We start from the raw sequence: 87,441 nt of genomic DNA, 5'->3' as shown, positions 1-87,441 counted from the left end.
GCCGATTTCACCACCGGTGCCCGCCCGGTCAAAGCAGCCCGCGGCACCGAGCTCACCGCCAAGTCCTGGCAGACCGAGGCGCCGCTGCGCATGCTCATGAACAACCTCGATCCCGAGGTCGCCGAACGCCCGGATGACCTGGTGGTCTACGGCGGTACCGGCCGGGCGGTGCGCTCGTGGGCCGCGTTCGATGCCATCACCCACACCCTGGAAACCATGGAGAAGGACGAGACCCTGCTGGTCCAGTCCGGCAAGCCGGTGGGTGTTTTCCGCACCAACGAGTGGGCGCCGCGGGTGCTTTTGGCCAACTCCAACCTCGTGGGCGACTGGGCCACGTGGCCCGAGTTCCGCCGGCTCGAGGCCGAGGGCCTGATGATGTACGGGCAGATGACGGCCGGGTCCTGGATCTACATCGGCACGCAGGGCATCCTGCAGGGCACGTTCGAAACCTTCGCCGCGATCGCCCGGAAGCTCACCGGGGACAGCAACGGCACGCTCGCCGGCACCCTGACGCTGACCGGCGGCTGCGGCGGCATGGGCGGCGCCCAGCCCCTCGCCGTCACCCTGAACGAGGGCGCCTGCCTGATCATCGACGTCGACGAGACCCGCCTGCGCCGCCGGGCCGGCAAGCGCTACCTGGACGAGGTGGAGACCGACCTCGACGCCGCGATCGCCAAGGTCCTCAAGGCCAAGGAGGAGCGCCGCGGCTGGTCCGTGGGCTATGTGGGCAACGCCGCCGAGGTCTTCCCCGAACTCCTTCGCCGGCACAAGGCCGGTGAGCTGACCATCGACATCGTCACCGACCAGACCTCCGCCCACGACCCCCTGTCCTACCTGCCCGAAGGCATCTCCGTGGACGAATGGCACCGCGAAGCCGAGGCTGACCCGGAGGGCTTCACCAAAAAGGCCCAGGCATCGATGGCCCGCCACGTCCAGGCCATGGTCGAGTTCCAGGACGCCGGCGCCGAGGTGTTCGACTACGGAAACTCCATCCGCGACGAGGCCCGCAAGGGCGGGTACAGCCGGGCCTTCGAATTCCCCGGCTTCGTCCCGGCCTACATCCGCCCGCTGTTCTGCGAGGGCCTGGGCCCGTTCCGCTGGGTCGCCCTCTCCGGTGACCCCGAGGACATCGCCGTCACCGACAAAGCCATCAAGGAGCTCTTCCCGCAGAACCAGCACCTGCACCGCTGGATCGACGCCGCCGCCGAGCGCGTCGAATTCGAAGGCCTGCCGGCCCGCATTTGCTGGCTGGGCTACGGCGAACGCGCCAAGGCCGGGCTGCTCTTCAACCAACTGGTCAAGGAAGGCAAGGTCAAGGCCCCCATCGTGATCGGCCGCGACCACCTGGACTCCGGCTCCGTTGCCTCACCGTACCGGGAGACCGAAGCCATGGCCGACGGCTCGGACGCGATCGCCGACTGGCCCATGCTCAACGCCCTCCTCAACACCGCCTCCGGCGCCACCTGGGTCTCCCTCCACCACGGCGGCGGAGTAGGCATCGGCCGCTCCATCCACGCCGGCCAGGTCTCCGTTGCCGACGGCACCGATCTCGCCGCTCAGAAGCTTGAACGGCTCCTCACCAACGACCCCGGCATGGGCGTGATCCGACATGTCGACGCCGGCTACGACCGCGCCCTCGACGTCGCCAAGGAACGCGGCGTCCGCATCCCCATGAACGAAGGAGCCACAAAGTGACTATCACCACCCACGAACCGCTCACTGTTACCCTCGGTGCCAGCGGTGCCACGCCCGAGGACCTCGTCGCCGTCGCACGCCATGACGCCAGGGTTACCATCTCCCAGGAAGCCCTGGACACCGTCGCCAACGTCCGCGCACACATCGACGAACTGGCCCACAGCGACGTGCCCGCGTACGGCATCTCCACTGGCTTCGGCGCGCTGGCCAACCGCCACATCCCCGGCGAGCTGCGGACCCAGCTGCAGAAGTCACTGATCCGCAGCCACGCCGCAGGCATGGGCCCCGCGGTGGAACGCGAAGTGGTCCGCGGCATCATGTTCCTGCGCGCCAAGACCCTCGCCTCGGGCCGCACCGGTGTCCGGCCCGTGGTCCTGCAGACCATGGTGGACGTGCTCAACGCGGGCATCACCCCGGTGGTCCGCGAATTCGGGTCCCTCGGCTGCTCCGGCGACCTCGCACCGCTGTCCCACTGCGCCCTGGTCCTCATGGGCGAAGGCGAAGCGACCGGACCCGACGGCGAACTGTACGGAGGCGCCGGCCAACCCACGGTTGCCGAGCTGCTCGCCGCGCACGGCATCGAACCGGTGACACTTGCTGAGAAGGAAGGCCTGGCGCTGGTCAACGGCACCGAGGGCATGCTGGGCATGCTCCTGATGGCCATTGCTGACCTGCGGCAGTTGCTGACGACGGCGGACATCACCGCCGCGCTCAGCGTCGAGGCGCTGCTCGGCACTGACCAGGTGTTCCTGCCCGAGCTGCACGCCGCCCTTCGGCCGCACCCCGGCCAGGCCGCCTCCGCGGACAATATGCTCCGGGTCCTGTCCGACTCGGCCATCGTGGCATCCCACCGCGTGGGCGATTCACGTGTTCAGGACGCCTACTCGCTGCGCTGCGCACCCCAGGTTGCGGGCGCCGTCCGGGACACGGTCGACCACGCCGAGCTGGTGGCTTCCCGTGAACTCGCGGCCGCCATCGACAACCCCGTGGTCCTGCCTGACGGCCGGGTCAGCTCCAACGGCAACTTCCACGGCGCCCCGGTGGCGTACGTGCTCGACTACCTGGCCATCGCCGTCGCGGACCTCAGCTCCATCGCCGAACGGCGCACGGACCGCATGCTTGACCCTGCCCGTTCACACGGTCTCCCGGCGTTCCTGGCAGCGGATCCGGGCGTGGACTCGGGCCTCATGATCGCCCAGTACACCCAGGCCGGGCTGGTCTCGGACAACAAGCGGCTCGCGGTTCCCGCCTCCGTCGACTCCATCCCGAGCTCCGCCATGCAGGAGGACCACGTGTCCATGGGCTGGCACGCCGCCCGCAAGCTCCGGAAGGCCGTGGAGAACCTCCGCCGCGTTCTCGCGATCGAACTCGTGACTTCGGCACGGGCGATAGACATGCGCACGCAGCTCTCCGATGGCCAGCTGACCCCCGGTCCTGCGGGGGCAGCCGTCCTCGAAGCGCTGCGGACCGTCGTCGGCGGCCCGGGCACGGACAGGTTCCTTTCACCGGAGCTCGAGGCCGCCGACCGGCTGGTCGGCTCCGGTGCGGTGCGGGCGGCAGCCGAATCCGCCGTCGGAAAACTCGCCTGAGGGTGAACAAAGTGCACCGCCGGCAGCCATTTGCCGGCGGTGCCGAAATACTCTGCAACGCGCCGCGCACAGCCCGGCAAGTGTAGTAGAACTAATGGTGTAGTAAAAGTCACATCAAAGAGGCTGTGGCGGAAAAAAGAACATCCACAAAGGGGTAGAAGTTCAAATGAAAGCACGCGGGGCAGTCCTGTCCAGACGCATCGCACACGCAGCTACGGTTTCCAACTGGGGATCGCTGCACGTGGGTGAGCGGGTCGAGATCATCAAGCATGCCCATGTCATTGCGGCAGGCGAGGTGGAGGAAGTCTCACGGAGCGGAAACGTACTGTGGCTGGTCTGCAGTGGAGCGCATGAGTCGCAGCTCTTTATGAGGTCCGACGGCGTGCAGGTGCGCCGGATGTAGTCCGGCTCAAGCCGGGCGCGGCAGGCCGCGCACCGGAAAACAAAAAGCCCCCGACCTTGGATCATTCGGCCCTTCCGGCCAGAATGAGCCCAGGATCGGGGCTTTTTCGCGTGCTAGGCCGCGATGTCCTCGTGTGTTTCACCGAAGGGAACAGACTCGTCGAGGGCCACCGTGTAGCGGCCCGGCTCGAGGCGCGTGACCTTGATGCCGCAGGTGCCTTCCTGGGCGGCGGTTTCGATCAGCGTCTCCACCGCGCTTTCCAGGCCATCGTGGACCTGGGCGGCACTCGTGAATGCCAGGTGGATGGACCGGGCATCCGCAGAGGGACACGCGCTCGTAGGAGCGGTTGGGCGCTCCAGGGTTGCTGTGCTCAATGTACTGACTTTCTGTGGTTCTTGCCGGGGGGGCAGTAGACCATTCTACCGGGAACCATGCCAAAGGTAAGATGACTGGCGTTTGACAGTCCTGTTGACGATAGTTGTCTCATCAACCATTCTGCCGTCCCGAGCCCGGTAAAAGCCACTTGAGCAGCGCCCGGCGACCTCCTCCCTCCTGCTCCGCGCTAGTGTTAGTCAGGTCTGAGAGGCCGACGGCGCAGGAGGCGACCGTGTTTGAAGGTGCCAGCATCATGTTCGCCGCGGCGGGCGTAGCCGTCTTTGTTGCTGCCATCCTGCCCAAAGCGCTCCGCAATGTTCCGATCTCCATGCCCATGGTGTTCCTTGGCGCCGGCGCGGCCGCCTTCGGCCTGCTTCCCAACCTTCCGGACCCGAACCCCGTCCAGCACACCGAGCTGACGCTGCATCTGACCGAAATCTGCGTGATCATCTCGCTGATGGGAGCCGGGCTGGCGCTCGACCGGTCCGTGGGGCGGCGGAACTGGGCGACCACCTGGCGGATGCTCGGCATTGCCATGCCATTGTGCATGCTGGGCCTGACGCTCCTCGGACTCTGGCTGCTGGGCCTGGGACTCGCCGCCGCGCTCCTCGTGGCCGCTGCACTGGCACCCACCGATCCGGTCCTGGCCTCCGAGGTGCAGGTGGGAGAGCCGGCCGACGAGGAGGAGGGCACCGACCAGGAGGATGAAGTCAGGTTCGCGCTGACCTCGGAGGCAGGACTGAATGACGGGCTGGCCTTTCCCTTTGTGTACCTGGCCATTGCCATGAGCCTTGTGGGGACCGCGCCGTCGGCCTGGTTTCCGGAGTGGTTCGGTGTGGACGTGCTGTGGCGCATCGGCATGGGCGTACTGCTGGGCTTCGGGACGGGCAAGGCGCTGGCCCGGCTCTTCTTCTCCGCTCGGCACGACAGCATCCGGCTGTCCAACCACTCCGAGGGCTTCGTTGCGCTGGCCGCCACCTTCCTGGCCTACGGCGTCACCGAAATGATCGAGGGCTACGGCTTCATCGCTGTGTTCGTCTGTGCCGTGACCATCAGGGCGGCGGAGCGCACCCACGGTTACCACCGCATTCTTCACTCCTACGTGGAACAGCTGGAGCGGCTGCTGACAGTGGTCATCCTGGTCCTCCTGGGCGGAGCGATCGCGCGGGGTATGCTGGCCGACGTCGGCTGGGCTGAAGTGGGCGTTGCGCTGGCCTTCCTGGTCCTGGTCCGTCCGCTCTCCGGCTGGTTGGCACTGGCCCGCGGCAAGACCGGTCCCCGGGAACGGATCGCCATTTCCTTCTTCGGCATCCGGGGCATAGGGTCCCTGTATTACCTGGCCTACGCGCTGGGCAAGGGTGGCTTCGGGGACCGGGCGGAGTACCTGTGGAGCATCGTCGGACTCGTCGTGGCCATGTCAGTGGTGCTGCACGGCGCCACCACGGCGCCGGTCATGAAACGACTGGACCGGCTGCGCGAACGCAGGGCCGCCGAGAAATTCGGCGACGGGGGAAAGGCGCCGCACACCCCGGTCTGATGCGGGGGAACGAATGACGGTCCCGGGCCGTGAATATTCTGTATTCACTCCGGTGGTGTGGTGAGCTTGGATCATGGCAGGCAAAAGGTTGATATCCCGTATGGCTCTGGGCCTGGCAAAGTTGCTGGGGTTCGTGCTGGTCAGCTGCCTCTGCGGGGTTCTGGCGGCCAGCTTCCTGGTGCCCGGGGCCGCCCTCGCCGGCACCTCGGTCAGCAGGTCCATTTCCTACTTCAACAGCCTCCCCACCGAACTCGCGGTGCCCGCACCGTCGCAGACCACGCGCATGCTGACGGCGGACGGCAAACTCATTGCCACGTTCTATTCCGAGAACCGCGTCCGCGTGCCCCTGAAGCAGATGTCCCCGTTCATCCGGAAGGCCGCCGTCGCCATCGAGGACAGCCGCTTTTACGAACACAGCGGCGTTGACACGCAGGGCATCCTGCGCGCGCTGACCAGCAACCTGACCCGCGGCGACCGGCAGGGCGCCTCCACCCTCACCCAGCAGTACGTCACCAACATCGTGAACGAGTCCCTGATCTCCGAGGGCCGTGAGGACCAGGTGGTCCTTAGCGGGCAGAAGACCATGGGGGACAAGCTGCGCGAGATGCGGCTCGCGATGGCACTGGAAAAGAAGTTCACCAAGGACCAGATCCTCGAGGGCTACCTCAACATCGTCTTCTTCAACCGCAGCGCCTACGGCATTGAGGCGGCGTCCCAGTATTTCTTCAGCGTGCCGGCCAGCAAGCTGACCCTGCCCCAGTCGGCGCTGCTCGCGGGCCTGGTCAACAGCCCCAGCTTCTACGATCCCGTCACCAACCCCAAAAACTCGCTGCAACGCCGCAACCAGGTCCTCGGCGAAATGTTCAAGCAGAAGATGATCTCCAAGAAGGAGCATGACGCCGCTGTGGCCTCCGGCGTTGGCCTGAAGGTGCGGCCTTCGCGGCAGGGATGCGCCGCTGCCACCATGGCCCCGTACTTCTGCGACTACGTGACCCGGCTCTTCCTCAACAACCCGGCCTACGGCGCGGACACCGAGGCGCGCGAGAAGCGGCTCTTCCGCGGCGGGCTGACCATCACCACCACCTTGGACAGCCGGCTGCAGGCCAAAGCACAGGCGCAGGTGAACGTCACCGCCGGCGCCAACCCGGACAGGTGGGGCGCCTCACTGGTCACGGTCCAGCCCGGCACCGGCCGGGTCCTGGCGATGGCGCAGAACACGGTGTACCTGCCCGGGCCCGGAAAGTTCGACACCCAGCTGAACTTCAACGTGGACGCCAAGGACGCCAACGGTAACGATCTCAACGGCGCCGGCGGGTTCCAGCCGGGCTCCACCATGAAGCCCTTCACCTTTGCCGAGTGGCTGCACCAGGGCAAGACCATGACCACGGTGGTGGACGCCTCGAAGCGCGAGTACCTGCTGGGCTTCCGCTGGCGGTCCTCCTGCGGCAAGGTGGCGGGCGGCTACAGCACGAAGCAGCGCAGGGCCGGACTCGAAACCGCTGACGACCTGCAGAATGCGTCGGAGGGCTACTACCGCAAGATGCCGGCCGACTACGGGCTCTACAACTCCATCAACACGGCCACCTTCGCTGAGGCCGCGCAGCTGGACTTCTGCGGGATCCAGAACATGGTGAACGCCGTCGGGCTCCGCAGCGGGCTGGACGGGACGCCGGTGAACATGCACCAGCTGGGCAACCTCCTGGGCGGCACCGGCGTGGCGCCCCTGACCATGGCCAACGCCTTCGCCACCTTCGCCGCTGACGGCCGGTACTGCGTGCCGGTGGCCCTGGCCGGGGTGGCGGACATGGCTGGCAAGAAGCTGCCGGCGGAGGCCCAGCAATGCAGCGACACCGTGGATAAGAACGTGGTCCGCGGCGTGAACAAGGCGCTCCAGGACATGCTCAACAAGGGCTCCGGCATCTACATCAACCCCAAGGTGCAGAAGAGTGTGCCAGTGGCGGCCAAAACGGGCACCAACAACAGCAACAGCGCCACCTGGGTGCTGGGCTACACCTCCGGCCTGGCCACGGCCTCGTTCTTCGGGGACGCCCTCGAGGGCCAGCAGCGCCCGGGCCGGAATCTCACCGTGAACGGCAAGCACTACGACCGCATAGACGGCTACATGATCGCGGGCCCGCAGTGGGCGAACTACATGCTCCAGGTGGCGCGGCTCTATCCGGCGGCCGCCTTCCCCAAGCCGCCGGCGTCGATCGTCAGCAAGCCTGCGGCCAAGCCCAAGGCGCCCGCCCGGGCAGCCCCGAAGCCGTCGCCCAAGCCGAAGGATTAGCCGGCCCGCAGATTGCCCGGGCCCCGGACTATCCGGGCGGACAGGAAGCTGCCTAGCCCAGCAGGATGCTGACCAGCCGAGCCGCTACCCGGGCCGTCCGGTTGTCGATGTCGAAGGCCGGGTTCAGCTCGGCGACGTCCGCGTGCAGCAGCTTGCCGCTGTCCACCACCTGGCGGCAGACGGCACTGATCACCGGCAGCGGGACGCCAAATGCGGCCGGGGCGCTGACTCCGGGAGCCACCGCCGCCGGCAGTACATCGAGGTCGATGGTCAGGTACAGCACGTCGATTCCGCTGAGGAAATCCGCAACGAAGGCCTCCGCCGCCCCGGCAGTGCAGTCCTCATCCAGCAGGTAGCGCACCCCCAGCTCCCCGGCGCTGCTGAACAGCGCCCGGGTGTTGTTGGGTTCGGAAATTCCGACGACGGCGTACTTCAGTTCCCGCCCCGCGGCCGCTTCTGCACGGGCCATCTGGAGGAACGGAGTTCCCGAGCTGGGGGTGGCCTCATCCCTGAGATCGAAATGGGCGTCGAGATTGAGCACGCCCAGCCGCTGGCCATCTCGGACTGCCCGGGACCCTGCCACGCCGAGGTAGCTCGCGTACGCGGTTTCGTGGCCGCCGCCCAGCAGCAAGGTGAGGTGGCCGCCGTCGAGCAGCGCGGACACGGCGAGGCCTGCGCGGGCCTGGCCGGCCTCCAGCTCACCGTCGCGGACTGCCACGTCGCCGGCGTCGGCGACGGGCCGGTCCGAGTGGTGGGCCAGCGGGCCCAGCGCACTGCGGATGGCTGCAGGGGCGGCCGCGGCTCCGGTCCTGCCCTTGTTCCGCCGTACGCCCTCATCGCTGCAAAAGCCGAGGATCACGGCAGGGCGTCGCGCGGTGACGGGAGCGTGCGGGGCCGCCGTGTTTTCCGTAGCCGTTGTTACGGCCTGCCACCACCTGCGGTGGGTGTCGCCGTCGCCGTCGTAGCGGCCTGTCCAGGGGCGGGGTTCAGCGTCGACGGAGAGCGGGGGAAAATCCATGCTTCAAGCTCACCGCAAGGACACAGCGAAAACCAGCAGCGCCGCCGTCGTGATGTCTGGAATACCGGAACCCGCTTAAGCGCCAGAGGGCACCTGGCGGCAGAGTCGCTGAGGAACACTGCCGCCAAATGCCATCTCGGGGGGAAGGTACTACATGCCGAGTGACTGTTCGATCGGGCCAATGGCGAAGAACAGGACGAAGGCGGCCGCAACGGCCCACATCAGCGGATGCACTTCGCGGGCGCGGCCCTGGAAGGTGCGGATGAGGACGTAGGAAATGAAGCCGGCGCCGAGGCCGTTGGCGATTGAATAAGTGAAGGGCATCAGCGTGAACGTGAGGAAGGCGGGCAGGGCGATGCCCCAGTCCTGCCAGTGGATCTTGCTGATCTGGGCCACCATCATGAAGCCGACCACCACCAGAGCCGGGGCCACGGCCTCGAACGGCACGAGGTTGATCAGCGGGGTGAAGAACATGGCTACGAGGAACAACAGACCGGTCACGATCGAGGCCAGGCCGGTCCGCGCGCCTTCGCCGATGCCCGCGCCGGACTCGACGTAGATCTGGTTGGAGGACACGGAGGCGCCGCCGCCGACGATGGCGCCCAGGGCGTCCACCTGCAGCACGCGGTCAACGTTGGGGATGTTGCCGTCCTTGTCGACCGTGCCGGCCTCGTTGGCCAGGCCCACCATGGTGCCCATCGCGTCGAAGAAGATGCTGAGCAGGATCACGAACGCGAGCAGCGCGGCAGCCACAACGCCGAGATGGCCGAAGGCGCCGAAGGGGTTGGCCTTGCCGATCAGCGAGAGGTCGGGAGCCGCCCATTCGGTGAACTTGGGGGCAACCAGGGACCAGCCCTGCGGGTTGAAGTTCTTGCCGTCGAAGCTGGGGCCGATGTGCAGCGTGAACTCAAGGATGACGGCCAGGATGGTGGAGGCGACGATGCCGATCAGGATGGCACCCTTGACGTTGCGCACCAGCAGCGCGATGGTCAGGATCAGGCCGAACACGAACACCAGGGTTGGCCACCCCAAAAGCTTGCCGTCAAAGCCGAGACCTACCGGGACCGTGGTCCCGGCCGCGTCCGGAACGCGCCGTACAAAGCCAGCGTTGACCAGGCCGATCAGGGCGATGAACAGGCCGATGCCCACCACGATTGCGGTCTTGAGCCCGTCCGGAACGGCCCGGAACACGGCGGTCCGGAACCCGGTCAGGACCAGGATCATCATGGTGACGCCGGCGAGGACCACGAGTCCCATCATGTCCGGCCAGGTCAGTCCCGGGTTGGTGGCCACCGTCACGGCCACGAAGGCGTTGACGCCAAGGCCCGTGGCCATGGCAAACGGGTGCTTGGCCCACGCACCCATGAGGATGGTGAGGATGCCGGCAACAAAGGCGGTGACCGCAGCGACGGCCTGGAATCCGAGTGTGGCGCCGGAGGAGTCCGCAACGGACAGGATCAGCGGGTTCAGCACCACGATGTAGCTCATGGCGAAGAAGGTGGCAAAACCGCCGCGGATCTCGCGGGAGAGGTTGGACCCCCGTTCGGATATTTTGAAGTACCGGTCCAGTGCAGAGCCCTGCTTGAGCATTAGTCCTCCGGTGAGAGTGTTGGGGTTACTTGAATCCTAGTAGGTGCCGGGCGCCGTCCCAGCAAATTCGCCTAGTCTGTAAGGAAGTCAACACTAGGAGTAGTCCGCCCATGCGTTTTCCCCGCCAGTTGCTGTCCGCCCTCCTTGGTGCGCTCACGCTCGTCGCCCTGCTCCTGACGGCGGGTCCCGCTTCCGCGCACGACGCCGCCGAATCCAGCAGCCCGGCTGACGGCGCCACCGTGGCGACGGCGCCCGCCAAGGTCTCGATAACCTTCAACAACACCCCGCTGGGGCTCGGTTCCCAGGTCAAGGTGACGGACGCCGCCGGAACCGACTGGGCCGACGGCAAGGTGGAGATCGTGGACAACGTCGCGTCCCAGAACCTGCGGGAAGGTGCGCCTGCCGGGAAGTATTCGGTCGTGTGGCGGGTGGTGAGCTCGGACTCCCATCCGATCGAGGGCACGTTCTCCTTTACTGCCACGGCGGCTGCGGCAGGGGCAACGGCGGTGCCGGTTCCTACTGTCGGCACGCCGCAGCCAGGGGCAACCCAGGCAACGGGGGCAGCCCCGGATTCCTCGGAACCTTTCCCGTGGAGCATCGTGGTGTTCGCGGCCGTGGCCCTCGGCCTGCTCATCACCCTGGGTGTGCTGGCCCGCCGGCGGCTCGGTGTCAGCGACGAGCCTGACGGCGACGGGAACTAGCGACCGCTCCAGACAGCCGCGGCTTTAGAGAGCCATGACTTCAAAGTGCCCCGGCGGGCAGCGCCGGGAAACTTCCGGTCAGCACCGACGGCACACTGTCCGGGTAGACCTTCGCCGAGATGGCCTGGCCCACCACCTTGGCCTGGCGCAGGACTTCCTTCGGTGTGGGTGTGATGAGCTCGCCGACGCCCACCAGATAGATGCCGATGGCACGCATCGTGGCGACGAGGTTGGCGCCAATGGAGATGCCGAGGTCTGTGAGCATGCGCCGCAGCTGGCTGTGGGCGCAGCGGGTGAGCACGATGTGGTCGGCCAGCAGCACGCCGTCAGGGGTGTGAACGGCCCAGCGGTGGAGCGAGGCCTCCGCCCCCGGACCCATCTTGTCGAGCAACAGGGCAGACGTGTCGCTGCGGATGTCCAGCTGGTGGCTCGACGCATAGTTGCGGAGGTGTCGGAGGATTTCGTTCCGCTCCTGTAGCGACGCGGCCTCGGCATCGTCGCACCGCTGCGGCGCGGATTTCTGAAACGACTGGCCGCCCCTCGGGGATTCGAGCCTGCTGACGATGATTGAATCAACGCCCCGTCGCCGGAGTTCCGTGGCGATTGCCAAACCGGGAAGTCCGGTGCCGATGACCACAGTGGTGGTCCGTTCTGCGCCGCTGAGACCAGGCATGCGTGACACTACAACTTCCTCCTCGAGATTTTCGAAGCGCAGGGCACCATCGCCGTGCACCGTCCACTGCCCCAGCAAGCAGACACAAGCCATCCCCGGGTGTGCGGTGGAGCACAATCCGGATCGATAGTGCCTCGACATTACAGAATTTTTTGGTCGCTGGATACCCCACCCGAAACATTGGTTTGCGGGGCTTTGCACGGCGTTACCGGCGCACCCAGAGCAGTGCCAACAGAGCACCCAGACCGGTGCCGGATCAGCGCCCGGAACAGGCGGGAAAATGCCTTCCCTGAGGCCCCAAAAAGCCGCGGAGGGCCCGCTTGCTAAGAGATCGCGGACCGAGAATAGTTGGACTTAAGCGCAGGCTGTACGCAACCGGGAACCGGACGGCCTGCCGGTGCCGGCTAGACAGGCTGCTTCTGGCAGAATAGCCGCATCATCAGGCAGTATCGCGAGGAGGCGGACCACATGGACGCACACGAATTGCATCCCGACCCGGCACGGGATGGCGGTGCCCGCCGCGCGAGACCCGAAGGAATCGTGGTTGGCGTCGATGGTTCGGACCACGGCCAGTGCGCCCTCGTGTGGGCTGCCCGCGAAGCCGAACGCCGCCGTAGTCCGCTCCATATTGTCACCGCCTACTCGGTGCCTATCTTTGCCGCGTCCGGACTCGACGGCGGCTATGCCACGGTGGACGACTCGGTGATCCGCGAGGGCGCGGAGGCCATCCTGCAGCACGCAGTGGACAAGGTGGCCGGCTACAACATCAGCGTCAGCGCCTCGGTCGAGAACGGGGACGCTTCGGGCGTACTGCTCGACCTGTCCGAAACCGCCGAGCTGCTGGTCTTCGGCACACGCGGGCGGGGTGGCTTTGTTGGGCGGCTCCTCGGCTCCGTGAGCAGCGCGCTTCCCGCCCACGCCAAATGCCCAACTGTAACGGTTCCGCTGATCTGCTCCGACCGCTTGGGCGAGACCACCCAGGACAAGCACATCCGCGCGGAACAGGCCAAGGCTGGCCACGGCCCCGTGGAAAAAGCTGTCGTGGTGGGCGTGGACGGGTCCGAGCAGGCCCGTGTCGCCGTCTTGGAAGCCGCGGAGGAGGCCGAACGGCTGGGTGCGCCGCTGCGCGTGATTTGTGCCGTGCCGCAATACAGCGGCTCCCTTGCCTGGGTTCCGGCGCCGCTGGACCGTGAAGCGCTGTTCGCCGATATCCAGGTTCAGCTGAAGGCCGGGGTGGCGTGGCTGCAGAGCCATTTCCCGCGGCTGGCCATTGAGACCCGGCTGCTGGATGGGTCGCCCGTGGATGTGCTGGTGGAGGCCAGTCGGCATGTTGAACTGATCGTCGTGGGAACCCGGGGCCGCGGCGGCTTCACCGGCATGCTTTTGGGATCGACGTCGGACGGCGTCCTGCACCATGCCAAGAGCCCCGTGATGGTGGTGCCGGACCGGGAGGACCCGCGGCTCGCCGACCGCGCCAGCTTCGGACCGATGCTCGGCGCCTCGTAGCGCATGAGCGGCCTGGTGCTCGGCCTCGGGGACCTCAGCGCCTCCATGTTGCCGGAGGTTGGCGGCAAGGCAGCCAACCTCGGCGAGTTGCTCGCGGCCGGCCTCCCGGTCCCGGACGGGTTCTGCCTCACCACCGAGGCCTACGTCCAGGCCGTGGAGCCACTGGGCCTCGCGGACGTGCACCGCGCCCTCCAAAACACCCCGGCCGAGGATCTCGAAGCCCTCGCCAGCCTGGCTGCCAGGGCCCGCAGCCTGATCACCTCGGCAGAATTGCCGACGGCGATAGCCGGGGAGGTGCTTACGGCCTACCGGGCGCTGGCCGGCGTTCCGGTTGCGGTGAGGTCCTCGGCGACGGCCGAGGACCTTCCCTTTGCCAGCTTTGCCGGCCAGCAGGACACGTACCTGAATGTCATAGACGCCGTGGCGCTGCTGGACGCCATCCGGAATTGCTGGGCTTCGCTGTGGACTGACCGGGCGGTGGCATACCGCGCCAGCCGGAACATTGATCCCGCAACGGTGGCCCTCGCCGTCGTCGTCCAGCGGATGGTGGACGCTGAGGCTGCAGGCGTGATGTTCACCGCGAACCCGGTCACCGGCAGGCGCCGGGAAGCTGTGATCGACGCCAGCCCCGGGCTTGGCGAGGCAGTGGTGTCGGGCGCCGTCAATCCGGACCACTTCGTGGTGGACACCGCATCCGGTTCCATCCTGCAGCGCCGGCTGGGGGACAAGCGGACGGCTGTCCGGCCGCTGCCCGCGGGAGGAACAGAATCCGTGGAGCAGACGGCAGGCGGCCCGGGCACGCAAAACCAGCCGTGCCTGACCGACGCGCAGATCCGGGAACTCACGGCGCTGGGCAGCAAGGCTGAGGCCCACTATGGCGCCCCGCAGGACACCGAGTGGGCGCTCGACGTCGACGGAAAGATGTGGCTGACCCAGTCGCGGCCCATCACCACGCTCTACCCGCCGCCGGGGAAAGTCAGCCTCCCGGAGAATGAGCAGGAACGGCCCGGCCCGGGGGAGGACCTGCGCGTCTACCTCTGCTTCAGCCTCGCCCAGGGCCTTACCCGGCCGCTGACCCCGATGGGTCTTGCCGCCCTCCGGCGGATCGGCTCATCAGTTGCTGCCGCGGCGGGCTTCGACGTTCCGGACCCCCGCAGCGGGCCGCCGCCTTACGTCGAAGCCGGACAGCGCATTTTCATCGACCTGACCGCCGCCGCCCGGAGCACCGTGGGCCGCCGGATCATTCCCAGGGTCTTCGACGTCATGGAGGCACGCTCCGCCAAAGTCCTTCGCAGCGTGTTCGATGACCCGCGCCTGTCCATCACCCGCCGCACACCCTGGGACCTCCTCAGGCACGTGCTCCCCATAGCTGCCCGGGCGCGAGTGCCGGAAGCAGCGATCCGGGCGCTGGTCCGTCCCGAGGCGGCCCTCAAACGCCTGAACCGCTTCACCACGGAGTTCAACGCGACGCTGGAACTGCCCCAGGGTGCTTCCCCGCGGGCGCGGCTTAACCATGCCGAGGGCCTACTGTCGCGGCTCTTCCCCAACCTGCCGGTCGTGCTCCCGCTGGCCGGCCTGGCCTTCGCCATGCTTGGCCTCGCCGGGAGACTCCTTGGTGCCGGCAGACTCTTTGGTGCGGGCGAGGGTGGTGCCGGCGGGGACGGTGCCGCGGGAAGCAGAAACACAGACCTGCAGCCCGTACTCCGCGGCCTGCCCAACAATGTGACCACCGAGATGGACCTCGAGCTGTGGCAGGTCGCCACGGCGATCAAGTCCGACGCTGAATCGCTTGCCGTGCTCACCGCTGAACCGCCTGCGGTGCTGGCGCAGCGCTTCGTGGCAGGCAATTTGCCGGCCGCGGCCCAGACCGGCGTGGCAGGGTTCCTGGCACGGTACGGGCACCGGGCTGTGGCCGAGATCGACGTCGGCATGCCCCGCTGGCGGGACGACCCCACCCACATTCTTGGCGTCCTGGCCAACTACCTCCGGCTGGAGGACCCGGAACGGGCCCCTGACCGCCAGTTCAGCCGGGCAGCAGCCGAAGCGGACGCACAGATTGAGCGGCTGGTGGCCGAGGCCCGTTCGAGGGGACGCCTCCGTGCCGTGGCCGTCCGGGCGGCGCTGCGGCGGGCGCGGCTCTTCGCCGGGCTGCGCGAACTTCCCAAGTTCCAGATCGTGCTGGCGCTGGCGGAGGTCCGGAAGCAGCTGGCGGCAGTCGGCGCAGTGCTGGCGGAACAGAAACGTCTCGCCCGGGCAGAGGACATCTTTTTCCTGGACCTTGCAGAAGCCCACCGGGCCCTGGATGGAGCGGACATGCAGGATCTCGTGGCGCAGCGGCAGGGGGCCTACTACCTGGAACTCGAGCGGCGCCACATTCCGCGGATGCTGCTCTCGGACGGAACGGAACCGGAAACGCTGCTTACCGCCGTCGGATCCGCCGCCGGGGCACTGTCCGGGAGCCCGGCGTCGGCGGGGACGGTAACAGCCCCCGCACGCGTCATTCTCGACCCCGTGGGCGCCCACCTGGAACCGGGCGAAATCCTTGTGGCGCCGTCCACCGATCCAGGCTGGACCCCACTGTTCCTCACGGCAGGCGGCCTGGTGATGGAGATGGGCGGACCCAACTCACACGGCGCAGTGGTCGCCAGGGAGTACGGCATCCCCGCCGTGGTGGGCGTCGCGGACGCCACCTCGCTGCTCCGGACGGGTCAGGAAGTGACGGTCGACGGCGGCGCGGGCACCGTGGTGCCGCTGGCTTAGCGTGGGTCCCGTGCCGGCCTCCGGCGCCGGATGTACCGGACCACGAGCCAGAGCACGAAGAGGGCCAGGGCGGCGTACACGGCGTAGTTGAGGTAGCGGGAGTACTGTTCCACCATCGCGTACTGCCGGCCCAGCAGTACGCCGAAGCCGATCAGCGCGCCGTTCCAGATGCCGCTGCCGGCAATGGTGAAAATGCTGAAGGTCCCCAGGTGCATCCTCTCGGCGCCCGCCGGCAACGAAATGAGGCTCCGCACGCCGGGCAGCAGCCGGCCGAAGAAAATCGCCGACCTGCCGTGGCGACGGAACCAGACGTCCGCGCGCTCGAAGTCCTCCCGGTCCACCAGCGGCAGCTTGGACAGCCAGCGGATCGAACGCTCCAGCCCCACCTTCGCGCCCAGGAGATACAGCGCAAGGGCGCCCAGATATGCCCCCAGCGTGCTGGTCACGAAGACCAGGGCCAGGTTGAGGGACCCCTGTCGGGTCAGGAACCCGGCGAGCGGAAGAATTACTTCGCTGGGAATCGGCGGAAACACCGTCTCGAGGAAGGTAAAGAGTCCCACACCCCATTCCCCGAGCGTATCGATGGCCTGGGCAGCGAAGCCCACGATGCCTGTCAGTTCGTCGGCCGGACTGGATGTGGCACCGGGAATGTGCATTGGCGAAGGCTCCTGGAAGCTGGAAAACGGGGTCCCACCCAGTCTGGCCCACCAGCCGCTGCAGCGAAAGCGGACAACCCGGCCGGGGCTGCCACATGGGGAGCCGAGGCGTACCCTGAAGTTATGAGCTGCGACGTCGGAGCGGAGTTGACATGACTGCCACCTGGCTGCGGTGGACACCCGCCGTGGCCGTACCTGCTGTGATAGCTGCCGGAGTCCTGGCGGGGTCCTTGCCCGCGAGCGCCCGGGATCCGTTGCCAGAGAAGACACCTGCCCAGGTGCTGGCGATGATCGGACAACACCAGACCAAGTCCTTCTCCGGCACGGTGGAGCAGTCGTCCGAACTCGGGCTGCCCGATGTCCCCCAGGTAGGGCCCACCTCGGGTGCAGGAACGGGTTCGCTCGCCGAGCTGCTGACCGGGCCGCACAGCGCCCGCGTCTACGTTGACGGGCCAACCAAGGCCCGCATTCAGGTGATGGACCGGATGGCCGAGCGCGACGCCGTCCGGCAGGGCAATGAACTGTGGCTGTACAACTCCAAGGACAACACGGCCACACACGTCATGCTTCCCGCCGCGTCGAAGGAATCCCGCAGCCATGACACGCCGGCAGGTGTGGCAACCCCGGAGGAACTGGCCGCGAAGATGCTTGACAAGCTGGACGGCAGCACAGACGTTGCGGTGGCCGAAGACACCGAGGTGGCGGGCCGGGCGGCGTACAGCCTGGTTCTCACGCCGCGGTCGGCCGTGACACTGGTGGGCTCCGTGGCCGTGGCCGTGGACGGTGAAAACGGGCTGCCGCTGAGCGTGGAAGTGCGGGCACGCGGGCAGCAGGAGCCTGCGTTCCGGACCGCTTTCTCCAGCCTGACGCTTGGGGCTCCGGATGCGGCTTTGTTCAACTTCGCGCCGCCGCCGGGTGCCTCGGTGAAGGAACTTGCGGTGCCGGCAAAGCCCAACGGCACGACGGGCCAAGCTGACAAGAACCGAACGGGCAAGGATCTGGCCGACAAGAACCCGGCCGACAGGAATACAGACCATAGGGACCTGCGCGGGCATGCCCCCACCGTCACCGGCTCCGGGTGGGAACGGATCGTCGGTATTCCGGCCCCCTCCGCTTCCGCGCCGTCCGAGTCCCGCGAGTCCGGGAAACAATCAGTCGACAGGCTGCTCAATGATCCCCTGCTTCGCCAGGCGACCGTGACCGTCCAGGGTGGGCGGGCTATCTCCACATCACTGGTGAACGTCCTGCTGACCGACGACGGCCGGACGTTCGTTGGTTCCGTGCCCCTGGAGCGGCTCCAGGCCGCCGCTGCCGCGAGGTGACAGCCGCTGGCCGCGCTCTTGCGCTCGAGACAAAGGGGCTCAGCAAGCGGTTCGGCCACCAGCTGGCGGTCAACAGCATCGACTTGGCCGTGCCCCGGGGCTCTGTTTTCGGCTTCCTCGGGCCCAACGGTTCAGGCAAGACCACCACTATCCGCATGATGCTCGGCCTCGCCGCGCCGACCGCGGGCGAGGTCAGGGTCCTGGGGATGGACATGCCGCGGCAGCTGGATGAGGTCCTGCCCCGGGTCGGTGCCCTGGTGGAGGGGCCGGCTTTCTATCCTTTCCTCTCGGGCGCGGCAAATCTGCACCGCTTTGATGCGGCGGACCGCCACGCCGCGCCGTCCACCCGCCGCGCGCGGGTGGCTGAAGCGCTGGAACGCGTGGGGCTTTCCCACGCCGCCCGCAAGAAGGTGCGGGCCTACTCCCTCGGCATGAAGCAACGGCTGGGAATCGCCAACGCGCTGCTGGCAAGGCGCGAATTGCTGGTGCTGGACGAACCGACCAATGGGCTGGATCCGCAGGGCACGCGGGAGGTGCGGAACCTGGTCCGGTCCCTCGCGGCTGACGGCGCCACCGTGTTCGTCTCCAGCCACCTGCTGGCCGAAGTGGAGCAGATCTGCACCCATGCGGCCATCATGAGCGCCGGCAGGCTGGTGGCCCAGGGGCCCCTGGCCGAACTCCGCGAGTCGGGCACCGCGCAGCTCCGCCTCGTGACGCCCGACGCCGGTGCGGCGTCGGGCGTTTTGGTGCGGTTCGGTCTCTCCCCGGTTGTGGGTCATCCAGACGGAGCGGATGCCGTCATTACCTCCAGCCTGCCTATCGGGGCAGGGGCTGACGGCACAGCGGGGCTTCCGGCCGCCAACGGAGGCGTGGCACCAGAGGCGGTAGTCGCGGCCCTCGTGGCGGACGGCGTTCGCGTGCGCGGGTTCACGGTGGAGCGTGGCAGCCTGGAGGACCGCTTTGTGGCCTTGACGGGGGAGGGCTTCGATGTCGCACAGTGATCGGCCGCCAGTGCAGGAACCTGGGGTGCAGCGGCTCACCGTGCGAGACAGCCCGGCGCCGGGTACCAGGCGCCGGCCGTCCAGCAGTTCGCTGCTCGCCTCGGAGCTGAAGCAGCTGTTCCGCCGCCGCAGGACCCAGGCCATGCTCCTGGCGCTGGCCGCCATCCCGGTGGTGATCGCCGTCGTCGTCCGCGTTTCCTCAGCCGTTCCCCCGGGGAGGGGGCCGGCGTTCCTGGACCGGATCAGCCAGAACGGCCTGTTCGTGGCCGTCACCGCGATGCTGGTTTCCGTTCCGCTGTTCCTCCCGCTGACCATTGGCGTGGTCGCGGGGGACACCATTGCAGGAGAAGCCGGATTGGGCACGCTGCGGTACCTGCTGGTGGCTCCCGCGGGCAGGGCGCGTCTTCTGCTGGTGAAGTATGCCGGGGCGGCTGTGTTTTGTATTTCCGCTCCGCTCGCCGTTGCACTTGCCGGCGCGGGCATCGGCTGGGTGCTCTTCCCGGTGGGACCGGTGGCACTGCTCTCGGGCGACCTCGTGGAACCGGATGAGGCGCTGGTAAGGATGCTGCTGATCGCCGCTTATCAGGCCGTGTCGCTCCTCGGTCTATCGGCTATCGGGCTGTTTCTGTCCACGCTGACCGACGTGCCTGTCGGCGCCATGGCCGCCACCATTGTCCTGTCAGTCGTTTCCCAGGTGCTCGACCAGCTGCCCCAACTTGAGTGGCTGCACCCGTGGCTGTTCACGCACCACTGGTTCGGCTTTGCAGACCTTCTTCGCCAACCCATCGGCTGGGATTCGTTCGGTGACAATGCGCTGCTGCAGGCGGGCTACATTGCAGTGTTCGGCGCGCTCGCGTTCGGCAGGTTCGTGAGCAAGGACGTGCTGTCCTAGGGGTTTCCGCCCTCGTGGTCCCTTGTAGTGGGGCGTGCGCCTAGTACCGCGCAGCGACCGGGTAAAGCTGCATGCCAGCCATCATGCTCAGGTCCGTCACGGTGATGCCCGCAGACGGGTTCAGTGCCTGAACTACCTTGCCGCCGCCGAGGTAGATCGCCACATGGTAGAAACCGGGCGCCGATCCCCAAACCAGCAGGTCACCGGGCTGCGCCTGGGACAGGGGCACGTGGACGGGCGCCTGGGCGAACTGCTCCGCAGCCGTGCGCGGGAGTTGCTTCCCGATGGCCGCGAACGCGTTCTGGACCAGGCCCGAACAGTCGAAGCCGTACGCGCCAGTGCCGCCATATTGGTAGAAGTACGGGGACCCCACTTTGCCCATCGCCACGGAAATGGCCGGCTGGTTGGAACCGCCGGGAGACGGGGCAGGCTGAACCGGCACCGGCCGAACGGGCGCAGGCGCAGGCGCAGGCGCTGGCGCGGGGGCGGGTGCCGGCTGAACGGGCGCAGGAACCGGGGCGGGTGCCGGCCGGGACGGTGCAGGGGCCGGGCGGGCCGGAGCAGGTGCCGCCGGCGCCGCAGGTGAAGGTACTGAGGGAGCCGCCGGAGCGCCAGGTGCCGGAGCGGCCTGGGCAAGCGTCCGGGAGGGCGCGGAAGCGGACTGTTCCGCCGGAGCCGCACTCCCGCTGTCGGAACCCCCAGCATTCGCTGCCGATGCCTTGTCTGCGGCCGCCTGGGCCGCGGCGGCTCGTTCGGCTGCCGCAGTTACGGCGGCGAGGCGGGCCTGCTGGCGTTGGCGTTCCAGGCCGTCCACGCGGGCGGACTCCAGCGCCGCCGTCGTGTTCCGCAGCGAGGCAAGCTGCCCCACGAGGACAGTCCGCTGCGCCTTCGCGTCGGCCACCGCCTTCACCTGGGCCGCATTGGCCTGATCGGCCTGTGCCTTGAGTGTCTCGGCGGTTTTTGCGGCGTCGTCTGCTGCGCGGCGGGCGTTGGCGGCAGCAGTGGTGAGCGATTCGGCGGCTGCGGCGGTGGTCGATGCGGCGGCGAAGGCCCTGCTCCGGCCCGCGGTGAGGGCCTGCAGTGTTGCGGCCTTGGCGAGGACGTCGCCCGTGCCCGTGACCAGGCCGCTCAGCTCCGGATTGAGGCCACCGTTCCGGTACAGGTCACCGGCCAGCTGCCCCACGGCCTTGCGGCTCTTGGACTGTTCCTTGTCCGCGGCGGCAGCCCTGGCCGTGGCCACCGCAGCCGCGTCCGACCTCGTGTCCAGCTCCACGAGGGCGTTGCTGTAGGCGTTGTTGGCTTCGAGCGTCCGTGCGAATGTGGCTTCCTGGGCCGTGGCGGCGTCGGCCAGGGTGCCCTCAATGTCTGCGACCTTTGCCGCCGTCGAACTTTCACTGGACTTGGCGGCAGCGATGTCCGAGGGGGAGGGGATTTCAGGCGACGCCGGTACCGTCAGGGCTGTTGCCCCGAAGGCAGATGTTGGCGGGCTGACCGCGAGCGCCCGGTCAGCGTTGGCAGGTGCCGCGAGGGTTCCAAAGAGGACGACGGCGGTGCACAGGACTGCCGCTGTGCGGCCAGGGCCGGTCAAACTCATTCATAACCTCGCAAGTCAGGGCGGGGCGAACGAGTCGGGAGGCAGCACGGAAGTGCTCCTCTGAAGATGCCCAGCCCTCTGAGGTTAGGGCCAGGGTTGCCACATTGGCAACACTAGTCACATCAATAACATAAACAACACCAGTGTCATTTGGGTGGAGATGCGGGTGGGCGTGTCGCACCGCAGTCGCCCGGCGGCAACAACGAAACAGGACCGGGAAACACCGTCAGGCGTGCTGGGGCGATTCGTGCTCGTAGTGGCTGGCCGGTTCCAGCTGGAAGGTGCAGTGTTCAGTGTCGAAATGCGAGCCCAGGCAGGTGGTGAGTTTATCCAGGACCTGGTCCGCGCCCCTCGCGCCTAGCATCCCGTCCTCCACCACCACGTGGGCGGAAAACACCGGCACGCCGGATGTGATGGTCCAGATGTGGATGTCATGGACGGCAACCACGCCCGCCACCGAGAGGATGTGTTCGCGGATCATGCTGACTTCCACGCCTTTCGGAGTGGCCTCCAGCAGGACATCGACCACCTCGCGGAGCAGGTGCCAGGCCCTCGGCAGGATCATCAGCGCGATGATCACGGAGGCGATGGTGTCTGCCGCCAGATATCCGGTGAACTTGATGACCAGCGCCGCGGCGATCACGGCGAAAGAGCCGAGGAGATCGCCCAGCACCTCCAGGTAGGCGCCGCGGACGTTCAGGCTTTCCTGCTGGGCCCTGCGCAGGATCAGCAGCGAGACGAGGTTGGCGGCCGCACCGAGGATCGCGGCGTACAGCATGATGTCGGTGTGCACCTCGGGTGCGGAACCAAGTCGGCGGATGGCTTCGGTAAAAATGACGGCCGCTACCACCACCAGGATTAGGGCGTTGGCGAGGGCGGCCAGGACTTCCGCACGTTGGTAGCCGTACGTCCGGAGATCGCTGGCCGGCAGTGCAGCGATCCACATGGCCATCAGGGCGATGAAGACGCCGGCTGCGTCAGAGAGCATGTGGCCCGCGTCGGCCAGCAGGGCAAGGGAGCCGGAGAGCAGGGAACCAACCAGTTGGATGAGCATCACAGAGAGGGTGATGGCCAGAACCGCGATCAGCCTGCCGCGGTGCCTGCCCGTTGCCGTGAGGCCGTGGGCGTGGTTGTGGTCGTGTCCCATGCCTACAAGGCTAGTCCCACCCGAGTTCGTGAAGCCGCTGGTCATCGATTCCGAAGTGGTGCGCAATCTCGTGGATCACAGTTACCGCCACCTCCTCCACCACGTCCTCCCGAGACGAGCAGATGTCCAGGATGGGCTGGCGGTAGATTGTGATGCGGTCCGGAAGCGATCCGGCATCCCACCAGGAGTCACGCTCGGTCAGCGGAACGCCCTCGTACAGTCCCAGGAGCACCGTGTCCGGGTCGTCGCCGGGCTGCGGGACGTAGTCGTCGTCAATGAACACCGCCACGTTGTCCATGGCCCGCGCCACCTCGGCCGGAAGCTGGTCCAGCGCATCGCTGACGGCCGCTTCGAAGTCGGCCTCGGACATCTCGAAACCGGGGGAGTCGCCGGTGCCGTCCGGCACGATCGGGAGGCCGGGCGGCAGGTTAGCGGGCATATCCAAAACTTTAGCGGGATCTCCGCCGGGTCAGCCCAACGCCGAGGAGGCAGATGGCGCCGCCGACGAGTCCCCAGACCGTCGGGATTTCGCTGAGCACCAGCCACGAGATCAGCACCGTCGTGCCCGGCACCAGGTAGGTGGTGGCAGCCAGCTTGCCAGCATCGATCAGCGAGAGGGCGTAGGCCCACGTGGTGAAGGCGATGGCGGTGGGGAAGATGCCCAGGTAGACCAGGCCGAAAGTGGCCGGCAGCGGCGCCGCGTGCAGTTCCTGTCCCAGCTGGCCGGCGAAAGGCAGGCAGCAGACAAGGCCCACCATGATCCCGAACCACGTGGCCTGACCGGCGGGGAACTTCCGCAGCACGGGTTTCTGGATGATGACGCTGACCGCTGCGAGTGCAGCAGCGAGGAGGCAAAGCAGCACGCCTGCCACGTCCGCCGTCGAACGCGTCCCCGACCCCAATGCGATGACCGCGACTCCGCCAAACGCCACCAGGCTGCCGATGATCAGCCAGCGCGGAAAGCCCTCCTTGAGGATGATGCCAGCCATGACGGCCACCAGGATGGGGTTCACATTGATCAGCAGGGCGCTGGTTCCGGCGTCGAGCGAATGCTCCGCAGCGTTGAGTGCCACGTTGTACCCGCCGAACCACATGACGCCGTAGGCGAGGATCGGCCACCACTCGCGGCCCCGCGGCAGCGCCCGCAGCTTGGGGAGCACCACGGCGCCGAGCACAACGGCGGCAATCGCCAGCCGTCCCAGCGTCAGGGCTCCGGGGGAGAAGCTTGGGCCGACGGCGCGGATGCCCACGAAAGCGGAGGCCCAGAGCACCACGGTCACCACGACGGCGGCGACCCCCAGCGCGTTCATGGAGGGTGCGGGCTTCCGGGGAGCGGGTCCTTTGGGAGCGGGTCCTTCCGGCACCGATCCTTCAGAGGAGGGGCCGTCGGGGGAGTGGGGCTGGAGGGGGCTGGTGCCGGCGGTGGATGCCATGGTGCCAATCTAGCTCCGTTCCCCGCGCGGTGGCTGGCGGAAATCGGCCATGTCTAGCCAAGAAGCTGCCATTGTGGCGGGCCTCGGTTTGCTTGCCGTTTGGGTGCGCTCCGGGCCGATTTTGGATATTCCGGGGAGAGGCTCTATAGTTTTACAGGTCCAGTTCGGAGGAACGCGAAAGGACAAGAACGAAAGGCTTCGGCCCTTTATTTTTGCCCTTGTTCAACCAAGTTGAGTCCAGGCCCCCATCGTCTAGCGGCCTAGGACACCGCCCTTTCACGGCGGCGGCACGGGTTCGAATCCCGTTGGGGGTACGCAAGGAAGTGGTCAAAGCAGGCAAGAAAGTCTGGTAGGCTGGAGTCCTTGAAAAAACGCGGTAGCAATACTGCGGAAAGCAAGAAATAGCAAGGCCCTGTAGCGCAGTTGGTTAGCGCGCCGCCCTGTCACGGCGGAGGTCGCGGGTTCAAGTCCCGTCAGGGTCGCTTTGTTTGCGGGAAGAAATTTCGGCATTCATGGTGACACGTCACCTAGGCTCTGTAGCTCAGTTGGTAGAGCGTTCGACTGAAAATCGAAAGGTCACCGGATCGACGCCGGTCGGAGCCACCAGCTAGAACCCCGCTGTTCCATCAGGAACAGCGGGGTTTTTTCGTTCCCGGGTCTACTGCTTCTTCGGGGTTCTCTCTTCCTGCGGCTTTTCTGGCAACGCGTCCTCAGGTCCTGCGGCTTTTCTGGCAACGCGTCCTCAGGTCCTGCGGCTTTTCCGGCAACGCGTCCTCAGGTCCTGCGGCTTTTCCGGCAACCCTCCCTCACCTACCCCCCCCCGGAGGTGCGGGAGGCGTGCCCTCCGGGTGCGCCACTGAACCCACCGACTGTCACTCGCTCGGTGCCTGGGGGAGCCGCAGGGAAGCCGGCCTCAGCCCGTCCCCGCGAAGATCCAGACCTTCCCCGCTGAGTGAGCCGTCGTGGGGCACTTTGGGGCGTCGGCGTCGTACATCCCGACCAGCCGGCGCGTTGCGCGTCGAAGTGCCCCGTTTTGGCCGGCCGGACCCGGGGCCGGCGGTGTGAGCAACGCCATTGATGACGCAATTGTGAAGACATATTTGATTCTGGTGCTTGATTGCGGCACGCGCGCGCAGACCAGATGTAAGCGCTTGCGCGTCCGTAGGTCGGGCTGAGGACGACAACCCAAAACCGTGTTGAACTCGACTGACAACGTTGTCTAGCGTTGAGTGTGGGCCGCGAAATGTATGACGTTTCCGATCGCCCACCGCGGGGTCCCACCCAAACCCCGCTTCTCTCTCGACACAACGGCGTCCTCGATGCCGCATGCCGTGTCACCGAGGTCTCCGGAGTGCCGGGACAAGGGCAGCTGCCCGTCTTCCACGAACATATCTCCGCGAGAAGAGCAAACATGCACAAGCACCCCAATACCCCCCGGATGCTGCGGTGGCGCTCCGCCGCCGCAGCTCTGGCGGCAACTGTCGCCGCCACGGCGTTCCTCGCCGTGCCCTCGGCGCAGGCAAACGAGCCGTCGGATCCGCCGGCGAGCACCCAGATGCCGGCGCCGGCACCGGGCTTCCCCCTGCCGACGCCGCACACCCAGACGGCACACGATCCGGCGTCGGACTTCACCTCAAAGTGGACCCGTGCGGATGCCAAGCAGATCATGGCGCAGAGCGATTCCCAGGTTAAGCCGGGCCAGAACTCCATGAGCCCCGACGTCACCATGCCGGAAATCCCCGAGGACTTCCCTGCCATGAACGACGACGTATGGGTCTGGGACACCTGGTCGCTGACCGACGAGAACGCGAACCAGATCAGCTACAAGGGTTACGACGTAATCTTCTCGCTGGTTGCTGACCGGCACGCAGGCTACGGTTTCGACCAGCGCCACTGGAACGCCCGCATCGGCTACTTCTTCCGCAAGACCAACGCCGACCCGGCCAAGGACAAGTGGAACTACGGCGGGCACCTGTTCCTGGACAACACTTCCATCGGCAACACCGAATGGTCCGGCTCCACCCGCCTTATGAAGGGCAACCAGGTGAACGTGTTCTACACGGCCACCACGTTCTACGACGTCAAGGAGCGCAACGCCGGCGGCGGCGGCATTGCCCCGGACGCAGTCATCGCCAAGGCGCTCGGCAAAATCCACGCCGACAAGAACGGCGTGACCTTCGACGGCTTCCAGCACACCAAGCTGCTCGAACCGGACGGAAAGCTGTACCAGAACAAGGCGCAGAACCCGGGCTTCGCGTTCCGCGACCCGTACACCTTCGCGGACCCGGCACACCCCGGCAAGACCTTCATGGTGTTCGAAGGCAACACCGGCGGCAAGCGCGGCGACTACCGCTGCAAGAACGAGGACCTGGGCTACGCCAAGGGTGACCCCAACGCCGAAAACCTCGCCGAGGTCAACAGCAAGGGTGCCTACTACCAGACCGCCAACGTTGGCCTCGCCGTGGCAGACAACAAGGACCTGACCAAGTGGCACTTCCTGCCGCCGATCCTCTCCGCCAACTGCGTCAACGACCAGACCGAGCGTCCGCAGATCTTCATCCAGAATGAAGGCGGCAAGAACAAGTACTACCTGTTCACCATCAGCCACCAGTTCACCTACGCTGCAGGCATGCGCGGACCCGACGGCGTCTACGGCTTCGTGGGCAACGGCGTCCGCTCCGACTACCAGCCGATGAACAACAGTGGCCTGGCCCTGGGCTCCCCCACGGACTTGAACCTGCCGTCCGAGTCCCCGGAAGCGCCGACGCCGAACCAGAACGGCCGCCAGTTCCAGGCCTACTCGCACTACGTGCAGCCGGGCGGCCTGGTCCAGTCCTTCATCGACAACGTGAACGGCGTCCGCGGCGGCTCCCTGTCGCCCACCGTGAAGATTAACTTCCGCGACGGCGTGTCCAAGGTTGACCGCAGCTTCGGCAAGAACGGCCTCGGCCCGTTCGGTTACCTGCCCACCAACGTCCACGTTGGCGGCAACGGCCACTACAAGTAAGCCGTCACTGTCGCAATAACCGGGAGGCGCCCGGACCTGGTGAGTATCTCCGGGTCCGGGCGCCTTTTGTTGCACGTCAGTCCCTGTATATACAGCGCCGTTTTGATGCACGACTGCAAAGTGCACCCGCACTGTCAACTTGGAAAGACACGCGCCGGCCGGGCTAGACTCGCACGCCGGGGGACGGGCAGGCGGTCTGTGGCTGCCCAGCCAGGCCGCCGAAGGCGGCAAAACCACTCCAGGAATGAAACCGTGAAACAACTTGCCCGCCCGCTGTACGCCGTCGCTTTTCTCGCCCTAGCGGCACTTACCGCCTGCTCCGCACCTGCCTCCGGCAGTGCGCCGTCGGCGTCTGAAACATCCACGACGGCGGACAGCAGCGCCGCGCCCGCCGCCTCCGCGAGTGCGGCGTCAGGTCCCTTTGGCGGCTATGCCTCGGCGGCTGAGGCCTGCGCCGCCATCTCCACGCAAGCCACGGGGGCATCCCTGCTGCCCCTCTCCGCCGCCCAGGGCAAGTCAGCGGAACTGGAGCAGAAGAAGGCCGAGCTTGCGGAGACGGCACAGCGGGTGCCTGAGGCGCTGAAGGCGGACTTCGCGCGGTTCAACGAGGTGGCACTGGCGGGCCTCTCCGACCAGAGCGTGTATTCCAACGGCGAATTCGAAGCCGCCATGGCCCCCGTGACCGGGTGGCTGTCTGCGAACTGCCACTAACGCTCCCTGGGGACAGCGGGCGCAGGGGCCCGCGGGGAATGCGGTGCGCGCGGCCCCTGACGTTGTCCGGCCTAGGGGATAGGGTTGTGTTCAACAGAAGGGGAGTGCTGATGGAATACCAGAATCCACAAACCGCCGCCGTTCGCGCGGACCCTGCCCTGACGCCGGCTGGAGCCGGCGGGCGGACCGTGATCTCCGAGACCGCCGTGGCCAAAGTCGCCGGGATTGCGGCACGGGCCGTGCCGGGCGTGTACTCCCTGGGGACCGGGTCCTCCCGGGCACTCGGTGCCATCAGGGACGCGGTGGGCAGCTCCGATCATGCAGCAGGCGTGCACGCCGAGGTCGGCGAAACCCAGGTGGCAGTGGACATCACCCTGGTGGCGATCTATGGCGCTCCGCTGCATGCACTGGCCAACCAGGTCCGGGCAAGCGTATATGCGGCCGTCGAGAAACTGGTGGGCCTGCAGGTCATCGAGGTGAACGTCGAGATCAACGACGTTTACATAGCACCGCCGGTGAAACCGACGGGCGCTGCCGCCGTCGCTGAGAGGGAGGCGGTCCTGTGAGCCCCACCGTCGTTGGAATCGCAGTCGGCGCCTTCGTGGCATTCATGTCACTACAGTTCGGCCTCTGGGGCTTCCTGATTTCCCTGCTGTTCATGGGAATCGGCGCGCTCCTGGGCCGCGCCGCAGAAGGGAAACTGGACCTCCGCAGCGTCATCGATGCCATCAGCGGCCGGCGCTCATCCTCATGAACGGTGCATCCTCATGAACCGGGCAGCCGATACGCGCCAGGCAGCCGAAGCAGCCACGCCTAGCGGGCAGTACAGCGGACACAACAGGATCAGCACCCAGGCGCTCACCAGCCTGGCCAAGGCTGCCGCTGCCGATGCCCTGGGCATTCACGCCCATGACGTGCGCGCGGACTGGTCGGACGACGGCGGCTTGCTGGCTTTGTCGCTCGTCGCCCCCATCCGGATCCCCAGCCTGACTGCCGTCCTCCGCGACCCGGGACGTGTCCCGGCGCTGGGCGGCTCCATCTGGGACAGGACCGTGCACGCCAAGACCGACATCTTGACCAAGGTCACCGAACTCAGCGGTGCGAGTCTGAGCAGGGTGGACATCCGCATTAGCGGTGCCCACGTCACCGAAGAGGGCAGGGTGCGGTGAGTTCCGTCGTCGAACAGCAGCATGAGGCCGGCGGGGACCCGGCGCAGGGGAGCCCCACTGCGGCGCACGCCGCCGCCATCGACATGCGCCGCGTCCTGCACCGCGAGACCCACGCCTCACGTGCCGTGCCAGCAGTCATCGCCGGTTCCCTGGTCATTGTGCTCTGCCTTTACGCTCTCCTGGAATCCGCGGTGCGCGCCATCGGCCAGCCGCCATGGCTCATAGACCCGCAGACGGCGGCCGAACGGATCGTGGCACTCCCGTCCGGTCTGCCGCCGCTGCTGCTGGGTGCTGCCGGAGCCGTGATCGCTGCCGCGGGTCTCTTCTTTTTCCTGAGCGCGGTCCTGCCCGGGCGCCGCGCCCGGCATCTGCTGGCTGACCGGCGGATTGCCGTGGTGGTTGATGATGAAGTCATCGCGGCCGCCCTTGCCCGAAGCGCACGCTTGGCGGCCAATGTCACTCAGGAACAGGTCATGGTGGTGGTTTCCCAGCGCCAGGTGGTGGTCAACGTCCGTCCCACGTCCGGCGTGCCGGTCAGCGAGAATGCCCTCCTGCGAGCGGTGGAGGACGAGCTGGAGGCGATGGGACCGTCTCCCATGCCGCAGGTGACCATCAATCTGTCGACCTCCGGGGTGGTGGGCGCATGAACGGCACACCGAGGCTTCTCAACCGGATCCTTCTCGGCATTCTTGGCTTCAAGCTGCTGGCGATCGGCGTGCTGCTCGTACTCTTGGCGGCCGTCCCCGCCGTCGGGCCGTGGTGGCACTCCTGGTCCAGAGGCGTGTCGGACAACGTCACCGCGGCCTTCGAAGGCACGCAGTTTCCCGGCCGGCAGGGGAGCTGGCTGTGGGTGGTCCTGGCCCTCGCAGTGGTGCTGCTGATCGGCCTCATGGTTGCGTGGATCGCGCAGCAGGGCAAGGGCCGCGCCGACCTCCTGCTGGCGGCAGAGGATCCCGGCAGTGTCCCCGGCGACATCAGGATCGGCGGGGGAGTGGCCGAGCAGGCACTGAGGAACGCCCTTGCCGACCGCCCCGATCTTGCCGGTGCCACGGTCTCGATCTACGACGTCAAGGGCCAGCCGGCACTGAAGCTCCGGCTGCACCCACGGCCGGGTGTGGCTCCGCAGGCCGTCGCCGCCGATGCGGCGGACCTGGTTGACGCGCTGAGCGCAGTGGTGGGCCAGCGGACGCCGGTTCTGGTGCACATCGCCGCAGGCGCGCGGACCCGCTTCAGCCGCGCCGAGCGGGTCCGCTAGCTCCGTCATCAGGAACTCCGACTAGCCGGAAACCGGTTAGTCGGAGACCGTCGGGCAGCCTATCCGGCCACCAGGTAGGCCGCACTGTTGGGCGCAACCACGGCTTCATCAGCGCCTGATTCTGCACCGCTGGACAGCGCCACCCGGTAACCGTCGGGGACCGGCGTGGGATCCGCCCCGGTGTTGGCCACCACCAGGACATCACGGTTGTGGAACGCCAAGACGCCCAGTTCGGGGTTGTGGTTGTCTGCCCAGCAGAACGTGCCGGATCCCAGGCCGTGGTTCCGGCGTGCGGTGAGCGCGGCGCGGTACAGCTCCAGTGTGGAGCCTTTGACGCCATCCTGCCGGTCAGCGGCCAGGTCTTCGAAGGATTCGGGCTGGGGCAGCCAGGGCGCGGCCGGGTCCTGCGCGGTGGACGCCTCCCCGAAGCCATACCCGGGCGCTGCGGATTTCCATGGCAGCGGCACCCGGCAGCCGTCGCGCCCGCGCTCAATGCCGTTGGTCCGGAAGAACGTGGGGTCCTGCCGGGCCTCGGCGGGCAGCGTGGTGTGCTCCGGGAGGCCAAGCTCCTCGCCCTGATAGATGTACGCGGAGCCGGGGAGGGCCAGAGACACCAGCGAAGCGGCCCGGGCACGGGCCAATCCCAGGGCTGCATCGGGCTGCTCGTCCTCGGCGGCAATCCCCTTCGGGAAGGTGGTGGGATCCTGCAAACCGAAACGGCTCGGATGGCGCACCGTGTCATGGTTGCTCAGGACCCAGGTGGACGGTGCGCCCACGGACGCGGCAGCCTCAAGGGAATCCTCGATGGCCACGGCCATCCGCCGGGCGTCCCAGCCAGCCAGCAGGAAATCGAAGTTGAAGGCCTGCTGCATCTCGTCCGGCCGGATATACCGCGCCAGCCGTTCCGCCGGTTCAACCCACGCTTCGGCCACCAGCATGCGGTCGCCGTCGTACGCGGCCAGGACCCGGTTCCAGTCCCGGTAAATGTCATGGACGCCGTCCTGGTCAAAGAACGGCGACGGCGGATACAGCGGCGACACTGGTTCGTGTTCCGCGCCCTCGGTGGCCTCCCCGACGGCAGTGTGCGCCGTATGCGGCTCAACCGACTCTCCGTGGGCGCCCGGGGGATCCGTCAGATGGGCGGCTTCAGCGGAGCCTTCCACCATGGCGGCCACGCCTTCCCAGTCCGGAAGGCCGGCCTCCTTCACCATCCCGTGCGCCACATCCACCCGGAAGCCGTCCACGCCCCGGTCCAGCCAGAAGCGGAGCACGGAACGCATCTCCTCCCAGACCTCGGGGTTTTCCCAGTTGAGGTCCGGCTGCTTCGTGTCGAAAAGGTGCAGGTACCAGTCCCCGGGGGAGCCGTCGGCGTTTGTGGTCCGCGTCCAGGCCGGTCCACCGAAGATGGATTTCCAGTTGTTGGGTGCAAGGTTTCCGTCGCCGGAGCCTGTAATCTCGTCCTTCCCCGGCCGGAACATGTAACGCTCCCTGGCGGCCGAGCCGGGTTCCGCCGCGAGGGCCTCCTGGAACCACACGTGTTCATCGGAGGTGTGGTTGGGGACCAGATCGACGATCACCTTCAGCCCGCGGGCGTGGGCGTCCTCCAGCATGGCGTCGAAGTCAGCCAGCGTACCGAACATAGGGTCCACCTGCCGGTAATCGGCGACGTCGTAGCCGCCATCGGCCTGCGGAGAGCGGTAGAACGGCGAAAGCCAGACCGCGTCGACCCCGAGCTGCTGCAGGTAGGGCAGGCGTGTCGTGACACCGGGCAGGTCACCCATGCCGTCACCGTTCCCATCGGAAAAGGAACGCGGATAGATCTGGTAAACAGCTGCGTGGGCCCACCACGCAGTCGTCTCGGATGCTGGCGTGCTGATCGGGCGGTGACTCATGGTTGCCTCTCCGGTAACAATTAGGTGTAAACGCTTGCATATCTTTGGGCAACGTTACTAGTGTGACAGTCACCACATCAACCGCACGAATGATTTCCATGTCACTCAGCGAGGAGTCTCCAGCCAATGAAAACCCCTAAGTTCTTACTCCCGGTCGCCACTGCCGGCGTGCTCGCCCTGACCCTGTCTGCCTGCGGCGGCGGCGGGGGCGGCACCACGGGCGGCGGCGGTGCCGGGGGCGGTGACGCCGCCAACGGCCTCGACGGAAGAGGCCCCATCACCTACGTTCAGGGCAAGGACAACAGCAACGTGGTCCGCCCGCTGATCGAGAAGTGGAACGCCGCCCACCCGAACGAGAAGGTGACGTTCAAGGAGCAGACGGACCAGGCGGACCAGCAGCACGACGACATCGTGCAGCACTTCCAGGCCAAGGACCCCAGCTACGACGTCGTGGACGTTGACGTCGTGTGGACCGCAGAATTCGCCGCCAAGGGATGGCTCCAACCGCTGAAGGACAAGATGGCCTTCGATACCAGCGCCATGCTGAAGCCGACCGTCGACGCCGCCTCGTACAAGGGAACGCTGTACGCGGCCCCGCAGACCTCCGACGGCGCCCTGCTGTACTACCGCAAGGACCTGGTTCCCACTCCACCGAAGACGTGGGACGAGATGATGGGCATGTGCTCCATCGCCAAGCAGAACAACATGGGCTGCTACGGCGGGCAGTTCAGCAAGTATGAAGGCCTGACTGTCAACGCTTCGGAGGCCATCAACTCCGCCGGCGGCGCTGTTTTGGATAAGGACGGCAAGCCCAGCCTGAACACCGCCGAGGCCAAGGCGGGCCTGGAGAACCTGGCCAAGGCCTACGCCGACGGCAACATCCCGAAGGAGGGCATCACCTTCCAGGAGGAGCAGAGCCGCCAGGCGTTCCAGAGCGGGAAGCTCCTCTTCCTGCGCAACTGGCCCTATGTCTACAACCTGGCCACCACTGAAGGTTCCTCGGCAGTGAAGGACAAGCTGGGCATCGCCCCGATCCCGGGCAAGGACGGCCCCGGTGCCTCCACGCTGGGTGGCCACAGCATGGCTGTGAGCGTCTACTCCAAGAACAAGGCAACGGCCCTGGACTTCCTGAAGTTCATGACGTCCGAAGAGACGGAGAAGTTCTACGCCACCCAGGGGTCACTGGCTCCGGTGCTGGGCAGCCTTTACACTGACGCCGCCCTGGTGAAGAAGCTCCCCTACCTGCCCGTACTGAAGACCTCCATCGAGAACGCCGTGCCGCGTCCGGTCAGCCCGTTCTACCCGGCGGTCACCAAGGCAATCCAGGAAAACGCGTATTCAGCCATCAAGGGCGAGAAGCCCGTGGACACCGCGCTTTCTGACATGCAGAAGTCCATCGAATCCGCCGGTTCAGGATCGTAGTTCTGCCATGGCAACCGAAGTAGGCCCGACGCCGGTCAAGGCACCGGCGTCGGGCGGCGCCCCGATCCACCATGGCCCCAAGGGCGTGGGTGAGGATAACAAGATTCTGAGCCAGGGAAAGTGGGCCTCGTGGCTCCTTGCCCCGACCATCATCGCCCTTGCCGTGGTGATCGTTTACCCGATCATCAGCGCAATCGTGATGTCCTTCCAGAAGGATGCCGGCCTGGATCCGGCCACCGGCCTCTTTACCGCAGGCGGTCCGGCAGGCGTCCAAAACTACGTCAACTGGCTCGCCCAGCAGTGTTCTGCGCCGGCAGGCGGAACGGTGGCGTGCCCGCCGGGTACGCTGGGCGCGCAGTTCTGGTCGGCCACGGCGACAACGTTCTTCTTCACCGTGGTTACCGTAACCCTCGAGACCGTCCTGGGCTTCTGGATGGCAATGATCATGGCCCGCACCTTCAAGGGCCGGAGCATGGTCCGAGCAGCTGTACTGGTGCCGTGGGCCATCCCCACCGCCGTCACCGCGAAGCTCTGGTTCTTCATCTTCGCCTTCGAAGGCATCGCCAACAAGCTGTTCAACACCTCGATCCTGTGGACAGGCAGCGAATGGCCGGCGAAGTGGGCAGTGGTCATCGCGGACGTCTGGAAGACGACCCCCTTCATGGCCCTGCTGATCCTCGCCGGACTCCAGATGATCCCGGCAGAGGTTTATGAAGCCGCCAAGGTCGACGGTGCCACCGCCTGGCAGCGCTTCCGGCTGATCACGCTGCCCCTGGTGAAGCCAGCCCTGATGGTGGCCATCCTGTTCCGTACCCTGGACGCGCTGCGCATGTTCGACCTCCCGTACATCCTGACGGGCGGCGCAAACAACACCACGACCCTGTCCATCCTGGTGATCAACCAGATCAGACAAGGGTTCAATGCCGCCGCGGCGTTGTCGACCATCACCTTCATCATCATCTTTCTTGTCGCGTTCATCTTTGTCCGGTTCCTGGGGGCAAATGTTGTTGAACAGAGCGGCGCCACCGGTAAGGGGAAGAAATGACCGCCGCGACATCCTCCGCCACAAGCCTGCGCGCGGAGCAGGACCGAGGCCGCCGCAACGCACAGAACAAGGAAAAGTGGGCGCAGGGCAGGACCTACATCAGCGCCGCCGTCATCCTGATCTGGTGCCTGGCGCCCGCGTATTGGATGGTGGTGACGGCGTTCCGCGAGGTGGGCTTCACCTACGACACCTCGATCCTGCCCAGCCATGTCACGCTGGACAACTTCAACACCGCGTTCGACACCTCGTTCGGCAACCGGTTCGGCCAGGCGCTGCTCAACAGCGTCTTCATCGGCGGCGTCGTCACGCTGGTGTCGCTGGTTATCGGTGTCTTCGCGGCGTATGCACTAGCGCGGCTGAACTTCCGGTTCAAGTACATGGTGCTCGGCTTCATCCTGGGCGCATCCATGTTCCCGGGCGTTGCCCTGATCACCCCGCTGTTCCAGCTGTTCACCAACATCGGCTGGATGGGCACGTACCAGGCGCTGATCATCCCGAACATTTCCTTCGTCTTGCCGCTGACCGTCTACACCATGACTTCCTTCTTCCGGGAGATGCCATGGGAGCTGGAGGAGTCTGCACGGGTGGACGGATGCACGCAGGGACAGGCCTTCCGCAAGGTCATCATGCCCCTCGCTGCACCGGCCATCTTCACCACGGCGATCCTGGCCTTCATCTCCTCCTGGAATGAATTCCTGATCGCCAGCCAGCTGTCCAGCGATGCAACCCAGCCGGTAACGGTGGCTATCGCCAACTTCGCCGGTGCCCAGCCGAACCAGGTCCCGTACACGGCCATTATGGCGGCAGGCACCATCGTCACTATTCCGCTGGTCATCCTGGTGCTGGTGTTCCAGCGCAAGATTGTGGCCGGCCTGACGGCGGGCGCTGTCAAGTGACCCACGGAGCAGCACCACGGGGCAGGAAGCCGGAACCGGTCGCGCCCAAGCGCGTCCGGTCCGGCGAGGACTTCGACATCATCATCGGATTCCTTGGCTTCTGGGCCGTGGTGCTGCTCGTCGTCACCGTCTGGATGGAGGTGACGGCGCAGCCCGCCGTCTTCTGGGCGCTGGGGTTGCTGGCCACACTGCTGGCACTGTATGGCATGGTCAGGCTCCGCAGGCGCCTCCCGGCGCGCACGGCCACGCGCCGCAAGTAAAACCTTCGGGACTAAAATGGATTCTTGCCGCCGGGACACTGCACGGCGGAAATCGGCATGACGCTTGGAGAGGACATCGTGGCGCGCACTACTGAAAGGGCACAGCGCGGTGGCCACTCAGGAGTCAGTATCGAGGATGTGGCCGCGGCGGCGGGAGTTTCCACGGCAACCGTGTCCCGCGCCGTGCGGGGCTTGCCCAGGGTCTCGCCGGCAACCCGGGAGAAAATCCTGGAGGTGGCAGCGGCGCTGGGCTACGTGGCCTCATCCTCCGCGTCCGGCCTCGCCACCGGACGCACCAAGACCATTGGCGTGCTGGCCCCGTTTGTGAGCCGGTGGTTCTTCTCCAAGGCGATCGAGGGCGCGGACCGCGAACTCCATGCGCGGCAGTACAACCTGTCACTCTTCAACCTGGGCGGCCACGGCAGCCACCGCGAGCGGCTCTTCAGCAAGACCATGGTCTACAAGCAGATCGACGCCCTCCTGGTCCTGTGTATGGCGCTGACCCGGGACGAGCTGGAGCACCTGCAAAAGATCGACATCCCGCTGGTGGTGGTGGGCGGCCATGTGGAGGAATGTGCCTACATCGGCATCGACGACTACGCGGCAGCGTCCACCGCCGTCAAGCACCTGATCGGACTCGGCCACCGGGACATCGCGCTGCTGCATGGCGACGATGAAACCGACCTCAACTTCGATGTTCCCCGGGTCCGTATCCTGGCCTTCCAGGACGTCATGACAGCTGCCGGCCTGGAAGTCCGTCCCGAGTGGGACGAGTGGGGCGACTTCACCGTCCGCAGTGGCCAGGAGGCGTTCCGGCGGCTGTGGGCCCAGCCAGGCGAGAAACCCACCGCCATCTTCTGCGCGTCAGATGAAATGGCCATGGGGGTCATCTTCGAAGCGAACCGCGCCGGCGTCCGGGTGCCGGAGGACCTGTCCGTGATCGGCATCGACGACCACGATTTTTCCGACGCCATCGGCCTCACCACTGTGGGGCAACGGCCCGACGAGCAGGCCGAGCTTGGCACCAAGATGCTGCTCGACGAACTCCTGGGGATCCCCGGTTCGGTGCAGTCCTCCGTCGCGCCGCACCGCCTGATCGTCAGACGCACGACGGCGCCGCCCCGGTCTCCCTAGCAGCGCAGCTGACGTGTTGAAAGAGCACAGTGCCGGGCGGGGAAGTGCAGGTTACGAGGCCCGGGCCAGTTGACGGATCGGGATCCAGCGGGAGGCCAGCCGGCGGTACGCAGCGGCCGCGCCCGTCATGTCACCCTCTGCGAGGCACTCGATCCCCAGCCGCACGTCCATGGGAGAGTCGTCCGGGTAGACCTTGTCCGCCACCGCGCCGTAGTCCAGTTCCACCATCGAGTCCGCGTGGAAGAGCTCCAGCCATTCGGTGAGCTGCGTGAGGTCGTCCAGCATGTCAAGGTCAGGCGCGGCGAGGGCCAGGTTCGCCACGGCGTAGCGCACCCGGTCGAGGGCGTCCGATATGGGCGCCCACACACGCACGGTGAGGATCCTGCCGCTGGCCTCCACGACGTCCTGCGGGTCGGACTCGAGGAACAGCGAGAACCAGCTGAAGGGGATACCCCAAGTGGAGGCCCGGGTGTGCACCCGCGTGATGCCGTCGCGCGCGTTGACCATGTCGATGCGTTCCTGGTGCCTGTCCCGCTGCTCCTCGGGGATCAGCAGCTCGGCCAGGGGCCCGTGGATGCCCTCGATCAGAGCGTTTGCCGCCAACCCGGCCCGAAGCACCAGTTGGCTGGGGCAGTAAAGCAGCCCGACGCCGTCGGCCGATTCCTCCCTTGGGCTCTCCTTGCCTGAGCCCTCCTTGCCGGCGTCCTCCACGGGGACACCCGGGGCGCGGGTGACGCGCACCAGGTCGGTCCGGCCGGTGGGAAACGGATCGCCGCCCGGCCGGGTGATCCGCCCCAGGGAAGCCAGCAGCTCCGCGTTTTCGACGGCGGCGCGGGACACCGCCCGCTCACCGGCTGACTTGATGGCGGCCTGCTGATCCTCGGGAAACGCGTCCAGCGGTTCATAGACGCGCAGCGTGGAGGAAAACGGGAGCCCGGCCTGGCCCCGGTAGAGGTTGCCCGTCATGAATGCCTGCCTGTCATCAGCCGTCAGCCTCCATCAGTCGGTCAGTTCCACAATCACCGGTGCGTGGTCGGAGGCGCCCTTGCCCTTGCGTTCCTCCCGGTCGATCGACGCGCCGGAAACGCGGGAGGCGAGGGCCGGCGAGGCGAGTACGAAGTCGATCCGCATGCCCTCCTTCTTGGGGAAACGCAGCTGGGTGTAGTCCCAGTACGTGTAGACGCCCGGGCCCGGGGTGTGGGGACGCACGACGTCGGAGTAGCCCACCGACTCGAAGGCGTGGAACGCGGCCCGCTCCGGTTCGCTGACGTGGGTGTAGCGCTGGGTGACGAAGAGGTCGATGTCCCAGACGTCGTCGTCCGTAGGGGCGATGTTCCAGTCGCCCATCAGCGCGACCTGCTTGGACGGGTCCTCGGAAATCCAACCGGCAGCGTGGTTCTTCAGGGAATCAAGCCACTTGAGCTTGTAGGGCATGTGCTCGTCGTCGAGGGAGCGGCCGTTGGGGACGTAGAGGCTCCACACCCGGACTCCGCCGCAGGTAGCAGCCATGGCACGTGCTTCCTGGACGGGATCCTTGCCCGCCTTGCCGAAATGCGGCTGGTCGGTGAAGCCGCGTTCGACGTCGTCCAGCCCCACCCGTGAGGCGATGGCAACGCCGTTCCACTGGTTGACGCCGAAGTGTGCCACCTCGTAGCCCATGCGCTCGAAGAGCTCCCACGGAAAGTTCTCGTCCTTGCACTTGGTCTCCTGGATGGCCAGGACGTCACAGTCGGAACGCTGCAGCCACGCCTCCACACGGTCGGCACGGGCACGCAGCGAGTTCACATTCCAGGTAGCTATCTTCACAGTCCTAACTTACCGAACTTGGACGCGGATGGGACTCCCGGCAGATGGCGGCGCTCTGTTGACTGAACCGCGTCCACCCCCCGCCCGGACCGCGTCCAAACCGGCTGCCAGCCCCACCCAGCGGACTCTGGAATTTAGTAGGAAGTCCGAGTAGATTCAGCAGCAAAGATGACCGGGGTCATGCAAAGGAGCATCCATGGTTCGCGAACTTTCCCACTACATTGGCGGCCGGCGGGTAGACGGCACCTCCGGCCGGTACGGCGACGTCTTTGATCCCTGCACCGGCGAGGTCCAGGCCAAGGTGCCGCTGGCGGGCGCTGAGGAAGTCCGGAACGCCATCGCGAACGCCGAAAAAGCCCAGCCGGAGTGGGGCGCCATGAACGCCCAGCGGCGCGGCCGCATCCTGCTTAAGTTCGTGGACCTCGTGAACGAGAATATGGACGAGCTCGCTGCCCTCCTGTCCTCCGAACACGGGAAGACCCTCGCCGATGCCCGGGGCGACATCCAGCGCGGCATCGAAGTGGTTGAGTTCGCCGCCGGCGCCCCGCACCTGCTCAAGGGCGAGTTCTCCGACGACGCCGGCGCGGGCATCGACGTGCACTCCATGCGCCAGCCGCTGGGCGTGGTTGCAGGCATCACGCCCTTCAACTTCCCCGCGATGATTCCGCTGTGGAAGTCCGGGCCGGCTCTCGCGGCAGGCAACGCGTTCATCCTCAAGCCGTCCGAACGCGATCCATCCGTGCCGCTGCGCCTGGCGGAGCTCTACTCCGAGGCAGGGGTCCCGGACGGCGTCTTCAACGTGGTCAACGGCGACAAGGAAGCCGTGGACGCCCTGCTGGAGGACGAGCGCGTGCAGGCAATCGGCTTCGTCGGCTCCACCCCGATCGCCCAATACATCTACGCCACGGCGGCGGCCCACGGCAAGCGGGCCCAGTGCTTCGGCGGCGCCAAGAACCACATGGTGATCATGCCGGACGCGGACCTGGACATGGCCGCCGATGCCCTGATCGGGGCCGGCTACGGGTCGGCCGGCGAACGCTGCATGGCAGTGTCCGTTGCCGTTCCCGTGGGGGAGGAGACGGCGAACAATCTTGTGGCACGGCTGCAGGAGCGGATCAAATCCCTCAAAGTGGGGCACAGCACGGCCAAGGACTCCGACTTCGGGCCGGTGGTGACGCCCGCCGCCAAGGAGCGGATCGAGGGCTACATTAAGTCCGGCGAGGAGGATGGCGCCTCGCTCCTGGTGGACGGCCGCGGCCTGGCCGTGGACGGCTACGACGGCGGGTTCTGGGTGGGCCCCACACTGTTCGACAACGTCACCAAGGACATGAAGATCTACCGCGAGGAGATCTTCGGCCCCGTGCTCAGCGTCGTCCGCGCGTCCGACTACGACGAGGCCTTGCGGCTCTGCAGCGAGAACGAGTTCGGGAACGGCGTGGCCATCTTCACCCGCGACGGCGACGCCGCCCGGGACTTCGCCAGCCGGGTGCAGGTGGGCATGGTGGGCATCAACGTCCCGATCCCGGTGCCCATCGCCTACTACACCTTCGGCGGCTGGAAGGCGTCCGGGTTCGGGGACCTCAACCAGCACGGGGCCGACGCCTTCCGCTTCTACACCAAGACCAAGACCGTGACCTCGCGCTGGCCCTCCGGTATCCGGCAGGGCGCCAGCTTCATCATGCCGGAAGGAAGCTGATGACTGAACCTGAACGACAGGTGCTGTTCGAACAACGGGGCAAGCTGGGGGTGGTCACCCTCAACCGGCCCAAAGCGGTCAACGCGCTCACGGCCGGCATGGTCACCGCCATGCTGGAGCAACTCACTGCCTGGGCAGGTGACGACAGCGTTGCCAGCGTGCTGGTCCAGGGTGCCGGCGACCGCGGCCTGTGCGCGGGCGGGGATATCGTGGCCATCTACCGCGACATCCTAGCCGGCGGCAACGAAACGGCCGGCTTCTGGGCGAACGAATACCGGCTGAACTCCCTGATCGAGCGATTCCCCAAGCCGTATGTCGCCTTCATGGATGGCCTGGTGCTGGGCGGCGGCGTGGGCATCTCCGCGCACGGCTCCCTGCGCATCGTCACCGAGCGCACGCGGACCGGAATGCCCGAGACCACCATCGGGTTCGTGCCCGACGTCGGCGGGACCCTCCTGCTGTCACGCTCACCGGGGGAGGCTGGTACCCATGCCGCCCTCACCGGCGCCCACCTGAGCGGTGCGGATGCGCTGTTCCTGGGGCTCGCCGATTACTTTGTTCCGTCCGGCAGCCTCGCGGCCCTCGCGGCGGCGCTGGAAGACGAAAGTGCGGAAGCCGCCGTCGTACGCGTTGCCGAAAAGCCGCCCGCCTCGGCGCTGGAGGCGCAGCGGGACTGGATCGACGCCTGCTATTCAGCGGACGACGCCGAGGAAATCGTCCGACGGCTGCGTGCCGCGGGCGGGGAAGCAGCGGCTGCCGCCGACACTATTGAGGCGAAGTCGCCCACAGCCGTCAAGGTGACCCTGGCCTCGCTCCGCCGGTCGCGCGGGCTGACGCTTGACCAAGCGCTCGCCGAGGAATACCGCGTGGGACTGCGCTGCCTCGCCGGACCCGACTTCCGGGAGGGGATCCGGGCGCAGGTAGTAGACAAGGACCGCAACCCGCAGTGGCAGCCGGCAACGCTGCCGGAGGTGCACGCGGAGGACGTCGAGCGGTACTTTGCGCCGTTGGGGGACAGGGAACTGGTTCTGTGGGAAAGGGAGTCGGACCATGCCTGAAGAAGCAAAAACGCGTGTCGCGTTCCTCGGGCTCGGCCACATGGGCGGACCCATGGCCGTCAACCTGGTCAAGGCAGGCTACGACGTCATCGGCTTCGACGTGGTGCCCGCCGCGCTGGACGCTGCGCGCGAGCACGGCATCCCCGTTGCCGCGAGTGCCCCGGAAACCATCCCCGGAGCAGAGATCGTGCTCACGATGTTCCCGAGCGGGCAGCATGTGCTCGACGCGTACCGGGGCGCGAACGGGGAGCCCGGACTGCTGGCCGCCGCGGCGCCGAACACCATGTTCCTGGACTGCTCCACCATCAACGTCGACGAGGCGCGGGAAGCGGCCCGGCTCGCCCTCGACGCCGGTCACCGCTCCGTGGACGCACCGGTTTCCGGCGGAGTGGTGGGCGCAGAGGCCGGGACGCTGACATTCATGGTGGGCGCGCTACCGGAGGACTTCGAGACGGTGCGGCCGCTGTTCGACGTCATGGGCAAGCGCGCGGTGCTGTGCGGAGAGCACGGCGCCGGCCAGGCCGCGAAGGTCTGCAACAACCTCATCCTGGGCGTCTCGATGATCGCCGTCAGCGAGGCGTTCGTCCTCGGGGAGAAGCTGGGGCTGACGCACCAGGCTCTCTTCGACGTCGCGTCCGCGGCGTCGGGGCAGTGCTGGGCCCTCACCACCAACTGCCCGGTCCCGGGGCCGGTGCCCACCAGTCCCGCCAACCGCGACTATCAGCCCGGGTTCGCCGGCGCATTGATGGCCAAGGATCTGCGGTTGGCGCTGAACGCCCTCCAGTCCACCGGTGTTGCCGCCCGGATGGGACCGCTGGCCTCCGAGATTTACGATGCCTTCGCTGCGGAAGGCGGGGCCGGCCGGGATTTCTCCGGCATCATCACGGACATCCGGGACAAGTCAGGACAGTAGGCTTAGTTTCAGGACGCACCGACGTTTCAGGACGCACAACCACGTGAGGGGCATGGATGACGCACGAGTACGGGAACATTCTGGTGGAACGCCGCGGGCGCGTCGGCCTGGTCACCCTGAACAGGCCCGAGGCGTTGAACGCCCTCGACAGGACCACCTTGGAAGAACTCGTGGCGGCGGTTTCGGCCATGGACGCGGATCCCGGCGTCGGCGCCGTCGTGATCACCGGATCGGGGAAGGCCTTCGCTGCCGGCGCTGACATCAAGGAGATGGCCGACAAGGGCTACCTGGAGATGTACGACGCCGACTGGTTCCGCGGGTGGGAAGACCTCACCCGGCTGCGCATCCCGCTGATCGCGGCGGTGTCCGGCTTCGCGCTGGGCGGCGGCTGCGAGCTGGCCATGATGTGTGACTTCATCATCGCCGGCGACAATGCCAAGTTCGGCCAGCCCGAGATCAACCTCGGCGTCGTGCCGGGCATGGGCGGGTCCCAGCGGCTCACCCGTGCCGTGGGCAAGGCCAAAGCGATGGACATGATCCTCACCGGCCGGTTCATCGACGCGGCCGAGGCGGAGCGCTCAGGTCTGGTGGCACGGGTGGTGCCTGCCGCTGACACCGTGGAGGAGGCGCTGAAGGCCGCCGAGGTCGTCGCATCCAAGTCGAAGCCGGCCGCCATGCTAGCCAAGGAAGCCGTCAACGCGGCCTTCGAGACGGGGCTGGCGCAGGGTGTGCTGTTTGAACGGCGGCTGTTCCATTCGCTGTTCGCCTCCGAGGACCAGAAGGAAGGCATGGCTGCTTTCGCGGAGAAGCGCCAGCCGGAGTTCAGGCACCGGTGAGCACTCGGCTGACCGGGGAGCGAACCGTGAAGGGGACTTCCCTGCGCGTTGTCCCGGCGGCCATGGTTTCACTGGCCGGCTTTGTCCTGTTTGCGCTGGACCAGAGCCTGTTGGGGTATGCCCTGCTCGCTGCAGCCCTCGTGCTCGCGGCCTTGGTGGACCGGCTGCTGTTCCGCGACCTCGCGCTGATTGCGGCCGGGGTGGCCATCATCAGCGCCGTGCCGATCACTACCGACGTCAGCGCGTCCCACATGCTCGTCATGGGCTCGGCCATGATCGCGGCCGTGGGGATCCCCTATGCCGTATCGCGCTTCATCACCAAAGAGCATGCCGTGGTGTTTCCGGTGCGGACCGGGCAGAAATGGACACGTGCGGAGAAATGGTACCTCCCCGCCGTCGTCGTGATTGGCTACGCCTTGCTGCCCGTGTACATGATCCGGACCGGGGTCTACTCGAACTGGCCCGCGGTGCACGACCCCGAGGGTATCGCGCGGCTCTTCGTCGGCACCAACGCTCTGGGCATCTGGGATGAGCTGTTCTTCATCTGCACCTGCTTCGCCCTGCTGCGCCGCCACCTGCCCGACTGGCAGGCCAACCTGCTGCAGGCCGTCCTGTTCACCTCGTTCCTGTGGGAACTGGGGTTCAAGGCCTGGGCGCCGTTTTTCATCTATCCCTTCGCCCTGCTGCAGGCCCGCATCTTCACGGTGACCAAGTCGCTGTCGTACATCGTGAGCGTGCACCTGCTCTTCGACTTCGTGCTGTTCCTGGTGCTGCTCCACGCGCACAACCGGACGTGGATCGACATCTTCCTGTACTGACTTCGCCGCCGCGATTTCACCTGCCGCCACAGCGGAATCCTGAAATGGCCGCCGGGATTTCACCCGCAGTTAATCGCGATGCCCTAGCCTTGCACTTCAGGCAAAAGTGTTTATTCAGGCAAACGTGCGAAAAGGGGAACGATCGTGGCCGACATCGCTGCTGTACTGGGACGCCTCACCGCGGCCGAGCTTGAGGAAATCCACGCCACGGGCCCGCAGGGGCACCTGAGCCGCAGGAGCGTGGAGGCACTGGACCGGGCTGCCGGCGGTCCGGGCGGCGGCCGCGGCTACTACGTGCCGGCCGGAAGTGTCAGCGGAACGGGCAGCCCGCACGTTGTGTTGAGGAGCGACGTCGCGGCCTGGCTTTTCGGGCATGCCGCGCCGGCCGCCGTCGCGGACCACGCCTAGCCTGCGGCCTGTGCTGCCGGCGTCAGGGCGGATGCAGGCGCGGCGCCGGGGTCCGCGTTGGAGCCGTTGCCCTCCGCTCCGCCGTCAGGTTTCCTCAGGACGCCAACGTCCAGGATGGTGCCCAGCAGGCCGCGGGCCGCTTCGAGGACCTCGCGGACTTCGGGTGACGTCAGTTCGTAGAACAGGCGACCGTCCTTCCGGGACGGAACAATAAGCCGCTGCCGCCGCAGGATGCCGAGGTGCTGGGAGAGGTTGGAGGCCTCAAGCCCGGTGCAGTCCCGCAGGTTGCTCACGGTCTCGGGGCCGTTGACCAGCATCTCCAGGACCAGGATACGTGCGGGGTGTCCCATGGACTTGAACAGGTCGGCCTTTACCCCGGTGTGGATCACGCCGTCGGGCATGTCGCCCATTCTGGATTCCTTCCGCTGTTACTTGCCACGTGCTTCCCGGCAGGATCTTGCCGGCCCGCCAACGTCGGTGCCCCCAAAGGCGTTTAGACCCCAGTATAGAGACAGAACGGTCTGTCCCCGACGAGCGGGGCAAGAACTTTCGCTGGCGGACCGGGCGCACAGTGTGCTGCGGCCGGGGACCGCCCTTGCCAAGAGCCCGGAACTGGTTCACAATTTCATAAATTCCTCAATTACCGCCCTGGCTCATCCGCGGGATCGGTAAGGAGAAAAACCTCAGCTGCTTCCGGCGACGACGGCGTCCCGGATGCCGTGTTCCCGTATCCAGGAGGGCTAAATGGCTGGCATGTTCGAACTCTTCATTGACGCAGGGGATTCCTTCAGATTCCAGCTCACCGCCCCGGACGGCACCGTGATGGCCGTATCCCGCCCTTTTCCCAGCAAAGCTGCCGCAGTCGAGCGTATCGCTGCCGTTCGTGAGTACGCCGGGATGGGCCATGTGAAGGAGTTGGCTAAGGCTCCCGTGGACCGCTTCCTCGGTTCCCGCCCCCACGCTGCCGTGCGACGCCCATCCATGCGCGTGCCCCTCCAGTGCCAAGGGATGGCCGGGTAGGGCGGCAGGGGACCGCGATGAGCCTTCCGAAAACCGTGCGGGCCTACTCGAGCGCCCTCGGGCCGGCAGATTGTGTTGCCGGCACGTTCCATTACGATGCCATTTCGGGGCGGCTTGAATGGTCCGATGAGCTGTACACGCTCCACGGTTACCGGCGCGGCGAGATCGTGCCCACCGTGGAGCTTCTCTACTCCCACAAGCATCCGGATGACAGGGACCGCTGCCATGACATCTTCATGGCGGCCTGCGATTCAGGCGGATTTTTCTGCAGCTACCACCGGATCCTTGATGCCCGCATGCGGGAACACCGTGTCCTCACTGCCGGCGAGGCGCTCATGGAGAACGGCCGGCTCATTGCTGTTGAGGGGTTCATCGTTGACCTGACCAGCACCCTGCAGTGGGAAACGGAGAGGGCGGCACGGGAGGCGGTTGAAGGTGCCCTTGGCACGCGAAGCACCATAGAACAGGCGAAGGGCATCCTGATGGGCATACTGCGGATTGGTTCCCAGACCGCTTTCGATCTGCTGGCCAAGTACAGCCAGGATACCAACATCAAGGTGGCCAGCACGGCTGCCGACCTGGTACATCTGGCCAACAGCCCGCAGCAGGCGGCATTGCTTGACACGTTCGTCCAGGAGCTCCAGCGTGGCACGGACGGCCGGGCGGTCGGTGAAGCCGGACAATCCGTAAAGCCCGTCAGTCCGTAAAGTCCCCAGCGCCGCGGCGAAAATCGCCCAGAATCCGGATGAGCTGGTTCACGTCATTCTCGCCGAAACCGGACTGGCCGAATACCTCGGCGTTGAGCACCGCCGTCGCCCTTTTCGCCAGCGTGCGGCCCTCAGCCGTGAGCTCGATCAGCGTGGTGCGCCCGTCCGTGGGATGCGGTGAGCGGACCACCAGTCCCGCTGTCTGGAGGCGGTCGACGGCGTTGGTCACCGAAGTGGGGTGGACCTGCAGCAGGGCGCTCGCCTTGTTCATGGGCAGGGCGCCACTCCTGGCGAAGCTGAGCAGCGCCAGGAGTTCGTAGCGGGCGAAGGTCAGCCCGAACGGCTTCAGGGCCCCCTCGATGCGGGCCAGAAGGATCTGCTGGGTGCGCATGATTGCCGTGATGGCAGCCATTGGTGCGGCGACGTCACTCCAGCCGTGGCTCTCCCAGTTGCGCTGTGCGTCGGCAATTGGGTCACGGGGCAGCGGAGGGCTCACGGCTCAGCCCTGGCTTTTCAGGCCCGGGAAATCCGTTTCGGAGTATTCCGTTCCCAGGCCGAGGGCAACGCTCCCCTGAGTGCTGTCTGCATGGCGGAGCTCCTCACTGTGCCGCAGCTCAACCCGGCGGATTTTTCCCGAGATGGTTTTCGGCAGCTCGGTGAACTCCAGCCGCCGGATGCGCTTGAACGGCGCCAGATGGTCGCGGCAGTATCGGAGGATTTCCTCGGCGAGTTCGGGTCCCGGTTCGTGGCCGGCAGCCAGCACCACAAACGCCTTGGGCACGGACAGCTTCAGCGGGTCGGGGGAGGGAACGACGGCGGCCTCCGCCACCGCCGGGTGCTCGATGAGCACACTCTCCAGCTCGAACGGGGAGAGCCGGTAGTCGGAGGACTTGAAGACGTCGTCGTCGCGGCCCACGTAGGTGATGACGCCGTGCTCGTCCCGGCTGGCCATGTCGCCCGTGTGGTAGTAGCCGCCGCGGAAGGCTTCGGCCGTCTTGTCCGGATCGCCGTAGTACGACTTCATCAGCCCGGCGGGGCGGGGATCCAGGCGCAGGCACAGCTCGCCGTCGTCCGCTTCTTCTCCTGTCACGGGATCGACGAGGACCACGTCGTACCCCGGCAGTGGCTGGCCCATGGCACCGGTCTTGACGGGCTGGGCGGGGGTGTTGGCCACCTGCACCGTGGTCTCGGTCTGGCCGAAGCCGTCGCGGATGGTCTGGCCCCAGGCGCGCTCTACCTGGCCGATGACTTCCGCGTTGAGCGGCTCGCCGGCTGAAACAACCTTGGTGGGCGGATTTTTGAGGAGGCTGAGATCGGCCTGGATGAGCATCCGCCAGACGGTGGGCGGAGCGCAGAAGCTGGTGACTTTCTCCCGGTCCATCTGCTCCATCAGGGCCCTGGCATCGAAGCGTTCGTAGTTGTAAACGAACACGCAGGCCTCGGCAATCCACGGGGCGAACAGGTTGGACCAGGCGTGTTTGGCCCAGCCCGGGGAAGCCACGTTGAGGTGCACGTCTCCCGGCTCGAGGCCGATCCAGTACATCGTGGAGAGGTGGCCCACCGGATACGAGGTGTGCGTGTGTTCCACGAGCTTGGCTTTGGAGGTGGTGCCCGAGGTGAAGTAGAGGAGCAGGGTTTCGTCCGCCAAGGTGGGGGCGTCGGGGGTGAAGTCCCTGGGGGAGACGGCGGAGTCCGAGTACTGCAGCGCCTGCGCGGTGCCGGCACCGGCCTCAGTTCCGGCGCCGCCACCGGCGCGTGAGCTGCCGCCGCCACCGGCGTCGGGCATTTCGATGAGCCGGTAGCTGCCGGGCACCTCGGCGAACTTGCCGAGGTTTGAACGGCCGACGGCGGCCCAGCCCGCTTCCCCGCGCTCCACCCGGTCCTTCAGGTCCGCGGGACCCATGAGGGTGGTGGTGGGGATCAACACGATGCCAAGCTTGATGCCGGCCAGCACGAGTTCCCACAGTTCCACCTGGTTGCCCAGCATGATGATTATGCGGTCGCCGCGCTTCACGCCCTGGCTGCGGAGCCAGTTGGCCACCTGGTTGGACCGGGCCGACAGTTCGGCGAAGCTGCGTCGGGTGGCGGATCCGTCCTGTTCCACGATCACCAGGGCGGGGTTGGCGCCGCTGGCAGGATCGGCGGCGATGGCGTCGAACCAGTCGAGTGCGAAGTTGAACTCCGCGGGCCGCGGCCATTCGAAGCTGGCCCTCGCCTGGCGGTAGTCCTGGCGCAAAGCGAGCAACTGGTCGCGTGCGGCACGGAAGTCGTCGGTGACTGTCAATGGGGCACCTTTCGCTTGGGGATTCGCGTCCTAGTGATCCACATCACTGTGCAATATACTAGGACATCCAACGGTTTGGAAGAGCGAAGGGACCTATGCCCGTGCAGCCACAAGGACGTGACAACGGACAGCCTGCAGAGGCTACAACGGGGAAAGCCACAGCAGGGGAAACGGGGACTATGGCGCCACCGTTTGCCGATGCCGATCTTATGTATGTTGCGGACCTGCTTCCGCCGGCCGAGCGGACCCGCTATCTCGAAATCCGGGACTTCCTGCAGTCCAGGGTCCGGGCCCAGTCCATCGAATACTGGAACCGGGAAGAGTTCCCGTTCGGGCTGCTCGCCGAGCTGGGGAAGCACGGGCTTGGCGGGCTGCAGACGGACGGGACATCCACGCTCTTCAAGGGCCTCATGTACGTTGAGGTGGCGCGGGCCGACGTCTCCCTGTCGGCACTGGTGGGCATCCACAACGAGCTGATCGTCGGCATGATCGACGCCCTGGGGTCGGAGGAGCAGAAGCAGCGGTGGCTGCCGGGACTGACCGCCTTCACCCAGCTGGGGGCGTTCGCGCTGACCGAGCCGGAGCACGGCTCGGACATCGCCGGCGGGCTGGCCACCACGGCCCGGCTGGAGGACGGCGAGTGGGTCATCGACGGGGCCAAGCGGTGGATAGGGGCCGGAACCATCGCCGACTTTGCGCTCGTGTGGGCCCGGGACGCCGCCGACCAGCAGATCAAAGGCTTCATTGTCGAGACGGACCGCCCCGGCTACACGGCCACCAAGATCAGCAACAAGATCGGGCTGCGGATCATGCAGAACGCCGACATCCAGCTGGACGGCGTCCGCATTCCGGAAACCAACATGCTCCCCGGCGCCACGGATTTCACCAAGGCCAACGAACTGCTGAGGGATTCCCGCGCCTGGGTGGGCTGGCAGGCAGCAGGGATTCAACTCGCGGCCTTTGACGTTGCCCGCTCCTATTCGTTGCAGCGCCGCCAGTTCGGCAAGGAGCTGGCGCGCTTCCAGCTCATCCAGCAGCAGCTTGCCGAGATCCTGGGCAACGCCTCGGCCTCGCTGGCCCTGATGGCACAGCTGGCCCGGATCCAGGAGGAGGGCAGGCTGGAAATGGCCCAGGCGGCGATGGCCAAGGCCACCACAACCCGGCTGGCCCGGGCCTCCGTGGCCCTGGGCCGGTCGCTGCTGGGCGGCAACGGCATCAGCAGCGACTTCGAGATGGGGAAGCTCTTCGGTGACGCCGAGATCCTCTACACCTACGAGGGCAGCTACGAGATCAATTCCCTGATTGTGGCCCGGGCCGTGACAGGAAAATCGGCCTTCGTCTAAGGGGCGTTCCACCCGGCCAGCGCGGCAGCTTCCCGCGCTGCGGCCTCCAGTTGCTCCACATAGGCTGCCTGCTCCGCGGAACCCCGCTGGGGGAGATTGGGGTCGTTGGGGCCCTGCCCGGCGGAGCCGTCGATGAGTTCGCGGATGATGTCCGCGTGTCCCAAGTGCTGCGCCGTCTCCGCACACATGTGTACCAGCATCTGGTGCAGGGTCACGTTTCTGCGTTCTTCCCGCCACCAGGGCACGACGCCGGGAGCATCGAGGGGCAGCGCATCGATGGTCGCATCGGTGTGCGCCGCCGAGAAGTGGTGCAGGTCGACGATCTCGGCCCGTGTCTGCTCCGGGGTGGCCCACATGTCCGCGTCCGGTTCGGCACCGTCGGCGAACCAGGGCAGCACCCGGCCGCTGGGCCGGCCGAAGACCTCGCCGAAATAATCCAGTTCCACACTGGCCACGTGCTTCACCAAGCCCAGGAGATTGGTCCCGGTGGGTGTCATCGGCCGGCGGACGTCATACTCACCCAGGCCGTCGAGCTTGGCGAGGAGCTGGGCGCGCCGAGTCCTGAGGTAGTGGTGCAGGGTCGCTTTTTCATCCATGGCGGCACTCTACCGGGCAGTGCGGCGCTGCTAGGGGCATTTCTGCACCACTTTGCGGCCCCGCCCGAGACCTGCTCCCTGGGGCGGCGCGCCGCCAGGGCTCCGCAGGCTTGGAAAGCGGTGCAAATATGCCGGGCTGAAAACCAAAAACTCCCCTGTGCGTGCGGGGCACGGACAGGGGAGCCTTTGGAAAGCCGTTACAGCGGGCGGATGTTCTCTGCCTGCGGACCCTTGGGGCCCTGGGTCACCTCGAACTCGACCTTCTGGTTCTCATCCAGGGAGCGGTAGCCGCTGCTGGCAATTGCTGAATAGTGTGCGAATACATCTGCTGATCCATCATCCGGAGCGATGAAGCCGAAGCCCTTTTCGGCGTTGAACCATTTAACTGTGCCTGTTGCCATTGCTAACTTCCTTTGTAACCCTTTTTCTGGTCCTGCTCCGACAGCAGGCAGACGCGAAACTGTTGTCCGCTGTCTCCAACCTATGGGCCAACTGCCGGGCGTGCAATAGCTGCCGTCATCAGGAGTCCCTCCTGTAACACCAACAGCGGTCTAAAGAGCGGTTGCGGACCCCTGCCCGGTGTCCTCCCATTGCACATCGAGGTTGCGGAAAACCGGGGGTCCCTCACACAGGGCCGCCATCTGCGCGGCGAAGTCGGACGTTTCAGGCCGGTTGGAGTTCTCCATCGCCGACTCGTAGGAGTCGAACTCCACGATGGTGAAGTATGTCCCGGGACGGTCCCGGTCCGCCGTGGCGGTGATGCGGCGAAACGTCGGTGTGGTGGCTCCTTCGGTTCTGGACGGCCGGCCCAGCGCTTCGATCTCGTCGATGCGAGAGGTCTGGAATTCGATGATCTGCACAAACCCGGCCATGACGGCTCCTCGACGGCGTTGGTGTCTGATGCCGATCACCGTAGACCCGGCAGTGTGCCCGCGCAAGAGGCAGGCGCGTGCGCGCACCAGTAGCGCGTTGCGGTGCGCGCTCAGGGCGTCAGGAGCACCTTGATGGCACGGCGCTCGTCCATCGCTTTGTAGGCTTCGGGGGCTTCCTCCAGGGGCATTTCGACGTCGAAGACACGCCCTGGGTTGATGCTGCCGGACAACACGTCCACGAGCAGTTCGGGAATGTAGGTCCGGGCCGGAGCCATGCCGCCTGCCACGGTGATGTTCTTGTCGAACAGGTAACGCAGCGGAATCTCCGCGCCTCCTGTGGGGACCCCGACGAAGCCCAGGGCGCCGCCGGGCCGGACGGAGTGCAGAGCCTGCTCCATGGACTCCTTGGTCCCCACGCACTCGAGCACCGAGTCAGCCAGCACACCGCCGAGCAGTTCACGGACCTTGGCGACGCCGTCGTCCCCGCGTTCCGCCACAATGTCCGTGGCACCGAATTCGCGGGCGATGGCCTGCCGGTCGGCGTGGCGGGACATCGCGATGATCCGCCCGGCGCCGAGCCGCCTGGCCGCGAGGACGCCACACAGTCCCACGGCGCCGTCGCCCACCACCACAACTGTCCTGCCAGGACCCACTTGGGCGCTGACCGCGGCGTGGTGGCCGGTGGCCATGACGTCGGAGAGGGTCAGCAGGCTGTTGCGCAGCTCTGCGTCCGGGTCGATGACATCCGGCACCTTGACGAGCGTCGACTGGGCGAGCGGGACCCGCACTGCCTGGCCCTGGCCGCCGTCGACGGCGAATCCGGCGTCGTCTTTTCCGCCCCAGCCGGCGAGATGGTCGCACGCCACGGTGACTCCGTTCAGGCACTGCGGGCACTGCCCGCAGCTGACCACGAAGGGGGCGATGACAAAGTCGCCTGCTTGGAGCGTGGAAACGTCGGCACCTGTGCTTTCCACGACCCCGACAAATTCATGGCCGATGGCGGAAGGGCGGCGGACCGGCTTCACACCGCGGTACGGCCACAGGTCGGAGCCGCAGACGCAGGCGGCAGTCACCCGGACCACGGCGTCCGTGGGGAGCTGGACGGCCGGGTACTCGCGGTCTTCCACCCTGATGTCTCCAGGTCCGTGGATGATGGTGGCGCGCATGGCTGCTCCTCAAAATGGGCGGGGCGGACGTGATTGAGTCTAGCCCTGGGGTTGGGCGCCGCCATCCTGACCTTGTTTGGCCCCGGAAGCGCCCCGCCACGCCGTTCGCCGCGGCGTGTTGCCCCGACCGGTTCGCCGAACAAGGTCACGAGTGCGCTGGGAAAGGGCGCTGGGAAGGCCCCCTTACCGCATCCCCTCCCGGCGGATGGCGGTGGCGATGGCCGCGGCCCTCGTTTCCACGCCCAGTTTGGCGTAGATGTGAGCGAGATGGGTCTTGACGGTGGCCTCGGAAATGAACAGCCGCTGCCCCAGCTCCCGGTTGCTGAGTCCCTCCGTGAGGAGGCTCAGCAGCTCGGCCTCCCGCGGTGTCAGCACCTCGTCAGGGTTGCGTAGCTGCTGGAACAGACGGGAGGCCACCGGCGGGCTCATGACACTCTTGCCTTGGACGGCGCCCCGGACCGCGGCGAAGATCTCCTCGGGTGCGGCGTCCTTCAGGAGGTAGCCCATGGCCCCGGCATCCACGGCCCGGACAATGTCGGCGTCGGAATCATAGGTGGTGAAGACCAGCACGGCCTGCTTGCGGTTGCGTTCGCGGAGCTTCCGGATCGCCTCGATCCCGTCCATGCCCGGGCCCATCGCCAGGTCCATGACCACGACGTCGGGGGCGTGCCCTTCCACAGCGGTCAGGGCTTCCTCGCCCGAGGAGGCCTCGGCCACCACCTCGATGTCCGGCTGAGTCCCCAGCAGGGCCTTCAATCCGCTGCGGACCACGAGATGGTCGTCGACCAGGACCACAGTGATGGCGCTCATTCTTCCCCCTTTGCCGGCAGCTGCGCCGCCACAACAGTTCCCTGGCCCGGGGCGCTTTCCACGGAGAAGGCGCCGCCCAGCTGCTCCACCCGCTGCCGCATGGCCCGCAGTCCGTATCCACCGGCGTCCGACGGCGGTGCTACCGCCGCCGGATCGAAGCCCGTGCCGTCGTCGTAGATGTCCAGTGTGACCGCATCGGGCAGGAAGCCGAGGGTGATGGTGGTGGTGTCCGCGGAGGCGTGCAGCTTGATGTTCGAGGTGGCGCTCTGCACCACCCTGAGAAGGGCGTGGCGGACCTCGCCTGCCACCCCCCGGGGTTCGCCGGTGACCAGCAGCCTGGCGTCCGGCACGTACTGCGAGGCGGCCTGGAGCAGGGCGTCCGGCAGCGGCGAGGCGTCGAGGCCAGGGGACGCCAGTTCGTGGACCAGGCTGCGGGTGTCGGAGAGGTTCCGGCGCAGCAATTCGGTGGCCCGCCGAAGATCCTGCCGGGACGCCGGCTCCGGCCAGGCACGGTTCGCGGCCTCGAGCAGGAGCAGGCTGCTGGCGAGGCCCTGAGTCACGGTGTCGTGGATCTCCCTGGAGACGCGCTCACGCTCCGCGGTGGTGCCCGCCCGGCGCTCGCTGGCCGCCAACTGCCCCTGGGCGAGCGACACTTCACGGTGCAGGCGCCGCTGCTCGGCGGCGTCGTGTTCAATGCGGTCGTAGATCAGCGTTAGCAGGACGCCGACGGCGAGCGGCCCCAGGAGCATCGCCAGATCGGTGCCGTCGCTGAGCCGGAACAGTCCCGCGGCGGTGGCTGCCGCCGTCGCCCCCGCCGCCGCGTAGGCGACCGCCCCGGTGAAGGCGATGCGGCACAGGAAGAACAGGGCAAACGAGCACCACGCGAAGCTGGGTGCGGAGATCACCAGTACGGCCCAGACAGCGACCAGGACGAACATCCACACTGCCCAGGGGCGCCGGCGCTGGGCGAGCACGGCGATGACGGCGTACAGGGCGCAGGCGGCGGCCGCCAGCGCGAGGACAAACAGGTTGTCCGGGGCGCTGTGCCGCATCACGTAGCGCACCGCCGACGCGACGATGAGCACCGCGAAGCCCAGATGGACCGCGGCGTCAATCCGTCCCAGCCGGCTGCCCGGAACACGGCCGGTGCGTGCGGGAAGTACTTCCGGTGCAGTGGGGGCGGTGAAGGGCATGGGTGGATCCGGTTCCGGTGGGAGACGTGCTAGGAACCATGCTATTGCGCGCACCGTTGCTGGTCTCTCAGCCTTTTGGCTGATACCGCCAGCCGGAAGTACCAGCCGGTCCCAACTGATGGCCTGATGCGCCCGCGGCGGCAACAGGATCACCATGGAGATGTGGCCGTTTGACTGCGCCCGCAAACGTGGGCTGCGCCCCGCTTATCGAAGGAGAACCACCGTGAAGAAGTCCCAGAAAATCTTTGCCGCCGCGGCGGCCGGAGCGCTCGCCATCACCGCCGGTGCCACCGCCCTCACCAATTCGGGATCGGCGCTTTCCCCCGCAGCGGCTTCGGTCGAGCCCGCCGCTGCTGTGCCCGCCGCGGATGTCCAGCCGGGTGCTGACAACGTCGTCGCCCAGAACCGGATCACCGTTGGCGCCTCGGCGAAGGCAGTGGGCGCCGCGCTCGCCAAGTGCCAGGCCGACAAGCTGCCGTTCGTCACGGTGGCCCTGGTGGACCGGTTCGGCACCGTCCAGGCCCTCCTGCGTGGCGACAATGCAGCCGAGCACACCATCGAGTCCGCCAAGCGCAAGGCGTACACGGCCGCAGCGTTCGGCAGCCCCACCAGCGAACTTGCCAAGCGCATCTCAGGCAACGGGCCGAGCATCGCTGACCTTCCCGGCACTCTGTTCCTCCCGGGCGGTGTCCCGCTGAAGGTGAACGGCGTCTCCCTGGCGGGCATCGGTGTCGGTGGCGCCCCCGACGGCAAGCTGGACGAGGCCTGCGCCGAGGCCGGCGCGGCCGTGATCGCCGGCAAGTAGGTTGCGGGCTGTGGTTGAAGACGGGCGCGACGGCGGCCGGCCGGCCAGCGTTCTTCCGCTCGCCGGCCTGGCGGTGCTCGTGGCGTCCCTGCTGGCCGGGTGCGCCCCCGGCGCCCCGTCGGCCGGCGCCCCGTCCCCAGCCAGCTCAAGCCCTGGGGGCCCGGCCCCCGCCGGTTCAAGCTCGGCCAGTCCCAGCCCGCGTGGGACAACGCCCGGAAGCCTCAGCCCGGGAAGCCCGAGCCTGGGAAGTCCGACGACGGCGGGCGGTTCCGGCGCGAGCGGCACTGCGCGGCCGCCGTCGTCCGCCCCCACCGCCTCACGTCCGTCCCTGTCCCAGGCTGAGCAGCAGAAGCTGGACCAGCGGCTGGTCCTGGCCGCGAAAGCCAACGATGTGGGGCTCGTGGCGCAGCTGATCCGCGAAGGCGGGAACGTGAACGCCAAGGACGAGATCCAGGATTCGGCCTTCCTGTACGCGGGCGCCGAGGGCTTCAACGAGATTCTGCGGCTGACCCTGGCCCATGGTGCCGACGTCAGGAGCACCAACCGTTTCGGCGGCACCGCCCTTATCCCTGCCAGCGAGCACGGGCATGTGGAGACAGTGCGGATCCTCATCGCCGCCGGCGTCCCCGTCAATCACGTCAACAAGCTCGGCTGGACCGCGATGCAGGAAGCCATCCTCCTGAACAACGGAGGTCCGAGGCAGCAGGACGTGGTTCGGCAGCTGCTGGACGCCGGGGCGGACCCCAACATCCAAGACCGGCAGGGCAGAACGGCTTTGGAGAACGCCGAGCGTCTCGGCTTTGCCGAGATCGCCCGGCTTATCCGGTCGCGGAACTGATGGTGCTGAACCCGCCCGGCTTTTGGCTGTCAGCCGCCAGGGTTCGGCCCTTTCACCATGCCCGCAGCGTCAAACCTGGGCCGGTTCGGCGAGGTCCGGGGCAACCGTAAACTCCGCTTCGGTCTTTTCACGGATTTCCGCCTCCGTGACGCCGGGGGCGAGGCGGGTGAGGGTGAGCTGCCGGCCACCGTCGTCGTTTTTGTGGAGGTCGAAGACGGCGAGGTCGCTGATGATGCGATCCACGACGCTCACGCCGGTCAGGGGGAGGGTGCAGTCGGTGACGATTTTGGGGCTGCCGTCTTTGGCGTTGTGTTCGGTGAGGACCACGACGCGCGGTGTGCCGGCGACGAGGTCCATGGCACCGCCCATGCCTTTGACCATTTTGCCGGGGATGGTCCAGTTGGCGAGGTCGCCGTTGCCGGAGACCTGCATGGCGCCGAGGATGGCGACCTTCACGTGCCCGCCGCGGATCATGCCGAAGGAGGTGGCGGAGTCGAAGATGCTGCCGCCGGGCAGGATGGTGACTGTCTGTTTGCCGGCGTTGATGAGGTCGGCGTCTTCCTCGCCCTCGTAGGGGAACGGGCCCATGCCGAGCAGCCCGTTTTCGCTTTGCAGGACCACGCGGACGCCGTCGGGCAGGTTATTGGCCACCAGGGTGGGGATGCCGATGCCGAGGTTGACGTAGTCGCCGTCGTTCAGTTCTTCGGCCGCAATTGCGGCCATCTCATTCCGGGTCCAGGCCACGGGAGTCTCCTTGTTAGTTGTTCACGAGTTCGGGGCTGATCCGGTCCGCGCGGGGGCGGACGGTGCGCTGTTCGATGTCCTTGCCCCTGTTGCTGGCCCGGACCAGGTGCTGGACGTAGACGCCGGGCGTGACAATGTGGTTCGGATCCAGCGCGCCGGGTTCGACGATGACCTCCGCCTCGGCGAGGGTGACGGCGCCCGCGGTGGCGACCACCGGGTTGAAGTTCCGGGCGGTGTGGCGGTAGATCAGGTTGCCGTCCGTGTCAGCGGTATGCGCGTGGACCAGTGCGACGTCGGCCCTAATGGCGCGCTCCCGGACGTACGTTTCGCCGTCGAAGACCTCGTGCGGTTTGCCCTCGGCCACCAGGGTGCCCACCCCGGTCTTGGTGTAGAAGGCAGGGATGCCGGCGCCGCCGGCGCGCAGCCGCTCGGCCAGGGTGCCCTGCGGGGTGAACTCCACTTCCAGGACGCCGGCGAGGTACTGCTCGGCGAAGAGCCTGTTTTCCCCGACGTAGGAGGCGATGACCTTGCGGACCTGGCCGGCCTCGATCAGGATGCCCAGGCCTTTGCCGTCCACACCCATGTTGTTGGACACCACGGTAAGGTCCTTCACGCCGGAATCACGCACGGCCTCAATCAGATCCGCGGGAATGCCGCTCAGCCCGAACCCGCCCACGGCAAGGGTGATTCCGTCCCGCAGGACATCGTGCAGGGCCTCGGCAGCGGCGGATTTCAGTTTGGGCATCGCATCTCCTCGTTGAGCTGAGTCGCAGTCCACTTTGTGGACACTGGTTTTGAGTGTGGAGCGTAGGCGGGCTTGCGAGGCTGTGTCAAGGCTTGGCAGCACTTTATTTGTCGCGCTTTTACACTGTGGACGGTAGGCTGAAGAGTGTCCACAATATGGATTATTAGGGAGAATCGTGAATCAGGCACCGGTCCAAGGCGCACAGGTCGTCAGTCGGGTCGCAGGCCTCCTGCGAATCGTGGGACGCAAGCCGGAAGGAAGCCCGCTGGTGGAGCTTGTGCGGGACTCTGGGCTGACTCGCCCTACGGTGCACCGCCTGCTCACGTCACTCGCCGCCGAGGGCCTCCTCGACCACGACCCCCTGAGCGGGAACTGGGTGCTCGGTCCCGAGGCCCTGCTGATGGGCTCGGTTGCTGCCGCGCGCTTCCCGCTGGAGGACCTCGCGAGGCCCAGCCTGCGCCGGCTTGCCGAGGCGACCGGCGAGAGCGCCTTCTTCTCCATCCGCCGGGGCTCTGAGACCGTGTGCCTGCTGAGGGAGGAAGGCAGCTTCCCCGTCCGCTCCTTCGTGCTTCACGAGGGTGTCCGGTTTCCGCTGGGCGTGGCATCCGCAGGAACGGCGATCATGGCGTTCCTGCCCGAGGCGGAACAGGAGCAGATCCTGGCCGACTGGGCTGCCCATGCCGGCAAATACGCCGACGGGCACCCGGAGGACGTGGTCCGGAAGGGCCTGCAGCAGACCCGCCGCCGGGGCTACTCCGTGAACCCCGGCTTGGTGCTCGAAGGAAGCTGGGGGATGGGCGCGGCGGTCTTCGACCAGGCTGGGCGTCCGTCCTGGGCACTATCCCTGACCGGCATCGAACCCCGGTTCCGTGAAGACCGGCGCGAACTGCTGGGCCGGCTCCTGCTGGAGGAGGCCCACCGGCTAACCGCCCGGCTCCGGAGGCGCGGCGCGAACTGAGCACTCCTGGCGCCTCGACGAGTACATTGGCGCCCCGACTACACTGGTACCTCGACAAAAACGTCACCGCGGAGCACGATAAGAATTGCATCTGTAGTCTCGGACCGGCCGGCTTGGACCGCGGGCCGCCGGTCACGAATCGGGCTCTGACGGCTCAACAGAACCACAATGTATCCCTTCGAGAACCGGAAACTCCCGTTTTGTCGCCTAGTTCGGTGGCGGGGCCGGTTCCGAGGCCTCTTCCCCTCTCCGGGCTGGGTGACAAAGGAAAGCAGAAGGGGCCCGCTGGGCCCGCGCCGCTCTGGCATCGGTCCGACGCCGCAATCTACGGGTCGGCACCTTCCCGGCCGCACCGCGGCTGCCAACGCCCAGCGTAAAAGGAATGAGTCGCATGACTCGCAAACCAGAAAACCAACAAAGGCCGCACCTGCTGCGCCTTCTCGCCGTCTCCTTGGCGGCCATGCTCCTGCCGCTCTCCCTCAGCAGTGCCGCCTCGGCGGACGAAGGGCACTCAGCGAAGACCTGGACTGTCCAAGTCGGCTCAGAGTCCGCAGACCGCGCCATCCAAGGCATGTCCTTCCTTCCGTGGAACATCTATGTCAACGCCGGGGACAGCATCAAGTGGGAGGCGAACGCCGCTGAAATCCACACCGTGACGTTCCTGGCGAAAGGCCAGCGGCTTCAGCCATTCAACCCCTTTGACTCAAAGCAACTAAGCCGCCAGGGCAGCGCAAGCTATGACGGCCAGTCCTACTACAACTCCGGAATCATGGCCAATGTCTCCAACACAGGCTTCAAAGCGGTGGAGCATTACACACTGAAGTTCACGCGCACCGGCAATTACACCTACTACTGCCTCGTTCACGGGAGGGCGATGAAGGGAACTGTGCACGTCCGGGCCACGGGAACCGATTACCCGTTCTCGCAGTCGCAGTACGACCGCCAAACCAAGAAGGAGGAACGGAAGATCGTCCGGGACGGTGAGAAGCAATGGGAGGCTGCCCGCAAGCAGGCCAGCAACCATAAGGTGATCGCCGGGACGGACAACGGAACCGCCATGCTGATGCGGTTCGTCCGCCAGGAGATCGTCGTCCACCTCGGCGACACTGTGACCTTCGTGAACTCGGGAATGGGCGCACCGCATACGGTGACGTTCGGACATGAGCCGGCCAATGTGTTCGCCCCGGTAGGCAACCCCAAGAACTTCAAGGGCGGAAACCTCAGCTCCGGTCTCATGGAGCCCGGGGACAAGTTCACCGTGACCTTCAACAAGGTGGGTGAGTTCGACTACTTGTGCGCCCTCCATGACTACATGGGCATGGTGGGAGAGGTGGAAGTCCGGCGCTGACCTGACACCCGGACGTTCCTTGTGATGGCTGCACTGCCCCGCCTACCCTTGCACTACAGCGCGGGACGGCAGCAAAGGAACCGGAGCCATGAGCACCAGGGTCTACTTCGACGAATACGGCGGCCCAGAAGTCCTGAAGGTGGGAACGGAGGAGCTGCCGGAGCCTGGCGAGGGCGACGTCCGCGTGGCGTTCCGGGCCGTCAGCGTCAACCCCGTGGACTGGAAACTCGTGGCCGGCCACCTGAAAAAGTGGACGCCCCTGGACTTTCCGGCGGTGCCCGGCTGCGAGGCGGCCGGTGTTGTGACCGCCGTCGGGCCCGCTTTTGAGGGGTTCGCAGTGGGTGACGAGGTCATTTGGAACGGACTTATGGGCGGCTACCGGACAGAGGCCGTGCTGCCGGCCGACCAGCTGACCCCCCTGCCGGCGGGTGTGGACTTCGAGCAGGCTGCGTGCATTCCAGTGGCAGGAGGCACGGCGTATTCGGCCCTGAAGCAGCTCGCGGTGGGAGCCGGGGACACAGTGCTGATCCACGGAGCCGCGGGTGGGGTTGGCTCGGCCGCGGTCCAGATTGCGCAGGCCTTCGGCGCACGCGTGATCGGCACGGCGTCGGAGGCCAACCAGGAGTACCTCAGCGAACTGGGCGCCGAACCCGTGACGTACGGCCGGGGCCTGGCCGATCGGGTGCGTTCCCTGGCTGACGAAGCCGGAACAGTCACGGCAGTCTTGGACACCGTGGGCAGCGAGGATTCTCTGGCAGCAACAGCGGAGCTGCTCCAGGGCGCCGGCCGGGCGGTGACCACCGTTCCGGGTGAGCAGTCATCGGCGGCGGGGCTGGTGGCCGTACAGCAGCTGGAAGGCCGGGTGGCTGAAGCGGGGACGCTCGCCGCGGAGGGCCAGATCACCTTTACGATCGCGCACCGGATGCCGCTGATCGAGGCCGCCGCCGCGCTGGAAATCAGCCGCGGCGGCCACGGCCGCGGGAAGATCCTGCTGCTGCCCTAGACCCGTCCGGAAGACAAAGGCTAGAGACCTGCCCTGGCCTCTTCCGGACCCTCGTGCTTCCACCACGTGTCGAAGATGCTGACCGGAACTGTGCGCTTGTGCCGGGTCCGCAAGTACTTCTGCTCGATCAGTTCCGCTGCGCTGTCGCCGATGTCGCGGCCCTCGAGGTAATCGTCGATCTGGTCGTAGGTCAGGCCCAGTTCGTCCTCATCGGTGCGGCCGGGCCTGTCGTCCAGGAGGTCGGCCGTGGGCACCTTCTTCCACACCCGCTCCGGGGCGCCGAGGTGTTCCAGCAGGGCCCGGTTCTGCCGCTTGTTCAGGCCGAACAGCGGCAGGATGTCGGCCCCGCCGTCGCCGTACTTGGTGAAGAATCCGGTGACGGATTCAGCGCCGTGGTCGGTGCCGATGACGAGGTAGTTGTGCTCCCCGGCCAGGGCGTACTGGGCGATCATGCGCGTGCGGGCCTTCGTGTTGCCCTTGTGGAAGTCGGAGATCCCGTTGCCGACCGTCTTTTCGAACTCGTCCTCGAAGCCGTCCACGGCGGCGGAAATGTTGAACGTCCATTCCTTCGAGGCCTTGATGAAGTCCAGGGCGGCCTGCGCGTCATCCTCATCGTGCTGCACACCGTAGGGGAGGCGGACCGCCACAAACTGCGCGTCCACGCCCTCTGACTGCAGCTCGTCGACCGCGAGCTGTGCGAGCCGCCCGGCGAGCGATGAGTCAAGGCCGCCGGAGATGCCCAGGACAAAGCCCTTGGTGCCGGTGGCCTTGAGGTACTCCTTCAAAAAAGTGACGCGTTTGCGCACCTCCTCTGCGGGATCGATCTGGGGCTGGACGCCCATTTCTTCGATGATCTTGGCTTGGAGTGTGCGCATGTGGTCCACACTAGCCAGCGGAATCCGCAGGGCTCAACTGTTTCCGCCAGAGGACCGGGGCTCAGGCGTCCGTTCGCGCTCTGTGCTCCCGTGCACCGGGAGGCGTACCGTATGGCTCATGGAGAGCACAGGGTGCGCGGTGGTGGGCGGCGGGCCGGCCGGCATGATGCTGGGCCTCTTGCTGGCGCGGGCCGGCGTGGAGGTCACCGTCCTCGAAAAGCACGGCGATTTCCTCCGTGACTTCCGCGGCGACACCGTCCATGCCTCCACCATCCGGCTTATCGACGAACTCGGGCTCGGCGCCGAGTTCCGCGAACTGCCGCAAAGCCGGTTGCGCAATGTCGCTTTCCCGGTGCCCGGCGGAGGCCTGGTCACGCTGGGCAATTTCGCCGCCCTCCGGCCGCCGTACAACTACATCGCCATGATGCCGCAGTGGGACTTCCTGAACTTCCTCGCCCGCGCCGCCGAGCAGGAGCCCACGTTCACGCTCCTGATGGAGCACAAAGCAACGGCCCTGATGTCCGACGGCGGCCGGGTCACCGGAATCCGGTACGTCACCAAGGACGGGACAGAGGGTGAGCTCCGTGCCGACCTCGTGGTCGCCACCGACGGCCGGCACTCGGTGCTGCGCCAGAGGGCAGGCCTGCGATCGAAGGAATACCCGGTGCCGTTCGACACCTGGTGGTTCAAGCTGCCGAGGGCCGAGTCCGAAAAGGGGGAGGTGGCCGGGATCGTTCCGGCCTTCGGTGACCGCGCCGGCGTTATCGCCCTGTTCCGGGAAACCTATTACCAGATGGGCTACTTCGCGCAGAAAGGCTCCGGTGACCGCATCAAGAGCGAGGGAGTGGAGCGGTTCCGGGAGCGGATCGCCGCGCTGCGCCCTGACCTTGCCGACAGGGTCGATGCCATCGCTTCCCTGGACGACCTTCACTGGCTTGATGTCCGGCTGGACCGCCTGCGGCGTTGGTACGTCGACGGGCTGCTGTGCATCGGCGACGCCGCGCATGCGATGTCCCCGGCTGGCGGGGTGGGGATCAACCTGGCCATCCAGGATGCCGTAGCCGCGGCAACCCGGCTCGCCCCCGCGTTGCTGCGCGGCAAAGTCACCGTGAAGGATCTGGCGGCGGTGCAGCGGCGGCGTCAGCTGCCCACCGTGATCGTCCAGTCTGTCCAGCGCATTATGCACCGCGGCGTCTTCGTCCCGCTCTTTACCGGCAAGAGGTCGGGAGCGCCGCCGGTGATGATGTACCTCGCCCAGCACGTGCCCGTCCTGATGCGGCTGCTGCCCCGGATGATCGCGATCGGACCCCTGCCCGAGCACGCGCCTGCCTTTGCCCGGCGGGTGGACGCTGGGCCCGGCAAGGCATCCGGCACCGACTAAACTGGAGCCCATGACTGCCACCCCGGACTCGCTTTCCAACACCGCTGCCCGTGCCCGACTTCTGGAACTGATCAAGGAGCTCGCGGTTGTCCGCGGCAAGGTCATTCTGTCCAGCGGAGCCGAGGCCGACTACTACATCGACCTGCGCCGCATCACCCTGCACCACGAGGCCTCCAAGCTCGTGGGCCAGGTCATGCTGTCCCTGATCGACGAGGCCGGCATCGACTTTGAGTGCGCCGGCGGCCTCACGATGGGGGCAGACCCGGTGGGAACCGCCGTCATGCACGCCGCCACCGACGCCGGCCGGGCGGTCGACGCGTTTGTGGTCCGCAAGGCGCAGAAGTCCTACGGCATGGGCCGCCAGGTGGAGGGTCCGTCCGTCGAGGGCCGCAAGGTCCTGGTGCTTGAGGACACCTCCACCACGGGTGGCTCGGCCCTGACCGCCGTCGAGGGCGTTCGCAACGCCGGCGGCAACGTCGTCGCTGTCGCCGTCATCGTCGACCGCGACACCGGCGCCAAGGAAAAGATCGAAGCCGAAGCCGGCGTGCCGTACCTGTACGCCTTCAGCAAGGACGAGCTCGGCCTGAGCTGATCCTCGCCTGGGCTGCTTTGGCAGCCCGAGCGGACGCCTGGAGCGGACGCCTGGAGCGGACGACGGCGCGACCTCCCGCCGTCGTCCGCTCCGCTTTTGGCCCCTAAGCTTTTGGGCCGTAGGCCCCTGCCGCTTGTGCTGGCCCGCCGGGCTGTGCCTAGGGTAGTTCAGTGCCATACGAAGGGGCCGCGGGCCAGACCGGCCAGCAGAAGCCGCCGGGCGCAGACGCTGCCCGGCTTCTTCGGCGCGCCGCGAACCTCAAACGCTTCTCACGCCGGACCTTCCTCACTGGAGCCGGCGCCTCCACTGTCCTCGCCGCAGACATGCTGTTCACGAAGCGCGTGCAGGAGGAGCGGCAGGTCCACAAAATACTCGTGGTCGAGGACGACTTCGCGCAGAGTTACTTTCCGAATGCCAGCTGGATCCTGTTCCCCGGCTACAAGACAAGCTGGGAAGAGGCCCAGTGGATCCTCAATTCGCTTCGCGGGAGCCTCCGGCTGCGCGGCCAGCTCGCGGCGGCGGGGTATTCGAACCTCGGACTGGACATCGACCAGCTGGTCATCGCGGTGATTGAGCACGTCCGGGCACACAACCTCACCACGCTGTACTTCTACGGTCACAGTTTCGGCGGGATGGTGGCGACGCAGGTGGCAGCCCGGCTGCTGGAGCTTCATGGCGTCAAGGTTGAACTGATCGTGCTCGACGGCAGCCCCTACAGCAAGTTCGACGTCCTGGACCAGAGCTGGTTCGACGGCGTGGTGTTCCTCTACGAAAGCGGGTTCCGGATCCCCTCCGTGCTGCGCGGGGGCTACGAGCTGGGGGAGCGGGTGGTCCACAAGGACGAGCGCTCCTGGCGGCAAATTCTCGACCAGACGCTGGAGCAGCTGTCCCCGATCGCACCCTCCAGCGTGCTGGTGCAGACGGAATCCGCCTACATCTACCACTTCGATGCCACGCGCTTTGCGGGCCAGATCGGCGATACGCGCATGGCCTACATCGGAAATCCGCGGGACCAGACCGTCAACTACCGGACGGCCCGCGATTCCTGGGCGCAGACATTCGCCGGCAACATGGTCACGGCCGACCGGCAGACCACGGGCGCATTGCCCGCACACGCGAGCCCGGGCTGGAACCCGTTCGTGTACCGGCCCATCCTCGAGGACCTGGAGAACGAGATCTTTCCGCTGCCCGGGGGCGGCGGAAAGATGACACCGTTCTAGATCTGGTTCTTGAGGTCCGCCACGGAGTTCAGCACCTGGTTGGGCCGGAACGGGTAGGAGGCGATTTCGTCGCGCTGCGTGATGCCGCTGAGCACCAGGACGGTGTGCAGCCCTGCCTCCATGCCAGCGATGATGTCGGTGTCCATGCGGTCGCCGATCATCGCGGTGGTCTCCGAATGTGCATCGATCTGGTTCATGGCCGAGCGGAACATCATGGGGTTCGGCTTGCCCACAATGTACGGTTCCCGTCCGGTCGCCTTGGTGATCAGTGCGGCGATGGCGCCCGTGGCGGGCATCGGGCCGTCCTTGGAGGGACCGGTGGCGTCCGGGTTGGTGGCGATGAAACGCGCCCCCGCGAGGATCAGCCGGATCGCCATGGTGATCGCCTCGAAGGAGTACGTGCGGGTTTCTCCGAGCACCACAAAGTCGGGGTTCTGGTCGGTGAGGATGAAGCCGGCCTCGTGGAGCGCCGTCGTCAGTCCTGCCTCGCCGATGGTGTAGGCGCGGTTCCCGGAATCCGAACCCTGCACCTGGTCCTTCAGGAACTGGGCCGTGGCCAGGGCCGACGTCCAGATGTTCTCCTCCGGGATTTCCAGGCCGGAGGCCCGCAGCCGGGCGGCGAGGTCGCGCGGTGTGAAAATGGAGTTGTTGGTCAGGACCAGGAAGCGCTTTGAGGTGTCCACCCAGCGCTGGACCAGTTCCGCGGCCCCGGGAACGGCTTGGTTCTCATGCACCAGGACGCCGTCCATGTCGGTGAGCCAGCATTCAATGTCCTGGCCGCTGCGGTACACGGCCGCCGATGTCTTTACCTTGTCCACTTCTGCCATGTCATTCCTTCACCGAGATGTTTGCGTTCGGAGCCCAGTCTAGTGTTGAGGGGTGACGCAAACGCCCGGGACACCCGAACCCCAACCAGAACCATCCCAGCCAGAACAGAACGGGACGCCGGAGCCAAAGCCGGAGGTCGGCGTCGGGCCCTGGGAAGGTGAATGGCCGGAAGGCGGCCACTGGGATCCGGACCTCCTGACGGACGGCGACCGGCGCAACGTCGTGGACAAGTACCGGTACTGGAAGCACGAGGCGATCGTCGCGGACCTGGACGCCAAACGGCACGACTTCCACATCGCCATCGAGAACTGGCAGCACGACCTCAACATCGGCACCGTGGTGCGCACCGCCAACGCATTCCTCGCCAAGGAGGTCCACATCATCGGACGACGGCGGTGGAACCGGCGCGGGGCGATGGTCACCGACCGCTACCAGCACGTCCGCCACCACCCCACCGTGGAGGACTTCGTGGCCTGGGCGCAGGGGGAGGGGCTGGCCATCATCGGGATCGACATCTTCCCCGACTCCGTGCCGCTGGAGACCTATGAACTGCCGCAGAAATGCGTGCTGGTCTTCGGGCAGGAAGGCCCGGGGCTGACGCCCGAGGTGCATGAGGCGGCAGAGGCCACGCTGTCGATCGAGCAGTTCGGGTCCACCCGGTCCATCAACGCAGGCTCGGCCGCGGCGATCGCCATGCACGCCTGGGTCCGCCGGCACGTGTTCGGCCAGCACGTCTGACCCCCGCCGAGGTGGCACTTCACGGCAATGTTTGCGCATGACACTGCCGTGAAGTGCCATTTCGAAGCGAGTACGGCGTCTTTCCCTGTGGATAACCCCGGGGGCCGCTGACTGGGCGGCAACAATTGATCATGCGCAAGGCACCCCTCCCCGAGCACCTGAGGACGGGCTCCTTCTCCCTCCGCGCCGCAGATAAGGCCGGAGTTAGTAGGACCCGCACCGAGGCGAAGGACTTGGTCACGGTTTCGCGGGGCATCCGGATGCACCTCGCGTCGGAGGCGTCCGGAGCGGATGCGCTGCGCGCCTACACCGAGCTTGATGACGCCTCCGTGCTTGCCGTAGCCTCGGCCGCCAGAATTCTGCAGGCGTGCTTGCCCGTCTGGCTGGAGCGGGACTGGCGTATCCACGTGGCCCGCCGGCGCGGATTCAGCATGCCGCGCAGGGTGAACGTGGTGGGTCACCTGCTCACGCTACTCCCCGGTGAGGTCATTGAGTGCGACGGCGTCCGGCTCACGTCGCCTGCCCGAACCTGGCTGGACCTGGCCTCGATCCTGACCGTCGACGAACTCGTTGTTGCCGGCGACTCGCTTGTGTGCTCGCACGGCCCGGACTTTCCTCGGCCACGGGAGCCAATGTGCACTGTCGAGGACCTTCGGGCTGCCATCGCCCGGCACCCCGGGATGCGCGGCATACGCAACGCCAGATCCGCGGTGGAATTGGTCCGAGTGGGTTCGGATTCCCAGCCTGAAACGAGGATGCGCCTTCACCTGATCAGAAGCGGCTTGCCCGAACCCGTTCTGAACCATGTGGTGACGGGCGTTTCTGGAAGGCCGGTGCTTTGGCCGGACGCCGCTTCGCCGGCGCAGCGAGTAGCGGTCCAGTACGAGGGCTCGCACCACAATGCCGCCGACCAGTACCTGCGGGATATCCGGCGCGCGGACGTTGCGGCAGAGCAAGGCTGGCTTGAGGTCCGGGTGTCGAAGTTCGACCTTGCCGGCGAGCGTCCGGCCGTCGTCGGCAAGGTCCGGGCGGCGTTGCAGAGCCGGGGCTGGCGCGCGAGATGACACTTCGCGGCAGTGTCCGCGCCCGAGACTGCCGCGAAGTGCCATCTCGATGGGGGCGCCGGCGCTCGGGGGCAAGTGTTACCCGGCCGGGTGACCCAAACCACGGCCCGTGCAAAGAAATGGCTAGGATGGTTCCTAGCCGACGAGGTTCACTCCAGGGTCAACAAAACCCGCAGACGAAATTCACTTTAGGAGTCAGCATGCCCATTGCAACCCCAGAGATCTACTCCGAGATGATCGACCGCGCAAAGGCGGGCGGCTTCGCATATCCCGCCGTTAACGTCACGTCCTCGCAGACGCTGAACGCCGCGCTGCGCGGCTTCGCCGATGCTGAGTCTGACGGCATCGTCCAGGTTTCCACCGGCGGTGCCGCGTACTGGTCCGGCGCCTCCACCAAGGACATGGTTGCCGGTTCGCTGGGCTTCGCCGCGTTCGCCCGCGAAGTGGCCAAGAACTACGGTGTGAACATCGCGCTGCACACGGACCACTGCCCCAAGGACAAGCTGGACGCTTTCGTACTGCCCCTGCTGGCCGCTTCGGAGGCTGAGGTCAAGGCCGGCCGCAACCCGCTGTTCAACTCGCACATGTGGGACGGCTCCGCCGAGACGCTGCAGGAAAACCTGCGCATCGCCCGTGAACTGCTGGAGCGCACCGCTGCGGCCAAGATTATCCTCGAGGTCGAAATCGGCACCGTCGGCGGCGAGGAAGACGGCGTCGAGAACGAGATCAACGAGAAGCTCTACACCACGGTGGAAGACGCCCTTGCCACCATTGATGCCCTCGGTGCCGGCGAGAACGGCCGCTACATCACCGCGCTGACCTTCGGCAACGTGCACGGTGTGTACAAGCCCGGCGGCGTGAAGCTGCGCCCGGAGATCCTGAAGGACATCCAGGCCCAGGTCGGTGCGAAGATCGGCAAGGAAAACCCGTTCGACCTCGTGTTCCACGGCGGTTCCGGCTCCTCGGACCAGGAAATCGCGGACGCCGTTTCCTTCGGCACCATCAAGATGAACATCGACACCGACACCCAGTATGCCTTCACCCGTCCAGTGGCGGACCACATGTTCCGCAACTACGACGGCGTGCTGAAGGTTGACGGCGAGGTCGGCAACAAGAAGACCTACGACCCCCGCGTCTGGGGCGCCTCGGCTGAAGCCGGCCTGGCAGCCCGCGTGGTTGAAGCCACCAAGCAGCTTGGCTCGGCCGGAAAGACCTTCTAGTCGTGTCCGACGAGTTCCGCAGGAACCTGATGGGTCCCGAGCCCACACTCCTGCCCGCCGAGACCGAGGTCTACCAGCACCTCGCGCTCGGTGCTGAAGCACTGGACCTCGTGGAAAAGCACCCCACGTCGTCGCTGTTGTGGGCCGTGCTGGCCGAGGAGGCGTGGTCGGAAGGCCGCACCATCGATTCCTACGCCTACGCACGGGTCGGCTACCACCGCGGCCTGGACGCGCTTCGCCGCAACGGCTGGCGGGGTGTGGGACCCATCCCGTGGGAGCACGAGCCCAACCGCGGCTTCCTGCGGGCGCTTTACTCACTGGGCCGCGCTTCCGCCGCCATCAACGAGGCGGAAGAGCCCCAGCGCATCGAGAAGTTCCTCAACGACTCGGACCCCGCAGCCAAGGCTGCCATCGAGGGCAAGTAGTTCCCCGCCGCCTCCCTCGCTTCGTTCCGCTCAGCCAGGGAACCCTCGGCGGCGGCGGCGCCGTCGTATGCTAGCTGGCCCTCTGCAGGCCGGTGCGGGCCATGGCGTCGGCGTAGGCAACGTGCATCTCGTCGAGGTACTGCTTCTGCCGCTCGGGGCTTCCGGCGAAGGAGCGGCCGCTCAGCGAACGGACCTTGTAGGTCTTGAGCCCCCGGCGCCAGAGCAGCGGGACCTCGGTCTTGAGCAGCAGGCCGGCAAGGCGGTTGGCCTCGGTGCCGTGGGCCACGATGACCGAGGCACGGGGGACCAGTGCCAGGAATTTCAGCAGCGGCTTGAGGCCGGCCTGAATCTGGTCGGGGGTGAACTTGCCGTTCGGCTCATCCGGCGTGTGCCACGGGTGGACGTTCCACGGCATGATGAATTCCGGCCGCAGGCCCAGCTTCCACTGCAGGCCCAGCATGCGGGTGGCAGCGTCGTCGTCGCCCGGCATGATGAAGCCGGTGGGCGATGCCGTGCCGATGTTGGAGAAGAGGCTGATGATGCGGCATTCGTCGACGTCGTGTGCGGGGTCGACGTACGGCACCTGGGTGCCCGGCTTGGCGCTCTGCAATGTATCGCAGAGCTCATTGACAGCGGCAACGTTGGGCTCGTAACGGCGCCTAAGAAGCTGGTCATGGAAGGATTCGGTAGCCAGAGCGGTCATATGGTGCTGTGTCTCCTGCAGGTGGGTCGCGCCGCCGCGCCGCAGTCCGGCACGCCGCTGGCATGCCCGAGTGCGGCGTGGTGAGAAATGAGGTGTGGGCCGGTACCTGACCGGCCCTTCCCAGTTTAGCAAGGCGTCCGAACCGCAGGGTTCCGCTCCGCGCGCCGCCGCCGCCGACACGCGGGGGAAAGGGCCTGCAGGGCAGCAAATGAGGGCTAAATCACTTCCAAGAGCCGTTCGGTGGCGAGGCGTGCGCCTTCTCCCAGAGCCTCGAGCTTTGCGACGGCGATCTGCGGGTGGACCATCCGCTAAACTTGGGTGGTAAGAGCCCCGGAACTCTTGCGTCCCTTTCCCGGTCAGCGCGGCGGGTTCGGACGACGAATTCGGGGCATTCTCATGAACGGCGCCGACCTCTGGTTGAAGCACCTCGGTGATCCAGCCGGGCTAGGCCCGAACGAATGGGGGAGGATCCCATGCCAGCAATCGTGATCGTCGGAGCCCAATGGGGCGACGAAGGAAAAGGTAAGGCCACCGACCTGCTTGGCGGCCGCGTCGACTATGTCGTGAAGCCGAACGGCGGCAACAACGCCGGGCACACCGTCGTCGTAGGCGGTGAGAAGTATGAGCTCAAGCTCCTTCCGGCCGGCATCCTCAGCCCCAACGCCGTCCCCATCATCGGCAACGGCTGCGTCGTCAACCTGGAGGCACTTTTCCAGGAGATCGAAGGCCTCGAAGCCCGCGGCGCGGACACCTCCAAGCTGCGGGTTTCCGCGAACGCCCACCTTGTGGCCCCGTACCACCAGGTGCTGGACAAGGTCACCGAACGCTTCCTCGGCAGCCGCGCCATCGGCACCACCGGCCGCGGCATCGGGCCCACCTACATGGACAAGGTTGCCCGCCTCGGGATCCGCGTCCAGGACGTCTTCGACGAGTCCATCCTGCGCCAGAAGGTCGAAGGGTCGCTGCGCCAGAAGAACGAGCTCCTGGTCAAGGTCTACAACCGCCGCAGCATCGAGGTGGATGAAGTGGTCAACTACTTCCTCTCCTTCGCCGACCGGCTGCGCCCCCTGGTCATTGACAGCACCCTCGTGCTGAACACAGCCCTGGACGAGGGCAAGGTGGTGCTCATGGAAGGCGGCCAGGCCACGTTCCTCGACGTCGACCACGGCACCTACCCGTTCGTCACCTCCTCCAACCCGACGGCGGGCGGTGCCTCGGTGGGTTCGGGCATTGGCCCCACCCGCATCTCGCGGTCCATCGGCATCATCAAGGCGTACACCACCCGCGTCGGCGCTGGCCCGTTCCCTACGGAGCTGTTCGACGAGATGGGCATGTACCTGCAGAAGACCGGCGGCGAATTCGGCGTCAACACCGGCCGCCCGCGGCGCTGCGGCTGGTACGACGCCGTCCTGGCCCGCCACGCCTCCCGGGTGAACGGCTTCACGGACTACTTCGTCACCAAGCTTGACGTCCTCACCGGCATCGAACAGATCCCGGTGTGCGTGGCCTACGACGTCGACGGCGTCCGGCACGACGAGATGCCCATGACCCAGACGGAATTCCACCACGCCAAGCCCATCTTCGAATACTTCGAAGGCTGGACCGAGGACATCACCGGCGCCCGCACGCTGGCTGACCTGCCCGAGAACGCCCGCAACTACGTGCTGGCCCTCGAGAAGCTGTCCGGCACTCGGTTCTCCGCGATCGGCGTCGGACCGGACCGCGACCAGACGATCGTGGTCAACGATTTGATCCTTGACTAAAACTGACTGACGCCGGAAGCGTCCGGCAACAACAGCTCAAGCAAGCAGTTCCCGACGGCGGCGGGTCACCTTACGGTGGCCCGCCGCCGTCGTGCTCTCCGGGCAGAAAAACATCCCGTCTGAAAAAAGTTTCCGGAACCGCGTAACCTGCCGGCCCGCGGCTGCGATTACGTATGTGTAAGCGCCGGGCAGGAGGTTGTCCCCCATCGGCCTCCGACCCGGCCTTCAATCAACCAAAGGATTTTTTTCTGATGAAGAGTGTTAGCAAGACCACCAAGATTGCTGTTGCAGCCGCCATCGTCGCTGTTGGAGGTTTCTCCGGCATCGGACTGGCCAATGCCGCGCAGGTTTCCAGCTCGCAGCACGCAGAGGTGACCCCCGCTACGCCCGCCACCCCGGCCGTTCCCGCCACCCCTGAGGTTCCGGCAGTGCCCGCCGTCCCGGCCGCGCCGGCTACTCCGACGGTTCCTGCCGCCCCTGCCGCCAAGGCCAAGGCTGCCGGCGAAGCCGCGGACGCAGCCGACGCCGCAGTGGAAGCTGACAAGGACAACGCCAACGCCAACGTCTCCGCCGGTGACAAGGCTGCAGGCGCCGACGTGACCGCGGCAATCCCCGCTACGCCCGCTGTCCCCGGTGGTGCCGGCGTTCCGGCCACCCCGGCCCTTCCCGCCACCCCGGCCGTTCCGAACGTTGCGGACCACGTGGCCAAGCCGGCCGCACCGTCCGTCGCTGCAGACGCTGACGTCAAGGCCGACGCTGCTGCCGACCTGCCCACCGGCAAGTAGTCCACAGCACGCGAAACAGGGCGTTCCCCGAATAGGGGCGTGAGGTGTGCGGCGGCTAGGCTTACTACCGCCGCACACCTGCAGTAAAGGGAAGGACCGCTCCTTGGCAGCTCAGCTGACCGACGACGAATTGTCAGCAGCCCTGTCTGGCGACCCTTCCGGCTTCAGCGCTGTCTACAGCATCATTTCGCCCGCAGTCCTCGGTTATTTCCGGGCCCGCGGGGTGGACGACGCCGAGGCCCTCACGCAGGACGTCTTCGTGGATGTCCTGCCCAAGCTCAGCAATGTCAGGGGCGGCCACTCCGGGCTGCGGACCTTCATTTTCTCCGTGGCGCACGCCCGGCTCGTGGACTACCACCGCCGGTCCGCGAGAACGCCGCAGCTCACCGAATTCGACCCGCTCCTGGATGAGCGCCGGTCGAGTTCCGCCGAGGACGAGGTGCTCGGTTCGCTGGGCGGAATCACTTCTTCACTTGCCATGCTCAACGACGACCAGCGGGAAGTGCTGGTCCTGCGGATCGTCGCGGACCTGTCGGTGGAACAGGTGGCCGGCATCATGGACAAGACCCCGGGGGCCATCAAGCAGCTCCAGCGCCGTGGGCTCATCGCCCTGCGCGAACTCGTCAAGGAAAAGGACCACGCAGCATCATGAGTGTCACGCCGGCTGGCCGCGAAGAGGGAGAGATCCAGGCGATCCTCCTGGATTCCGGGCTCGAAGACGACGCCGATCTCCGCAGGTCCCTCGAAGAACTGCGCGGGCTCGCCCAGGACGCCGCACCCCGACCGCGGGCCGATCTCGCCGCCCTGCTCGCCCACGGTGCATCCGCTGCAGGCGTACCCGCGTCGGTAGTGCCCGCCCAGGAACCGGCCATGCGACGCGCCGCCTCCAACGTGGCGAGCCTTGAACTGCACCGCCGCAACCGGCAGCGGCGCATGGGCTTTGTGGTGGGCGCCGCAGTGGTCGGTGCCATGGGGCTCGGAGCCGGCGCTGTCGCCGCATCCAGCGAGGACTTCCGCAACAGCGTGGGCCACACCGTGGTCCGAATCTTCCAGCCGACCAGCGAGACAACCGCGCCGACGCCGGTGCCCACGTCGCTCGCCGGCATCCCGGCGGCTCCGGCGCCGACTGTTGCTGCACCCAGGCCATCGGTTACCGGAACGGCTGCTTCGCCGTCGGCACCCGTGACGCCCGCCCAGACGGATCAGGCTCCCGCGAAGGATTCATCGAACTCCTCGGCGTCAAAGGGTCCCTCCGGCGAGGCCGCAAAGAGCAAGATGCCGACGCCGGGCCGGCCCAGCCAGCTGCCCACGGTCCCCGGAACCGGCGTGACTCCCCACGTTCCGGCGAAGCCGCTGCCGGCAGTGCCCACGCTGCCGGGCGGCATGCCGACCGTTCCGGCCAAGCCGGTCCCCGGCACGCCCTAACGCGGAGCAACCCCCACGGGAAAAAGTTTTGGAATCCGCGTAACCCTTTCGGGTTCCCTGTCGATTACCAAAGTGAGAGTGCCGGGCTGGAACTTGTCCCCCATCAAATTCCAGCCCGGCATTTTTTCTAGGCCAGGACCTGGCGCTTCGAGGAGATCACTCCCGTATCGAACCCGGCAAGGTGAAGCCCGCCATGGAAACGCGCGTGCTCGATCTTGACGCAACGGTCCATCACCACGCTCAGTCCCGCGGCCTCGGCATCCTGCGCCACGCCCTCGTGCCACGATCCGAGCTGCAACCACAGGGTCTTTGCGCCGGCAGCGACGGCCTCGTCCAGCACGCCGGGCAGGTCGTCGTGCTTGCGGAACACGTCCACGATGTCCGGGCTCTCCGGCAGGTCCGCGAGTGAGGCGTAGGTGGGCTGGCCGAGGATCTCCTTGACCACAGGGTTCACGAAGTACACCTTGTACCGCGTCGAGGATTGCAGATAGGTGGCCACGAAATAGCTCGCCCGGGACGGCTTGTCCGAGGCGCCCACTATGGCAATCGACTTCGCCTCCCGCAGCAGGTTCAGACGCTCCGGCGCGGAGGGACCGGCCCAGGTTCTGTCAGTGGTGCTCATGCCCGTGCTCCAATCGTGCAGGAATCAGCAGGTTCTTCGAGGACGACGGCGTCATCCGCCGTCGCGCTCTGCGCTTCGGTAAGCGCCTGGTCCAGGTCCCAGAGGATGTCGTCGATGTCCTCCAGGCCAACCGAGATGCGGACCAGGTCCTCCGGAACGCCGGCGGATTCCAGCTGCTCATCGCTGAGCTGCTGGTGGGTCGTGGAGCCCGGGTGGATCACCAGGGTGCGGGCATCGCCCACGTTGGCCAGGTGCGAGGCCACCTGCAGGGACTCGATGAACTTCTGGCCGGCCGCCCGGCCGCCCTTCACACCGAAGGAGAACACGGAGCCCGGCCCCAGCGGCAGGTACTTCCGGGCCCGCTCGAAGTGCGGGTGGGAGGGCAGGCCGGAGAAGTTCACGTAGGCCACGCGTTCGTCGGCCTCGAGCCACTCGGCCACGGCCTGGGCGTTTTTCAGGTGCTCGTCCAGGCGCTGGGGGAGGGTCTCCACGCCCTGCAGCAGCTGGAATGCGGACTGCGGTGAGAGGGCAGGCCCGATGTCGCGCAGCTGTTCGCAGCGCAGCTTGGTGAGGAACCCGTATTCGCCGAAGTTTCCCCACCAGGACACGTTGCCGTAGGAGGCCACGGGCTCGGTCATGGTGGGGAACTTGCCGTTGCCCCAGTTGAACCGGCCGCTCTCCACGATGACGCCGCCGAGGGTGGTGCCGTGGCCGCCGAGGAACTTCGTGGCGGAGTGAATCACGATGTCCGCGCCGTGCTCAATCGGCCGCACGAGGTACGGCGTGCTCAAGGTGGCGTCGACGACGAGGGGGATACCGGCGTCGTGCGCCACCGTTGCCAGGGCCGCCAGGTCCTGGACCTCCGACGACGGGTTGGCCACGACCTCGACGAAGATCGCCTTGGTGTTCTCCTGGACCGCCGCCGCGTAGTCGGCGGGGTCGGTGCCGGGGACGAACGTGGTGTCCACGCCGAAACGGCGCAGGGTCACGTCGAGCTGGGTGACCGTGCCGCCGTAGAGCTGGGACGCCGCCACGATGTGGTCGCCGGCCTGGGTGAGGGCGGCGAAGGTGATGAACTCCGCGGCCATGCCCGACGACGTCGCCACAGCGCCGATGCCGCCCTCCAGCGAGGCGATGCGCTCCTCGAACGCGGCGACTGTGGGGTTGCCGATGCGGGAATAGATGTTGCCGTATTTCTGCAGCGCGAAGAGGTTGGCGGCGTCCTGGGTGTCCTTGAAAACGAAGGACGTGGTCTGGTAGATGGGCACGGCGCGCGCGCCGTGCTCGGCGTCGGGAGTGCCGCCGGCGTGCAGGGCGCGGGTGCGGAATCCGAATTTGCGGTCAGCCACTAGACAGTCACCAGCCCGGTGGCTGAGCCCGCCGAAGCCGCCGGCGTCTGGGACAGGTCCAGCTCGGTGCCATGCTTGCGGGCCAGGTCGGCCTCAAGTTCCCGGACGATGGGCAGGATGTCCTGGCCGAAGGCGGCGACCTCCTCCTGGAAGTGCAGGTAGCAGGTCAGGAACAGGTTCACGCCGGTCTTCTTGTACTCGACGATGCGCTCGGCGATCTGCTCGGGGGTGCCGATCAGCTGCGTTTTGAAGCCGTCGTTGTACTGGATCAGGTCCTCGAACTTGGAGTCAGCCCACATGCCCTTGCCGTCCTTGGTGGACGCGCCGGCTTCCTGCACAGCGTCCCGGAAGCCCTGGACCGCGGGCTTGTGCGCCTTCTCCACGATCTCGCGGAGGGTGTCGCGGGCTTCCTTCTCCGAGTCACGCGCAATGACGAAGCCGTTGAGGCCAAACCTTGGGGCGGCCAGTTGCCCTTCCGTGCCGCGCTTGGTCTCACCCGAAGCAGCGACGACGCCGGCGATGTTTTCCTTGAAGCCTTCAAGGTCCTTGCCGTTCGAGAAGTACCAGTCGGCGACGCGGCCTGCGGTGGCCTGGGCCGCCGTGGAGTTTCCGCCGAAGAAGATCTCCGGGTGGGCGCGCCCCGGAACGTCCACGGGGGCCGGGTTCAGGGTGAAGTCCGTGATGTTGTAGTACTTGCCGGCCTGGCTGTACTCCTTCTCGGTCCACAGCCCGCGCAGCACCCTGATGAATTCCTCGGTGCGGACGTAGCGTTCGTCATGCTCCAGCCATTCGAGGCCAAAGTTGGTGAATTCGTTCTTCAGCCAGCCGGAAACGATGTTGACGGCGGCTCGGCCGTTCGAAATGTGGTCGGCGGTGATGATGTACTTGGCCAGCACGCCGGGGTGCCACATGCCCGGGTGGACGGCGGCGATCACCTTGAGGCGTTCGGTGGCGGCGAGCAGGGCGAGGCTGAAGGACGTCGCCTCGTGCTGCTTGTCCGCCCCGTAGGATGCGGCGTAGCGGGTCTGGGTCAGGGCGTATTCGAAACCGGATTCCTCCGCGATGCGGGCCAGCTTCTTGTTGTAGTCGAAGTCCCAGCTGGTGCGCTGCTCAATGGTGGAGACCACCAGGCCGCCGGAGACGTTCGGCACCCAGTAAGCGAACTTCAGCGGTTCGGAAAGACGGGCTACGTTGCTGATGTCATTCATGAATTGTTCCTTTACTTCTGCCCGGAGTTGGGGTTTCCGGGGACGGCGGCAGCGCGGCTGTGTAGCGCTTTCTGGATACCGGCAATGGCCGGTTCGTTCTGGAGTGAGGTGGTGTCGCCCAGCGCGGTTCCCTCGAAAAGCTGGGTCAGCAGACGGCGCATGATTTTGCCGCTGCGGGTCTTGGGTACGTCGGGGACAACGACGATGTCGCGTGGCTTGGCGATCGGGCCGATCTCCTTGGCAACGTGGTTGCGGAGGGTTTCGCTGGTTGAGCTCGCCGAAACCCCGTTCTTCAAAACAACAAACGCGACGACGGCGTGCCCCGTTTTGGGATCGGCGACCGGACAGACGCCCGCTTCCACCACATCCGGGTGGGTGACGAGGGCGGACTCAATCTCGATCGTGGAGAGCAGGTGGCCTGAGACGTTGAGCGTGTCGTCCACCCGCCCCAGGATCCAGATGTCGCCGTCGTCGTCGTACTTGGCGCCGTCGCCGGCAAGGAACCAGCCCTGCTCCGCATACTGGCTCCAGTAGGAGTCGAAGTAGCGGCGCGGGTTGCCCCAGACTGTCCGGGCGATTGCCGGGCCGGGCTGGTCCACGACGATGAAGCCCTGTACCCCGGGTGCGGTGCGGTTCCCGGCCTCGTCCACCACGCGGGTGCTGACACCGGGCAGCGGCCGGGCGGCGCAGCCGGGCTTGAATTCTGTGTCCGTGGGCGCAGGGGACATGATGGTGGCCCCGGTTTCGGACTGCCACCAGGTGTCCACCACGGGGGCGGACCCCGCACCCAGGTTGTCGCGGAGCCAGCGCCACGCCTCCGGGTTAACGGCCTCTCCCACGGTGCCGAGCAAACGGATGGAGGAGAAGTCGTAGCTGTCCGGGACGCCGTCCGGGAACCAGCCCATGAGCGAGCGGACCAGGGTGGGCGCTGTGTAATACTGCGTGACGCCGTAGCGTTCGATGATCTCGAAGTGCCGGCCCGGGTGCGGGGTGTTGGGCGTGCCCTCGAAGATCACCTGCGTGACGCCGTTGGAGAGCGGACCGTAGATCTCGTAGGTGTGCGCGGTGACCCAGGCGAGGTCGGCGGTGCACCAGTGCACATCCTGGTCCCGGAGCGCAGGGTCCGGGTTGCTGAACAGGTGCTCGAAGCTCCACGATGCCTGGGTCAGGTAGCCGCCGGATGTGTGAACCAATCCCTTGGGCTTACCCGTGGTGCCGGAGGTGTACATGATGAACAGGGGAGTCTCGGCGTCGAACGCCTCCGGTTCGTGCACGTCGGAGGCGGGTTCGACGACGTCGTGCCACCAGACGTCGCGGCCTGCGGTCATGGGGACCGTTGCGAGATCGTCGGGGGCCGTGGTGCGGTTGATGACCAGGACGCGCTCGATGGCGTTGTCCCCGGCGACGGCGGCGTCTGCGTTGTCCTTGACCGGCACCGCGACGCCGCGGCGGAACTGGCCGTCGGTGGTCACCAGTAGCTTGGCTCCGGTGTCCTCGACGCGGAACCGGAGTGCCTCGGCGGAAAATCCGCCGAACACCAGGGAGTGGATGGCGCCGATCCGGGCCACGGCGAGGGTGATGATGACCGTTTCCGGAATCACCGGCAGGTAGATGACCACGCGGTCGCCCTTGGTAATGCCGAGGGACAGCAGCGCGTTGGCGGCCCTGGAGACTTCACGCTGCAGTTCGGCGTAGGTGATAGCGCGGCGGTCGCCCGGTTCGCCCTCGAAGAACAGCGCCACCTTGTCCCCGCGGCCGGCGACGACGTGGCGGTCCACGCAGTTGTACGCGACGTTCAGCCTGCCGCCGTCGAACCACTTGATCTCCGGCCCACGGCCGGCTTCGACGTCGGCGGGCCGCCAGCTGTGCGCCGTGTGCCAAGGCCTGTGGGTGCCAGGGTCCCGGGTCCCAGATTCCTGGCCGCCGGGGCGCTCGGCCCAGTCCAGCCGGAGGGCCTGTTCCTCCCAGAAGGCAACATTGCCGGCGTCCACAGTGGGGGTGGTGCCGCTGTGACGCGCCGGCCCGTCGCTGGGGACGCCGTGCACTGCGCCGTCCGTTGGCTCGGTCGAGGACCATCCCGAAGAGCCGCTGAAGGAGCCGGGCGCGTCACGCAGCCCTGCTTCGTTCGCCGTCGCGTCCGAAGTGGTTCGTGGGGTTGCCTCGGATGGAATCCGGGCAAGGGTGGGCAGGGCAGAAGTATTCTCTCGGGTCATTGCAGCACTCCATCGGTCCTGGCAGTAGCACCCCTGGTCCTCCGCCGGAACGGAAAAACAGTGACGTGGGAATGGTCGTCTCACGTCACCGGGGTTGCTGCGGCTTCATCGATCCAGGTCTCTCGGCCGCTCGGGATGGTCACTATCTACTAGAGCCGAGTTGCAAGATTTCTCAAAATTGGCGCCTTTGGAGCTGTAATATTCGTTCATCACGACCCTCAGTCGCTGCCCGTCATCCACATATTCGGAAAAGGCCGCTAAATTACCGCAGGAGTAGAGTTGAAGCATGGCTCACGAAAACGATCCGGCGGTTGTCGACCGACTCATGCGAACGAAGGGCACCTGGGCCATCGTTGGCCTGACCCGGAATGAGTGGCGCTCGGCGTACGACGTCTCGCTGTTTGTCCGCGACCGCATGGGCATGGAGATCATCCCGGTTAACCTGCCGGGCGACGACGTGCACGGAGAGAAGGGCTACCGCTCCCTCTCCGAGATTCCGGCGGAAAAGCACCTGATCGACGTCGTGGACTGTTTCGTCAACTCCCAGAAGGTGGGGCCCGTCATTGACGAGGCCATCGCCGTCGGCGCCAAGGCAGTGTGGCTGCAGCTCGGCGTGTTCGACGACGCGGCCGTGGAGCGCGCGAAGGCCGCCGGGCTGGACGTCGTCGTGAATTCATGCCCTGCCCGCGAAGGGTGGCGCGTGGGCATCTAGCCCGTGCAACGCTCCGGGTCAGGACCTCATCAGCGCGGGGTAGTGACGCTCGGTCACGTCCGGGTGGGCACGCATCCGGCCCTTGAGCATGTTCAGACCGAACGAGGCGAGCATCGGGTTGGCGGGGTCGTCTGAGATGCCGCGCGCCTGGGCCTTGAGTTCCGTCGGGAGTGGCACCGGATCGATCACCGCATCAAGGCGGGGCGACCAGAAAAACGGCACGGAGTAACGGTCCACGCCGGGCGGCGGAGCTTTGACCCGGTGGATGGTGGCGGCCAAATACCCCTCGGTGGCCACTTCGAGCATTTCGCCCAGGTTCACCACCAGCGCTTCGGGGATGGGTTCCACCGGTGCCCATGCGCTGGCGCCCGGAGGCAGCACTTCGAGGCCGCCCACGTCATCCTGGAGCAGGAGGGTCACAAATCCGTAGTCCGCATGGGAGCCCACGCCCTGGTCTCCGGCTGCTTCCACCACGCCGCCGACGTAATGGACCAGCTTGCCCATCCAGGCGGGGGTATCCCCGAACGGCTCATCGAAATAGTTCTCCGGCTGCTTCAGGGACACGGCGATGGCCCGCATGAGCTCCGCCCCCACCTTGGACATGAGCTCGGCCCAGGCCATCGCCGCCTGCTTCAGCTCCGGCATGGACTCTGGCCACAGGTTGTGGCCCTGCAGGAGCCAGTACGGCTGCTCGGGCGGATAGTCCTCCACGGGCTCCCGATCGGGTGAGTAGTCGATCTGCTCGCGCGCATCCGCCCTTCCCTGCGTGACCTCCGTGCCCATCCTGGTGTAGCCACGAAAATGCGGGGACAGCCGGTTGTCCAGCTTCATGCGTTCCTCGAGGGGCAGGTCGAAAAAGCGCCTGATCGTCGCCAGCAGCTCCTTAGCCTGGCCGGGTGCACCGCCGTAGCCGATGACCTGGAAGAAACCGACGCGGTGCGTGGCATCGCGGAGCTCCTCGATGAATTCCGGGTTGAACGAGCCGTCGGCCCGGCGCGCGGAGCCGAGGTCGAGCACAGGGATGGTCTCCTGGGCAGCTGCCATGTTCGCAGACTAGCACCGCCCGGAAAGGGTTTGTAGGCTCGCAGCATGGATCAAGCCGCCCTGAGAAAAATCTGCCTGTCGTTTCCCGGCGCCTTCGAGGATTTCCCGTTCGGTCCTGAAACCTCGGTGTTCAAGGTCAGGGCTGCCGTGTCCGGCGGGGCGCGGCAGGAGGCCAAGATGTTCGCGTTGTCTGCCATGGATCCTGATGACTGGTCGGTGAGCCTCAAGTGCGAGCCTGCCTTGGCGGAACAGCTCCGGGCCGTGCATCCCGAGATCACCGGGGCGTGGCACATGAACAAGACGCACTGGAACGGCGTCCGGCTGGACGGCGGCCTGCCGGACGACATGGTCCGGGACATGGTGGAGGACTCCTACGACCTTGTGGTTGCCTCGCTGAGCCGGAAACAGCGGGACCAGCTTGGCTGGGCCGGGCAGGTGCGCAATGGCTGAAAAGCGGCTGGCACGGGGTGCCCTCAACTACGCGGAGATCGGTGCCACCGAGCACGGCGGCTCACCGGCGGGATACCGGCATGCGGCATCCCGGACCTATCTGGGGGATGGGACTGACGTGTACCGCCGGGTGGCCCAGGGGATCCTGGCCTGGGAGCTGCAACGCCGGTCCGGGCTGCGGGTCCGGGCCGAGTCCGACGTCGTTGTTCCCGGCGCGCGCGTGGTGAGCGGATTCGGCGTCGGGCCCTTCCGCCTCAATGTGCCCTGCGAGGTGGTGTGGGTGCACCGTCCCGTGCCGGGCGGCGGTCCGCAGTCGGCCGGCTTCGGTTACGGCTCCCTGCCGGGCCACCCGGTGCGCGGTGAGGAGTCGTTCGAGGTGGAGATCAATGCCCAGGGACGGGTCTGCCTCAGCATCACGGCGTTCAGCCGGCCGTCCAACTGGTTCTACGCTGCCGGCGGCGCGCTGGCCCGCCGCGCGCAGCGCCTCATGACTTCCCGATACATTGAAGGTGCACGCCAACTCGCCGCAGGTGAAAGCTGATCAGGAGAGGTACATGCTGGACCAAAAGAGCCTTGACCTTTTGTGGAACTTCGAGGATCCGAAGCTGTCCGAGCAGCGATTCCGGGACGCGCTGGCCGACCCGCGGTACGACGCCGACGAACGGGCCGAACTCTCCACGCAGCTGGGGCGGGCCATCGGGCTCCAGGGCCGCTTCGAAGAGGCCGACGCCCTGCTCGACTCAATTGATGGGGACGAGCCGACGGTTGGTGTCCGCGTCCTGCTGGAGCGCGGGAGGGTCCTGAACTCGAGCGGGCACGCGGCCATGGCGGTGCCCCTGTTCGAGCAGGCGGCCGAGCTCGGTGACCATCTTGGCGAGGAGTTCCTTGCGGTGGACGCACTGCACATGCTGGCCATCGCCGACGCCGCCCATGCGGAGCTCTGGACCCGCAGCGCGCTGGAGTACGCCTCGACGGTCCACGACGAGCGGACCAAGCGCTGGATGGTGGCGCTGCACAACAACCTGGGCTGGACCCTGCACGGAGCAGGCCGGCTCACCGAGGCCCTCGTGGAGTTCCAGCTGGCCGAGCAGTGGGCAGAACGCGTCGGAACCCCGGCCCAGCAGAAGTACGCCCGCGAGGCCATCGAGGAGTGCGAGCAGGCGCTCGCCTCCGGACAGAACGCACAAACCCAAGGAAAGGCATAAATCCCGTGATATTCATCGTCGTCAAGTTCAAGGTCAAGCCGGACTGGTCCGACAAATGGCTCGGCCTCGTGGCCGACTTCACCGAGGCCACCCGCCAGGAGCCGGGCAACCTGTGGTTCGACTGGTCCCGCAGCGTGGACGACCCCAACGAGTTCGTCCTGGTCGAAGCGTTCCAGGACGATGCCGCCGGGGACCATGTCAACAGCGCCCACTTCAAGAAGGCCATGGCGGACATGCCGCAGGCCCTCGCGGAGACCCCGCGCATCATCAGCCGCCAGCTCGACGGCGACGGCTGGGACGCGATGGGCGAACTCACGATCTAAACCCCGCCGCTAGCATTAAGGGCATGTGGATCGGCTGGATCGAGTTCGACATCCTTCTCGGCGACGTGCACAGCCTCAAGGAGAAGCGGTCTGTTGTTCGGCCGCTGCTGGCCGAGGTCAAACGGCGCTATGACGTCTCCGTGGCTGAGGTGGGGGATCATGACCAGTACCGGCGCACGAGGATCGGCGCGGGCCTGGTTGCCGCGGACCGGGCGCACCTCGTGGAGGTGCTCACCGCCGTCGAACGCTTCGTGGCGTACCGCCCCGAGCTGGAGCTCCTAAGCGCCCGGCAGCGGGAGATCCACAGCGAAGATTAAAGCAACGCGGGGTCACTTCGAGCCCAATCCGGGTGGATTATTGGGCGGGAAGTGACCCCGCGTCGTTTGGCCTGGGCGGCGGTGGGGACTAGCCGAAGTACTTCGGCAGCGTGGCCTCATGGGCTTCGCGGAGGGCATCCAGCGAGAGGGTGTCCACGCCGTTGATCTCCAGCTGTCCGCTGGCTGCGTCCACCACGCCGATGCGCAGGTGCTCGAAGCCGCGGGCGGTGCACATGTCCTTGAAGCGCACTTCCTCGGAACGCGGAACGCTCACGACGGCGCGGCCCTGGGTCTCGGAGAACAGCGCGGTAAAGAGGTCCACGCCGTCGCGGTCCAGGACGTCCTGCAGCGCGATCCGGGCGCCCACGCCGTAGCGCAGCGACGCTTCAACGAGGGCCGCGGCAAGGCCGCCCTCGGAGAGGTCGTGGGCCGAGTCCACCATGCCGTCGCGGGACGCGTTGATCAGGATCTCGCCCAGCGCACGCTCGGCCTCGAGGTCTACCTTGGGCGGCAAACCGCCGAGGTGGCCGCGCAGGTTGGACCATTCCGAGCCGTCCAGCTCTGCGGCCGTGGTGCCCAACAGGTAGATGGCTGCGCCGTCTTCCCGCCAGCCCGACGGCGTGCGGCGGGCAACGTCGTCGAGCTTGCCCAGCACTGCCACCACCGGGGAGGGGTGGATGGGCGTGGTGCCGGTCTGGTTGTACAGCGAGACGTTGCCGCCGGTGACCGGGATGCCCAGCACCATGCAGGCGTCGGAAAGGCCGCGGATGGCCTCCGCCAGCTGCCACATGACGTCCGGGTCCTCGGGGGAACCGAAGTTCAGGCAGTCGCTGACGGCCATCGGCACGGCGCCGGAGGTGGCCACGTTGCGGTAGGCCTCGGCCAGTGCCAGCTGGGCGCCGTGGTACGGATCCAGGTAGGTGTAGCGGCCGTTGGCGTCGGTGGCCAGGGCAACGCCCAGACCGGATTCCTCGTCCACGCGGACCACGCCGGCGTCGTCCGGGAACGCCAGGGCGGTGTTGCCGCCGACGTACCGGTCGTACTGGTTGGTTATCCAGGACTTGTCGCACATGTTCGGCGAGGCAACGAGTTCGGTGACGGCCGCGGCCAGTTCCGCCGGGGCGGAGGGGCGGCCGGCGTCCTGGACGGACCCGGTGAAGGAGTCGGCCTGGAGGGCGTCCTGCCACTCGGGGCGCGCGAACGGTCGGTCGTAGACCGGACCGTCGTGGGCCACGGTGCGCGGGTCGACGTCGACAATGACTTCGCCTTCCCACGTGATGATCAGGCGTCCGCTGTCGGTAACTTCACCGAGCCAGGCGTATTCCACGGCCCACTTGTCCATGACGGCTTCGAACGCTTCGACGTTCTCCGGCGTCACGACTGCCATCATGCGTTCCTGCGACTCGGACATCAGGATCTCGCCCGGGGTCAGGGTGGGGTCGCGCAGCAGGACGGAGGTCAATTCGACGTTCATGCCGCCGTCGCCGTTGGACGCGAGCTCGGACGTGGCGCAGGAGATGCCCGCGGCGCCAAGGTCCTGGATGCCCTCAACCAGCGAACCCTTGAACAGTTCAAGGCAGCACTCGATCAGGACCTTTTCGGCGAACGGGTCGCCCACCTGGACCGCGGGCCGCTTGGACGGCTTGGTGTCATCGAAGGACTCGGAGGCGAGCACCGAGGCGCCGCCGATGCCGTCGCCGCCGGTGCGGGCACCGAACAGGACCACCTTGTTGCCCTTGCCGGAGGCGTTGGCCAGGCGGATGTCCTCGTGGCGCATAACGCCCACGGCCAGCGCGTTGACCAGCGGGTTGCCCTGGTAAACGGAATCGAAGACCATCTCGCCGCCGATGTTCGGCAGGCCCAGGGAGTTGCCGTAGCCGCCGATGCCCGCGACTGCGCCGTGCATGACGCGGGCGGTGTCCGGGTGGTCGATGGCGCCGAAGCGCAGCGGATCCATCACGGCAACCGGGCGGGCGCCCATGGAGATGATGTCGCGGACAATGCCGCCGATGCCGGTGGCCGCACCCTGGTACGGCTCAACGAACGACGGCGAGTTGTGGGACTCGATCTTGAAGGTCACGGCCCAGCCGTCGCCCAGGTTGGTGACGCCGGCGTTCTCGCCGATGCCCACCAGCATGTCCTTCTTCATCTCGTCGGTCACCTTCTCGCCGAACTGGCGCAGGTGGTTCTTCGAGGACTTGTAGGAGCAGTGCTCGCTCCACATCACGGAGTACATGGCGAGTTCCGCGCCGGTGGGGCGGCGGCCCAGGACCTTGACGATCTCGTCGAACTCGTTCTGCTTCAGGCCGAGTTCGGCCCACGGCAGTTCGGTGTCCGGCGTCTTGGCCGCGTGCTCGACGGTGTCGATGTTGAACTTCTTGGTCTCGGTGATCGAGCTGGTAGAGATCTCGGTCATTAGTTCGCTCCCACAATCTTGTTGAGTACCGAGGTGAAGAGACCGAGGCCTTCGGTGTCGGACCCGCCGATACCGTCCAGCGACTCGGGGCCGAAGCCCACCTCCACGGCGTGCTCGGGGTGCGGCATGAGGCCCACCACGTTGCCGGCGGCGTTGGAGATGCCGGCAATGTCGCGGCGCGACCCGTTCGGGTTGAAGCCCACGTAGCGGAACACCACGCGGCCCTCGGCCTCGAGGGCGTCGAGGGTCTTCTCGTCCGCGATGTACTGGCCGTCCTGGTTCTTCAGCGGCACCGTGATTTCCTGGCCCGCGGCGTAGTCCCCGGTCCAGTAGGTGCTGTTGTTCTCGACCCGCAGCACCTGGTCGCGGCAGATGAACTTCAGGTGGTCGTTCTTGATCATGGAACCGGGCAGCAGGTGCGACTCGGTCAGCAGCTGGAAGCCGTTGCAGATGCCGAGCACCGGCAGCTTGGCGTCCGAGTTGGCGGCGTCGATGATCTTCGACATCAGCGGGGCGAAGCGCGCGATGGCGCCGGCGCGCAGGTAATCGCCGTAGGAGAATCCGCCCGGCAGGATGACGGCGTCGACGTCGCCCAGTTCGGAGTCTCCGTGCCAGAGCTCCACGGGCGTGCCGCCCGCGAGCCGGACCGCACGGGAAGCGTCCCGGTCATCCAGGGTGCCGGGGAAAGTCACGACGCCGATCTTCGCGCCCGCGAGGCGCGGTTCGGCGGCGACGGCGATTGCCTCGCCGATCAGGGGAAGTTCAGTCATCTCAGGCCTCGACGACCTCGACGTTCACGACGTCCTCGATCACCGGGTTGGACAGCAGGGTTTCGGCGGCATCGCGGGCCTGGGCCAGGATGTCCTCGGTCACCTCGCCGTCAACGGTCAGTTCGAAACGCTTGCCCTGGCGTACAGAGCTAAAGCTGGTGAAGCCCAGGCGGGGGAGTGCTCCCACGATGGCCTTCCCCTGCGGGTCCAGAATCTCGGGCTTGGGCATGACGTCGACAACGATCCGGGGCATCCGGTAACTCCTGTGCGTGTGCATTGGGTAAGGGCGCAGCGGAGTGGTGCCGTCTCACGCCATTCCTTAAAATTGCCTGGCCGGTTCAAATGGCAGGGCATTTAAATGGCATGGTGTGGACGGGCGCTCCGCGAGCTTGCATGCCTATTCTACCGGCCGCGGCGCACCTCTCCGTATTCGGTGCGGCGGACGCCGCAGCGAGGGAAGAACGACGCCGGCTCTGGTCCGCTGCGGGCGCGCTCAGTAGGATTGCGGAATGGCTGAGAATTCGAAATCCGTCCTGTTGCCTGTGATGGCCGTCGCCGTGTTCGCTGGCCTCGGGAGGATGGTGTTCCAGAAGGTCAAAGCCGACCGCGCGGCCCGCCAGAACCCTGCCGGGCAGACCCGCGGTGGGTCGGGCGGTGCCGGGCAGACCCGCGTTGGGCGCCTGGTTGGGCGCAGTGTCGGCCGTGGCGCTGCCGGGCGTGACCGCGTGGCCGGTCCCGTCGACGAGAAGACGCGCCAGTGGATCAGCGAGGTGGTCCGCACGCCCCGGCAGTAGCTTTCGGCGAGGCGGCAGCACAGACTTCAACTTCCAGCGGCGGGCGCCCTTTCCGGGCGCCC

89 protein-coding genes and 3 tRNA genes are annotated in these 87,441 nt (G+C 66.8%); 58 read left to right on the top strand and 34 right to left on the bottom strand.

All coding sequences use genetic code 11. From position 1 onward, the window contains the following. From hutU to DBZ45_RS16360, 3 genes are all read left to right on the top strand, one after another. A partial coding sequence (gene hutU, locus DBZ45_RS16370; protein ID WP_111904931.1) for a urocanate hydratase occupies positions 1–1,695 on the top strand: 1,695 nt, incomplete at its 5' end. Beyond that, the gene (gene hutH, locus DBZ45_RS16365) at positions 1,692–3,284 is read left to right on the top strand and encodes a histidine ammonia-lyase (RefSeq protein WP_111904930.1); all 1,593 of its coding nucleotides are present in this window, start codon (positions 1,692–1,694) and stop codon (positions 3,282–3,284) included. The genes hutU and hutH, both read left to right, overlap by 4 nt. Positions 3,285–3,450: 166 nt before the next feature. Continuing rightward, positions 3,451–3,687 (top strand): hypothetical protein, encoded by a 237-nt coding sequence (locus tag DBZ45_RS16360; protein WP_111904929.1) that lies wholly within the window; start codon positions 3,451–3,453, stop codon positions 3,685–3,687. 113 nt (positions 3,688–3,800) lie between these two features. Here DBZ45_RS16360 and DBZ45_RS16355 read toward each other — a convergent pair whose 3' ends face one another. Then, positions 3,801–4,061: a hypothetical protein gene (locus DBZ45_RS16355; protein WP_111904928.1), complete on the bottom strand. Its 261-nt coding sequence runs from the start codon at positions 4,059–4,061 to the stop codon at positions 3,801–3,803. Between the two features lie 233 nt (positions 4,062–4,294). Here DBZ45_RS16355 and DBZ45_RS16350 point away from each other — a divergent pair, with 233 nt between their 5' ends. Then, positions 4,295–5,599, top strand: a complete 1,305-nt coding sequence (locus tag DBZ45_RS16350; RefSeq protein ID WP_111904927.1) for a cation:proton antiporter — start codon at positions 4,295–4,297, stop codon at positions 5,597–5,599. Positions 5,600–5,699: 100 nt separating this feature from the next. Then, positions 5,700–7,886 (top strand): transglycosylase domain-containing protein, encoded by a 2,187-nt coding sequence (locus DBZ45_RS16345; RefSeq protein ID WP_111904926.1) that lies wholly within the window; start codon positions 5,700–5,702, stop codon positions 7,884–7,886. Between the two features lie 52 nt (positions 7,887–7,938). Here DBZ45_RS16345 and hutG read toward each other — a convergent pair whose 3' ends face one another. Together hutG and DBZ45_RS16335 are read right to left on the bottom strand one after the other, a co-directional pair. Next, on the bottom strand, positions 7,939–8,904 hold the full coding sequence (hutG, locus tag DBZ45_RS16340; protein ID WP_111904925.1) for a formimidoylglutamase: 966 nt from the start codon (positions 8,902–8,904) through the stop codon (positions 7,939–7,941). A 150-nt stretch (positions 8,905–9,054) separates the two neighbouring features. Further along, the gene (locus tag DBZ45_RS16335; protein ID WP_111904924.1) at positions 9,055–10,494 is read right to left on the bottom strand and encodes an NCS2 family permease; all 1,440 of its coding nucleotides are present in this window, start codon (positions 10,492–10,494) and stop codon (positions 9,055–9,057) included. A gap of 110 nt (positions 10,495–10,604) precedes the next feature. On the opposite strand from DBZ45_RS16335, the gene DBZ45_RS16330 reads away from it, so the two are divergent. Further along, positions 10,605–11,195: a copper resistance CopC family protein gene (locus DBZ45_RS16330; RefSeq protein ID WP_111904923.1), complete on the top strand. Its 591-nt coding sequence runs from the start codon at positions 10,605–10,607 to the stop codon at positions 11,193–11,195. 40 nt (positions 11,196–11,235) lie between these two features. On the opposite strand, the gene DBZ45_RS16325 is transcribed toward DBZ45_RS16330, so the two are convergent. Further along, on the bottom strand, positions 11,236–11,868 hold the full coding sequence (locus DBZ45_RS16325) for an FAD-dependent monooxygenase (RefSeq protein WP_190243160.1): 633 nt from the start codon (positions 11,866–11,868) through the stop codon (positions 11,236–11,238). Between the two features lie 468 nt (positions 11,869–12,336). On the opposite strand from DBZ45_RS16325, the gene DBZ45_RS16320 reads away from it, so the two are divergent. Further along, complete coding sequence (locus DBZ45_RS16320; protein ID WP_111904922.1) at positions 12,337–13,374, top strand: universal stress protein; 1,038 nt, start codon at positions 12,337–12,339, stop codon at positions 13,372–13,374. A gap of 3 nt (positions 13,375–13,377) precedes the next feature. Then, on the top strand, positions 13,378–16,134 hold the full coding sequence (locus tag DBZ45_RS16315) for a PEP/pyruvate-binding domain-containing protein (RefSeq protein ID WP_111904921.1): 2,757 nt from the start codon (positions 13,378–13,380) through the stop codon (positions 16,132–16,134). On the opposite strand, the gene DBZ45_RS16310 is transcribed toward DBZ45_RS16315, so the two are convergent. Continuing rightward, positions 16,131–16,790 carry a DedA family protein gene (locus DBZ45_RS16310; protein WP_111904920.1) on the bottom strand — a complete coding sequence of 220 codons (660 nt, stop codon included), beginning with the start codon at positions 16,788–16,790 and terminating at the stop codon, positions 16,131–16,133. The two genes, DBZ45_RS16315 and DBZ45_RS16310, sit on opposite strands and share 4 nt — an antisense overlap. Before the next feature lie 152 nt (positions 16,791–16,942). Here DBZ45_RS16310 and DBZ45_RS16305 point away from each other — a divergent pair, with 152 nt between their 5' ends. The 3 genes from DBZ45_RS16305 to DBZ45_RS16295 are packed head-to-tail and all read left to right on the top strand — an operon-like array spanning position 16,943 to position 20,005. Next, positions 16,943–18,112 (top strand): LolA family protein, encoded by a 1,170-nt coding sequence (locus DBZ45_RS16305; RefSeq protein WP_111904919.1) that lies wholly within the window; start codon positions 16,943–16,945, stop codon positions 18,110–18,112. After that, complete coding sequence (locus tag DBZ45_RS16300; RefSeq protein WP_111904918.1) at positions 18,109–19,113, top strand: ABC transporter ATP-binding protein; 1,005 nt, start codon at positions 18,109–18,111, stop codon at positions 19,111–19,113. The genes DBZ45_RS16305 and DBZ45_RS16300 overlap by 4 nt, the downstream gene beginning before the upstream one ends. 25 nt (positions 19,114–19,138) lie before the next feature. After that, positions 19,139–20,005: an ABC transporter permease gene (locus tag DBZ45_RS16295; protein WP_223257119.1), complete on the top strand. Its 867-nt coding sequence runs from the start codon at positions 19,139–19,141 to the stop codon at positions 20,003–20,005. Between the two features lie 40 nt (positions 20,006–20,045). On the opposite strand, the gene DBZ45_RS16290 is transcribed toward DBZ45_RS16295, so the two are convergent. From DBZ45_RS16290 to DBZ45_RS16275, 4 genes are all read right to left on the bottom strand, one after another. Continuing rightward, positions 20,046–21,599 (bottom strand): C40 family peptidase, encoded by a 1,554-nt coding sequence (locus DBZ45_RS16290; protein WP_111904917.1) that lies wholly within the window; start codon positions 21,597–21,599, stop codon positions 20,046–20,048. Positions 21,600–21,825: 226 nt separating this feature from the next. Beyond that, the gene (locus DBZ45_RS16285) at positions 21,826–22,746 is read right to left on the bottom strand and encodes a cation diffusion facilitator family transporter (protein ID WP_111904916.1); all 921 of its coding nucleotides are present in this window, start codon (positions 22,744–22,746) and stop codon (positions 21,826–21,828) included. Between the two features lie 10 nt (positions 22,747–22,756). Next, on the bottom strand, positions 22,757–23,185 hold the full coding sequence (locus DBZ45_RS16280; RefSeq protein WP_111904915.1) for a metallopeptidase family protein: 429 nt from the start codon (positions 23,183–23,185) through the stop codon (positions 22,757–22,759). A gap of 10 nt (positions 23,186–23,195) precedes the next feature. Next, positions 23,196–24,179: a DMT family transporter gene (locus DBZ45_RS16275; RefSeq protein ID WP_111904914.1), complete on the bottom strand. Its 984-nt coding sequence runs from the start codon at positions 24,177–24,179 to the stop codon at positions 23,196–23,198. A gap of 241 nt (positions 24,180–24,420) precedes the next feature. Here DBZ45_RS16275 and DBZ45_RS16270 point away from each other — a divergent pair. The 10 genes from DBZ45_RS16270 to DBZ45_RS16225 all read left to right on the top strand — a co-directional run bounded on the left by DBZ45_RS16270 (position 24,421) and on the right by DBZ45_RS16225 (position 30,321). After that, positions 24,421–24,493 (top strand) — tRNA-Glu (locus DBZ45_RS16270). A 94-nt stretch (positions 24,494–24,587) separates the two neighbouring features. Then, a tRNA-Asp gene (locus DBZ45_RS16265) sits at positions 24,588–24,661 on the top strand. A gap of 48 nt (positions 24,662–24,709) precedes the next feature. Continuing rightward, a tRNA-Phe gene (locus DBZ45_RS16260) sits at positions 24,710–24,785 on the top strand. 805 nt (positions 24,786–25,590) lie between these two features. Then, positions 25,591–27,186 carry a glycoside hydrolase family 68 protein gene (locus tag DBZ45_RS16255; protein WP_111904913.1) on the top strand — a complete coding sequence of 532 codons (1,596 nt, stop codon included), beginning with the start codon at positions 25,591–25,593 and terminating at the stop codon, positions 27,184–27,186. A gap of 252 nt (positions 27,187–27,438) precedes the next feature. After that, entirely contained in the window at positions 27,439–27,897 is a 459-nt protein-coding gene (locus DBZ45_RS16250) for a hypothetical protein (RefSeq protein WP_111904912.1), read from the top strand. 110 nt (positions 27,898–28,007) lie between these two features. Continuing rightward, positions 28,008–28,463, top strand: coding sequence for an Asp23/Gls24 family envelope stress response protein (locus DBZ45_RS16245; protein ID WP_111904936.1), 456 nt, complete (start codon positions 28,008–28,010; stop codon positions 28,461–28,463). Further along, entirely contained in the window at positions 28,460–28,651 is a 192-nt protein-coding gene (locus tag DBZ45_RS16240; protein WP_003799126.1) for a DUF2273 domain-containing protein, read from the top strand. Before DBZ45_RS16245 ends, DBZ45_RS16240 begins: the two co-directional genes overlap by 4 nt. Positions 28,652–28,664: 13 nt before the next feature. Beyond that, positions 28,665–29,066, top strand: a complete 402-nt coding sequence (locus tag DBZ45_RS16235; protein ID WP_111904911.1) for a hypothetical protein — start codon at positions 28,665–28,667, stop codon at positions 29,064–29,066. After that, positions 29,063–29,713, top strand: a complete 651-nt coding sequence (locus DBZ45_RS16230; protein WP_111904910.1) for a DUF6286 domain-containing protein — start codon at positions 29,063–29,065, stop codon at positions 29,711–29,713. Before DBZ45_RS16235 ends, DBZ45_RS16230 begins: the two co-directional genes overlap by 4 nt. Next, a complete protein-coding gene (locus tag DBZ45_RS16225) occupies positions 29,710–30,321 on the top strand; it encodes a hypothetical protein (RefSeq protein WP_111904909.1) in 612 nt (203 codons plus the stop codon). The genes DBZ45_RS16230 and DBZ45_RS16225 overlap by 4 nt, the downstream gene beginning before the upstream one ends. Before the next feature lie 59 nt (positions 30,322–30,380). Here DBZ45_RS16225 and DBZ45_RS16220 read toward each other — a convergent pair whose 3' ends face one another. Next, complete coding sequence (locus DBZ45_RS16220; protein WP_111904908.1) at positions 30,381–32,213, bottom strand: glycoside hydrolase family 13 protein; 1,833 nt, start codon at positions 32,211–32,213, stop codon at positions 30,381–30,383. A gap of 126 nt (positions 32,214–32,339) precedes the next feature. Here DBZ45_RS16220 and DBZ45_RS16215 point away from each other — a divergent pair, with 126 nt between their 5' ends. The 5 genes from DBZ45_RS16215 (at position 32,340) to DBZ45_RS16195 (ending at position 36,970) form a co-directional block, all read left to right on the top strand. After that, complete coding sequence (locus DBZ45_RS16215; protein ID WP_111904907.1) at positions 32,340–33,635, top strand: ABC transporter substrate-binding protein; 1,296 nt, start codon at positions 32,340–32,342, stop codon at positions 33,633–33,635. A 7-nt stretch (positions 33,636–33,642) separates the two neighbouring features. After that, on the top strand, positions 33,643–34,680 hold the full coding sequence (locus tag DBZ45_RS16210; RefSeq protein ID WP_111904906.1) for a carbohydrate ABC transporter permease: 1,038 nt from the start codon (positions 33,643–33,645) through the stop codon (positions 34,678–34,680). Further along, complete coding sequence (locus tag DBZ45_RS16205; protein WP_111904905.1) at positions 34,677–35,576, top strand: carbohydrate ABC transporter permease; 900 nt, start codon at positions 34,677–34,679, stop codon at positions 35,574–35,576. Before DBZ45_RS16210 ends, DBZ45_RS16205 begins: the two co-directional genes overlap by 4 nt. After that, positions 35,573–35,836, top strand: a complete 264-nt coding sequence (locus DBZ45_RS16200; RefSeq protein ID WP_111904904.1) for a hypothetical protein — start codon at positions 35,573–35,575, stop codon at positions 35,834–35,836. Before DBZ45_RS16205 ends, DBZ45_RS16200 begins: the two co-directional genes overlap by 4 nt. 78 nt (positions 35,837–35,914) lie before the next feature. Then, complete coding sequence (locus DBZ45_RS16195; protein WP_111904935.1) at positions 35,915–36,970, top strand: LacI family DNA-binding transcriptional regulator; 1,056 nt, start codon at positions 35,915–35,917, stop codon at positions 36,968–36,970. A 51-nt stretch (positions 36,971–37,021) separates the two neighbouring features. On the opposite strand, the gene DBZ45_RS16190 is transcribed toward DBZ45_RS16195, so the two are convergent. Together DBZ45_RS16190 and DBZ45_RS16185 are read right to left on the bottom strand one after the other, a co-directional pair. Beyond that, the gene (locus tag DBZ45_RS16190; RefSeq protein ID WP_111904903.1) at positions 37,022–37,936 is read right to left on the bottom strand and encodes a hypothetical protein; all 915 of its coding nucleotides are present in this window, start codon (positions 37,934–37,936) and stop codon (positions 37,022–37,024) included. A gap of 33 nt (positions 37,937–37,969) precedes the next feature. Further along, a complete protein-coding gene (locus tag DBZ45_RS16185) occupies positions 37,970–38,776 on the bottom strand; it encodes an exodeoxyribonuclease III (RefSeq protein ID WP_111904902.1) in 807 nt (268 codons plus the stop codon). A gap of 196 nt (positions 38,777–38,972) precedes the next feature. Here DBZ45_RS16185 and DBZ45_RS16180 point away from each other — a divergent pair, with 196 nt between their 5' ends. From DBZ45_RS16180 to DBZ45_RS16155, 6 genes are all read left to right on the top strand, one after another. Further along, positions 38,973–40,472, top strand: a complete 1,500-nt coding sequence (locus tag DBZ45_RS16180) for a CoA-acylating methylmalonate-semialdehyde dehydrogenase (protein WP_111904901.1) — start codon at positions 38,973–38,975, stop codon at positions 40,470–40,472. Continuing rightward, positions 40,472–41,530 carry an enoyl-CoA hydratase/isomerase family protein gene (locus DBZ45_RS16175; RefSeq protein ID WP_111904900.1) on the top strand — a complete coding sequence of 353 codons (1,059 nt, stop codon included), beginning with the start codon at positions 40,472–40,474 and terminating at the stop codon, positions 41,528–41,530. The genes DBZ45_RS16180 and DBZ45_RS16175 overlap by 1 nt, the downstream gene beginning before the upstream one ends. After that, complete coding sequence (mmsB, locus tag DBZ45_RS16170; protein WP_111904899.1) at positions 41,523–42,443, top strand: 3-hydroxyisobutyrate dehydrogenase; 921 nt, start codon at positions 41,523–41,525, stop codon at positions 42,441–42,443. Before DBZ45_RS16175 ends, mmsB begins: the two co-directional genes overlap by 8 nt. A 56-nt stretch (positions 42,444–42,499) precedes the next feature. Continuing rightward, positions 42,500–43,279, top strand: coding sequence for an enoyl-CoA hydratase (locus tag DBZ45_RS16165; RefSeq protein ID WP_111904898.1), 780 nt, complete (start codon positions 42,500–42,502; stop codon positions 43,277–43,279). Between the two features lie 62 nt (positions 43,280–43,341). Next, positions 43,342–44,097, top strand: a complete 756-nt coding sequence (locus DBZ45_RS16160; RefSeq protein WP_223257120.1) for a CPBP family glutamic-type intramembrane protease — start codon at positions 43,342–43,344, stop codon at positions 44,095–44,097. A 144-nt stretch (positions 44,098–44,241) separates the two neighbouring features. Continuing rightward, positions 44,242–44,505, top strand: a complete 264-nt coding sequence (locus DBZ45_RS16155; RefSeq protein ID WP_111904896.1) for a hypothetical protein — start codon at positions 44,242–44,244, stop codon at positions 44,503–44,505. Here the strand turns inward: DBZ45_RS16155 and DBZ45_RS16150 are convergent. Continuing rightward, positions 44,502–44,915 (bottom strand): ArsR/SmtB family transcription factor, encoded by a 414-nt coding sequence (locus DBZ45_RS16150; RefSeq protein WP_111904895.1) that lies wholly within the window; start codon positions 44,913–44,915, stop codon positions 44,502–44,504. The two genes, DBZ45_RS16155 and DBZ45_RS16150, sit on opposite strands and share 4 nt — an antisense overlap. A 334-nt stretch (positions 44,916–45,249) precedes the next feature. On the opposite strand from DBZ45_RS16150, the gene DBZ45_RS16145 reads away from it, so the two are divergent. Then, the gene (locus tag DBZ45_RS16145; protein ID WP_111904894.1) at positions 45,250–45,525 is read left to right on the top strand and encodes a YegP family protein; all 276 of its coding nucleotides are present in this window, start codon (positions 45,250–45,252) and stop codon (positions 45,523–45,525) included. Between the two features lie 17 nt (positions 45,526–45,542). Further along, positions 45,543–46,232: a PAS and ANTAR domain-containing protein gene (locus DBZ45_RS16140; protein ID WP_111904893.1), complete on the top strand. Its 690-nt coding sequence runs from the start codon at positions 45,543–45,545 to the stop codon at positions 46,230–46,232. Here DBZ45_RS16140 and DBZ45_RS16135 read toward each other — a convergent pair. After that, entirely contained in the window at positions 46,222–46,728 is a 507-nt protein-coding gene (locus DBZ45_RS16135; RefSeq protein ID WP_111904892.1) for a MarR family winged helix-turn-helix transcriptional regulator, read from the bottom strand. The two genes, DBZ45_RS16140 and DBZ45_RS16135, sit on opposite strands and share 11 nt — an antisense overlap. Before the next feature lie 3 nt (positions 46,729–46,731). Beyond that, entirely contained in the window at positions 46,732–48,516 is a 1,785-nt protein-coding gene (locus DBZ45_RS16130; protein WP_111904891.1) for an AMP-binding protein, read from the bottom strand. A 179-nt stretch (positions 48,517–48,695) separates the two neighbouring features. Here DBZ45_RS16130 and DBZ45_RS16125 point away from each other — a divergent pair, with 179 nt between their 5' ends. Next, positions 48,696–49,859: an acyl-CoA dehydrogenase family protein gene (locus DBZ45_RS16125; protein WP_111904890.1), complete on the top strand. Its 1,164-nt coding sequence runs from the start codon at positions 48,696–48,698 to the stop codon at positions 49,857–49,859. Here the strand turns inward: DBZ45_RS16125 and DBZ45_RS16120 are convergent. From DBZ45_RS16120 to DBZ45_RS16095, 6 genes are all read right to left on the bottom strand, one after another. Next, a complete protein-coding gene (locus tag DBZ45_RS16120) occupies positions 49,856–50,455 on the bottom strand; it encodes a DinB family protein (RefSeq protein WP_111904889.1) in 600 nt (199 codons plus the stop codon). The genes DBZ45_RS16125 and DBZ45_RS16120 overlap by 4 nt on opposite strands. Before the next feature lie 197 nt (positions 50,456–50,652). After that, entirely contained in the window at positions 50,653–50,856 is a 204-nt protein-coding gene (locus tag DBZ45_RS16115; RefSeq protein ID WP_003799085.1) for a cold-shock protein, read from the bottom strand. A gap of 150 nt (positions 50,857–51,006) precedes the next feature. Next, a complete protein-coding gene (locus DBZ45_RS16110) occupies positions 51,007–51,327 on the bottom strand; it encodes a putative quinol monooxygenase (RefSeq protein ID WP_111904888.1) in 321 nt (106 codons plus the stop codon). A 110-nt stretch (positions 51,328–51,437) separates the two neighbouring features. Beyond that, on the bottom strand, positions 51,438–52,493 hold the full coding sequence (locus tag DBZ45_RS16105) for a zinc-dependent alcohol dehydrogenase family protein (RefSeq protein ID WP_111904887.1): 1,056 nt from the start codon (positions 52,491–52,493) through the stop codon (positions 51,438–51,440). A 183-nt stretch (positions 52,494–52,676) separates the two neighbouring features. Beyond that, complete coding sequence (locus DBZ45_RS16100; RefSeq protein ID WP_111904886.1) at positions 52,677–53,303, bottom strand: response regulator; 627 nt, start codon at positions 53,301–53,303, stop codon at positions 52,677–52,679. Further along, positions 53,300–54,496 (bottom strand): sensor histidine kinase, encoded by a 1,197-nt coding sequence (locus tag DBZ45_RS16095; protein ID WP_111904885.1) that lies wholly within the window; start codon positions 54,494–54,496, stop codon positions 53,300–53,302. Before DBZ45_RS16095 ends, DBZ45_RS16100 begins: the two co-directional genes overlap by 4 nt. Positions 54,497–54,719: 223 nt before the next feature. Here DBZ45_RS16095 and DBZ45_RS16090 point away from each other — a divergent pair, with 223 nt between their 5' ends. Both DBZ45_RS16090 and DBZ45_RS16085 read left to right on the top strand, forming a co-directional pair. Beyond that, positions 54,720–55,301 (top strand): GlcG/HbpS family heme-binding protein, encoded by a 582-nt coding sequence (locus DBZ45_RS16090; protein ID WP_111904884.1) that lies wholly within the window; start codon positions 54,720–54,722, stop codon positions 55,299–55,301. Positions 55,302–55,311: 10 nt separating this feature from the next. Further along, positions 55,312–56,139 carry an ankyrin repeat domain-containing protein gene (locus tag DBZ45_RS16085; protein ID WP_223257118.1) on the top strand — a complete coding sequence of 276 codons (828 nt, stop codon included), beginning with the start codon at positions 55,312–55,314 and terminating at the stop codon, positions 56,137–56,139. Positions 56,140–56,208: 69 nt separating this feature from the next. Here DBZ45_RS16085 and DBZ45_RS16080 read toward each other — a convergent pair whose 3' ends face one another. Further along, positions 56,209–56,883, bottom strand: coding sequence for a CoA transferase subunit B (locus DBZ45_RS16080; RefSeq protein WP_111904883.1), 675 nt, complete (start codon positions 56,881–56,883; stop codon positions 56,209–56,211). A gap of 13 nt (positions 56,884–56,896) precedes the next feature. Then, positions 56,897–57,628, bottom strand: a complete 732-nt coding sequence (locus tag DBZ45_RS16075; RefSeq protein WP_111904882.1) for a CoA transferase subunit A — start codon at positions 57,626–57,628, stop codon at positions 56,897–56,899. 175 nt (positions 57,629–57,803) lie between these two features. On the opposite strand from DBZ45_RS16075, the gene DBZ45_RS16070 reads away from it, so the two are divergent. The 3 genes from DBZ45_RS16070 to DBZ45_RS16060 all read left to right on the top strand — a co-directional run bounded on the left by DBZ45_RS16070 (position 57,804) and on the right by DBZ45_RS16060 (position 60,937). Next, positions 57,804–58,586, top strand: a complete 783-nt coding sequence (locus tag DBZ45_RS16070; protein ID WP_111904881.1) for an IclR family transcriptional regulator — start codon at positions 57,804–57,806, stop codon at positions 58,584–58,586. A 391-nt stretch (positions 58,587–58,977) separates the two neighbouring features. Then, complete coding sequence (locus tag DBZ45_RS16065; protein WP_111904880.1) at positions 58,978–59,934, top strand: cupredoxin domain-containing protein; 957 nt, start codon at positions 58,978–58,980, stop codon at positions 59,932–59,934. An 88-nt stretch (positions 59,935–60,022) separates the two neighbouring features. After that, complete coding sequence (locus tag DBZ45_RS16060) at positions 60,023–60,937, top strand: NADP-dependent oxidoreductase (protein WP_111904879.1); 915 nt, start codon at positions 60,023–60,025, stop codon at positions 60,935–60,937. 20 nt (positions 60,938–60,957) lie between these two features. On the opposite strand, the gene nadE is transcribed toward DBZ45_RS16060, so the two are convergent. After that, positions 60,958–61,812 carry an ammonia-dependent NAD(+) synthetase gene (gene nadE, locus DBZ45_RS16055; protein ID WP_111904878.1) on the bottom strand — a complete coding sequence of 285 codons (855 nt, stop codon included), beginning with the start codon at positions 61,810–61,812 and terminating at the stop codon, positions 60,958–60,960. A 118-nt stretch (positions 61,813–61,930) separates the two neighbouring features. Here nadE and DBZ45_RS16050 point away from each other — a divergent pair, with 118 nt between their 5' ends. From DBZ45_RS16050 to DBZ45_RS16040, 3 genes are all read left to right on the top strand, one after another. Continuing rightward, the gene (locus DBZ45_RS16050; protein ID WP_111904877.1) at positions 61,931–63,193 is read left to right on the top strand and encodes an FAD-dependent oxidoreductase; all 1,263 of its coding nucleotides are present in this window, start codon (positions 61,931–61,933) and stop codon (positions 63,191–63,193) included. Positions 63,194–63,203: 10 nt separating this feature from the next. Next, positions 63,204–63,785: an orotate phosphoribosyltransferase gene (gene pyrE, locus DBZ45_RS16045; RefSeq protein WP_111904876.1), complete on the top strand. Its 582-nt coding sequence runs from the start codon at positions 63,204–63,206 to the stop codon at positions 63,783–63,785. A gap of 170 nt (positions 63,786–63,955) precedes the next feature. Then, positions 63,956–65,005: a thioesterase domain-containing protein gene (locus DBZ45_RS16040; RefSeq protein ID WP_111904875.1), complete on the top strand. Its 1,050-nt coding sequence runs from the start codon at positions 63,956–63,958 to the stop codon at positions 65,003–65,005. Here the strand turns inward: DBZ45_RS16040 and DBZ45_RS16035 are convergent. Then, on the bottom strand, positions 65,002–65,832 hold the full coding sequence (locus DBZ45_RS16035) for an HAD-IIA family hydrolase (protein ID WP_111904874.1): 831 nt from the start codon (positions 65,830–65,832) through the stop codon (positions 65,002–65,004). The two genes, DBZ45_RS16040 and DBZ45_RS16035, sit on opposite strands and share 4 nt — an antisense overlap. A 52-nt stretch (positions 65,833–65,884) precedes the next feature. Here DBZ45_RS16035 and DBZ45_RS16030 point away from each other — a divergent pair, with 52 nt between their 5' ends. The 4 genes from DBZ45_RS16030 (at position 65,885) to DBZ45_RS16015 (ending at position 69,280) form a co-directional block, all read left to right on the top strand. Continuing rightward, entirely contained in the window at positions 65,885–66,571 is a 687-nt protein-coding gene (locus DBZ45_RS16030; protein ID WP_111904873.1) for a TrmH family RNA methyltransferase, read from the top strand. Positions 66,572–66,702: 131 nt separating this feature from the next. After that, positions 66,703–67,635: a hypothetical protein gene (locus tag DBZ45_RS16025; RefSeq protein WP_111904933.1), complete on the top strand. Its 933-nt coding sequence runs from the start codon at positions 66,703–66,705 to the stop codon at positions 67,633–67,635. Positions 67,636–67,835: 200 nt separating this feature from the next. Further along, entirely contained in the window at positions 67,836–68,855 is a 1,020-nt protein-coding gene (gene fbaA, locus DBZ45_RS16020; protein ID WP_111904872.1) for a class II fructose-bisphosphate aldolase, read from the top strand. 2 nt (positions 68,856–68,857) lie between these two features. Further along, positions 68,858–69,280, top strand: a complete 423-nt coding sequence (locus tag DBZ45_RS16015) for a DUF3151 domain-containing protein (RefSeq protein ID WP_111904871.1) — start codon at positions 68,858–68,860, stop codon at positions 69,278–69,280. A 70-nt stretch (positions 69,281–69,350) separates the two neighbouring features. Here DBZ45_RS16015 and DBZ45_RS16010 read toward each other — a convergent pair whose 3' ends face one another. After that, entirely contained in the window at positions 69,351–69,983 is a 633-nt protein-coding gene (locus DBZ45_RS16010) for a uracil-DNA glycosylase (protein ID WP_111904870.1), read from the bottom strand. Positions 69,984–70,456: 473 nt separating this feature from the next. Between DBZ45_RS16010 and DBZ45_RS16005 the strand changes: the two genes are divergently transcribed. The 4 genes from DBZ45_RS16005 (at position 70,457) to DBZ45_RS15990 (ending at position 73,956) form a co-directional block, all read left to right on the top strand. Then, positions 70,457–71,746, top strand: coding sequence for an adenylosuccinate synthase (locus DBZ45_RS16005; RefSeq protein ID WP_111904869.1), 1,290 nt, complete (start codon positions 70,457–70,459; stop codon positions 71,744–71,746). A gap of 251 nt (positions 71,747–71,997) precedes the next feature. Continuing rightward, complete coding sequence (locus tag DBZ45_RS16000) at positions 71,998–72,531, top strand: hypothetical protein (protein ID WP_111904868.1); 534 nt, start codon at positions 71,998–72,000, stop codon at positions 72,529–72,531. 103 nt (positions 72,532–72,634) lie between these two features. Continuing rightward, the gene (locus tag DBZ45_RS15995) at positions 72,635–73,183 is read left to right on the top strand and encodes an RNA polymerase sigma factor (RefSeq protein WP_111904867.1); all 549 of its coding nucleotides are present in this window, start codon (positions 72,635–72,637) and stop codon (positions 73,181–73,183) included. After that, positions 73,180–73,956, top strand: a complete 777-nt coding sequence (locus DBZ45_RS15990; RefSeq protein ID WP_111904866.1) for a hypothetical protein — start codon at positions 73,180–73,182, stop codon at positions 73,954–73,956. The genes DBZ45_RS15995 and DBZ45_RS15990 overlap by 4 nt, the downstream gene beginning before the upstream one ends. A gap of 127 nt (positions 73,957–74,083) precedes the next feature. Here DBZ45_RS15990 and DBZ45_RS15985 read toward each other — a convergent pair whose 3' ends face one another. From DBZ45_RS15985 to acs, 4 genes are read right to left on the bottom strand one after another with little or no spacing between them, the layout of a single operon-like run. Further along, entirely contained in the window at positions 74,084–74,578 is a 495-nt protein-coding gene (locus DBZ45_RS15985) for a CoA-binding protein (protein WP_111904865.1), read from the bottom strand. After that, positions 74,575–75,927, bottom strand: a complete 1,353-nt coding sequence (locus tag DBZ45_RS15980) for an O-acetylhomoserine aminocarboxypropyltransferase/cysteine synthase family protein (protein WP_111904864.1) — start codon at positions 75,925–75,927, stop codon at positions 74,575–74,577. The genes DBZ45_RS15985 and DBZ45_RS15980 overlap by 4 nt, the downstream gene beginning before the upstream one ends. Continuing rightward, positions 75,927–77,135, bottom strand: coding sequence for a dimethylsulfone monooxygenase SfnG (sfnG, locus tag DBZ45_RS15975; RefSeq protein WP_111904863.1), 1,209 nt, complete (start codon positions 77,133–77,135; stop codon positions 75,927–75,929). The genes DBZ45_RS15980 and sfnG overlap by 1 nt, the downstream gene beginning before the upstream one ends. 11 nt (positions 77,136–77,146) lie before the next feature. Then, the gene (gene acs, locus DBZ45_RS15970; protein ID WP_223257117.1) at positions 77,147–79,348 is read right to left on the bottom strand and encodes an acetate--CoA ligase; all 2,202 of its coding nucleotides are present in this window, start codon (positions 79,346–79,348) and stop codon (positions 77,147–77,149) included. 286 nt (positions 79,349–79,634) lie between these two features. Here acs and DBZ45_RS15965 point away from each other — a divergent pair, with 286 nt between their 5' ends. Next, a complete protein-coding gene (locus DBZ45_RS15965; protein ID WP_111904862.1) occupies positions 79,635–80,060 on the top strand; it encodes a CoA-binding protein in 426 nt (141 codons plus the stop codon). 18 nt (positions 80,061–80,078) lie between these two features. Here the strand turns inward: DBZ45_RS15965 and DBZ45_RS15960 are convergent, their stop codons facing one another. Further along, on the bottom strand, positions 80,079–81,104 hold the full coding sequence (locus DBZ45_RS15960; RefSeq protein WP_111904861.1) for an isopenicillin N synthase family dioxygenase: 1,026 nt from the start codon (positions 81,102–81,104) through the stop codon (positions 80,079–80,081). Positions 81,105–81,149: 45 nt separating this feature from the next. Here DBZ45_RS15960 and DBZ45_RS15955 point away from each other — a divergent pair, with 45 nt between their 5' ends. From DBZ45_RS15955 to DBZ45_RS15935, 5 genes are read left to right on the top strand one after another with little or no spacing between them, the layout of a single operon-like run. After that, positions 81,150–81,554, top strand: coding sequence for an MmcQ/YjbR family DNA-binding protein (locus DBZ45_RS15955; protein ID WP_111904860.1), 405 nt, complete (start codon positions 81,150–81,152; stop codon positions 81,552–81,554). Beyond that, positions 81,547–82,095, top strand: coding sequence for a DUF1990 family protein (locus tag DBZ45_RS15950; protein ID WP_111904859.1), 549 nt, complete (start codon positions 81,547–81,549; stop codon positions 82,093–82,095). The genes DBZ45_RS15955 and DBZ45_RS15950 overlap by 8 nt, the downstream gene beginning before the upstream one ends. Positions 82,096–82,108: 13 nt before the next feature. After that, on the top strand, positions 82,109–82,759 hold the full coding sequence (locus DBZ45_RS15945) for a hypothetical protein (RefSeq protein ID WP_111904858.1): 651 nt from the start codon (positions 82,109–82,111) through the stop codon (positions 82,757–82,759). A 5-nt stretch (positions 82,760–82,764) separates the two neighbouring features. Beyond that, a complete protein-coding gene (locus DBZ45_RS15940) occupies positions 82,765–83,082 on the top strand; it encodes a putative quinol monooxygenase (RefSeq protein WP_111904857.1) in 318 nt (105 codons plus the stop codon). A gap of 23 nt (positions 83,083–83,105) precedes the next feature. Then, positions 83,106–83,399: a DUF503 domain-containing protein gene (locus DBZ45_RS15935; protein WP_111904856.1), complete on the top strand. Its 294-nt coding sequence runs from the start codon at positions 83,106–83,108 to the stop codon at positions 83,397–83,399. A gap of 88 nt (positions 83,400–83,487) precedes the next feature. Here DBZ45_RS15935 and purL read toward each other — a convergent pair whose 3' ends face one another. Genes purL through purS form a run of 3 tightly spaced genes read right to left on the bottom strand, consistent with a single transcriptional unit; the run spans position 83,488 to position 86,838 of the window. Next, positions 83,488–85,815 carry a phosphoribosylformylglycinamidine synthase subunit PurL gene (gene purL, locus DBZ45_RS15930; RefSeq protein ID WP_111904855.1) on the bottom strand — a complete coding sequence of 776 codons (2,328 nt, stop codon included), beginning with the start codon at positions 85,813–85,815 and terminating at the stop codon, positions 83,488–83,490. Then, a complete protein-coding gene (purQ, locus tag DBZ45_RS15925; protein WP_111904854.1) occupies positions 85,815–86,585 on the bottom strand; it encodes a phosphoribosylformylglycinamidine synthase subunit PurQ in 771 nt (256 codons plus the stop codon). The genes purL and purQ overlap by 1 nt, the downstream gene beginning before the upstream one ends. 1 nt (position 86,586) lies before the next feature. Beyond that, positions 86,587–86,838, bottom strand: a complete 252-nt coding sequence (purS, locus tag DBZ45_RS15920; RefSeq protein WP_003798434.1) for a phosphoribosylformylglycinamidine synthase subunit PurS — start codon at positions 86,836–86,838, stop codon at positions 86,587–86,589. Between the two features lie 256 nt (positions 86,839–87,094). On the opposite strand from purS, the gene DBZ45_RS15915 reads away from it, so the two are divergent. Next, positions 87,095–87,379 (top strand): hypothetical protein, encoded by a 285-nt coding sequence (locus DBZ45_RS15915; RefSeq protein WP_111904853.1) that lies wholly within the window; start codon positions 87,095–87,097, stop codon positions 87,377–87,379. Positions 87,380–87,441 lie beyond the last annotated feature (62 nt).

Origin of the sequence: Arthrobacter globiformis, from assembly GCF_003261175.1 — a bacterium.
In the GTDB taxonomy this organism is placed as follows: domain Bacteria; phylum Actinomycetota; class Actinomycetes; order Actinomycetales; family Micrococcaceae; genus Arthrobacter; species Arthrobacter globiformis_A.
The sequence above is the reverse complement of the archived record's forward strand: the minus strand, read 5'-3'. Positions and strand labels throughout refer to the sequence as shown.

What these genes read in the sequence shown, in the direction of transcription:
- DBZ45_RS16360 (WP_111904929.1), top strand. Translation starts at nt 3,451, where the DNA reads ATGAAAGCACGCGGGGCAGTCCTGTCCAGACGCATCGCACACGCAGCT.
- DBZ45_RS16345 (WP_111904926.1), top strand. Translation starts at nt 5,700, where the DNA reads ATGGCTCTGGGCCTGGCAAAGTTGCTGGGGTTCGTGCTGGTCAGCTGC.
- hutG (WP_111904925.1), bottom strand. Translation starts at nt 8,904, where the DNA reads ATGGATTTTCCCCCGCTCTCCGTCGACGCTGAACCCCGCCCCTGGACA.
- DBZ45_RS16335 (WP_111904924.1), bottom strand. Translation starts at nt 10,494, where the DNA reads ATGCTCAAGCAGGGCTCTGCACTGGACCGGTACTTCAAAATATCCGAA.
- DBZ45_RS16330 (WP_111904923.1), top strand. Translation starts at nt 10,605, where the DNA reads ATGCGTTTTCCCCGCCAGTTGCTGTCCGCCCTCCTTGGTGCGCTCACG.
- DBZ45_RS16325 (WP_190243160.1), bottom strand. Translation starts at nt 11,868, where the DNA reads ATGCCTGGTCTCAGCGGCGCAGAACGGACCACCACTGTGGTCATCGGC.
- DBZ45_RS16320 (WP_111904922.1), top strand. Translation starts at nt 12,337, where the DNA reads ATGGACGCACACGAATTGCATCCCGACCCGGCACGGGATGGCGGTGCC.
- DBZ45_RS16315 (WP_111904921.1), top strand. Translation starts at nt 13,378, where the DNA reads ATGAGCGGCCTGGTGCTCGGCCTCGGGGACCTCAGCGCCTCCATGTTG.
- DBZ45_RS16310 (WP_111904920.1), bottom strand. Translation starts at nt 16,790, where the DNA reads ATGCACATTCCCGGTGCCACATCCAGTCCGGCCGACGAACTGACAGGC.
- DBZ45_RS16305 (WP_111904919.1), top strand. Translation starts at nt 16,943, where the DNA reads ATGACTGCCACCTGGCTGCGGTGGACACCCGCCGTGGCCGTACCTGCT.
- DBZ45_RS16290 (WP_111904917.1), bottom strand. Translation starts at nt 21,599, where the DNA reads ATGAGTTTGACCGGCCCTGGCCGCACAGCGGCAGTCCTGTGCACCGCC.
- DBZ45_RS16285 (WP_111904916.1), bottom strand. Translation starts at nt 22,746, where the DNA reads ATGGGACACGACCACAACCACGCCCACGGCCTCACGGCAACGGGCAGG.
- DBZ45_RS16280 (WP_111904915.1), bottom strand. Translation starts at nt 23,185, where the DNA reads ATGCCCGCTAACCTGCCGCCCGGCCTCCCGATCGTGCCGGACGGCACC.
- DBZ45_RS16275 (WP_111904914.1), bottom strand. Translation starts at nt 24,179, where the DNA reads ATGGCATCCACCGCCGGCACCAGCCCCCTCCAGCCCCACTCCCCCGAC.
- DBZ45_RS16255 (WP_111904913.1), top strand. Translation starts at nt 25,591, where the DNA reads ATGCACAAGCACCCCAATACCCCCCGGATGCTGCGGTGGCGCTCCGCC.
- DBZ45_RS16245 (WP_111904936.1), top strand. Translation starts at nt 28,008, where the DNA reads ATGGAATACCAGAATCCACAAACCGCCGCCGTTCGCGCGGACCCTGCC.
- DBZ45_RS16235 (WP_111904911.1), top strand. Translation starts at nt 28,665, where the DNA reads ATGAACCGGGCAGCCGATACGCGCCAGGCAGCCGAAGCAGCCACGCCT.
- DBZ45_RS16225 (WP_111904909.1), top strand. Translation starts at nt 29,710, where the DNA reads ATGAACGGCACACCGAGGCTTCTCAACCGGATCCTTCTCGGCATTCTT.
- DBZ45_RS16220 (WP_111904908.1), bottom strand. Translation starts at nt 32,213, where the DNA reads ATGAGTCACCGCCCGATCAGCACGCCAGCATCCGAGACGACTGCGTGG.
- DBZ45_RS16215 (WP_111904907.1), top strand. Translation starts at nt 32,340, where the DNA reads ATGAAAACCCCTAAGTTCTTACTCCCGGTCGCCACTGCCGGCGTGCTC.
- DBZ45_RS16210 (WP_111904906.1), top strand. Translation starts at nt 33,643, where the DNA reads ATGGCAACCGAAGTAGGCCCGACGCCGGTCAAGGCACCGGCGTCGGGC.
- DBZ45_RS16205 (WP_111904905.1), top strand. Translation starts at nt 34,677, where the DNA reads ATGACCGCCGCGACATCCTCCGCCACAAGCCTGCGCGCGGAGCAGGAC.
- DBZ45_RS16190 (WP_111904903.1), bottom strand. Translation starts at nt 37,936, where the DNA reads ATGACGGGCAACCTCTACCGGGGCCAGGCCGGGCTCCCGTTTTCCTCC.
- DBZ45_RS16180 (WP_111904901.1), top strand. Translation starts at nt 38,973, where the DNA reads ATGGTTCGCGAACTTTCCCACTACATTGGCGGCCGGCGGGTAGACGGC.
- DBZ45_RS16175 (WP_111904900.1), top strand. Translation starts at nt 40,472, where the DNA reads ATGACTGAACCTGAACGACAGGTGCTGTTCGAACAACGGGGCAAGCTG.
- mmsB (WP_111904899.1), top strand. Translation starts at nt 41,523, where the DNA reads ATGCCTGAAGAAGCAAAAACGCGTGTCGCGTTCCTCGGGCTCGGCCAC.
- DBZ45_RS16165 (WP_111904898.1), top strand. Translation starts at nt 42,500, where the DNA reads ATGACGCACGAGTACGGGAACATTCTGGTGGAACGCCGCGGGCGCGTC.
- DBZ45_RS16160 (WP_223257120.1), top strand. Translation starts at nt 43,342, where the DNA reads ATGGTTTCACTGGCCGGCTTTGTCCTGTTTGCGCTGGACCAGAGCCTG.
- DBZ45_RS16150 (WP_111904895.1), bottom strand. Translation starts at nt 44,915, where the DNA reads ATGGGCGACATGCCCGACGGCGTGATCCACACCGGGGTAAAGGCCGAC.
- DBZ45_RS16145 (WP_111904894.1), top strand. Translation starts at nt 45,250, where the DNA reads ATGGCTGGCATGTTCGAACTCTTCATTGACGCAGGGGATTCCTTCAGA.
- DBZ45_RS16140 (WP_111904893.1), top strand. Translation starts at nt 45,543, where the DNA reads ATGAGCCTTCCGAAAACCGTGCGGGCCTACTCGAGCGCCCTCGGGCCG.
- DBZ45_RS16125 (WP_111904890.1), top strand. Translation starts at nt 48,696, where the DNA reads ATGGCGCCACCGTTTGCCGATGCCGATCTTATGTATGTTGCGGACCTG.
- DBZ45_RS16120 (WP_111904889.1), bottom strand. Translation starts at nt 50,455, where the DNA reads ATGGATGAAAAAGCGACCCTGCACCACTACCTCAGGACTCGGCGCGCC.
- DBZ45_RS16115 (WP_003799085.1), bottom strand. Translation starts at nt 50,856, where the DNA reads ATGGCAACAGGCACAGTTAAATGGTTCAACGCCGAAAAGGGCTTCGGC.
- DBZ45_RS16110 (WP_111904888.1), bottom strand. Translation starts at nt 51,327, where the DNA reads ATGGCCGGGTTTGTGCAGATCATCGAATTCCAGACCTCTCGCATCGAC.
- DBZ45_RS16105 (WP_111904887.1), bottom strand. Translation starts at nt 52,493, where the DNA reads ATGCGCGCCACCATCATCCACGGACCTGGAGACATCAGGGTGGAAGAC.
- DBZ45_RS16100 (WP_111904886.1), bottom strand. Translation starts at nt 53,303, where the DNA reads ATGAGCGCCATCACTGTGGTCCTGGTCGACGACCATCTCGTGGTCCGC.
- DBZ45_RS16095 (WP_111904885.1), bottom strand. Translation starts at nt 54,496, where the DNA reads ATGCCCTTCACCGCCCCCACTGCACCGGAAGTACTTCCCGCACGCACC.
- DBZ45_RS16075 (WP_111904882.1), bottom strand. Translation starts at nt 57,628, where the DNA reads ATGCCCAAACTGAAATCCGCCGCTGCCGAGGCCCTGCACGATGTCCTG.
- DBZ45_RS16065 (WP_111904880.1), top strand. Translation starts at nt 58,978, where the DNA reads ATGACTCGCAAACCAGAAAACCAACAAAGGCCGCACCTGCTGCGCCTT.
- DBZ45_RS16060 (WP_111904879.1), top strand. Translation starts at nt 60,023, where the DNA reads ATGAGCACCAGGGTCTACTTCGACGAATACGGCGGCCCAGAAGTCCTG.
- nadE (WP_111904878.1), bottom strand. Translation starts at nt 61,812, where the DNA reads ATGCGCACACTCCAAGCCAAGATCATCGAAGAAATGGGCGTCCAGCCC.
- DBZ45_RS16050 (WP_111904877.1), top strand. Translation starts at nt 61,931, where the DNA reads ATGGAGAGCACAGGGTGCGCGGTGGTGGGCGGCGGGCCGGCCGGCATG.
- pyrE (WP_111904876.1), top strand. Translation starts at nt 63,204, where the DNA reads ATGACTGCCACCCCGGACTCGCTTTCCAACACCGCTGCCCGTGCCCGA.
- DBZ45_RS16035 (WP_111904874.1), bottom strand. Translation starts at nt 65,832, where the DNA reads ATGGCAGAAGTGGACAAGGTAAAGACATCGGCGGCCGTGTACCGCAGC.
- DBZ45_RS16025 (WP_111904933.1), top strand. Translation starts at nt 66,703, where the DNA reads ATGCGCAAGGCACCCCTCCCCGAGCACCTGAGGACGGGCTCCTTCTCC.
- fbaA (WP_111904872.1), top strand. Translation starts at nt 67,836, where the DNA reads ATGCCCATTGCAACCCCAGAGATCTACTCCGAGATGATCGACCGCGCA.
- DBZ45_RS16010 (WP_111904870.1), bottom strand. Translation starts at nt 69,983, where the DNA reads ATGACCGCTCTGGCTACCGAATCCTTCCATGACCAGCTTCTTAGGCGC.
- DBZ45_RS16005 (WP_111904869.1), top strand. Translation starts at nt 70,457, where the DNA reads ATGCCAGCAATCGTGATCGTCGGAGCCCAATGGGGCGACGAAGGAAAA.
- DBZ45_RS16000 (WP_111904868.1), top strand. Translation starts at nt 71,998, where the DNA reads ATGAAGAGTGTTAGCAAGACCACCAAGATTGCTGTTGCAGCCGCCATC.
- DBZ45_RS15990 (WP_111904866.1), top strand. Translation starts at nt 73,180, where the DNA reads ATGAGTGTCACGCCGGCTGGCCGCGAAGAGGGAGAGATCCAGGCGATC.
- DBZ45_RS15985 (WP_111904865.1), bottom strand. Translation starts at nt 74,578, where the DNA reads ATGAGCACCACTGACAGAACCTGGGCCGGTCCCTCCGCGCCGGAGCGT.
- sfnG (WP_111904863.1), bottom strand. Translation starts at nt 77,135, where the DNA reads ATGAATGACATCAGCAACGTAGCCCGTCTTTCCGAACCGCTGAAGTTC.
- acs (WP_223257117.1), bottom strand. Translation starts at nt 79,348, where the DNA reads ATGACCCGAGAGAATACTTCTGCCCTGCCCACCCTTGCCCGGATTCCA.
- DBZ45_RS15965 (WP_111904862.1), top strand. Translation starts at nt 79,635, where the DNA reads ATGGCTCACGAAAACGATCCGGCGGTTGTCGACCGACTCATGCGAACG.
- DBZ45_RS15960 (WP_111904861.1), bottom strand. Translation starts at nt 81,104, where the DNA reads ATGGCAGCTGCCCAGGAGACCATCCCTGTGCTCGACCTCGGCTCCGCG.
- DBZ45_RS15955 (WP_111904860.1), top strand. Translation starts at nt 81,150, where the DNA reads ATGGATCAAGCCGCCCTGAGAAAAATCTGCCTGTCGTTTCCCGGCGCC.
- DBZ45_RS15950 (WP_111904859.1), top strand. Translation starts at nt 81,547, where the DNA reads ATGGCTGAAAAGCGGCTGGCACGGGGTGCCCTCAACTACGCGGAGATC.
- DBZ45_RS15945 (WP_111904858.1), top strand. Translation starts at nt 82,109, where the DNA reads ATGCTGGACCAAAAGAGCCTTGACCTTTTGTGGAACTTCGAGGATCCG.
- DBZ45_RS15935 (WP_111904856.1), top strand. Translation starts at nt 83,106, where the DNA reads ATGTGGATCGGCTGGATCGAGTTCGACATCCTTCTCGGCGACGTGCAC.
- purL (WP_111904855.1), bottom strand. Translation starts at nt 85,815, where the DNA reads ATGACCGAGATCTCTACCAGCTCGATCACCGAGACCAAGAAGTTCAAC.
- purQ (WP_111904854.1), bottom strand. Translation starts at nt 86,585, where the DNA reads ATGACTGAACTTCCCCTGATCGGCGAGGCAATCGCCGTCGCCGCCGAA.
- purS (WP_003798434.1), bottom strand. Translation starts at nt 86,838, where the DNA reads ATGCCCCGGATCGTTGTCGACGTCATGCCCAAGCCCGAGATTCTGGAC.
- DBZ45_RS15915 (WP_111904853.1), top strand. Translation starts at nt 87,095, where the DNA reads ATGGCTGAGAATTCGAAATCCGTCCTGTTGCCTGTGATGGCCGTCGCC.